The organism is Streptomyces sp. P9-2B-2, assembly GCF_030406865.1.
GTDB classification, from domain to species: domain Bacteria; phylum Actinomycetota; class Actinomycetes; order Streptomycetales; family Streptomycetaceae; genus Streptomyces; species Streptomyces platensis.
The window spans coordinates 5,597,585-5,709,823 of sequence record NZ_CP129126.1 but is presented as its reverse complement, the minus strand read 5'-3'; the positions used below and the strand labels follow the sequence as shown (position 1 = coordinate 5,709,823).

General features: G+C 71.2%; 103 protein-coding genes and 1 riboswitch (2 of these 104 only partly in view). Of the genes, 37 read left to right on the top strand and 66 right to left on the bottom strand.

Annotation, left to right across the window (positions count from 1 at the left end):
• From QT196_RS25160 to QT196_RS25130, 7 genes are all read right to left on the bottom strand, one after another.
• A protein-coding gene (locus QT196_RS25160) for an ABC transporter ATP-binding protein (protein WP_211117412.1) crosses the window boundary here: on the bottom strand, positions 1 to 651 show its start. The gene continues 906 nt to the left of window position 1, outside the view; 651 of the gene's 1,557 nt are visible here — the first part of the coding sequence; the start codon lies at positions 649 to 651; its stop codon lies off the left edge, out of view.
• 218 nt (positions 652 to 869) lie between these two features.
• Complete coding sequence (locus tag QT196_RS25155) at positions 870 to 1,901, bottom strand: BMP family ABC transporter substrate-binding protein (RefSeq protein ID WP_168481089.1); 1,032 nt, start codon at positions 1,899 to 1,901, stop codon at positions 870 to 872.
• Between the two features lie 247 nt (positions 1,902 to 2,148).
• Complete coding sequence (locus tag QT196_RS25150; RefSeq protein WP_168481088.1) at positions 2,149 to 3,420, bottom strand: amidohydrolase; 1,272 nt, start codon at positions 3,418 to 3,420, stop codon at positions 2,149 to 2,151.
• A 138-nt stretch (positions 3,421 to 3,558) separates the two neighbouring features.
• The gene (locus QT196_RS25145) at positions 3,559 to 4,578 is read right to left on the bottom strand and encodes a hypothetical protein (RefSeq protein WP_168483961.1); all 1,020 of its coding nucleotides are present in this window, start codon (positions 4,576 to 4,578) and stop codon (positions 3,559 to 3,561) included.
• Between the two features lie 220 nt (positions 4,579 to 4,798).
• A complete protein-coding gene (locus QT196_RS25140; protein WP_168481087.1) occupies positions 4,799 to 5,725 on the bottom strand; it encodes an N-acetylneuraminate synthase family protein in 927 nt (308 codons plus the stop codon).
• A gap of 54 nt (positions 5,726 to 5,779) precedes the next feature.
• On the bottom strand, positions 5,780 to 7,006 hold the full coding sequence (locus tag QT196_RS25135) for an acylneuraminate cytidylyltransferase (protein ID WP_290355744.1): 1,227 nt from the start codon (positions 7,004 to 7,006) through the stop codon (positions 5,780 to 5,782).
• A gap of 32 nt (positions 7,007 to 7,038) precedes the next feature.
• On the bottom strand, positions 7,039 to 8,358 hold the full coding sequence (locus tag QT196_RS25130) for a DUF6716 putative glycosyltransferase (protein WP_323139152.1): 1,320 nt from the start codon (positions 8,356 to 8,358) through the stop codon (positions 7,039 to 7,041).
• A 187-nt stretch (positions 8,359 to 8,545) separates the two neighbouring features.
• Between QT196_RS25130 and QT196_RS25125 the strand changes: the two genes are divergently transcribed.
• From QT196_RS25125 to QT196_RS25115, 3 genes are read left to right on the top strand one after another with little or no spacing between them, the layout of a single operon-like run.
• Complete coding sequence (locus tag QT196_RS25125; RefSeq protein ID WP_168481084.1) at positions 8,546 to 9,523, top strand: glycosyltransferase family 2 protein; 978 nt, start codon at positions 8,546 to 8,548, stop codon at positions 9,521 to 9,523.
• Positions 9,523 to 10,878, top strand: a complete 1,356-nt coding sequence (locus QT196_RS25120) for an alpha-2,8-polysialyltransferase family protein (RefSeq protein ID WP_290355743.1) — start codon at positions 9,523 to 9,525, stop codon at positions 10,876 to 10,878. Before QT196_RS25125 ends, QT196_RS25120 begins: the two co-directional genes overlap by 1 nt.
• Positions 10,875 to 12,029 (top strand): acyltransferase, encoded by a 1,155-nt coding sequence (locus QT196_RS25115; RefSeq protein ID WP_290355742.1) that lies wholly within the window; start codon positions 10,875 to 10,877, stop codon positions 12,027 to 12,029. The genes QT196_RS25120 and QT196_RS25115 overlap by 4 nt, the downstream gene beginning before the upstream one ends.
• Before the next feature lie 12 nt (positions 12,030 to 12,041).
• Here QT196_RS25115 and QT196_RS25110 read toward each other — a convergent pair whose 3' ends face one another.
• Positions 12,042 to 12,716, bottom strand: coding sequence for a TetR/AcrR family transcriptional regulator C-terminal domain-containing protein (locus QT196_RS25110; protein WP_266733899.1), 675 nt, complete (start codon positions 12,714 to 12,716; stop codon positions 12,042 to 12,044).
• Positions 12,717 to 12,754: 38 nt separating this feature from the next.
• Between QT196_RS25110 and QT196_RS25105 the strand changes: the two genes are divergently transcribed.
• Entirely contained in the window at positions 12,755 to 14,317 is a 1,563-nt protein-coding gene (locus QT196_RS25105) for an FAD-dependent monooxygenase (protein ID WP_290355741.1), read from the top strand.
• A gap of 150 nt (positions 14,318 to 14,467) precedes the next feature.
• Here the strand turns inward: QT196_RS25105 and QT196_RS25100 are convergent, their stop codons facing one another.
• Entirely contained in the window at positions 14,468 to 15,919 is a 1,452-nt protein-coding gene (locus tag QT196_RS25100) for a gluconate:H+ symporter (protein ID WP_290355740.1), read from the bottom strand.
• Positions 15,920 to 15,998: 79 nt separating this feature from the next.
• Positions 15,999 to 16,517 (bottom strand): gluconokinase, encoded by a 519-nt coding sequence (locus tag QT196_RS25095; protein WP_290355739.1) that lies wholly within the window; start codon positions 16,515 to 16,517, stop codon positions 15,999 to 16,001.
• A gap of 131 nt (positions 16,518 to 16,648) precedes the next feature.
• Here QT196_RS25095 and QT196_RS25090 point away from each other — a divergent pair, with 131 nt between their 5' ends.
• Positions 16,649 to 17,350, top strand: a complete 702-nt coding sequence (locus QT196_RS25090; protein ID WP_085924775.1) for a FadR/GntR family transcriptional regulator — start codon at positions 16,649 to 16,651, stop codon at positions 17,348 to 17,350.
• A gap of 81 nt (positions 17,351 to 17,431) precedes the next feature.
• On the opposite strand, the gene QT196_RS25085 is transcribed toward QT196_RS25090, so the two are convergent.
• Positions 17,432 to 17,644, bottom strand: coding sequence for a hypothetical protein (locus QT196_RS25085; RefSeq protein ID WP_026169541.1), 213 nt, complete (start codon positions 17,642 to 17,644; stop codon positions 17,432 to 17,434).
• A 113-nt stretch (positions 17,645 to 17,757) separates the two neighbouring features.
• Positions 17,758 to 19,356 (bottom strand): methylmalonyl-CoA mutase family protein, encoded by a 1,599-nt coding sequence (locus QT196_RS25080; RefSeq protein ID WP_168481076.1) that lies wholly within the window; start codon positions 19,354 to 19,356, stop codon positions 17,758 to 17,760.
• A gap of 173 nt (positions 19,357 to 19,529) precedes the next feature.
• Between QT196_RS25080 and QT196_RS25075 the strand changes: the two genes are divergently transcribed.
• On the top strand, positions 19,530 to 20,366 hold the full coding sequence (locus tag QT196_RS25075; protein WP_168483960.1) for a L,D-transpeptidase family protein: 837 nt from the start codon (positions 19,530 to 19,532) through the stop codon (positions 20,364 to 20,366).
• Positions 20,367 to 20,652: 286 nt separating this feature from the next.
• Here QT196_RS25075 and QT196_RS25070 read toward each other — a convergent pair whose 3' ends face one another.
• From QT196_RS25070 to QT196_RS25055, 4 genes are all read right to left on the bottom strand, one after another.
• The gene (locus QT196_RS25070; RefSeq protein ID WP_290355738.1) at positions 20,653 to 21,684 is read right to left on the bottom strand and encodes a hypothetical protein; all 1,032 of its coding nucleotides are present in this window, start codon (positions 21,682 to 21,684) and stop codon (positions 20,653 to 20,655) included.
• On the bottom strand, positions 21,684 to 22,475 hold the full coding sequence (locus QT196_RS25065; RefSeq protein WP_168481075.1) for an RNA polymerase sigma factor: 792 nt from the start codon (positions 22,473 to 22,475) through the stop codon (positions 21,684 to 21,686). The genes QT196_RS25070 and QT196_RS25065 overlap by 1 nt, the downstream gene beginning before the upstream one ends.
• 830 nt (positions 22,476 to 23,305) lie before the next feature.
• A complete protein-coding gene (locus tag QT196_RS25060) occupies positions 23,306 to 23,650 on the bottom strand; it encodes a hypothetical protein (protein ID WP_168481074.1) in 345 nt (114 codons plus the stop codon).
• A 483-nt stretch (positions 23,651 to 24,133) separates the two neighbouring features.
• The gene (locus QT196_RS25055; RefSeq protein WP_290355737.1) at positions 24,134 to 25,855 is read right to left on the bottom strand and encodes a glycoside hydrolase family 20 protein; all 1,722 of its coding nucleotides are present in this window, start codon (positions 25,853 to 25,855) and stop codon (positions 24,134 to 24,136) included.
• A 457-nt stretch (positions 25,856 to 26,312) separates the two neighbouring features.
• Here QT196_RS25055 and QT196_RS25050 point away from each other — a divergent pair, with 457 nt between their 5' ends.
• From QT196_RS25050 to QT196_RS25030, 5 genes are all read left to right on the top strand, one after another.
• The gene (locus QT196_RS25050; protein WP_168483958.1) at positions 26,313 to 26,789 is read left to right on the top strand and encodes a 2-oxo-4-hydroxy-4-carboxy-5-ureidoimidazoline decarboxylase; all 477 of its coding nucleotides are present in this window, start codon (positions 26,313 to 26,315) and stop codon (positions 26,787 to 26,789) included.
• 206 nt (positions 26,790 to 26,995) lie between these two features.
• Complete coding sequence (sdhC, locus tag QT196_RS25045; protein WP_168481073.1) at positions 26,996 to 27,376, top strand: succinate dehydrogenase, cytochrome b556 subunit; 381 nt, start codon at positions 26,996 to 26,998, stop codon at positions 27,374 to 27,376.
• Between the two features lie 6 nt (positions 27,377 to 27,382).
• Positions 27,383 to 27,862 (top strand): succinate dehydrogenase hydrophobic membrane anchor subunit, encoded by a 480-nt coding sequence (locus QT196_RS25040; protein WP_168481072.1) that lies wholly within the window; start codon positions 27,383 to 27,385, stop codon positions 27,860 to 27,862.
• Positions 27,863 to 27,882: 20 nt separating this feature from the next.
• Positions 27,883 to 29,637: a succinate dehydrogenase flavoprotein subunit gene (sdhA, locus tag QT196_RS25035; protein WP_168481071.1), complete on the top strand. Its 1,755-nt coding sequence runs from the start codon at positions 27,883 to 27,885 to the stop codon at positions 29,635 to 29,637.
• The gene (locus QT196_RS25030; protein ID WP_168481070.1) at positions 29,637 to 30,410 is read left to right on the top strand and encodes a succinate dehydrogenase iron-sulfur subunit; all 774 of its coding nucleotides are present in this window, start codon (positions 29,637 to 29,639) and stop codon (positions 30,408 to 30,410) included. Before sdhA ends, QT196_RS25030 begins: the two co-directional genes overlap by 1 nt.
• On the opposite strand, the gene QT196_RS25025 is transcribed toward QT196_RS25030, so the two are convergent.
• The 8 genes from QT196_RS25025 to QT196_RS24990 all read right to left on the bottom strand — a co-directional run bounded on the left by QT196_RS25025 (position 30,394) and on the right by QT196_RS24990 (position 37,804).
• Positions 30,394 to 31,221, bottom strand: a complete 828-nt coding sequence (locus tag QT196_RS25025; RefSeq protein ID WP_290355736.1) for a hypothetical protein — start codon at positions 31,219 to 31,221, stop codon at positions 30,394 to 30,396. The two genes, QT196_RS25030 and QT196_RS25025, sit on opposite strands and share 17 nt — an antisense overlap.
• 211 nt (positions 31,222 to 31,432) lie before the next feature.
• Entirely contained in the window at positions 31,433 to 31,936 is a 504-nt protein-coding gene (locus QT196_RS25020) for an FBP domain-containing protein (protein ID WP_168481069.1), read from the bottom strand.
• Positions 31,937 to 32,050: 114 nt separating this feature from the next.
• A complete protein-coding gene (locus QT196_RS25015) occupies positions 32,051 to 32,650 on the bottom strand; it encodes a hypothetical protein (RefSeq protein ID WP_168481068.1) in 600 nt (199 codons plus the stop codon).
• A gap of 124 nt (positions 32,651 to 32,774) precedes the next feature.
• Positions 32,775 to 33,956, bottom strand: a complete 1,182-nt coding sequence (locus QT196_RS25010) for a S8 family serine peptidase (protein ID WP_290355734.1) — start codon at positions 33,954 to 33,956, stop codon at positions 32,775 to 32,777.
• A gap of 115 nt (positions 33,957 to 34,071) precedes the next feature.
• The gene (locus QT196_RS25005; RefSeq protein WP_248001296.1) at positions 34,072 to 35,505 is read right to left on the bottom strand and encodes a hypothetical protein; all 1,434 of its coding nucleotides are present in this window, start codon (positions 35,503 to 35,505) and stop codon (positions 34,072 to 34,074) included.
• 69 nt (positions 35,506 to 35,574) lie between these two features.
• Positions 35,575 to 35,886 (bottom strand): hypothetical protein, encoded by a 312-nt coding sequence (locus tag QT196_RS25000; RefSeq protein WP_290355733.1) that lies wholly within the window; start codon positions 35,884 to 35,886, stop codon positions 35,575 to 35,577.
• 216 nt (positions 35,887 to 36,102) lie between these two features.
• The gene (locus tag QT196_RS24995; RefSeq protein WP_290355732.1) at positions 36,103 to 37,494 is read right to left on the bottom strand and encodes a metallophosphoesterase; all 1,392 of its coding nucleotides are present in this window, start codon (positions 37,492 to 37,494) and stop codon (positions 36,103 to 36,105) included.
• Between the two features lie 22 nt (positions 37,495 to 37,516).
• Positions 37,517 to 37,804, bottom strand: coding sequence for an SCO4848 family membrane protein (locus tag QT196_RS24990; protein ID WP_168481064.1), 288 nt, complete (start codon positions 37,802 to 37,804; stop codon positions 37,517 to 37,519).
• Between the two features lie 10 nt (positions 37,805 to 37,814).
• On the opposite strand from QT196_RS24990, the gene QT196_RS24985 reads away from it, so the two are divergent.
• A complete protein-coding gene (locus QT196_RS24985; RefSeq protein ID WP_290355731.1) occupies positions 37,815 to 39,239 on the top strand; it encodes a D-alanyl-D-alanine carboxypeptidase in 1,425 nt (474 codons plus the stop codon).
• Between the two features lie 87 nt (positions 39,240 to 39,326).
• On the opposite strand, the gene QT196_RS24980 is transcribed toward QT196_RS24985, so the two are convergent.
• From QT196_RS24980 to trpS, 3 genes are all read right to left on the bottom strand, one after another.
• Positions 39,327 to 40,316, bottom strand: coding sequence for a YihY/virulence factor BrkB family protein (locus QT196_RS24980; RefSeq protein WP_168481062.1), 990 nt, complete (start codon positions 40,314 to 40,316; stop codon positions 39,327 to 39,329).
• A gap of 173 nt (positions 40,317 to 40,489) precedes the next feature.
• Positions 40,490 to 41,074 (bottom strand): 2'-5' RNA ligase family protein, encoded by a 585-nt coding sequence (locus tag QT196_RS24975; protein ID WP_290355730.1) that lies wholly within the window; start codon positions 41,072 to 41,074, stop codon positions 40,490 to 40,492.
• Positions 41,075 to 41,256: 182 nt separating this feature from the next.
• Positions 41,257 to 42,267 (bottom strand): tryptophan--tRNA ligase, encoded by a 1,011-nt coding sequence (gene trpS, locus QT196_RS24970; RefSeq protein WP_248001649.1) that lies wholly within the window; start codon positions 42,265 to 42,267, stop codon positions 41,257 to 41,259.
• A 196-nt stretch (positions 42,268 to 42,463) separates the two neighbouring features.
• On the opposite strand from trpS, the gene QT196_RS24965 reads away from it, so the two are divergent.
• Positions 42,464 to 43,828 (top strand): cytochrome P450, encoded by a 1,365-nt coding sequence (locus QT196_RS24965; protein WP_168481059.1) that lies wholly within the window; start codon positions 42,464 to 42,466, stop codon positions 43,826 to 43,828.
• A 151-nt stretch (positions 43,829 to 43,979) separates the two neighbouring features.
• Here QT196_RS24965 and glyA read toward each other — a convergent pair whose 3' ends face one another.
• Complete coding sequence (gene glyA, locus QT196_RS24960) at positions 43,980 to 45,251, bottom strand: serine hydroxymethyltransferase (protein WP_168483955.1); 1,272 nt, start codon at positions 45,249 to 45,251, stop codon at positions 43,980 to 43,982.
• A 57-nt stretch (positions 45,252 to 45,308) separates the two neighbouring features.
• A riboswitch (ZMP/ZTP riboswitch) is annotated at positions 45,309 to 45,400 on the bottom strand.
• A gap of 129 nt (positions 45,401 to 45,529) precedes the next feature.
• On the opposite strand from glyA, the gene rocD reads away from it, so the two are divergent.
• On the top strand, positions 45,530 to 46,735 hold the full coding sequence (gene rocD / locus QT196_RS24955; protein ID WP_290355729.1) for an ornithine--oxo-acid transaminase: 1,206 nt from the start codon (positions 45,530 to 45,532) through the stop codon (positions 46,733 to 46,735).
• Positions 46,736 to 46,806: 71 nt separating this feature from the next.
• On the opposite strand, the gene QT196_RS24950 is transcribed toward rocD, so the two are convergent.
• Positions 46,807 to 47,094, bottom strand: a complete 288-nt coding sequence (locus tag QT196_RS24950; RefSeq protein WP_168481057.1) for a hypothetical protein — start codon at positions 47,092 to 47,094, stop codon at positions 46,807 to 46,809.
• Between the two features lie 174 nt (positions 47,095 to 47,268).
• Positions 47,269 to 48,609 carry a tetratricopeptide repeat protein gene (locus QT196_RS24945; RefSeq protein ID WP_168481056.1) on the bottom strand — a complete coding sequence of 447 codons (1,341 nt, stop codon included), beginning with the start codon at positions 48,607 to 48,609 and terminating at the stop codon, positions 47,269 to 47,271.
• Positions 48,610 to 48,800: 191 nt separating this feature from the next.
• On the opposite strand from QT196_RS24945, the gene QT196_RS24940 reads away from it, so the two are divergent.
• The 5 genes from QT196_RS24940 (at position 48,801) to QT196_RS24920 (ending at position 51,179) form a co-directional block, all read left to right on the top strand.
• Positions 48,801 to 49,115, top strand: a complete 315-nt coding sequence (locus QT196_RS24940) for a hypothetical protein (protein ID WP_168481055.1) — start codon at positions 48,801 to 48,803, stop codon at positions 49,113 to 49,115.
• Positions 49,116 to 49,201: 86 nt separating this feature from the next.
• The gene (locus tag QT196_RS24935; RefSeq protein ID WP_168481054.1) at positions 49,202 to 49,432 is read left to right on the top strand and encodes a hypothetical protein; all 231 of its coding nucleotides are present in this window, start codon (positions 49,202 to 49,204) and stop codon (positions 49,430 to 49,432) included.
• Positions 49,407 to 49,919 carry a DUF6879 family protein gene (locus tag QT196_RS24930; protein WP_168481053.1) on the top strand — a complete coding sequence of 171 codons (513 nt, stop codon included), beginning with the start codon at positions 49,407 to 49,409 and terminating at the stop codon, positions 49,917 to 49,919. The genes QT196_RS24935 and QT196_RS24930 overlap by 26 nt, the downstream gene beginning before the upstream one ends.
• Before the next feature lie 25 nt (positions 49,920 to 49,944).
• Complete coding sequence (locus QT196_RS24925; RefSeq protein ID WP_168481052.1) at positions 49,945 to 50,790, top strand: helix-turn-helix transcriptional regulator; 846 nt, start codon at positions 49,945 to 49,947, stop codon at positions 50,788 to 50,790.
• Between the two features lie 206 nt (positions 50,791 to 50,996).
• Positions 50,997 to 51,179 carry a hypothetical protein gene (locus QT196_RS24920; RefSeq protein WP_168481051.1) on the top strand — a complete coding sequence of 61 codons (183 nt, stop codon included), beginning with the start codon at positions 50,997 to 50,999 and terminating at the stop codon, positions 51,177 to 51,179.
• Between the two features lie 118 nt (positions 51,180 to 51,297).
• Here the strand turns inward: QT196_RS24920 and QT196_RS24915 are convergent, their stop codons facing one another.
• The 3 genes from QT196_RS24915 to QT196_RS24905 form a co-directional block, all read right to left on the bottom strand.
• On the bottom strand, positions 51,298 to 52,488 hold the full coding sequence (locus QT196_RS24915) for a glutathionylspermidine synthase family protein (protein WP_290355728.1): 1,191 nt from the start codon (positions 52,486 to 52,488) through the stop codon (positions 51,298 to 51,300).
• 16 nt (positions 52,489 to 52,504) lie between these two features.
• Complete coding sequence (locus QT196_RS24910) at positions 52,505 to 52,912, bottom strand: hypothetical protein (protein ID WP_266733930.1); 408 nt, start codon at positions 52,910 to 52,912, stop codon at positions 52,505 to 52,507.
• 196 nt (positions 52,913 to 53,108) lie between these two features.
• Positions 53,109 to 59,849 (bottom strand): Ig-like domain-containing protein, encoded by a 6,741-nt coding sequence (locus tag QT196_RS24905; RefSeq protein WP_290355727.1) that lies wholly within the window; start codon positions 59,847 to 59,849, stop codon positions 53,109 to 53,111.
• A 635-nt stretch (positions 59,850 to 60,484) separates the two neighbouring features.
• Here QT196_RS24905 and QT196_RS24900 point away from each other — a divergent pair.
• Positions 60,485 to 61,024, top strand: coding sequence for a GNAT family N-acetyltransferase (locus QT196_RS24900; RefSeq protein WP_168481048.1), 540 nt, complete (start codon positions 60,485 to 60,487; stop codon positions 61,022 to 61,024).
• A gap of 119 nt (positions 61,025 to 61,143) precedes the next feature.
• On the opposite strand, the gene QT196_RS24895 is transcribed toward QT196_RS24900, so the two are convergent.
• Entirely contained in the window at positions 61,144 to 62,565 is a 1,422-nt protein-coding gene (locus QT196_RS24895) for a PLP-dependent aminotransferase family protein (protein WP_290355726.1), read from the bottom strand.
• A 47-nt stretch (positions 62,566 to 62,612) separates the two neighbouring features.
• Between QT196_RS24895 and QT196_RS24890 the strand changes: the two genes are divergently transcribed.
• The 3 genes from QT196_RS24890 to QT196_RS24880 are packed head-to-tail and all read left to right on the top strand — an operon-like array spanning position 62,613 to position 64,368.
• A complete protein-coding gene (locus QT196_RS24890; protein ID WP_248001293.1) occupies positions 62,613 to 63,131 on the top strand; it encodes a carboxymuconolactone decarboxylase family protein in 519 nt (172 codons plus the stop codon).
• On the top strand, positions 63,128 to 63,628 hold the full coding sequence (locus QT196_RS24885) for a carboxymuconolactone decarboxylase family protein (RefSeq protein WP_290355725.1): 501 nt from the start codon (positions 63,128 to 63,130) through the stop codon (positions 63,626 to 63,628). The genes QT196_RS24890 and QT196_RS24885 overlap by 4 nt, the downstream gene beginning before the upstream one ends.
• Positions 63,625 to 64,368, top strand: coding sequence for an isocitrate lyase/phosphoenolpyruvate mutase family protein (locus QT196_RS24880; RefSeq protein WP_290355724.1), 744 nt, complete (start codon positions 63,625 to 63,627; stop codon positions 64,366 to 64,368). Before QT196_RS24885 ends, QT196_RS24880 begins: the two co-directional genes overlap by 4 nt.
• A gap of 64 nt (positions 64,369 to 64,432) precedes the next feature.
• Here QT196_RS24880 and QT196_RS24875 read toward each other — a convergent pair whose 3' ends face one another.
• Positions 64,433 to 64,903 carry a carboxymuconolactone decarboxylase family protein gene (locus QT196_RS24875; protein ID WP_248001648.1) on the bottom strand — a complete coding sequence of 157 codons (471 nt, stop codon included), beginning with the start codon at positions 64,901 to 64,903 and terminating at the stop codon, positions 64,433 to 64,435.
• 106 nt (positions 64,904 to 65,009) lie between these two features.
• On the opposite strand from QT196_RS24875, the gene QT196_RS24870 reads away from it, so the two are divergent.
• Complete coding sequence (locus tag QT196_RS24870; protein WP_290355723.1) at positions 65,010 to 66,437, top strand: PLP-dependent aminotransferase family protein; 1,428 nt, start codon at positions 65,010 to 65,012, stop codon at positions 66,435 to 66,437.
• A gap of 57 nt (positions 66,438 to 66,494) precedes the next feature.
• Here the strand turns inward: QT196_RS24870 and QT196_RS24865 are convergent, their stop codons facing one another.
• The 9 genes from QT196_RS24865 to QT196_RS24825 all read right to left on the bottom strand — a co-directional run bounded on the left by QT196_RS24865 (position 66,495) and on the right by QT196_RS24825 (position 76,090).
• Entirely contained in the window at positions 66,495 to 67,649 is a 1,155-nt protein-coding gene (locus QT196_RS24865; protein WP_290355722.1) for a hypothetical protein, read from the bottom strand.
• A 254-nt stretch (positions 67,650 to 67,903) separates the two neighbouring features.
• Entirely contained in the window at positions 67,904 to 68,272 is a 369-nt protein-coding gene (locus QT196_RS24860) for a helix-turn-helix domain-containing protein (protein WP_290355721.1), read from the bottom strand.
• Positions 68,273 to 68,307: 35 nt separating this feature from the next.
• Complete coding sequence (locus tag QT196_RS24855; RefSeq protein ID WP_168481042.1) at positions 68,308 to 68,520, bottom strand: hypothetical protein; 213 nt, start codon at positions 68,518 to 68,520, stop codon at positions 68,308 to 68,310.
• A gap of 177 nt (positions 68,521 to 68,697) precedes the next feature.
• Entirely contained in the window at positions 68,698 to 69,690 is a 993-nt protein-coding gene (locus QT196_RS24850; RefSeq protein ID WP_168481041.1) for an ABC transporter substrate-binding protein, read from the bottom strand.
• A gap of 2 nt (positions 69,691 to 69,692) precedes the next feature.
• Entirely contained in the window at positions 69,693 to 71,690 is a 1,998-nt protein-coding gene (locus QT196_RS24845) for an ABC transporter permease subunit (RefSeq protein WP_168481040.1), read from the bottom strand.
• On the bottom strand, positions 71,687 to 71,857 hold the full coding sequence (locus tag QT196_RS24840; protein ID WP_168481039.1) for a hypothetical protein: 171 nt from the start codon (positions 71,855 to 71,857) through the stop codon (positions 71,687 to 71,689). Before QT196_RS24840 ends, QT196_RS24845 begins: the two co-directional genes overlap by 4 nt.
• A complete protein-coding gene (locus QT196_RS24835; protein WP_290355720.1) occupies positions 71,857 to 72,990 on the bottom strand; it encodes a glycine betaine/L-proline ABC transporter ATP-binding protein in 1,134 nt (377 codons plus the stop codon). The genes QT196_RS24840 and QT196_RS24835 overlap by 1 nt, the downstream gene beginning before the upstream one ends.
• The gene (locus tag QT196_RS24830; protein WP_266733949.1) at positions 72,990 to 74,531 is read right to left on the bottom strand and encodes a GMC oxidoreductase; all 1,542 of its coding nucleotides are present in this window, start codon (positions 74,529 to 74,531) and stop codon (positions 72,990 to 72,992) included. Before QT196_RS24830 ends, QT196_RS24835 begins: the two co-directional genes overlap by 1 nt.
• Before the next feature lie 56 nt (positions 74,532 to 74,587).
• On the bottom strand, positions 74,588 to 76,090 hold the full coding sequence (locus QT196_RS24825) for an aldehyde dehydrogenase family protein (protein ID WP_168481036.1): 1,503 nt from the start codon (positions 76,088 to 76,090) through the stop codon (positions 74,588 to 74,590).
• A gap of 214 nt (positions 76,091 to 76,304) precedes the next feature.
• Between QT196_RS24825 and QT196_RS24820 the strand changes: the two genes are divergently transcribed.
• The 4 genes from QT196_RS24820 (at position 76,305) to QT196_RS24805 (ending at position 79,284) form a co-directional block, all read left to right on the top strand.
• Complete coding sequence (locus QT196_RS24820) at positions 76,305 to 77,120, top strand: hypothetical protein (protein ID WP_290355719.1); 816 nt, start codon at positions 76,305 to 76,307, stop codon at positions 77,118 to 77,120.
• A 94-nt stretch (positions 77,121 to 77,214) separates the two neighbouring features.
• Positions 77,215 to 77,781, top strand: a complete 567-nt coding sequence (locus QT196_RS24815) for a Uma2 family endonuclease (RefSeq protein WP_266733953.1) — start codon at positions 77,215 to 77,217, stop codon at positions 77,779 to 77,781.
• Between the two features lie 224 nt (positions 77,782 to 78,005).
• The gene (locus QT196_RS24810; protein WP_290355718.1) at positions 78,006 to 78,908 is read left to right on the top strand and encodes a hypothetical protein; all 903 of its coding nucleotides are present in this window, start codon (positions 78,006 to 78,008) and stop codon (positions 78,906 to 78,908) included.
• Positions 78,909 to 79,074: 166 nt separating this feature from the next.
• Positions 79,075 to 79,284, top strand: coding sequence for a DUF5988 family protein (locus QT196_RS24805; RefSeq protein ID WP_290355717.1), 210 nt, complete (start codon positions 79,075 to 79,077; stop codon positions 79,282 to 79,284).
• Between the two features lie 47 nt (positions 79,285 to 79,331).
• On the opposite strand, the gene QT196_RS24800 is transcribed toward QT196_RS24805, so the two are convergent.
• The 5 genes from QT196_RS24800 to QT196_RS24780 form a co-directional block, all read right to left on the bottom strand.
• Complete coding sequence (locus QT196_RS24800) at positions 79,332 to 80,309, bottom strand: hypothetical protein (protein WP_290355716.1); 978 nt, start codon at positions 80,307 to 80,309, stop codon at positions 79,332 to 79,334.
• A gap of 2 nt (positions 80,310 to 80,311) precedes the next feature.
• Entirely contained in the window at positions 80,312 to 80,683 is a 372-nt protein-coding gene (locus tag QT196_RS24795) for a hypothetical protein (protein ID WP_290355715.1), read from the bottom strand.
• Positions 80,684 to 80,699: 16 nt separating this feature from the next.
• Positions 80,700 to 82,511 (bottom strand): hypothetical protein, encoded by a 1,812-nt coding sequence (locus QT196_RS24790; RefSeq protein ID WP_290355714.1) that lies wholly within the window; start codon positions 82,509 to 82,511, stop codon positions 80,700 to 80,702.
• A gap of 171 nt (positions 82,512 to 82,682) precedes the next feature.
• Positions 82,683 to 82,865, bottom strand: a complete 183-nt coding sequence (locus tag QT196_RS24785) for a DUF397 domain-containing protein (protein WP_290355713.1) — start codon at positions 82,863 to 82,865, stop codon at positions 82,683 to 82,685.
• A complete protein-coding gene (locus QT196_RS24780; RefSeq protein ID WP_290356717.1) occupies positions 82,783 to 83,679 on the bottom strand; it encodes a helix-turn-helix transcriptional regulator in 897 nt (298 codons plus the stop codon). Before QT196_RS24780 ends, QT196_RS24785 begins: the two co-directional genes overlap by 83 nt.
• Positions 83,680 to 83,883: 204 nt before the next feature.
• Here QT196_RS24780 and QT196_RS24775 point away from each other — a divergent pair, with 204 nt between their 5' ends.
• A complete protein-coding gene (locus QT196_RS24775) occupies positions 83,884 to 84,246 on the top strand; it encodes a hypothetical protein (protein ID WP_290355712.1) in 363 nt (120 codons plus the stop codon).
• A 145-nt stretch (positions 84,247 to 84,391) separates the two neighbouring features.
• Here the strand turns inward: QT196_RS24775 and QT196_RS24770 are convergent, their stop codons facing one another.
• Entirely contained in the window at positions 84,392 to 84,691 is a 300-nt protein-coding gene (locus QT196_RS24770; RefSeq protein ID WP_119984211.1) for a hypothetical protein, read from the bottom strand.
• Between the two features lie 263 nt (positions 84,692 to 84,954).
• Here QT196_RS24770 and QT196_RS24765 point away from each other — a divergent pair, with 263 nt between their 5' ends.
• Positions 84,955 to 85,692: an alpha/beta fold hydrolase gene (locus QT196_RS24765; protein WP_168481029.1), complete on the top strand. Its 738-nt coding sequence runs from the start codon at positions 84,955 to 84,957 to the stop codon at positions 85,690 to 85,692.
• 127 nt (positions 85,693 to 85,819) lie between these two features.
• Here the strand turns inward: QT196_RS24765 and QT196_RS24760 are convergent, their stop codons facing one another.
• The 4 genes from QT196_RS24760 to QT196_RS24745 form a co-directional block, all read right to left on the bottom strand.
• Positions 85,820 to 86,812 (bottom strand): malate dehydrogenase, encoded by a 993-nt coding sequence (locus tag QT196_RS24760; protein ID WP_290355711.1) that lies wholly within the window; start codon positions 86,810 to 86,812, stop codon positions 85,820 to 85,822.
• A 461-nt stretch (positions 86,813 to 87,273) separates the two neighbouring features.
• Positions 87,274 to 88,404, bottom strand: coding sequence for an XRE family transcriptional regulator (locus QT196_RS24755; RefSeq protein ID WP_290355710.1), 1,131 nt, complete (start codon positions 88,402 to 88,404; stop codon positions 87,274 to 87,276).
• 251 nt (positions 88,405 to 88,655) lie between these two features.
• Positions 88,656 to 89,039 (bottom strand): DUF2690 domain-containing protein, encoded by a 384-nt coding sequence (locus QT196_RS24750; RefSeq protein ID WP_290355709.1) that lies wholly within the window; start codon positions 89,037 to 89,039, stop codon positions 88,656 to 88,658.
• Positions 89,036 to 89,551 (bottom strand): helix-turn-helix transcriptional regulator, encoded by a 516-nt coding sequence (locus QT196_RS24745; protein ID WP_290355708.1) that lies wholly within the window; start codon positions 89,549 to 89,551, stop codon positions 89,036 to 89,038. The genes QT196_RS24750 and QT196_RS24745 overlap by 4 nt, the downstream gene beginning before the upstream one ends.
• 326 nt (positions 89,552 to 89,877) lie before the next feature.
• Between QT196_RS24745 and QT196_RS24740 the strand changes: the two genes are divergently transcribed.
• Entirely contained in the window at positions 89,878 to 90,291 is a 414-nt protein-coding gene (locus QT196_RS24740; protein WP_266733971.1) for a peptidase inhibitor family I36 protein, read from the top strand.
• 110 nt (positions 90,292 to 90,401) lie between these two features.
• On the opposite strand, the gene QT196_RS24735 is transcribed toward QT196_RS24740, so the two are convergent.
• Positions 90,402 to 90,830 carry a DUF3017 domain-containing protein gene (locus tag QT196_RS24735; RefSeq protein ID WP_168481024.1) on the bottom strand — a complete coding sequence of 143 codons (429 nt, stop codon included), beginning with the start codon at positions 90,828 to 90,830 and terminating at the stop codon, positions 90,402 to 90,404.
• A 66-nt stretch (positions 90,831 to 90,896) separates the two neighbouring features.
• On the bottom strand, positions 90,897 to 91,751 hold the full coding sequence (locus QT196_RS24730; RefSeq protein ID WP_168481023.1) for a bifunctional methylenetetrahydrofolate dehydrogenase/methenyltetrahydrofolate cyclohydrolase: 855 nt from the start codon (positions 91,749 to 91,751) through the stop codon (positions 90,897 to 90,899).
• A 243-nt stretch (positions 91,752 to 91,994) separates the two neighbouring features.
• Here QT196_RS24730 and QT196_RS24725 point away from each other — a divergent pair, with 243 nt between their 5' ends.
• The gene (locus tag QT196_RS24725; protein WP_266733974.1) at positions 91,995 to 92,744 is read left to right on the top strand and encodes an RDD family protein; all 750 of its coding nucleotides are present in this window, start codon (positions 91,995 to 91,997) and stop codon (positions 92,742 to 92,744) included.
• A 117-nt stretch (positions 92,745 to 92,861) separates the two neighbouring features.
• Entirely contained in the window at positions 92,862 to 93,434 is a 573-nt protein-coding gene (locus QT196_RS24720; protein ID WP_168481021.1) for a hypothetical protein, read from the top strand.
• A gap of 70 nt (positions 93,435 to 93,504) precedes the next feature.
• Here the strand turns inward: QT196_RS24720 and purH are convergent, their stop codons facing one another.
• Positions 93,505 to 95,064: a bifunctional phosphoribosylaminoimidazolecarboxamide formyltransferase/IMP cyclohydrolase gene (gene purH / locus QT196_RS24715; RefSeq protein ID WP_290355707.1), complete on the bottom strand. Its 1,560-nt coding sequence runs from the start codon at positions 95,062 to 95,064 to the stop codon at positions 93,505 to 93,507.
• Positions 95,061 to 95,717, bottom strand: a complete 657-nt coding sequence (gene purN / locus QT196_RS24710) for a phosphoribosylglycinamide formyltransferase (RefSeq protein WP_168481019.1) — start codon at positions 95,715 to 95,717, stop codon at positions 95,061 to 95,063. The genes purH and purN overlap by 4 nt, the downstream gene beginning before the upstream one ends.
• Before the next feature lie 245 nt (positions 95,718 to 95,962).
• On the opposite strand from purN, the gene QT196_RS24705 reads away from it, so the two are divergent.
• Positions 95,963 to 96,844, top strand: a complete 882-nt coding sequence (locus QT196_RS24705; RefSeq protein ID WP_168481018.1) for a hypothetical protein — start codon at positions 95,963 to 95,965, stop codon at positions 96,842 to 96,844.
• A 53-nt stretch (positions 96,845 to 96,897) separates the two neighbouring features.
• Here the strand turns inward: QT196_RS24705 and QT196_RS24700 are convergent, their stop codons facing one another.
• Complete coding sequence (locus tag QT196_RS24700; protein WP_290355706.1) at positions 96,898 to 98,541, bottom strand: DUF6350 family protein; 1,644 nt, start codon at positions 98,539 to 98,541, stop codon at positions 96,898 to 96,900.
• 99 nt (positions 98,542 to 98,640) lie between these two features.
• On the opposite strand from QT196_RS24700, the gene QT196_RS24695 reads away from it, so the two are divergent.
• Positions 98,641 to 99,564: a sigma-70 family RNA polymerase sigma factor gene (locus QT196_RS24695; RefSeq protein ID WP_290355705.1), complete on the top strand. Its 924-nt coding sequence runs from the start codon at positions 98,641 to 98,643 to the stop codon at positions 99,562 to 99,564.
• A 110-nt stretch (positions 99,565 to 99,674) separates the two neighbouring features.
• Here the strand turns inward: QT196_RS24695 and sucD are convergent, their stop codons facing one another.
• Together sucD and sucC are read right to left on the bottom strand one after the other, a co-directional pair.
• Entirely contained in the window at positions 99,675 to 100,559 is an 885-nt protein-coding gene (gene sucD, locus QT196_RS24690; RefSeq protein WP_018089556.1) for a succinate--CoA ligase subunit alpha, read from the bottom strand.
• Positions 100,560 to 100,579: 20 nt separating this feature from the next.
• Positions 100,580 to 101,755, bottom strand: a complete 1,176-nt coding sequence (sucC, locus tag QT196_RS24685) for an ADP-forming succinate--CoA ligase subunit beta (protein WP_168481015.1) — start codon at positions 101,753 to 101,755, stop codon at positions 100,580 to 100,582.
• An 862-nt stretch (positions 101,756 to 102,617) separates the two neighbouring features.
• On the opposite strand from sucC, the gene QT196_RS24680 reads away from it, so the two are divergent.
• Entirely contained in the window at positions 102,618 to 103,514 is an 897-nt protein-coding gene (locus tag QT196_RS24680) for a peptidoglycan-binding protein (RefSeq protein WP_168481014.1), read from the top strand.
• A 133-nt stretch (positions 103,515 to 103,647) separates the two neighbouring features.
• On the opposite strand, the gene QT196_RS24675 is transcribed toward QT196_RS24680, so the two are convergent.
• The 5 genes from QT196_RS24675 to QT196_RS24655 form a co-directional block, all read right to left on the bottom strand.
• Positions 103,648 to 105,030 (bottom strand): hypothetical protein, encoded by a 1,383-nt coding sequence (locus QT196_RS24675; RefSeq protein WP_290355704.1) that lies wholly within the window; start codon positions 105,028 to 105,030, stop codon positions 103,648 to 103,650.
• Positions 105,031 to 105,124: 94 nt separating this feature from the next.
• The gene (locus QT196_RS24670; RefSeq protein ID WP_168481012.1) at positions 105,125 to 105,985 is read right to left on the bottom strand and encodes a hypothetical protein; all 861 of its coding nucleotides are present in this window, start codon (positions 105,983 to 105,985) and stop codon (positions 105,125 to 105,127) included.
• A 133-nt stretch (positions 105,986 to 106,118) separates the two neighbouring features.
• Positions 106,119 to 107,411, bottom strand: coding sequence for a VWA domain-containing protein (locus QT196_RS24665; protein ID WP_290355703.1), 1,293 nt, complete (start codon positions 107,409 to 107,411; stop codon positions 106,119 to 106,121).
• Positions 107,408 to 109,888 (bottom strand): DUF5682 family protein, encoded by a 2,481-nt coding sequence (locus QT196_RS24660; protein WP_290355702.1) that lies wholly within the window; start codon positions 109,886 to 109,888, stop codon positions 107,408 to 107,410. Before QT196_RS24660 ends, QT196_RS24665 begins: the two co-directional genes overlap by 4 nt.
• On the bottom strand, positions 109,885 to 111,039 hold the full coding sequence (locus QT196_RS24655; RefSeq protein ID WP_168481011.1) for an AAA family ATPase: 1,155 nt from the start codon (positions 111,037 to 111,039) through the stop codon (positions 109,885 to 109,887). Before QT196_RS24655 ends, QT196_RS24660 begins: the two co-directional genes overlap by 4 nt.
• 166 nt (positions 111,040 to 111,205) lie before the next feature.
• On the opposite strand from QT196_RS24655, the gene QT196_RS24650 reads away from it, so the two are divergent.
• Positions 111,206 to 112,239, top strand: partial view of an SWIM zinc finger family protein gene (locus tag QT196_RS24650; RefSeq protein WP_290355701.1) — the 5' portion only. 328 nt of this gene lie beyond the right edge of the window; 1,034 of the gene's 1,362 nt are visible here — the first part of the coding sequence; its start codon is at positions 111,206 to 111,208; its stop codon lies off the right edge, out of view.

Below are 112,239 nucleotides of genomic sequence, written 5' to 3'. Positions count from 1 at the left end.
GACCATCAGCTCGGCGAGCTGCTTGGGGGTGGTCCCGGACGGCTCGACCGAGGCCACGGTGGTGCCGCGGCGTATGACGGTGATGTCGTCGGCGACCGAGAGCACCTCACCCAGCTTGTGCGAGATGAAGATGACGGTCAGGCCCTCGGACTTGAGCTCGCGCAGGTTGTCGAAGAGCGCGTCGACCTCCTGCGGGACCAGGACGGCGGTCGGCTCGTCGAGGATCAGCGTGCGGGCGCCGCGGTAGAGGACCTTGAGGATCTCCACCCGCTGGCGGTCGGCGACACCGAGGTCCTCGACCAGCACGTCGGGGCGGATGTTCAGCCCGTACGCGTCGGAGAGTTCCTTTATCTTCGCGCGGGCGCCGGCGCCGATGCCGTGCAGCTTTTCCGCGCCGAGAACGGTGTTCTCCAGGACGGTGAGGTTGTCGGCGAGCATGAAGTGCTGGTGCACCATGCCGATGCCGCGTGCGATGGCGTCGCCCGGGGTGTGCAGGGTGACCTGCTCGCCGCCCAGCGCGATGGTGCCCTCGTCCGGCTTCTGCATGCCGTAGAGGATCTTCATCAGGGTGGACTTGCCGGCACCGTTCTCGCCGCACAGGGCGTGGACGGTGCCGCGGCGCACGGTGAGATGGATGTCGTGGTTGGCCACGACGCCGGGGAACCTTTTGGTGATTCCGCGGAGTTCTACAGCGGGGGCGTCCGGGACGGCGGGGCCGCTGCTCGTGGATGCTGCGTTGATGGCGCACTCCCCTCAGGGATGAAGGAGCGGAAAGGACGGAAAGTCAGGGACCGGAAGGTCACAAGGGGGACGGTGGCTCGCCCCCGGGGTCCGGCGCTGCGGCGACCCGGGGCGGCGGCGGTCCCGGGCTACGGCGTCTCCTTGACCTTCACCTTGCCCTCGATGATCTTCTTCCGGGCCGCATCGATCTGCGGCTGGATGTCCTTGATGAACCCGCCCGAGGTGGCGAGCGACACCCCGCTGTGCTTGAGGTCGTAGGAGTGGATGCCGGTCAGCGGCTTACCGTCCTCGGCGCTCTTGATCAGGTCGAACACGGCCACATCGACGTTCTTCACGACCGAGGTGAGGATCCGGTTCTTGTAGCGGGCCAGACCCGGCTGCTGGTACTGGTCCGAGTCCACGCCGATCGCCCAGGCGCCCTTGACCTTGCTGATCGCCTCGATGGTCCCGGCGCCCGACTGCCCGGCCGCCGTGTAGATCACGTCGATCCCGCTGTCGAGCATGCCGCCGGCCTTGGCCTTGGCGGCCGCCGGGTCGTTGAACCCCTTGTCGTTGTTGGGGTACAGGTACTGCGAGGTGACCTTGGTCTTCGGGTCGGTGTCGCGGACCCCCTGCTCGAAGCCGGCCTGGAACTTCTGGATCAGCGCGTTGTTCACGCCGCCGATGAAGCCCACCTTGTGGTTCTTGCTCTTCAGCGCGGCCGCGACCCCGGCCAGATACGAGCCCTCGTGCTCGGCGAAGACCATCGCATCGACGTTCTTGCCCTCGGGCACGGCGTCCACGACACCGAAGGTGGTGGCGGGGAAGTCCTTGGCCACGTTCTGCACGGCCTGGCTGTAGGCGAAGCCGACGCCGATGACCGGGTTGTAGCCGGCCTCGGCGAAGGAGGTGAGCCGCTGCTCGCGGTCCGCCTCGGTCTCGCCGTTCTTGGCGGTGAGCATCTTGGCGTTGACGCCCAGCTTCTTGGTCGCGTTGTCCGCACCGCGGGCGGCCGCTTCATTGAACGAGTGGTCGTCCCGGCCGCCGATGTCGAAGGCCACCCCGACCCCCGCGTGTTTGGCGCGGTTGGCCTCGGCAAAGCTCTGACCGCACGCGGTGGCGGTGAGCGCGAGGCCCGCGGTGGCGGTGGCCGCGGCGGCAATCCTGATGACCCGACGCACGGGGCCTTCCCTTCGCTCGAAGCGCCCCCATTGGCGCTGGCTTGTCGGGAGATTAACGCGCGTAGACCTGGCGCAAAACCCTCCACTGCGTGGACGTTATCGATTCGAGGCGTAGGGCACCCGAAACGCAACACAGGCGGGCATGCCGCGCGGCCCGTCCCGGCAAGCTGCCGGAACGGGCCGTTATGGAGTCATTTCGGGCAGTGTCCCGCTATAGGGGCCCGGCCGGCACGGCGGGTGCGCGCGCTCAGTCCGCGAGGTCCCCGTCGAGGAGGGCCGCGCCGGTGAAGAGTTCGACGCCAACCTTGATCGCCTGCTCGTCCACATCGAAATCGCCGCGGTGCAGGTCCCGGTACGTGGGGTCGGCGGGCGGGTGGACGCCGAGGCGGGCCATGGCACCGGGGACGTGTTCGAGGTACCAGGAGAAGTCCTCGCCGCCGAGGGACTGCTCGGTGTCCTCGATGGCGCCCTCGCCTCGGCGGGCGGCCATCGCGGAGTGCAGCAGCTGGACGGTGACCGGCTCGTTGACCACCGGCGGCACCCCGCGGACGTAGGTGATCTGGGACTTCGCACCGTGCAGCGCGGCGACCTCGTCGATCGCCGCATGGACCAGGTCCGGGGCCTGCCGCCAGGCGTCGAGATCAAGACAGCGGACGGTGCCGGAGAGTTCGGCGTGCTCCGGGATGACGTTGCAGGCGTGCCCGGACGCCAGCCGCCCCCAGGTGACGGCCAGACCGGCGCGGGCGTCGACCCGGCGGGCCAGCAGCGCCGGTACGTCCACGGCGACCCGGGAGGCGGCGGTGACCATGTCGGTGGTCAGGTGCGGGCGGGCGGTGTGGCCGCCGGGTCCGTCCAGCTCGACCTCCAGCCGGTCGCAGGCCGAGGTGATCGCTCCCGTACGGAGCCCGATCCGGCCGGCGTCGACGCGCGGGTCGCAGTGGACGGCGAGGATCCGGCCGACGCCCTCCAGGGCGCCGGACTCGATCGCGTCGGGGGCGCCGCCGGGCAGCACCTCCTCGGCGGGCTGGAAGAGCAGGCGCACGGGGCGCGGCAGGGCGCCGGTGCGGGCCAGCTCGGCCAGGACCAGACCGGCGCCGAGGACGACGACGGTGTGCACGTCATGGCCGCAGGCATGGGCGCGGCCTGCGACCGTCGAGGCGTAGTCGACGTTCTTGGTGTCCGGGATGGGCAGCGCGTCGATGTCCGCCCGCAGCGCCAGCAGGGGGCGGTCGGGGGCGGTCGCGGCCGCCTGCCCGTCGGCCATGGCGTCCCGGGTGCCGATGTCGCAGATCAGGCCGGTGCCGGTGGCCAGTACCCGGGGCCGCAGACCGGCCCGCTCCAGCCGTTCCTTGATCGCCGCGGTGGTCCGGAACTCCTGGTTGCCGAGTTCCGGGTGCCGGTGCAAGTCGCGCCGGAAGGCGCTGAGTTCGGCACGCAGTGCCTCGGGAAGGGCGCCGGGGAGCTGATCACCGGCGGGGGTACGGGCGGCGCTGACCTCTCGGGACTTCACGTGGTTCACCCGTGGAAGGTTACGGGCCCTAAGGGGGCAACTGTCCTTCGATCAACAAAAGTTCAGCCCGTTAGGGGAAGAAAATCAGGCCGCTCGGCGCATGGATGGTTTATGCGACGGGTATGCAGTAAGGCTTCCCGCGCTCCTTCATCCGGCGGCCATCGGCTGGGTGAAGGGCAGTCGCTGCACGTCGCGGGCGGTGCCGGTGACCCCGTCGAGGAACCCCTGGGCCCGCGGTGAGGCGTTGGCCGTCAGCCACTCCGGATCGATGTCGCAGACCGCGACCTTGACCTCCGTCCCCCGCAGCGCCAGCGGCAGGGTGTGCACCACGGTGGAGGGGAAGCTGACGATCAGCCGTCCGATGGGCCCGCGCCGGGCGATCAGTTCGAGCGGCAGATCGGGCCGGACGATCTCCAGCCCGGTCTCGACCACGAGCCGGCGCAGCTTCTCGGTGCTCTCCTTGCGGTGCGCGAAGTAGCGGGTGGCGCCGTGCGTACGGGCCAGGCTGCCGACCGCCGCCAGATAGCGCTCGGTGTCCACGACCCCGGTCTCCACCAGCGAGGTGCCGACGATGTCGGCGGCGCGGGTGAGCCGGGGCGGGCCGAAGCGGCCCCGGGTCCAGGCGAACTCGTTGGTGGTGACCTCGACGCCCGGGGGCGCCTCGACGGGCATCGAGCTGAACAGGCCGACGGTGCGCCGCCCGCCCTCGGGAGCCGGGGTGAGCCGGCGCCGGGCGGTGGCGGAGAACGGGGCGAAGATCAGGTCCCGCGCGCCGCGGCCGCTGCCGCTGCGGTGCCAGCGCACCAGCTTTTCCCCGCGGGCGAGTTGGGAGATGAACTCCATGGTGGCGGTGCCGTCGTCGACCACGACCAGATCGCGCGCCCTGGCGAGGGAGAGCAGCAGCTGGACGTAGCGGGAGAACGGGTCGCCGATGACGACGCGGCGGGCGCGGCGCAGCAGCGGGGTGAGGCCGCCGATGGTGCGCATCGGCGCGGTCGGGCCGCCGCGGGCCTCCTCCCAGCGCACCGTATGGCCTTCGTCGCGGGCGAGTTCGGCCATGCGCCGCAGCTGGCCGCGGGTCATGGGGTCGTGCGGGGAGAGCACGACGACGGTGAGCCCGGTGGCCTGTGCCGTGTGCGCCCACTCCAGGACGTTCAGCAGCTGCACCGGGCTCTCGACGAACGCGAGGGTGCCGGTGTCCCGGGCGCCCGTACGCGGCTCACCGGAGCGTGCGGTCCGGTGACGCTGCCGCGGCACCCCCCGGAGACGACGGGCGGGAGGATCCGTCGTCTCCGGGGGCGGAACCTCGGCGCCGGGCGTGCCGGGCACGGCGCGGGTCCCTTCGGGTGTGGTCACCTTGGCTCCCGTCGGTTCGTCGGCCGGGCGGTCAGACGGCGGCCGGCTCGGCGGCCTCGGCCTCGGCGACCACGCCGGTGACGCGGCGCAGCTTCTTCATCGGGCCGAGCTCGCTCTCGTAGACCTTCTTGACGCCGTCACCGAGGGACTCCTCGATGGTGCGGATGTCGCGGACCAGGCGGGTCAGGCCGCCGGGCTCGACGGAGGCGGCCTGGTCGGAGCCCCACATGGCGCGGTCGAGGGTGATGTGGCGCTCGACGAAGGTGGCGCCGAGGGCGACCGCGGCGAGGGTGGTCTGGAGACCGGTCTCGTGGCCGCTGTAGCCGATCGGGACGTTCGGGTACTCGTCCTGGAGGGTGTTGATCATGCGGAGGTTGAGCTCCTCGGCCTTGGCCGGGTAGGTGCTCGTGGCGTGGCAGAGCAGGATGTTCTCGCTGCCCAGGACCTCGACGGCGTGCCGGATCTGCTTGGGGGTGGACATGCCCGTCGAGAGGATGACGGTGCGGCCGGTGGCGCGCATGGCGCGCAGCAGCTCGTCGTCGGTGAGCGAGGCGGAGGCGACCTTGTAGCAGGGCACGTCGAACTTCTCCAGGAAGGCGACGGACTCGACGTCCCACGGGGAGGCGAACCAGGCGATGCCGCGCTTCTTGCAGTACTCGTCGATGGCGCGGTAGCCGTCCTCGTCGAACTCCACGCGGTGGCGGTAGTCGATGTAGGTCATCCGGCCCCAGGGGGTGTCGCGCTCGATCTCCCACTGGTCACGCGGGGTGCAGACCTCGGGGGTCCGCTTCTGGAACTTCACCGCGTCACAGCCGGCGTCGGCGGCGGCGTCGATCAGCGCGAACGCGTTCTCCAGGTCGCCGTTGTGGTTGATGCCGATCTCACCGGTGACGTAGACGGGGCGGCCGGGGCCGGCCTCGCGGTTGCCGAGGTTGCGGAGGCGGGAGTTGGTGCTCATGGGGAGGTTCCTTCGCGTTGATAAGGGGGTGTGTGGAGGTGGGGTCTGGGTGGGTTACAGGGACGGGCCCAGGAGCCAGGCCGCGATCTCTCGGATCGCGCCGCTGCCTCCGGGCGTCGCGGTGACAGCGCGGGCCGCGCCGCGCACCACGTCGTGTGCGTTCGCGACCGCCACGGGCCAGCCGACGAGGTCGAAGCACGGGAGGTCGTTGACGTCGTTGCCGACGTAGAGCACGCGCTCGGGCGCGATGCCCGCTTCCTCGCACCACTGCTTGAGGGCGAGGTCCTTGCGGTCGATGCCGTGCAGGACGGGGACCTGGAGCTTGCGGGCCCGTGCGGCGACGACCGGGTTGGTCTCCGAGGACAGGATCAGCAGCTTCAGCTCCGCCTTGCGCAGCGCGGCGATGCCGAGGCCGTCGCCGCGGTGCACCGCGACGATCTCCCGTCCGTCGGCGTCGATCAGCACCCGGTCGTCCGTCTGGGTGCCGTCGAAGTCGAGGACGACGGCGTCGATGTCGTCGAGGGTCGGCAGGGCGCCGGGCCGCGGGGCGTCCAGCAGGGGTGCCAGGGCGCGGGCGCGGGCCAGGTCGTGCGGGTCGTCGATCTCCAGCACCCGGGCCGGGTCGGTGCGCACGAGTTCGGTGCGGCCGAAGAACCGGTGGCCGGCGGCGCGGAAGCCGGCCGCGTCCATGCCGTAGGCGGCGCCGGTCTCCAGCAGGTCCTGGGGGCGGTCCTGGCGGCGCGGCCGGAAGGACTTGTCGTGGTTGACGCCGTGGCCGCCGGCGGCCGTGGCATCCGCCCCGGCGACCTCCGCCTCGGTGTCCCGCCACACGAAGCCGTGGAACGGGGCCACGGTCAGCGCGCTGTCGGCGCCGCCCTCGACGACCGCGGCGGCCACCCCGTCGATGTCCTCGCGGACGATGAACGGGCTGGTGCACTGGACCAGCAGCACCGCGTCGACCGACGCGCCCTGCTCGGCCTCGTAGGCGTCCATGGCGTGCAGGACGGCGGCCTCGCTGGTGGCGGTGTCCCCCGCGATGTCGCCGGGGCGCCGTACGACGACCGCTCCGGCGCCGCGGGCCGCGGCCGCGATCCCGGCGTCGTCGGTGGAGACCACGACATCGGTGACCAGGCGGGCGGCACGGCATTCCCGGACCGCGCGGGCCACCAGGGGCACTCCCCCGACGGCGGCGAGGTTCTTGGCGGGCACGCCCTTGGATCCGCCGCGGGCGGGTATGACGGCCACCACGGTCGGGGGGCTGCTCTGCGGTTTCGGCGGCATTTCGGGCTCCTTCCGGGAGCTGACCGGGGTGGTCACAGCTGTCCCCAGCGGCGGATGGCGGGGGCGACGCGCTGGACGCCGTGGCGATAGGCGCCGCGGGCGGCCTCGCGGACCGTCTCGCGGGCGACCCGGCGCAGTCCGCCGGTCTCCTCGGGGGCGTCCGCGTGGCCGGCGATCGGTTCGCCGTGCGGGTCCAGGCCGTGCCGGGCGAGGATGCCGGGGAGGTAGCCGGGGGCGGTGCGGGGTGTGTAGTACGGGGTGATCGCCGGGAGTCGGTCGGCGGTGCGCAGATCGGTGACCCGGGCGCGGGCCGCGTCGAAGGCCTGCTCGTAGTCCCCGTCCGCGGCGACGCCCTGGCGGGCCAGCCACCGCGGGTCCGGCTCCGGGCGGTGTCCGGCGTCCAGCTCGTCCCAGGAGGCCAGGCAGCCGGAGCCGAGGAAGTGGTGGTTGCCGAGGATCTCGCGGACGCCGAGGTCGGTGAGGACGGCGGTGGGGATGCCGCGGTGCAGCGACTCCAGGGCGGCGGTCGAGCTGACCGTCACCAGCAGGTCGGTGCGGTCCAGGACCTCGCCCATGTTGCCGTACACCAGGCGGCAGTTGGCGGGGAGTCCGCCGGGTGCCTTGGCGGCGAGCTTCTGGTAGGGCAGTTCCTCGATGTGGGTGGTGTGCTCGCCCGGCTTGCTGCGGAGCTTGATCAGCACCTCCCGGTCCGGGTGCCGGCGGGCGTGCTCGACCGCTCTGCGCAGCAGGTAGGTGCGGTCGGCGCGGCTCTCCGGGACGGACGGCTGGGCGGCGAACACCACGGTGTAGGGGGTGTGCGCGCCGGTGTAGCGCGCGCCGCCGAGGAACGGCAGGGCGCATTCGACGACACCGCTGTCATCGGCGCCGACCCCGCGGTACACCTCGCGGAACCGGTCCGCGTCGTGCCGGGAGTTGGCGAGGACGACATCCGCGCCGTGCCGCAGCAGCAGCCCGTCGGCGAGCTTCTCGTAGACGACACCGACATAGCCGGTGACGACGACGGGACGGGTGTCCGCGTCTCGCCAGGCGTGGGCGAGGCCGTGCAGCATCGCCTGCACCGCTCCGCCGACGCAGGCCAGCACGATGACGTCGTAGCGCGTACGGTCGATGGACCGCACGAAGTCGACGCCCCTGATTTCGCGCAGCGAGTCCGCACGGGCGCCGACCTCGTCGAGCTGGCGGACCGTGGGAGTGGCGCGGCCGCGGAGGAGGTAACCGTCGAGCCGGATGTCCGATTGGATTCGGTACGCTGTCAAAGCGCCCCATTTCCACCGGGTATCCGAGTCGGCGAGTACGGCGACCCGCGGCGAAGAGTTGGTACGTGATGGCACGTCCAAGACGCTAGGAAGGCATTTCGTTGGACGGGCCAACTGGGCCGCAACAAAGGGTTAACAGCGGGTCGACGAATGGCGAACCGGCCCGATAGTCGGCCTGGTTAACCATCCCGCCATTCTTCGTTCACCTTGAGGTCCGCACCCGGTAAAGACGAATGCCGCCTCCGCCCCTAACGTCACCAGGGTGGTTAAGCTCTCCGTCATCGTGCCGTTCTACAACGTGCAGACATACGCGCCCGACACCCTGAAAAGCCTGGCGGCCAATGCCCGCGAGGACTTTGAATTCCTGCTCGTCGACGACTGTTCCCGCGACGAGACCCCGGAGATTCTCGCGCGCGCCGAGCGCGAGCTGCCGGGTGCCAGACTGCTGCGGCACGAACAGAACGGCGGCCTGGCCACCGCCCGGAACACCGGCCTGGACGAGGCCCGCGGCGAATACATCGCGTTCCTCGACGGCGACGACTGGCTCGCGCCCGGCTACTACCCCGAACTCCTCTCCACCATCGAGGAGTTGGGATGTGACTTCGTCCGTACCGACCATGTCCAGTGCACCGCCCGAGCGCGCACCGTGCACCGGGTCCCGCACGGCCGGCGCGGGGTGGTGATGGACCCGCGCGAGGTGATCCTGCCCGCCGACCGCTCCACCTCGGTCGACTACGCGTACGCCTGGGCCGGGATGTACCACCGGCGGCTGCTGGACGACGGGGTACTGCATTTCAAGGACGGGCTGCGCACCGCGGAGGACCGCCCGTGGATCTGGCGGCTGCACCGCGAGGCGACGTCCATGGCGGTGGTCGGACTGCTCGGTGTTTTCTACCGGCGCGGTGTGGCCTCTTCCCTGACCCAGATCGGTGACGTGCGGCAATTGGACTTCATTCGCGCCTTCGATCAGGTGATCGAAGAAACGGCGCAGGACCGCGATGCGGATCTTCTGCTGCCGAAAGCGGTGCGCACCTATTGCGCGATCATTTCCCACCACCTCGGTTCGATCGAACGCTTCGAACCGCAGGTCGCCCGTAAATTGCGCACGATGAGCGCCGCGGCCATGAAACGCATGCCGCAGGACGTACTGAAGGAAGCCCTGGATTCGATGGATGTGCAGCGCGCGTCCCGGCTGCGGCGACTGCGCCGTCGCCCTGTCCCGGCGGAGGTCGCCGCCTGATGTCCACCCGACCGCGTACCCAGATCTTCATGGCGTCCACGCTCTACGGCGCGGCGACCCTCGCCGCGGCGCTGGACGCCGACTGCTTCGCCCCGGCCGAGCGCCGGCTGCTGCTGCTCAGCAACAACGCGACGACCCCGGAGACCACCGCGTCGCTGGACACCATGCCCGGCTTCGCGCAGCTGCGCGGCCGCTTCGACCGGGTGCTGTCGTGGAACGAGACGATCAGCCCGTTCCACCCCGGCGGCTGGTCGCCGCGCGCGGACGACGTCCCGCTGTGGGAGCGGCATCTGCGGCTGCTGTGGGGCCTGGGCGACGACCGCGTCGAGCTGGTCGTGGAGTCCATCCAGGTCAACCCGGCGCTGGCGCTCGCCCAGCTGTTCCCGGACGCGCCGATCGATGTCTACGCCGACGGCCTGATGAGCTACGGCCCGACCCGTAACAAGCTCGATCCGCTGATCGGCACCCGGATCAGCCGGCTGCTGCATCTGGACCTGGTGCCGGGCCTGACACCGCTGCTGCTCACCGAGTTCGACGTCGCGCCGCAGACCGTGCCGACCGACGCCTTCACCAAGGTGCTGGCCGAACTCTCGGACGCCAGTGGCGAGGTGGCCGTCCCGGAGGGCGGCGCGCTGCTGCTCGGTCAGTACCTCTCCGCGCTGGGCATCCTCACTCCCGAGGAGGAAGAGGAGCTGCATGTGCGGATGGTGCGCGGCGCCGCCGAGCGCGGCCACCGCGAGATCGTCTTCAAGCCGCACCCGTCCGCGCCGGCCCGCTGGTCGCGGCTGCTGGAGCGGGAGGCCGAGAAGCTGGACATCGCGCTGACCGTGCTGGACAGCCCGGTGCTGGCCGAGGTGCTCTACCAGCGGATGCGGCCCGCGCTGGTCGTCGGCTGCTTCTCCACCGCGCTGCTGACGGCCGCCACCTTCTACGGGCTGCCGACGGCGCGGACCGGCACCGGGCTGCTGCTGGAGCGGCTGTCGCCGTATCAGAACAGCAACCGGATGCCGGTCACGATCGTGGACGCGCTGGTGCCGGACCTGGACGACCGCAGCGAGCGCCCGCGGGCGTATGCCACCGCCGAGAGCATCGAGGGCCTGGTCACCGCGGTCGGCTATGCGATGCAGCACCAGATCTATCCGCAGCTGCGGCCGTCCGCCGAGCGTTATCTCGCGACCCAGCTCGACACGGTCACCCGGCGCTACTTCAAGCGCCGCCGGCTGACCGCGCTGGCGCTGCCCGGGGCGATCCCGTCGCAGCTGTCGTTCATTCCGCGCAATGCCACCGTCCGCCGGGTCGCGCGCCGGGCGCGTGCGGTGCAGCGGCGGCTGAAGAAGCGGGCCGCGTTCGGATGACCGCCGCCCCCCAGCTGACGGCCGGTGCGCCGCACGCCGCGCCGGACCTCGCCACCGAGGCACCACAGCCCGTCATACGAGGGCGCAGCCGCGGTCCATCGCGGCTGCGCGCCCTCGACGGGCTGCGGCTGCTCGCCGCCCTGATGGTCGCCGGCTACCACCTCGGGGGGCGCGGCGGCGAGATAGGGCAGGCCTGGGGCGGTTCGCCCGCCCACCAATTCCCCACCGCCGCCCCGCTGTTCGCCTATGGCTGTCTGGGCGTCCAGATCTTCTTCGTGATCAGCGGCTTCGTGATCTGCCTCAGCGGCTGGGGACGCACCCTCCGGGCCTTCATCGCCTCCCGGGTTTCCCGTCTCTATCCCGCCTACTGGGCCGCGATCCTGCTGATCACCGCGGTCTTCGCGCTCCCCTGGGTCGCCTACAAGGCGCTGCCGCCCAGTGAGGTGCTGACCAACCTGACCATGCTCCAGCAGCCGCTGGGCGTGGACCGGGTGCTGGGGGTGTGCTGGACCCTCTGGGCGGAGATGCGTTTCTACGCGCTCTTCGCGCTCTGTGTCGTCCTGCCCGGCGCCACCCGCGGCCGGGTGGTGCTCTTCTGCGCGGGCTGGACGCTGGCCGCCGCTGTCGCCCAGGCCGCCCACGAGCCCTTCCTCGACACCGTCCTGATGCCCGAGTACGCCCCGTTCTTCATCGGCGGCATCGGGCTGTATCTGCTGCACCGCTACGGCGCCCGCGATCCGATCGCCTGGGCGATAGTGCTGGTCAGCTGGCTGATCGGCCAGCACTACGCGGTCGCCGGACTGTGGCACGCGCCGTCGGCCACCGCGTTCTCCTACCGCTCGACGGCGGTCATCATCGCCGTCGTCACCCTCGGGTTCACCCTGGTCGCCGCCGTCGCCCTGGGCAAGCTGCACTGGGCGAACTGGCGCTGGCTGACCGTCGCGGGCGCGCTGACCTACCCCTTCTACCTCGTGCACGAACATCTGGGCTGGGTCGTGGTGCGGGCGCTGCACCAGGGCGCCGGGCTGCCCTCCTACGCGACGCTGCCGCTGACCGTGGGGCTGATGCTGCTGCTCGCCTGGGTGCTGCACCGTTTCATAGAGCGCCCGCTCACGCCGGTGCTGAAGCGGTCGATCGACCCGCGCCGCTGACCGTCCCCCGGCTCAACTCCGCGGTTCCGTACGGGCTGTCGCCTCGATTCCGGCGATGATGAGGCGCAGCCCGGCCTCGAAGTTCCGCTCGATGTCGCCGAACATCTCCTCGCCGACCGCCTTCGTCAGCGGATAGCCCGCGCCGATCCACTCCGCGCGCAGTTCCGCGTCGTAGGCCGGATCGCGGTGCTGCGGCGCATCGGGGTCCGGGTGGACCGACTGCTCCTCGATCACCAGGCCCATGGTGAAGTTGTAGACCGTCCACCACGCCTGCGCCGCCTGTCGCAGCGTGAAGCCCGCGCCGGTGAGCAGGCCGAGGATATTCTCCAGCGGCCCGGAAAAGCTCGTGTCGGTCATCCGGGTGCCGCCGAAGACCTTGCCGCCGTCGCGGTAGCCGAGGAGTTCGCGGCGCATGCCCCGGCAGGCGTCGCGGAGGGTCTCCTGCCAGGTCCGGCCGGCACCGGCCGCCTCGTCCTCCCCCGTCAGCGACGCGGTCATCCGCCGGAACATCTCGGTGGCCATCTCGTCGAGCAGTTCCTGCTTGTTCTTGAAATGCCAGTAGAGCGCGGGTGCCTGGACGTTCAGCTCCTTGGCGATGCGCCGCAGGGTGAGCCCGTCGAGGCCGACCTCGTTCAGCAGCCGCAGAGCGGTGTCGACAACCTGTCGCCGGTCGATGCGCGAAACCATGTTGACAACTTAACACCGTTAAAGCCATCCTCGGAAACATGGAACTTAACAACGTTAAGGAGCCGGTCGGTGTTACGGGCGACCTCCCCACGACCGTCGACGTACTGATCGCCGGAGCCGGCCCGACCGGCCTCGCCCTCGCCATCGACCTCACCCGGCGCGGTCTGCGCGCCCTGCTCGTCGAGCGGCAGGACCGCCTCTCGCCCGGCGCCCGCGGCACCGGATCGCAGCCGCGCACCCTGGAGGTCTACGACGACCTCGGGGTGCTGGACGCGATCCGCGCGGTCGGCGGGCTCTACCCGACGGTGGGCTTCTGGGAGAACGGCCGGATCGCCCGGACGACCGAGATGATCGAGCGGGTCGACCCGACACCCGCCAGGCCGTACTCGAACGCCCTGATGGTGCCGCAGTTCCGCACCCAGGAGGTGCTGCACGCACGGCTGCGGGAGCTCGGCGGCACGGTGCTCCTCGGCACCGAACTCACCGCGTTCACCCAGGACGCGGAGGGGGTGACGGCCGCTCTGCGCGGCGCCGGCGGGGTGGAGCGCAGCGTGCGCGCCGCCTATCTGGTCGCCGCCGACGGCGGGCGCAGCACCGTACGCCGGGCGCTGGGCATCGGGATGAGCGGACCGTCGCTGCCCCCGGGCGCCGCGGTGCTCGCCGATGTCCGGGTGGACGGCCTGGACCGGGACCACTGGCACCGCTGGGTCCGGCCGGACCACCGGTTCGTCGCCCTGCTCCCGCTCGCCGGCACCGACTACTTCCAGACCCTCATGCTGACCAATACGACGGACACCTCGCCCGAGGCGGTCCGCGCCGAACTCGCGGCCCACACCGACCTCGACGCCGGGCAGATCCGCGAGGTCCTGTGGACCTCCCTCTACCGCCCCAAGGCGGGCCTGGCCGACACCTACCGCGACGGCCGGGTCTTCCTGGCCGGCGATGCCGCGCACATCCACTCCCCGGCGGGCGGCCAGGGCCTGAACACCAGCGTCCAGGACGCCTACAACCTCGGCTGGAAGCTCGGCCAGGTGCTGCGGTACGGCGCCCCCGACACCCTCCTCGACAGCTACGAGGCCGAACGCCGGCCGATCGCCGAGGGCATCCTCGACACCAGCACCCGGCTGCACCGCTCCGGCTCGCTGCGCCGCGGCCGCGATCTGCACCAGCTCGACATCGGCTACCCCGACAGCCCGCTGACCCGGGAGCTGCGCACGGCCGTCCCCGAGGGCGTGCCCCACGCGGGCGACCGGGCCCCCGACGCCCCGTGCACCACGGCCGACGGCACCCCCACCCGGCTCTTCGACGCCTTCCGGGGCCCGCACTTCACCCTGCTCACCCTCGGTGCGACCGACCTCGACACCAGTGCGCTGCCGGCCGATCCGGCACTGCTGCGCCTCGTCCGCGTCGGCGGCCCGGCCCCCGATCTGCTCGACACCGACGGCCATGTCCGCGACGCCTACGGCAGCGACCCGGCCGTCCTCCTCATCCGCCCCGACGGCTATCTCGCCCTCGCCGCACCGGCCGAGGACGCGACGGCGCAGGTGGCCGCGGCCCTCGCGGCCTGCGTCGGCACCGCCGTCCCGCAGCCGGCCGGCTGACCACATGCGCACGAGGCCGTACCAGCGGATCTCCGCTCGTACGGCCTCGTGCCGGGGACAGGCGCCCGTGGGGGGTGGGGCGCCCGGGGCGGTGATCCGCCCGGAAAGAACAGCGGTCCGACGTACCGGGCCCTAAAGGAGAGAAACTCCCTAAAGGACCAGCGACAGCAGCAGGACGCAGACGATCCCGACCACCGAGATCAGCGTCTCCATCACCGACCAGGTCTTCAGCGTCTGGCCGACGTCCATCCCGAAGTACTCCTTGACCAGCCAGAATCCGGCGTCGTTGACATGGCTGAAGAACAGCGACCCGGAGCCGATGGCCAGCACCAGCAGCGCGGCGTGCGGGGTGCTCATCTCCGCGGCGAGCGGGGCGACCAGCCCGGCGGCGGAGATGGTGGCGACGGTCGCGGAGCCGGTCGCGAGCCGGATGGTGACCGCGATCAGCCAGGCCAGCAGCAGCGCGGAGAGGTGCCAGCCCTGGGAGACGTCCATGATCATCTGGCCGACACCGGCATCCACCAGCGTCTGCTTGAAGCCGCCGCCCGCACCGACGATCAGCAGCACCCCGGCGATCGGGCCCAGCGACTTCTCGACGGTGGCGGCGATCCGGCCCCGGGTGAATCCGGCCGCCCGGCCGAGCGTGAACATCGCGACGATGACGGCGGTGAGCAGGGCGATCAGCGGCGAGCCGATGACGTCGAAGACCTTCTGAACATGATGCTCGGGGTTGTCGACGACGATGTCCACCAGAGCCTTGGCGAGCATCATCACCACCGGCAGCAGCACGGTCGCGACGGTGATCCCGAAGCCGGGCCGCTTCGCCAGGTCGTCGGAGGCGCGCTCGGGCACCAGGTTCTCCGGCGGCTGGATGTCGACCCAGCGGGCCGCGTATCGGGAGAAGACCGGACCGGCGATGATCGCGGTCGGAATGGCGACGACCACACCGAGCGCGAGCGTCACCCCGAGGTTCGCGCCGACCGCGTCGATCGCCACGAGCGGCCCGGGGTGCGGGGGTATCAGCCCGTGCATGACGGACAGTCCGGCCAGCGCCGGGATGCCGATCCGCATCAGCGAGAAGTTGCCGCGCTTGGCGACCAGCAGCACCACCGGGATCAGCAGCACGATGCCGACCTCGAAGAAGATCGGCAGCCCGACGATCCCGGCGATCAGCACCATCGCCCAGGGCATCGCCTTCCGGCCCGCCCGTCGCCCGCCACCACCCTTCGCCGGAAGGGCCTGCGGCCCTGCTCCTCCAAATTTCGCCAGGATCGTGTCGACGACCTGGTCCGCACCGCCGGAGTCAGCGAGCAGCCGCCCCAGCACCGCACCGAGCGCGATCAGTACGCCGGTGCCCGCGACCGTCGTGCCCAGACCCGCCGAGAAGCTGGTGACGGTCTTGTCGAGCGGTGCACCGGCCACCGCGCCGAGCACCAGCGAGCCGATGATCAGCGACAGAAAGGCATGCAGCTTGAACTTGGTGATGAGCAGAACGATGACGGCGATACCGGCCAGGACGGCGATGCCCAGCTGCGCGTGACCGGCCGTGGTGATCGGCTCGGCCGCGTCCGCTGCGAGCATCTCGACGCTGAGATGTGTCACGGCGATTCCCTTGGTTCGACGGAGGGGGAAGGGGGTGCTGCGTTACCTGTGGGGGGGGGAGTTGGGGTGAGGGGGCGTCCTAGTCGTCCGCCGCGTCCCTCGCGCGCAGTGCAGCCACCGCCCGCCCGGCGATCTCCTGCGGGGAGCCGGACACCTCGACGAGGACACCGGCCTCGTCGGGCCCGAGCGGTTCGAGCGTGGCGAACTGGGAGTCCAGCAGCGCGGCCGGCATGAAGTGGCCCGTGCGCCCGGCCATCCGCTCCTCGATCAGCGCGCGCTCGCCGGTGAGGTGCAGAAAGACGAGGCCGGGGGCGGCGGCACGCAGCCGGTCCCGATAGACGCGCTTGAGCGCGGAGCTGCTGACCACCCCGCCGCGCCCGGCCCGTTCGCGCGCCCAGGCTCCTATGGCGTCCAGCCAGGGACCCCGGTCGGCGTCGTCCAGCGGGCGGCCGGCCGACATCTTGGCGATGTTGGCCGGCGGGTGGAAGTCGTCACCCTCGGCGTACGGGACGCCCAGTGCGTCGGCGACCAGCGGGCCGATCGTGGTCTTGCCGGTGCCGGCCACGCCCATCACGACGATCACGTCGGGGGTGCTCATCCCGTGGTACCTCGCTGTCTTCATCGACCTCGTGCGGCCCCCACTGAAACCCATTAGGTACGACGTATTCAAGAGCCTGTGATGCAAACGTCATACTTAATTCGCCGAGCCCGGGAACGTAGGCTTGCCCCATGGAAAACGAGGGGAAGGGACTGCACGCCCGCGTGCTGGAGTCCCTCGGTCCCGCGATCACCGCGGGCGACTACCCTCCGGGCACGATCCTGCGCACGGACGAGCTGGAGCAGCGCTTCGACGTCTCACGCACGGTCATCCGCGAGGCGATCCGGGTACTGGAATCCATGCAACTGGTCGCCTCCCGGCGCCGGGTGGGGGTGACCGTCCGCCCCACCGAGGAGTGGAACGTCTACGACCCGCGGGTGATCGGCTGGCGGCTGGCCGGCCGGGACCGCCCCCGCCAGCTGCGCTCCCTCACCGTGCTGCGCTCGGCGATCGAACCGGTCGCCGCGGGCCTGGCCGCCCGGCACGCCACCCCCCAGCAGTGCGCCGAACTCACCGAGCAGGCCATGGGCATGGTCGCCACCTCACGCGGCCAGCAGCTCGACGCCTACCTCGTCCACGACACGGCCTTCCACCGCGTCGTCCTGACCGCCTCCGGCAACGAGATGTTCGCCCGCCTCGGCGATGTGGTCGCCGCCGTCCTGACCGGCCGCACCCAGCACCATGTGATGTTCACCGACCCCGACCCCGCCGCGGTCACCCTCCATGTGCAGGTCGCAGAGGCCGTACGAACCGGCGACGCGGCACGGGCGGAATCCCTGACCCGCGAGATCACCGCGGGTGCGATGGCCGAACTGGACGTCCTGGCACCGTAGTTGGTCGCCGGGCAGACGACGTAGCAGCGGCGCCGCGTCCACGTCCCCGCACCGCCATCGGCCGTGCGCCCGCCGCGCGCCTCAGAACAACGGCTGCTGCCCCGGGATCGGCGGCTCCTCCGGGTCGAACAGCTTCTCCGCGGGCGCCATCATCGGCGCCATCCTGCGCGACCCCGGGCAGGAGATCAGTTCCAGCACCGTCCGCCTCCCGGGCGGGTCATGGCGGGCGAAGCGGCCGCCGACAACGGCGATCTCTCGGGTGCAGATGGGGCACGCGCGGCGGGGTGACGACATAGGACCAGTGTGACGCAGGTGGGCTCGCCGGTCACAAGCTCCCGCCCCGGCCACCCGGCCCGCCCGTCGGCAACGCTTTTCCACCCCACCCGCCATCAGCCCCAACTCTCCCCTCAGAACGCATCCGTCGGCACATAAGTCCCCCACACCCCCCGCAGCGCCTCGCACACCTCCCCGACCGTTGCCCGGGCGCGCAGGGCCTCGCGCATGGGGTAGAGGACGTTGTCGGTGCCCTCGGCGGCCTTGCGGAGATCGCCGAGGGTCGCGGAGACCGTGCGCTGGTTGCGGCGGGCCCGCAGAGTGGCGAGGCGTTCGACCTGCTGGGCCTCGATGGCGGGGTCGACGCGCAGCGGCTCGTAGGGCTCCTCCTCGTCCAGCTGGAAGCGGTTGACGCCGACCACGACGCGCTCGCCGGCATCCGTCTCCTGTGCGATGCGGTAGGCGTTGCGCTCGATCTCGTCCTTCTGGAAGCCCCGCTCGATGGCGGCCACCGCGCCGCCCATGTCCTCCACCCGCCGCATCAGCGCCACGGCGGCCTCCTCCACGTCGTCGGTCATCGACTCGACGGCGTAGGACCCGGCGAACGGGTCGACGGTGGCGGTCACATCGGTCTCGTACGCGAGCACCTGCTGGGTCCGCAGCGCGAGCCGGGCCGACTTGTCCGTGGGCAGCGCGATGGCCTCGTCGAAGGAGTTGGTGTGCAGCGACTGGGTGCCGCCGAGCACGGCGGCGAGCCCCTGGACGGTGACCCGGGCGAGGTTCACCTCCGGCTGCTGGGCGGTGAGCTGCACGCCCGCGGTCTGGGTGTGGAAGCGCAGCATCATCGACTTGGGGTTCGTGGCCCCGAACTCCTCCCGCATCACCCGGGCCCAGATCCGGCGCGCGGCACGGAACTTGGCGACCTCTTCGAGCAGCGTGGTGCGCGAGACGAAGAAGAACGACAGCCGGGGCGCGAAGTCGTCCACGTCCATGCCGGCGGCAACGGCCGTGCGTACATAGGCGATGCCGTTGGCGAGGGTGAAGGCGATCTCCTGCGCGGGCGAGGCACCCGCCTCGGCCATGTGGTAGCCGGAGATGGAGATGGTGTTCCACCGGGGGATCTCGGCCCGGCAGTACTGGAAGATGTCCGCGGTCAGCCGCAGGGACGGCTGCGGCGGGAAGATATAGGTGCCCCGTGCGATGTACTCCTTGAGCACATCGTTCTGGATGGTCCCGTTCAGCTGACCGGCCGCCACCCCTTCCTCCTCCCCCACCAGTTGGTAGAGGAGCAGCAGCAGCGCGGCGGGGGCATTGATCGTCATCGACGTCGACACCTTGTCCAGCGGGATGCCGCCGAGCAGCACCCGCATGTCCTCGACGGAGTCGATGGCCACCCCGACCTTGCCGACCTCTCCGGAGGCGATCGGGGTGTCCGAGTCGTGCCCCATCTGCGTCGGCAGGTCGAAGGCGACCGACAGCCCCGTCGTGCCGTGGGCGATCAGCTGCCGGTAGCGGGCGTTGGATTCGCGCGCGGTGCCGAAGCCGGCGTACTGCCGCATCGTCCAGGGCCGCCCGGTGTACATCGACGGATAGACCCCCCGGGTGAAGGGGTAGGCGCCGGGCGCGCCGAGCCGGCGCTCCGGGTCCCAGCCGTCCAGCGCCGACGGCCCGTACACAGGCTCGATGGGCAGACCGCTCTCGTTGTGCCGCACACTGCCCGACTCGTGCGCCATGGGGGTACGCCTCCCAGTGGGTGACCGGTTCGTCCGGGTTTACGCCTTGCTCACAGCATGCCCGCAGGTTCGCCGCCGCGCAGCACTGGGAAGAGTCACCGATGGCCGGTCGGGCCGCCGAGATCCGGGGGTTGCGCATGCAGCGGAGCAGGGGAAGACGTACGGCGCCGGCGGTGGCCGCGGTGCTGGTGGTGGCGGCGTTCGCGGTGGGCTGCCGCCCGGTGACGATCACCGGGGCCGGTTCCCCGGACAGCAAGGGCGTCCGCTACGCCCCCACCACTCCCGCTCCCCCACCCCTAGGCCGTCACACGCCACCCGCCCCCGCCCGGCACGCCACCAAGCCGCGCCCCGCCCGCACCCCGCACCCCGCAACAACCCCCAGACCGCTGATGGCACCGGGCTCGCGCGGTGCGCAGGTCCGCGAACTCCAGGCGCGGCTGGCCCAGCTGGGCCTGTTCGGCCGCACCCCGACGGGCTATTACGGCTCGGTCACCACCACCGCGGTCCGCGCCTTCCAGCGGCGGCAGGGCCTGCCCCGTACGGGCACCGTGCAGCCCGCGGCCTGGCGCGCCCTGCGCCAACAGACCCACCGGCCGTCACGGACACAGCTCCGCCCGCCCACGGCACAGCCGATCGGCGTCCCCGATCCGCGCTGTATGAGGGGCAGGGTGATCTGCATCAGCAAGCGGAGCAACACGCTCGCCTGGGTGGTCGACGGCCGGGTCGTCTCGGCGATGGATGTCCGCTTCGGCTCGCAGTACACCCCCACCCGCGAGGGCACCTTCCACATCACCTTCAAGAGCCGCCATCACATCTCGACGCTCTACCACACGGCCATGCCCTACGCGATGTTCTTCAGCGGCGGCCAGGCCGTCCACTACTCCGCGGATTTCGCCGCCCACGGCTACCGCGGCGCCTCCCACGGCTGCGTCAACGTCCGCAACAAGAAAGCCCTGGCCCCCCTGTTCCAGACGGTGCACCCGGGCACCAAGGTGGTCATCTACCACTAGCCGAAACCCTGCCAGGAGAAGCGGCAGCATTCTCTGACCGAAGCGAAAATTGCTCCACCCCCACCCCGCGCAACCACATCCGCGAGAGCGGCGCCGGCTTAGGCGCAAAAGAGGGCGCCGGCTTAGGCGCAAAGAAGAGGGAGCGGCGCGGGCAGGGCCGGGGGAACGTGCCCCGCCCGCGCCAGTTGCGCTGAGCCGTGGGTACGGGGGGAACCCCGGCTCTTCGCGCAGCCGATGACCAGTCGGCTCATTCAGTACTGCGTCACCGGTTCAAAAAACGTCACACCTACGGGGTGGCGGTGTCACTCGGGACGGCGTCACCGGGGTCCGTGGTGGTCGCCGAGGGCGCCGGGGCCGGGGTGGACGTGCCGGAGCCGGGGGTGCTGCCGGGTGTCTGCGAGGGGTGGGCGTCGTCGTCCTCGTCGCTGCCCGAGCCGCCGCTCTGTCCGGTGCCGCCGCCGAAGCCGTCGTCGCTGCCGGAGCCGCCGGAGCTGCCGCCGTTCTGGTAGCGCGCCAGGTAGGTGCGGCAGAAGAGGTGCACCTTGTCGGCGCCGCCGGCCTGGCGTTCGAGGCGGCGCAGCGTGTCGCGGTCCATGCCGTCCCGTTTGCCGGACTCATAGGCCTGGCAGACGGCGAGCAGCACGTTCTTCCGGTCGCCGCTGCCGGGAAGCCCGGTGCTCTTGTGGCCGGGTCTCTCGTCGCGTCCGGTGCCGCCGCCGGGGGTGCCGCGGCCGGGCTGCTTGGTGGCGCCGGAACTGCTGCCGGGTGCGGGGGTGTCGGTGGGTCCGGCGGACTTGCCGCCGGGGGTGGGGTCGGGGGTGTGCCCCGTGGTGCCGTCGGTCTGGGCGCCGGGGTGGCGGGTGTCGAGCGGCCCGGGGCTCTTGGCGGCGGAGACGCTGGAGGCCGGGTCGGGTTCGGCGCCGCGGAAGGGGCTGGGCAGCACGCCGGTGCCGGCTCCGACGGCGACGCCGCCGATGGCGCAGGCGGCGAGGGCCACGGCGAAGCCGCGCCGGAAGGGGCGGCCGAGGCGGGTGCGTTCGACGGAGCCGGTGGCGCGGGCGGTGCGGCCGTTCGGGAGCGGTTCGGCGGCGGCGCGGTGGTGGGCGCCGCGGCGGGCGGCCTGCCGGAACGCGGCGACGGCGGCCTCTTCGCCGGGGAGTTCGGCGGTGCCGGGCGTCTTGGCACCGACCGCGGCGGCGGCCTTGAGGAGCTGTTCGAGTTCGCCTGCGTCGTCACCGTGCCGGGCACTGACCTGTTCACCGCGCAGCAATCGCTCCGCGGTGTCCTTGTCGAGCCAGTTGTACCGGTCGTCGGCCATCACATGTCCTTCTGCGTTCGTGCGGCCGTTTCCGTCACACCTGGTACGTACGATTCCGCCATGCCGTCGCGGCGCCTTCTGCCCTGTACGGGCACCCCACTCACCGTTCCACCACCTCGGCGCGGGCCCGCCGCGGGCCGGCCGGTGGGGGCGTCTTCCTGCTGGCCGGCGCCGCCTTCGCCGCCGTCCTGACCGCTGTCCTGCCGGGTGTCCCGGCCGCCGCCCGGTTCCTCGCCGAGGAGTTCGGCGAGCCGTCGCAGTCCGCGGTGTGCGGCGGTGCGTACCGCCCCGGCCCGTTTACCGAGCACCTCCGCGGCGCTCTTGGCGTCGAGCCCGACCACCACCCGGAGCACCACGGCCTCGGCCTGGTCCTGCGGCAGCCGGGATATCAGCCGCATGGTGCGGCCGGTGCCCAGGGCTTCGAGTGCCTCGCCGGCGGTGTCGGACGCGCCGGGGGTGTCGGCGAGTTCGCTCTCGTCGCCGCCGATCGCGGGGCGGCGGCCGCGCATCCGGATGTGGTCGAGGGCGCGGTTGCGGGCGATACGGGCGGCCCAGCCGCGGAAGCGGTCGGCGTCGCCGCTGAAGCGGGCGAGGTCACGGGTGATCTGGAGCCAGGCTTCGGAGGTGACGTCCTCTACGTCCGGTTCGCCCACCAAGGTCCGTACATATCCCAGAAGCCGGGGATGTACGGCGCGGTAGACGGTACGGAACGCCGCCTCGTCGCCGTCCTGCGCCGCCTGCACGGCCACCGTCAGCCGACGGTCGTCCGGCTGAATGTCGTCCCCTCGCACGGGTCCATCCTGTCGCACGCGGAATGTCCGCCGCCCGGTCCTTGCTGCTTTCTCGCTTACCCGGCCACGTCACCGGCCCGGCTCCGCCTGGGCGCCGGAGCTGTGCCGGCTGTCGCCTGCCGTCGGCCACGGTCGGCCGGAAACCCCCGGTAACCCGGTTGTTCCTGCTGACCGTAACGCGTGCGCCGCCGCGCTCCGCACCCGGGAGGGGCGCACCGTCCGCTCCGGCGGGGCCGGGAACGCGGGCGCGCACGGCTTCGCCGGTGCCCCGGCGACCTGCGTGCACGGATCCATCGGGCACTCCCGGAGAGGACGGCTTCCCGGGCCGCGGAAAGCGGCCCGAACAGTGCGCCTACCAGCGCGGATCCGCACGTTACGGGCCTGTCCGGGCCCGCGTCCAGACCACTGGCCGTACCCCTGCCCGTACCCCGTGTGACGCTTTCGCGCCGTCTGGCGCTGTATCGAATAGGGGGCCGTCAGCGGCCCTTCGCGAACGACGGCCGGGGCCTCTCCTGTGGGGGGTGGCGGCCCCGGCCGTCCTTTCGCTCCTAGCGCTCCGACCTGGGACGTTGCGCGGAGTCGGTGACCAACGTGGCCAACGCGTAACCAACCGCCTGAGCCACGCAGAGCTGGTCAGAGCGGCGGAGGCGACGGGATCCAGTCGTCACCCTGCGAGCCCTGGAACCGCCAATTGCGACACATTCTGTGGCATATGAGCGTTCACCGCGCGACGAACAGGCAGAGCCGCCTCCCCAAAATGAGATGACCCGGTCGCGGGACCCCCCATGGACAGGAAGGTGCCGCGACCGGGCCGATAGAACTTCGGCGACTCAGGGACGTTGGCGTCCCATCTTCGCCGACTTCCGATTATGCCCCTTAGTGTCCCACCATTCCTCCAGCAATGTACGCACGATGTGCACAAGTTGCTGAAGTCGTTCGGGGTCCGGGGAGGGCGAGGTGAGCACATCCAGAAAGGACTTGTCGTCCCAAGGAAGAGCGAATTCCCAATGCTCTTCCTTGAACCCTTGCCTTTCCACAGTGAGCCAGTACGTCAAGGTCACGCTTCGGTCCGGTCGATGATCGACCGAAAGTTCAGTGACATTGAACCTGACTTCCCCATCACCGGTGGTGTAAGAACAGGCCAGAGCCTGCTCAGCTGGCGTTTGGGCCGTCATACGGAGTGCCCCTGTATGCAGTGAGAAGGTCATTGTTACCGGCAGGAGTGCTGATGATGGTACGGAACCTCTCCCCGGCAGTAGTTCCACACGACGTAATTGCGACTGTGGTACTTGCACGTTGCGTCGACGCTGTTGACAGCGACCTCGCTCACGTGGATCGAAGGCGTTGCAGCCGTCGCGGAGTTTGCCATCGGAATTACGAGCGCTGATGTGGCGACGGCGCTTTTCACCACGGCAGTCACTGCCGCGGTCCGGACCTGTTCTGGCCTCGCGACCTCGCCGGGGCGTTGACGGCGCTTATCACTGCCCCCGTCCTGCATGCCGTACTCCTCGGCCTCCATGCGGGCTGTCGCACCAGCTAGATATCCACTTCTGGCGCGACAGCCCGCAAAGGCCAGCCCGACGGTTGGCACGTGGCCAACGCGTGACCAACAGCGGCCGTCCTCGTTCTCTCACCCTTTTCTTACCGGGTCGGCGTGCTCACACCCGGTCGGCCAGCGCCTTGAAGCCCGTCCAGGACAGGGCGGGCGTCCGCGGGTCCCAGGTCTTCTGTGCCAGTGCCGCCAGCGGCAGCCGGATTCCGGCGGCCACCTGTGCCTGGGTCTGCGCCTGCGCCCGGTCGCTCCAGATCGCGAAGCGCGCGCCGGGAATCCGGTCCGGGCCGGTCATGCTCGCGGGCACCGACACCGGCTGGGTACCGCGGATCACCAGCGGGGTCCAGCTCTCGTAGATCCGCTGGCCGGTCGGGTAGACGAACTGGTTGGGCTCGCCGAGGACGTAGTAGAGGTACTCGTCGTTGAAGTTCATGACGTTGCGGCCCTCGCGCAGGAAGGACGAGGGGTCGCGGTGTCCGCCCTCCTTGCCGGTCCAGTAGTCGACCATCCGGTTCTTGTCCGGGGACACCCGCGGGCTGGAGAAGAAGCCGTCGTTCCAGGCCTCGATCCGGTTCTTGCCCTTCGCCTCCACGGTCTTCTGCCGGCCGTTGAGCCAGCCGGTCGTCAGGTCCTTGAGGGTGCCGTTGGGCCCGTACTTCTGCCGCGCGGCCCGGGTGAGCTGCGGATATGTGGTCGACGGGGTGGACGACAGCAGGGCCTGGTACTCATCACCGCCCAGGTGCCAGTAGGCGGGCGCGCCCTCCGGGTTGGTGAACAGCTCGCTCATTTCCTTCAGCAGCGAGTCGATCAGCGGGGCCGCCTTGGGGTTGGAGATATCGATCGAACCGGGGACCACGCTGCCCGATGCGCGATGCAGCAGCAGGTCGGGGTGGTGCTCCAGCACGGCGCCCAGGTGGCCGGGCGAGTCGAGTTCCGGGACGACGGAGATGTGCAGGCTGCCGGCGAGCGCGACGATCTGGCGGATCTGGGCCTTGGTGAGATGGTCGGCGGAGACGATCTCGGGGTGGGTGTCGCTCTGGATGCGGAAGCCCTGGTCGTCGGAGAAGTGCAGCTGGAACTGGTTGAGCTTGAGATCGGCGATCTCCCGGATCCGGGCCTCGATCCAGTCCTGGGTGTACGGCTTGCGGGCGTTGTCCAGTGACATGCCGCGCTGCGGACGGCCCGGCCGGTCCTGGATGGTGCCCTCGGGAAGGCCACCGGCCGCGCGGACGGCCTGTTTGACGGTGCGGGTGCCGTAGAAAATTCCGGCGTCGGTGGGGGCCGTGAGAGTGAGCCGGGTGCCGTCGGCGGTGAGGGTGTAGGCCTCGTCGGCGGCGCCCTGGACGGGCACATTGTTCGCCTGCGCACCGCTCTTGCCCGTGATCTTCACTTCGATGTCGCCCGGCTGCACGGTCTGGTCGCCGTAGACGACGGTCAGCCCGAGGTCCCGGGCCATCCGCTGGGCCTCGTCGGCGACATTGCTCTTCTCACCGGCCGGTACGACCACCCGGGCCCCCTTGGAGGGCCGCCAGCCCCGGCCGTCGGCCCGGCGGAAGTCCCGGACGGCGGGGATGACCTGCGGCGTCCCGGTCACCGGCGCCCAGGTCGGGGTGGCCCGGGCGGAGGTGGGGTTGACCTTGGCGCTGGTGCTCCCGGGCGGCTCGGTGTCCGCGGTGCCGGAGCAGCCGGCGAGCAGCAGGGCGGCGGTGAGCGCCGCGGCCGGAAGCGCGGACCGGGCCGCCGGGCCCGTGCGCCTCGTCGGCGTCGTCGCGGGGCGCAGGGAGGCCGAGGGCCGCGGGGCGCGCGGCGGCCGCATCGGGTTCGACATCGTGCAATCCTCACTTTTCGGGGCGAAGGCATTGCCAGGTGTGCGGAGCGGGTCGTCCATGGAACGCGCGAAAGCTCTCCCATCCGGGTGAAATTCGCGCATCCGTCGGACAGTGGTCGCCAAGCGTCGTTAGCGTGGCGTCGCCGTTCGTCACCCCCTTCACAGGGCTCTCCCGGGTCCGCCGGATACCGCCGGGGGGACGTCGCACACGCACCACCGCCCTACCCGCCGCCGCTTGGTACGCATCCCGGCTTCGGTCCGCTCCTCCCCCAGCTTCCTTCAGTCACCCGTCCCGCACCTGTCGAACCGACCTATTCGCATCCGTCCGAGGAGGCCCACGCTGTCCGGTGACATCCCGGCCGCCCGGCCGACGACGCTGCGCCCGCCGCAGCCCGCGCGGCGCGGCATATCTTCACGGGTCGGCGGCGCAGCGCTGCCGCACCCCCGCACCGAGGGCATCGGGCTCCTCCGCTTCAACACCCTGCCCCGCGAGGACGCCCTGGCCACGCTCCTGAGCTGCTGCGGCAGCCGCCGCTGGGCCGAGCGGGTCGCCGCGCACCGCCCGTATCCGGATCCGGAGTCCCTCCTCGCCGCGGCCGACGAGGCCTGTTACGACCTGACGGCGGCCGAGCTGGACGAGGCGCTCGCCGAGGAGTCGCTCTCACCGCAGCCGCTGGTCGGCGCCCGTGGCCCCGGCACGCTGGCCGCCCACACCGCACTGCGCGCCGCGCACGCCGAGTACGAGCGGCGCTTTCGCCATGTCTTCGTCATCTGCCTGGACGGCTACCGCGACGATGAGCTGCTCGACCAGGTGCTGTCGGGGATCCGCACCCGGCTGGGCAACGAGCCGGACGAGGAGCGGGCGGTCGCCGCGGACGAACTGCGCCGGCTGACCCGCGGGCGGCTGGCCCGGCTCACCGCCTCCGGCCCGTGACGGATCGCGGCTTGTGGCCGGGAACCTTACGGTTCGTGCTTGTGTGATAGCCCGTTGGTGCCTGTTTGATCACACCTAAGGACCCCGGCGCGAGGAACCGACAACTCGTCGATACGATGACGAGCGGCCGGTGGACCGTACCCGGCCGGGCCCGACCGACACAGAAGCCGGCGCGGCCCTAATCCCCGCTCCCGGAGGGTTCTTCCGTGCCGGCTGGAACGCTGTACCGCGGCCGGGAAGGCATGTGGTCCTGGGTGGCTCATCGAGTCACTGGCGTCCTCATCTTCTTCTTCCTGTTCGTTCACGTCCTCGACACCGCACTCGTCCGCGTCTCCCCCGAGGCGTATGACGACGTCGTAGCGACCTACAAGACGCCGATCGTCAACGTGATGGAGTACGGCCTGGTGGCCGCCATCCTCTTCCACGCGCTCAACGGCCTGCGTGTCATCGCCGTGGACTTCTGGGCCAAGGGCCCGAAGTACCAGAAGCAGATGCTGTGGACCGTCGTCGGTGTCTGGGTCGTGCTGATGGCCGGTGCCTTCTACCCCGTGCTGCAGCACACCCTGCGCACGCTGTTCGGGAGCTGACGCCAGATGTCTGCTGAAACCACCTCCGCAGGTGCCACCGCGACCGACGGCGTCTCGCTCTACGACGTGGACAACCCCGCTCCGGTCATCGAGGCGCCGCGCAAGCGCACGAAGAAGACCGGAAGCGCGTCCCGGGGCAACTTCGAGATGCAGGCCTGGCTGTTCATGCGGCTGTCCGGCATCGTCCTGGTCGTCCTGGTCCTGGGCCACCTGCTGATCCAGCTGGTCCTCGACGGCGGCGTCTCCAAGATCGGCTTCGCCTTCGTGGCCGGCCGCTGGGCCTCGCCGTTCTGGCAGGTCTGGGACCTGCTGATGCTCTGGCTGGCCATGCTGCACGGCGCCAACGGCCTGCGTACGGTCATCAACGACTACGCACAGCGGGACAACACCCGCTTCTGGCTGAAGATGCTGCTGTACACCGCGACGGTGTTCACCGTCCTTCTGGGCACGCTGGTGATCTTCACCTTCGACCCGAACATCTCCTGAAGCCGGGGCTGACTGGAACCATGAAGATCCACAAGTACGACACCGTCATCGTCGGCGCCGGCGGCGCGGGCATGCGCGCGGCCATCGAGTCCACGAAGCGCAGCCGCACCGCGGTCCTGACGAAGCTCTACCCGACCCGCTCCCACACCGGCGCCGCCCAGGGCGGTATGGCCGCGGCCCTCGCGAACGTCGAGGAAGACAACTGGGAGTGGCACACCTTCGACACGATCAAGGGTGGCGACTACCTGGTCGACCAGGACGCCGCCGAGATCCTCGCGAAGGAGGCCATCGACTCGGTCCTCGACCTGGAGAAGATGGGCCTGCCGTTCAACCGCACGCCGGACGGCACGATCGACCAGCGCCGCTTCGGCGGTCACTCCCGTAACCACGGTGAGGCCCCGGTCCGCCGGTCCTGCTACGCCTCGGACCGCACCGGCCACATGATCCTCCAGACGCTGTACCAGAACTGCGTCAAGGAGGGCGTGGAGTTCTTCAACGAGTTCTACGTGCTCGACCTGCTGCTCCAGGACGTCGACGGCGTCAAGAAGTCCGCGGGCGTCGTCGCGTACGAGCTGGCCACCGGCGAGATCCACGTCTTCCAGGCGAAGGCGATCATCTTCGCGTCCGGCGGCACCGGCAAGTTCTTCAAGGTGACCTCCAACGCGCACACCCTGACCGGTGACGGCCAGGCCGCGGCCTACCGCCGCGGGCTGCCGCTGGAGGACATGGAGTTCTTCCAGTTCCACCCGACGGGCATCTGGCGCATGGGCATCCTCCTGACCGAGGGTGCGCGCGGCGAGGGCGGCATCCTTCGCAACAAGGACGGCGAGCGCTTCATGGAGAAGTACGCGCCCGTCATGAAGGACCTCGCCTCGCGTGACGTCGTCTCGCGCTCCATCTACACGGAGATCCGCGAGGGCCGCGGCTGCGGTCCCGAGGGCGACCACGTCTACCTGGACCTGACCCACCTGCCGCCGGAGCAGCTGGACGCCAAGCTCCCGGACATCACCGAGTTCGCGCGGACCTACCTCGGTATCGAGCCCTACACGGACCCGATCCCGATCCAGCCGACCGCGCACTACGCCATGGGCGGCATCCCGACGAACGTCGAGGGTGAGGTGCTGGCCGACAACACCACCGTCGTGCCGGGCCTGTACGCCGCGGGCGAGGTGGCCTGTGTCTCCGTGCACGGCGCCAACCGCCTGGGCACGAACTCGCTGCTGGACATCAACGTCTTCGGGCGCCGGGCCGGTATCTCGGCGGCGGAGTACTCGGCCACGGCCGAGTACGTCGAGCTGCCCGAGGACCCGGCGCAGAAGGTCGCCGACCAGGTCGAGCGGCTGCGCAACTCCACGGGCAGCGAGCGGGTCACCGAGATCCGCAAGGAGCTCCAGGAGACCATGGACGCCAATGTGATGGTGTTCCGCACCGAGCAGACGATCAAGTCCGCGGTCGAGAAGATCGGCGAGCTGCGCGAGCGCTACCTGAACGTGTCCATCCAGGACAAGGGCAAGCGGTTCAACACCGACCTGCTGGAGGCCATCGAGCTGGGCAACCTCCTCGACCTGGCCGAGGTCATGGCGGTGTCCGCGCTGGCCCGCAAGGAGTCCCGCGGCGGTCACTACCGCGAGGACTACCCCAACCGCGACGACGTCAACTTCATGCGGCACACCATGGCGTACCGCGAGGTGGGCGCAGACGGCGTCGAGTCGATCCGCCTCGACTACAAGCCGGTCGTGCAGACCCGCTACCAGCCGATGGAGCGTAAGTACTGATGAGCACCCCGACTCTCGATGAGCACTCCGCGGCACTGGACGCGGCCGAGGACGGCGCTTCGCATCTGATCACGGTCACCTTCCGGATCCGCCGGTTCAACCCGGAGGTCTCGGAGGACGCCAGCTGGGAGGACTTCCAGCTGGAGATCGACCCCAAGGAGCGCGTCCTGGACGCTCTCCACAAGATCAAGTGGGAGCTGGACGGGTCGCTGACCTTCCGTCGTTCCTGCGCCCACGGCATCTGCGGCTCCGACGCCATGCGCATCAACGGCCGCAACCGTCTCGCCTGCAAGACGCTGATCAAGGACATCAACCCGGAGAAGCCGATCACCGTCGAGGCCATCAAGGGCCTCACGGTGCTGAAGGACCTTGTCGTCGACATGGAGCCCTTCTTCCAGGCGTACCGCGATGTGATGCCGTTCCTGATCACGACCGGCAACGAGCCGACCCGTGAGCGCCGGCAGTCCGCCGAGGACCGCGAGCGCTTCGACGACACGACGAAGTGCATCCTCTGCGCCGCCTGCACCAGCTCCTGCCCGGTGTTCTGGAACGACGGCCAGTACTTCGGCCCGGCGGCGATCGTCAACGCGCACCGCTTCATCTTCGACTCGCGTGACGAGGGCGGCGAGCAGCGCCTGGAGATCCTCAACGACAAGGACGGCGTCTGGCGCTGCCGGACGACCTTCAACTGCACGGACGCCTGCCCGCGCGGTATCGAGGTCACCAAGGCCATCCAGGAAGTCAAGCGGGCGCTGATCACCCGCCGCTTCTGAGCCCTGCGGCGATCCGGGTCCCGACCCGGCCGCCCAGCAGCGCCGGCACCTCCCGAAGGGCCTCGCCCCCGTATCCCCGGGGGCGGGGCCCTTCGGCATGCCCGCTCTCCCGCTCCTTCGCCGGATACACGAGCACCGGCGGCAGCGCCTCGTCCACCAGCGCCACCGGCACATCGCGGCAGAAATACGACGGGACAAAGACCAGCCCCCGCCCTTCCAGGAACAGGTCCCGCTCCACCGGATAGCCGGCCTCCAGCACCGGCGGCCGCCAGCGCATCACCGGCCCGAAGGTCCGCAGCATCGCCTCCGCCCCGGACTGCGCCAGCGCATGCCTGCGCAACGCCCGGTCCGCGCCGACCCGTTCGGCGATCCGCGGCCAGCTCGGCGCCACCGCCCGGTGGTGGTACGTCCGCAGACTGCGCGCGAGATGGCGCAGCGCGGCCGGCTCCCCGTCCGCGATCCCGCGCGCCCAGCCCGGCAGCGCCCGGTGCCCCGACAGCAGCACCAGCTCGGACCGCAGCCGCTCCCGCGGGGTGCTCATCACGGCCTCCAGCCCCGGCTCGACCCCGTCCAGCCCCGCGAACGGGGTGAGGAAGTCCGGGAAGTAGCCGTGCCGCGGCACCAGCGGCAGCAAGGTCCGCAGCGGCCCCGGACCGTGCCGTACGGCATGGTGCCGCCAGGCGGCCAGCGCCGGTTCGGTCCGGCTCTCCCGTAGGGCATGCAGGCTCAGCACCGTCTCCCATAACGGGTCGGCCCCTTCGGCCACACGCGTACGCGCCAGATCCTGCGCGGTGAAGTGCACTCGCAGCACGTTCGTCCCCCTGGTTCCACGCCGCCTCCCCTGCGACGTGCACCGAGGATCTGTCGACGGCGGACCGGCCGCAACCGGAACTGGTGGGTAGGGTGGGGGATTTGGTGCTGAGGATCTTGGTGGGGCTTCAGGGTGGGGGCAACGGGGCGGGCGGCTTCGGGGCGGGAGGGCTTGGCGCAGGCGCCACGGCGGTGGCGGGCGCGCCGCTCACTCACTCCCCCTCAAGAACCTTGTCCAGGAAGGCATCCAGGTTCCGCACGGTACGAGCGATCCGCTCCTCCAGCGGCAGCGTCTCCTCATGCCGCCCGGCAAGCTGGGACCGCTTGCGCCCCCGCACGTAGAGCGAGCACGCGAGGTCGGCGCACAAATACGTCCCGACGGTGTTCCCCTGCCGCCCCAACGGCCCGGCCCGCCGCGCGGCGAGCAGACTGACGCCGGACCCGGGATGCCCGGTCACACACACCGAACACACCGTCGTCTTGGTGAAACTCCGCCGCACCCCCTGCGGCCGCCGCAGCGTCACCCCGATGATCCCGTCACCCCGCGGCGCCACCAGATAACTCCGGTCCGGCGCCCCCGGATCCCGCCACCCCAGGAAGTCCAGCTCCCCCCAAGGGAGTTCAGCCAGCCCCACGGGCAAATTCATCCGGCTCGCCTCCCCCTTCGAGCAATTGACGAAGGAGGAGCGTATTTCTTTTTCACCTACGGGTTCCATGATGCCCGAAACTAACAGCGGGCCCTGGGAGCCGTCGCCCGATTTATCTCCGGGCGGGGCGGGACGGGAAGCGCACTGTCCAGGCGGCGGCCCCGGTCCGGCCTCGGTGCCGCCTCATGCCCCGATCCTCATCATCCACGACCGGTTGGTCATCTGGTGCAGCCCGGCCTGCTGGGCCCTTGCGAGCCGCTGCGCGCCGGCCTCCTCCCGTTTCCGCGCGGTCTTGTCCCAATCCGCGGGCTTCAGGAACAGCAGGGCATTACTCCCCGGCACCACCAGGACACCGCCGAAGGGCAGGTCACCCGCCAACCACGCGCCTTCTTCCGCCTCTTCCGGCCAACGCCGACGCCCCGCCGCATTGATCGCCAGCATCAGCGGCGCCCCGTGCTGCCCTCGCGTCGTCACGCGGATCTGGTGGACATCGCCGTACTCAGTCCACTTCGCACGCTTCATGAGCACCCGGGGATGGAATTCCAGCGGGTAGTGACGGAGCACTTTCGCGCACTGGAAGACACGGATTCCGTAAACGGCGCGCCACACCGTCATGATGAGTACGCCCGCACCGACAGGAATGGGCAGAGCAAGGAAGAACGAGTTCACCCCCGTCACACGGGATATCACCACCGGAACTGCCACCAGAAGGCCGGCGATCAGCAAACGCACCGCCATGAGCCGGGCCAGGGCAAGCCGATTGACTCGCAGTATCTGCGCCACGTCCGGTGCCTCAGGTGGCGCCGAAGTCTGCGAGCCGTGGGCCACGGCCTTCTCCTTCTGACTCTCTCCGAGTCGGCCACGACCGGCCGCACGGGGTCTTCGCGGTGGGGCTGCGGAGGGCGGCTCAGCCCCAGGTCTGACCGCTGGCGCTCTTGCGGCGACGGGACACCAGGACGATGGCGATGACGGCCCCGATGACCACCAGAGCGCCGACGCCGATGCCGCCGTAGAGCAGGGCCCTGTTCATCATCTCCTTGCCGCCCATCGGCGGGTCGGCGTCCTGCGCGCCGGCATCCAGCTGTGAGGACGCCTTGCCCTTCGGCATCGGCAGCGGGCCCTCCTTGGCGCCCGCGGGGATGTCCTTCCGCAGGGCGGGGCCGGGCTGGATGAAGCCGTAGCCGTAGTGCGCGTCCGGGAGCTTGAGGCCCTTCTGATCCTGGGGCAGACCGGCCGTCTTCACCAGACGGTTGGCGATCTGGCCGGGAGTGAGGTTGGGGTACTTCTCCTTGAGGAGGGCGGCTGCGGCGGAGACGTAGGCGGTCGAGCCCGAGTTGCCGTTTTCCGTGTGGTAGCTCGTGTCGTTCTTCCCCGTCGCGGCAGGGATTTTGACGCCAGGCGCGAGCAGATCCATGTCGGAGTTGTAGTTGTTGAACTCAGCCGACTTGCCGTACTCATCGACCGCACCGACACCGATCACACCCGGGCAGCCCACCGGATAGTTTTTGTCGGTCACAGATTCGTTGCCCATACCGGCTACCACCACGGCGCCCTTTGAAATGGCGTAGTGGATGGATTCGCAGGTGTCCGCCGAACGACCTTCGGTGTAGGACATATTGATGACGTCAGCGCCATGGTCCGCGGCCCAGCGAGTGGCCAACCCGGAGTTCTTGTACTCCGGCACGGGAAGGATCTTGGCATCGGGCGCCAGCCCCTTGACACCCTCGGAGCCCCCCGGGCCGTGGCCGTGGCCCGCGATGATCGCCGCCATGCCGGTCCCGTGGTCGAGGATGTTCTCACCCGGCTCGAGGTCTTGGGCGCCTTCCTCCTGAGTCGCCTTCCCGAAATCCGGCCCGGGAAGGAACTGGCCCTTCAGATCTTGATGGGTCTGCCGAAAGCCGGTGTCGAGCACGGCCACCGTCACGCCCTTACCGGTGGCCTCCTTCCACAGCTGCTCGGCCCCGAACGCTTCCAACGGCCACAGATCCTTGCGCGTCTGATCCGCGGAGGCGGTACCGCTCGCGGTGATGAGCAGCGCGCCGGTCAGCGCGGCACCCACCGTCGCACGCAGTGTTCGGGTGACCCTCATGCTTGGCTCCTTCTCGCTGTGCTGTCCGGCGGCAGTGTTCCATCAGAAGAGAAGGCCCCGCACCCTCGGGCGCGGGGCCACTCCTTACCAGCCGCCGTATGACGGCGCCGGCGTCCTACTCGATGACGCGGGGCGCCACATTACGTTCCGGCGTCCACGTCTCTTCGTCCTCGACCAGGTAGTCGGGGCGCTGACCAGTGGTGCGCTCCTTCTCCTTCTTGTCCTTGCCCTTGGCTCCGGCGGCTCCCATGCCGGCCTGCTGGCCGCCACGACTGCGGTGCAGGCCCGCGCCGCCCTGCTTGGCACCGCCCGCGGGACCGCCCGGCTTGCCGACCATGCCGCCACGCGTACGCGCCTGCGCACCACCGCGTCCGGCCACTCCGGCCTTGCCGCCCTTGGCGCCGCCTGCCGCACCCGCGCCCGGCATACCTCCGCGCATACCTCCGGCACCAGGCGCACCGCGACCACCACCAGGCCGCAGGGCACCCCCCGGTACACCCATGGGACCCGGCGGCATCGCGCCGCCCGGGCCTCCGCCGGGACCACCGACCACCCCATGTCCGCCACCGGAGGGGACACCGTGATGCCCACCGGAAAGCGAGGGCGGGGTCATGGTGCCGCCCTGCACGCTGTCGAGCCCGGTCTGGACCGGGAGGTCCGGACGGCTGAGCTTGGGACCGTCGAAGCCGGACGGGACCGCTCCACCGCCCGCGCCGTTGGGCTGGTGCGGGGTGACCGACGACGGGTCCGGGTGGTACCTGTCGGCCGTGTCAGGCATCCGAACCGATGGCGGATGCGGGGTGTTCGAGGGCTCCTTCGGCCAGTCGCCGTGGAGGCCGTCGTCGCCGTCCTCGATCCAGATCTTGGTGCGTCCCTTGTAATGGTCCGCCAGCTCATCCATCACAACGACCGCCTCGACCTGGCGCTCCTTGCTCAGGGACAGCTTGTCCCGGTTGAGCTCCAGCGCCTGGCGGGCGTCCATCTTCGGGTTGGCCATGTCCCGGTGGAACTGGGCGTCGTCGCCGCTGTCGTCCGTAAAGCTGTCCCAGTCGCCCGGGTCATGGATCTTCGACATGGCGGTCACCGCCTGGCGGAGATTGTGGGCGAGGCCGACGTGCGGGCCCGACTCACGCGAGCCGATCAACGACGCCTCGGCCTTCCGGGCATGCTGGTAGGTCTTGTCGATCTTGCCGAGTACCTTGATGGCTTCCTTGCGGAACGCGTCGGCCGCCGAGCCCTCCCAGTGCGCCGTCGCGTGATCGACGGCATCCATGAACTTCTTGCGGACCCCGCCGTGTCCGTCGTGCCCGCCGAGCAGATCGGCGGACTTACGCCAGTGGTCGCCAGCCGTCTCAAGCGTCTCCGGCTTGGCGTTCTCGATCATCTTGCGGAGCGCATTGATACCGTGGTGGTGGAAGTCGGAAGGAGAATGCGGGGTCAAGCGCTCGCCCTTGAAGGACTTCACCTTGTTGTCCCGCTCATGCGCGTCGCGCTCCGCCGCCTCCTTCTGCATCCTCTCGCTGGCCTGTCGGCTGTCGTTAGCTTCCATGGGACTAACCACGGCGGCCCCCGTTCATCTTCATCCCTCTCGTCCTCATCCCTGCGTCGCCGTGGAAGGTCAGCCGTTCATCGAGGCCTTGGTCTCGTGATCCTGGTCCTCGTAAGCACCACGGCTCGATTCCGTCTTCTCGCCGAACTTGTGGGTGAGGTCCTGGAGTGCTTTGACGACGTCCTTCAGATACGTCTGCATGCGGTCATGGGCGTGGGAGACTTCCTCCGCTTCGCCGAAGTTGATCCCGAATGCCGACTTCGGAACGTTGGTGCCGTACTCGACGTTCTGGCCGGTTTCGCTCATGTCGTGCTGAAGATGCCGAAGCTGGCGCACGACGCCGTCCAGCTCGTCCAGATCAACCTTGAAGTGCTTGCCCATGACGCTCTCCCCGTTCCCCGCTCGTCCCCCTCGTGCGCCCGCAGAGCCGGCACGGTAAGGACAACGTAAAGTCAATAAATACTAGGGAGTTACGCCCCTGTGTTGCAAGATCGAAAGTCGGGATCTGTCCGATTTAGCGCAGGATTGCGCTGCACTTTGTAGAGGGGTTGTTACCTTCGCGGCGCAACCCCTGCGCGCGGTGATCAGCGTAGCGATCTAAGCGCGCAGGGAGGCGAGTTCGACCACCGTGATGTCGGGCGGCGCGCCAAGGCGTACCGGCGGCCCCCAGGTGCCCGCGCCGCGGGAGACGTAGAGCTGGGTGTCGCCGTAGCGTTCCAGGCCGGCGATGGTGGGGTTGGTGGCGTCGGCGATGTAGGTGAAGGGCCACATCTGGCCGCCGTGGGTGTGGCCGGAGAGCTGGAGGTCGACGCCGTACCGGACGGTGTCGTGGATGGTGACCGGCTGGTGCGCCATCAGGACCACGGCGCGGGCGGGGTCACGGTCGCCGAGGGCCTGGTCGTAGTCGGGGCCGGCGCGTTCGGTCTGGCCCGCGACGTCGTTGATGCCGGCGAGGTCGAAGCCGGGGAGTTCGATGCGGGCGTTCTCCAGCGGGTGGATGCCCAACTCGCGTACGTGGTCGACCCATTGGTCGGCGCCTGAGTAGTACTCGTGGTTTCCCGTGACGAAGAAGGCGCCGTGCCGGGACCGCAGTTCGCGCAGTGGCTCGGCGGCCGGGGCGAGGTCGGTGACGTTGCCGTCGACCAGGTCGCCGACGATGGCCACCAGGTCGGGGTGGGTGCGGTTGATGGTCTCGACGACGCGCCGGGTGTGGGCGCGGCCGAGGATCGGGCCCAGGTGGATATCGCTGACGACGGCGATCCGGAAGCCGTGGGCTTTGCGCGGCAGTTTGGCCAGCGGGATGGTGACGCGCTTGACCACCGGGCCGCGGAGGGTGGTGTAGGTGCCGTAGCCGACGGCTGCGGTGGCAGCCAGGGAGGCGCCTGCGGCGACCGCCCGCGCGAGGAAGAGGCGGCGGGGCGGGGTGGCCACCGGCGGCAGGGCGGGCGTACGGGGCGGGAGGAGTGTGGGGGAAGAGCCAGAGGATGGGGTGGGGGACGGCGTGGGGGACGGCGTGGGAGACGGCGTGGGAGACGGCGTGGGGGGAAGTTCCGGGGAAGGGTTCGGGGAAGAGTCAGGGGGCGGGTCGGGGGAACGGTCGGGCGGCGGTGGCGGGGACTGGGGGCCGGTCCCACGTGCCGGGCCGGTGGGTGACGGGGTGCGTTCCGGGGGCTCACGGTCGGGCAGGGCCCGTAGACAGATGGCGCGGACCACTTCTCCCACCAGCAGCGCCAGTGTGAGATAGAGCACCAGGGCCAGCCAGAGATAGCCGGGCCAGGCCAGGGCCTGCTGGAGGGGGAAGGGGGCGCCGGCGCGGGCGGCCAGCAGGGTGGCGAGGGTGGTCAGGGGGAGGACGAAGGCGGCGACGGTGCCCGTGCGGCGGGGCCGGCTGCCGGGGGTGGTGGTGTCACGGACGAGTCGGCACCACAGGTAGCGGTGCACGCCGAAGAACAGTCCGAGGACCGGGACCACGATCAGCGCGAAGATCACGGCGTCTCCCCGTGCCTGTGATTCAGGAGGCGGACGAGGAGGAGGAAGGCGGTTCGGGCGTGTGGGTCGCGGCTTCGCGGCGCAAGGCCCGTACACCACGGAACCCGATCACCCCGATCACCGTCCCCAAAAGAAAGGACGCCACCGCGAGCAGCAGATGGACCCAGAAGTAGGCGGTCGGGTCACCCGCATCGTCGAAGGCGAGACCGCTCCCGTCCTGCCAGAGGTTTTTGACGAAAGTGATCCAGATGAACCAGCTCCACACCCCGAAGGCGAGCAGGAACCAGGACACGGGGCGCGAGAGCTTCATACGTCCCAGTATGGGCAGCGGCTCCATCCGGCGGTCGGCAGGGGCACTCTTCCGTGGGGTGCTGTCGGCGTCCCGGGCAAAGGCGGGTACGTTCACCGACGTGCCGACGACCTTCAGTGCTTCCACGGCTTCCACCGACCCGACCGCCCCGAACGCCTCGGCCACGACCGGCAACGCCGGACGTGCGGCGCGACACGGCTTCCCCCTGCGCACCGTCGCCGCACTGGCCTCCTCCGGACTGCTGGCCACCCCTCTTCTGGCCGGCACGGCCCATGCCGACCCCAAGGAGCCGAAGGCCCCCAAGCCGCCGGCGAAGATGTCGCAGATCGGCGGGGACCGGCTGGGTACCCCCGGCGTCCAGGTGGCCCAGACGCCGGGCGCGCCGAAGCTGCCGGGCCCGGATATCCTCACCGCCCGTTCGTGGATCGTGTCCGACGCCGAGTCCGGCAAGGTGCTGGCCGCCAAGAACGCCCACTGGCAGCTGGCGCCGGCCAGCACACTGAAGATGCTGTTCGCCGACACGGTGCTGCCGAAGTTCCCCAAGGACCAGAAGCACACGGTCAAGCCCGCCGACCTCGCGGGGATGGGCGCCGGCAGCAGCCTCGTCGGGATAAGGGAGAACCTGAGCTATTCGGTCCACGACCTGTGGCTGGGGGTCTTCCTGCGGTCCGGCAACGACGCGGTGCACACCCTGTCGGCGATGAACGGCGGGACCGCGGCCACCGTCAAGCAGATGCAGCGGCACGCGAAGGAGCTCAACGCCCGCGACACGCATGTGGTGACCCCGGACGGCTATGACGCGCCGGGCCAGGTCTCCAGCGCGTACGACCTGAGCCTGTTCGCCCGGTCGGGGCTCCAGAACCCCGACTTCCGGGAGTACTGCTCGACGGCCAGTGCGCAGTTCCCCGGTGACAAGGGCAAGAACGGCAAGCGGGCCTCGTTCGGCATCCAGAACACCAACCGGCTGCTGAGCGGCGATTACGACATCAAGCCGTATCCCGGCATCGCGGGGGTGAAGAACGGCTCGACGACGAACGCGGGGTCGACCTTCACCGGCGTCGCCCAGCGCGGCGACCGCAAGCTCCTGGTCACCGTCATGAACCCGGAGAAGAAGGAGCACAACGAGGGCTACCGGGAGGCCGCCAAGCTGCTCGACTGGGGCTTCGCGGCGGCCGACAAGGTGGAGCCGGTCGGCCGGCTCGTCGGCCCCCTGAGCGAGGACGACGGCAGCGGCGCGGAGAACGCCAAGGACAAGGGCAAGAACGCGGACCGGAGCACCCAGGCCGCGCTGGACGGCGCCGGCGCCAAGAGCGGCGCCTGGACGGCTCTGGGGCTCACCACCGGGGCGCTGGCGCTGCTCGGCGTCGTGGCATTCGCCGTGCACCGCCGCTGGCCGCTGCCGGAGCTGGTGCGGGGGCGTCGGCCCCGTAAGTGAGCCCGTAAGGGAGCCCGTAAGTGAGCGACGGCGGGCGGGAGATGGGAGCGCGCGGCAGGGGACGCGTAGCCGGGGTTACGGCTACGGCTACGCCGCCCGGGGGTGCTCCCGCCCCTCGGGCCCGTCCGGCCTCCCGGCCCCGGACTGCCCCTCCGGCCCGTTCAGCCGCTCCTGCCCCTCTCCCCCGCCCGGCCCCTCCGGGACCTTGAGCTCCTCGCTCTCCCCGTGCCGTTCCCCGTCCGTGGCCGTCCAGGAAGCGCAGTAGACCAGCAGCTTCGCGGTGAAGTTGATCCACAGCAGCAGGGCGACCGGGGTGCCGAAGGCGCCGTACATGCTGCGCGAGGCGACACCCTGGAGATAGCCGCTGAGCAGCAGCTTCAGCAGCTCGAAGCCGATCGCGCCGAGCAGGCCCGCGACGATGACGGCACGCCGCGGCGGATGGACGCCGGGCAGCCTGGTCAGTATGTAGGCGAGCAGCAGGAAGTCCGCGAGGACGGCGATGACGAATCCGGCGACGGAGAGCAGCACGCTGCCGATGCCGCCCTCCGGGAGGCCGATCGCCTCCGCCACCTTGCCCACCGCGGCGGACGCGAACGTCGAACAGGCCAGGGACAGCACCGCGACGCCGCCCACGCCGAGCAGCAGTGCGCCGTCCCGGAGCTTGCCGAGGAAGAAGTTGATGTCCTCGTCGGGCTTCTCCCATACGGCGCGCAGGCAGTCGCGCAGCGATTCGACCCAGCCGATGCCGGTCAGCAGCAGCGCGGCACCGGCCACCAGGCCGACGGTGGCCGCGTGGTCGACGAGTCCGGCGATGTCGAGCCGGTCCGAGAGGCCGGGGAGCTGCTCGGCGAGCTTGTTCTCCAGCGTGTGCAGCCGGGCGTCGCTGAGGAGCGCGGCGCCGATCGCGGCGGCGACGGTGAGCAGCGGGAAGAGCGCGACGAAGCTGGTGAAGGTGATCGCGGCGGCGAGCCTGGTCCAGTGCACCCGGAGCATGCGTTCGTAGGCGCGCCAGAGGTGCGTGGTCATCAGCCGGCGGACGGCCGGTCCGATCACCGGGAGTGTGCTCAACCAGTTCATGGCAGTCCCCTCGTGCCCGGTCGGCCGCCGGGTCGGGCAGGGGTGGCGGCCGGCGCTCCGGGCGTTCCGGCAAGTTCCGGCGGTTCCGGAACACTAGCGTCCGGGTACCCCGGAAACGCGCACACTCATACGTGCCGTGCGGCCATCACGGGCCGGGGCGGGGGGTGCGGCCGTCAGCAGGAGGGCGCCGGCGGGCGGGCGAGATCGGCGGCCTGGCGGGGGACGGCGGCCGTCTGGGGTCCGAAGGGGTACTCCCGCTCCAGGCGCCACACCTCGTCCGCGCCCTGCTCGTAGAGGGCGAAGCCGCCGATGGTCCAGGTCGCGGTGAAGTCCCGGAGCCCGGTCTGGGCGCGGTCCATGTCCTCTTCGGCGATGCCGTGGGCGATGGTCACATGCGGGTGGTACGGGAACAGGAGCTCACGGGCGCAGGGGCCGGAAGCGGCGCGGATCCGGGCCTGGAGGGCGGTGCAGCCCGCGACCCCGTCGGTGACCTTGACGTAGACGACCGGGGAGAGCGGGCGGAAGGTCCCGGTGCCTTCCAGGCGGAGCGGGAACGGGCGGCAGCCGGCGGCGACCTCGGCGAGGTGGCGTTCGATGGCGGGCAGCGCCTCGGTCCGTACCTCCGTCGGCGGGAGGAGGGTGATATGCGTGGGGATGCCGGGTGCGGCAGGGTCCCCGAAGCTCTCGCGCTTCCGCTGGAGGAAGCTGCCGTAAGGCTCCGGGACCGCGATCGAAACGCCCAGCGTTACGGTCCCCACTGCGTTCTCCCTCCTGACGTGTGTGCGGCGCGCTCGCGCACCCTCTTAGTGTGCCGGGTGCGCGCCCTTATCGGGGAGCGTCCTCGGTCCTGTTGCGAGCGGACAAGGGGCCCACGGGCGGGGCCCCCTGGCTCGGCGGGGTCCGCGCGGCCGGCCGTGGCCCGCCGCGCGAGGGGGTGGCGTCAGTGCTTGGCCGGCAGGAATCCGAGCCGGTCATAGGTGGTGGCGAGGGTCTCGGCGGCTACCGCGCGGGCCTTCTCCGCACCCTTGGCCAGGATGGCGTCCAGCGTCTCCGGGTCGTCCAGGTATTCCTGCGTACGGTCCCGGAACGGTGTGACGAAATCGACCATCACCTCGGCGAGATCGGTCTTGAGCGCGCCGTACATCTTGCCCTCGTACTTCTGCTCCAGCTCCGGGATCGAGGTGCCGGTGAGGGTGGAGTAGATGGTGAGGAGGTTGGAGACGCCGGGCTTGTTCTCGGCGTCGTAACGGATCACCGTGTCGGTGTCCGTGACCGCGCTCTTGACCTTCTTCGCGGAGACCTTCGGCTCGTCGAGGAGGTTGATCAGGCCCTTGGGGCTGGCGGCCGACTTGCTCATCTTGGCCGACGGGTCCTGGAGATCGTAGATCTTCGCCGTCTCCTTGAGGATGTACGGCGCCGGCATCGTGAAGGTGTCGCCGTAGCGGCTGTTGAAGCGCTCGGCGAGGTCGCGGGTCAGCTCGATGTGCTGGCGCTGGTCCTCGCCGACCGGGACCTGGTGGGCCTGGTAGAGCAGGATGTCGGCGATCTGGAGGATCGGGTACGTGAACAGGCCGACGGAGGTGCGGTCGGCGCCCTGCTTGGCGGCCTTGTCCTTGAACTGGGTCATACGGGACGCCTCGCCGAAGCCGGTGAGGCAGTTCATGACCCAGCCGAGCTGGGCGTGCTCGGGCACATGGCTCTGGATGAAGAGCGTGCAGCGCTCCGGGTCGAGACCGGCGGCCAGCAGCTGGGCGGCCGCGATCCGGGTGTTGCTGCGCAGTTCCGCGGGGTCCTGCGGAACGGTGATCGCATGCAGGTCGACCACCATGTAGAAGGCGTCGTGGGACTCCTGGAGCGCCACCCACTGGCGTACCGCACCGAGGTAATTACCGAGGTGGAAGGAGCCGGCCGTGGGCTGGATGCCGGAGAGCACACGCGGACGTTGCTGCATGGCGGAGCCATTCCCCTGGGGGTGGTGGTGGGCGACGGGCGGGCGATCGAGAGCCATGCCATTGATTGTCTCAGGTCGGCAAGGGAGGCCCGGCCTGTGGTGGCGTATGCGGCGACGGGACCGGCGGCCGTCGGCGCCGCGTCGCCGGTTCGCGGCGCTCTGTTCGGGGCGGGCGGCAGCTGGAATCGTGGGTCGGATGACCGACGGACAGCCGATCTCCGAGGAAGCCCGCCGCCCCGCCTCCGCGAGCCGCCGACCGCCCGACGCCGACGGCCCCGCGCCCTTACCCCCGCCCGGCGCCGCCACCTGCCCCGCGCACGCCGCCGAGGGGGCGCCGCACCGGCTCGCTCCCGGCGGTGCCGGCCGGGCCGCGGCCGATGCGCTGCTGCGGGAGGCCGGGGCGGTGGTCCCCGTCGTCCTGCCGGGGGAGGTGCCCGCGGTCGCCGTGACCCACCACGCGGTGCTGCGGGAGGTCCTCGCGCACCCCGAAGTCGCCAAGAGCGCCTGCCATTTCACGGCCCTGCACGACGGCACCGTGCCGCCCGGCTGGCCGCTCACCACCTTCGCCACCGTCGACGGGATGACCACGGCCGACGGCGCGGACCACCGGCGGCTGCGCGGCCTGGTGACCAAGGTGTTCACCGGGCGGCGGGTGGCGGCCCTGCGGCCCCGGATCGTGGAGCTGACGGCCGGGCTGCTGGACGGGCTGCCGGGCGCCGCCGGGGCCGACGGGACGGTGGAGCTGCGCCGGCACTTCGCCTATCCGCTGCCGATGAGCGTGATCTGCGAACTGCTGGGCGTGGACGCCGCGTTACGCGACCGGCTGCACGAGCTGTCCCATCTGATCGTGGGCACGTCCGGCACGGCCGCCGAGGTGCAGGCGGCCAACCGGGAGATCACCGCCGTCCTCGGGCAGGTCGCCGAGGCCCGGCGGGCGGACCCCGGCGACGATCTGACCAGCGCGCTGATCGCCGCCCAGGAGGAGGACGGCGACCGGCTGAGCGCACGCGAGCTGGTCGGCACCCTGCTGCTGATGATCATCGCCGGGCACGAGACCACGCTGAATCTGATCACCAACGCGGTGCGGGCGCTGTGCACCGACCGCGCCCAGCTGGAGCTGGTCCGGGCCGGGCGGGCGACCTGGGACGACGTGGTCGAGGAGACGCTGCGGCACGACAGTCCGGTCGCCCACTTCCCGTTCCGCTATCCGGTCCGGGACCTGGAGCTCGGCGGCACGGTCGTACCGCGTGGCACCCCGATGCTGGCCTCCTACTCGGCGGCCGGCCGGGACCCGGAGGCGTACGGGCCCGACGCGGACCGGTTCGAGGTCACCCGGCGGCCCGCCACCCGGCATCTCTCCTTCGGCCACGGGCCGCACTACTGCCTGGGCGCGCCACTGGCCCGGCTGGAGGCGACCGTGGCCCTGGAGGCGCTCTTCACCCGCTACCCGGCACTGGACCTCGCCGTCCCGGACGCGGAGCTGCCGCCGCACCAGAGCTTCATCGGCAACAGCACCGAGATCCTGCCGGTCCGGCTCACCGGCTCACGGCTCACCGGCTGACGGCTCACCGGCTCACGGCTCACCGGCTGAGCACGGCCGGTGAGCCGGGCGGGGTGCCGGTGCGCCGGGAGGGCGGGGACCCGCTGCCGGTGCGCCGGACCGGCAGGGGCACGGAGCCGCCCCGCCGGACGCACCCCGCCGCGCCGCCCGTTCAGGCCGTCGGCAGCCCCGGCGCCGGGTAGGCGGCCATCAGCTCCGCGACCTCACCGCGGATCACCGTCAGCGCGTCCTCGTCGCCCTTCGCCGCCGCCTGGACGCTGCGGTCGATCCACTCGGCGACCAGCGGCATCCGGTCCGTGCCCAGCCCGCGGGAGGTGAGGGACGGGGTGCCGATGCGGATGCCGGAGGGGTCGAAGGGCTTACGGGGGTCGAAGGGGACGGTGTTGTAGTTGACGACGATCCCGGCGCGGTCCAGCGCCTTGGCGGCGACCTTGCCGGAGACCTCCTTCGACGTGAGGTCGATCAGCACCAGGTGGTTGTCGGTGCCGCCGGAGACCAGGTCGTAGCCGCGGGCCAGCAGCGCCTCGGCGAGCGCCTTGGCGTTGGCGACGACGGCGTGCGCGTAGTCGCGGAAGGACGGGGCGGCCGCCTCGCGCAGCGCGACCGCGATGGCGGCGGTGGTGTGGTTGTGCGGGCCGCCCTGGAGGCCGGGGAAGACGGCCTTGTCGACGGCCTTGGCGTGGCTCGCCCGGGACATCAGCATCGCGCCGCGCGGGCCGCGCAGGGTCTTGTGGGTGGTGGTGGAGATGACGTCCGCGTGCGGCACGGGCGAGGGGTGGGCGCCGCCCGCGATCAGGCCCGCGATATGGGCGATGTCGGCGACGAGGACGGCGTCGACCTCGCGGGCGATCTCGCCGAAGGCGGCGAAGTCGATGGTGCGGGGGACGGCGGTGCCGCCACAGAAGATGATCTTCGGGCGTTCCTTGCGGGCCAGGTCGCGCACCTCGTCGAAGTCGATCAGCGCGCTGTCCGGGCGGACGCCGTACTGGACGCCGCGGAACCACGTACCGGTCGCCGAGACGCCCCAGCCGTGCGTGAGGTGGCCGCCCATCGGCAGCGCCATGCCCAGCACGGTGTCGCCGGGCTCGGCGAAGGCGAGGTAGGCGGCGAGGTTCGCGGGCGAGCCGGAGTACGGCTGGACGTTGGCGTGCTCCACGCCGAAGACGGCCTTGGCGCGCTCGACGGCCAGCGTCTCGACCTGGTCGATGTTCTGCTGGCCTTCGTAGTAGCGACGGCCCGCGTACCCCTCGCTGTACTTGTTCTGAAGGACGGTGCCGGTGGCTTCCAGGACGGCGGCGGAGACGTAGTTCTCGCTGGGGATCAGTCGCAGCGTGTCGGCCTGGAGCTGCTCCTCGGCGCCGACCAGTGCGGCCAGTTCGGGGTCGGCGGCGCTCAGCGCGGGATGCGAAAGGGGCTGGGACATGCGGGGCTGTGACATGGCGTCCTCCGGGGCGGTCGATCGGTGTTTCCGGTCGTGGTCCCGGGGTGCCCAGGCGGGGCGGCACCTCGTGATGGTTGCCGCACACCGCTTCCTCGAGGTTGCTTCCCCGTACGCCAGTCGCGGTGCGCATCGCAGAGTCTAAGACACCCCCGGGGCCCTGTCCGGCGGATCTTCGCAGGCCGGGCGGTCCGGGCGGGCGCAACAATGGAGAGGGACGCGGCAGTGCCCGCGCCCGCACGGCCTACCGAACGGAGTCACCGGTGACGTCCACGGAACGCGGCATCGCCGCCGCCGAAGCCCACAGCGCGCACAACTACCACCCGCTGCCCGTCGTCGTGGCCACCGCCGAGGGCGCCTGGGTGACGGATGTCGAGGGCCGCCGCTACCTGGACATGCTCGCCGGGTACTCCGCACTGAACTTCGGGCACGGCAACCGCCGGCTGCTCGACGCGGCCAAGGCGCAGCTGGAGCGGGTCACGCTCACCTCGCGCGCCTTCCATCACGACCGGTTCGCCGACTTCTGCACCCAGCTGGCGGAGCTGTGCGGGATGGAGCTGGTGCTCCCGATGAACACCGGCGCCGAGGCCGTCGAGACGGCGGTGAAGACGGCCCGTAAATGGGGCTACAAGGTCAAGGGCGTCCCGGACGGCCGGGCGAAGATCATCGTGGCGGACAACAACTTCCACGGCCGGACGACCACCATCGTCTCCTTCTCCACCGACCCCGAGGCGCGCGCCGACTTCGGCCCGTACACCCCCGGCTTCGAGATCGTCCCGTACGGCGACCTGGCCGCGCTGGAGGCGGCCGTCGACGCCAACACCGTCGCCGTCCTCCTGGAGCCGATCCAGGGCGAGGCCGGCGTGCTGGTACCGCCGCCGGGCTATCTGGCGGGCGTACGGGAGCTGACCCGCAGCCGGAACGTGCTGTTCATCGCCGACGAGATCCAGTCCGGGCTGGGCCGCACCGGCCGGACCTTCGCCTGTGAGCACGAGGGCGTGGTTCCCGACATGTACGTGCTCGGCAAGGCGCTGGGCGGCGGCGTGGTGCCGGTGTCGGCGGTGGTCTCCTCCCGCGAGGTGCTGGGCGTCTTCGCCCCCGGCGAGCACGGCTCGACGTTCGGCGGGAACCCGCTCGCCTGCGCGGTGGCCCTGGAGGTCGTCGCGATGCTGCGGACCGGCGAATTCCAGCAGCGGGCGGCGGAGTTGGGCGAGCATCTGCACAGCGAGCTGGCGCAGCTGGCGGCCGGCGGCGCGGTGACCGCGGTGCGCGGCCGCGGACTCTGGGCCGGCGTGGACATCAACCCGTCGCACGGCACGGGCCGGGAGATCTCCGAACAGCTGATGACCCGCGGCGTGCTGGTCAAGGACACCCATGGCTCGACGATCCGGATCGCGCCCCCGCTGGTGATCAGCAAGGAGGACCTGGACTGGGGGCTCGACCAGCTGCGGGGCGTGCTGGAGGGGTGAGACGGGGCCGGACGCGGGCTGCGGGATGCAGGAAGTCGCCGCCGTCTGACTTTGCTCACCGGCCGGTGGCGTCAGGCGCGTTCCCGTTCGTTCGTCTCCGCGATGGCTGCGGCCCGGGTGCGACGGCGGCCCAGCAAGGTGCTTCCCACAACCACCAGGCCGATGGCGATGACCTTCGCGGCGCCGTAGTAGCCGGACGCCGGCTCCTCTGGCGTGCCGGGCAGCCGGAAAAAGACCCATACCGCCACGAGGCTCCCGAGGACGATCGCTGCGACAGCCCCCCACGTCCCGAGGTCCGCCCACCAGGGCCCCGGGCCGTATCCCCGCTCGTCGGTCTGCTCAACGTCCTTGTCGGCCATGGTCTGTTCTCCTGGGCATGTGGTGGGGGTCGCGGGGGGAGACGCGGGCCCGGCGCGGAAGGTTCACCGGGCCAAAGGTTCCCTGCTGGAGCCGACATCCTGGCAGCGGCGAAATCCCCCTGTGCCGGACCCCGGGATACGCGCGGACCGCTGCTCAGCAGTTACGGGACAGCCTCAGGCAGAGAGTGCAGCCGGGGTGACGAGCCGGGCACGTTCGTGGAGTTCGCGGGCGGCGTGGTTGTTGAGGTGGGGGCGGATGAGCTGGAACATCTTCCCCATGCGCCGGTCGACCCTCCCGCTTTGCACCAGGGGATATTCGTCCAGCGCTTCATTCCAGGTCGCACAAGCCGCTTCCAGGTGCCCCACCTCAAGTTGGAACTCGGCAAGTGTGGCCCGTTCCTTCACCCGGGACCGGCGGTAGATGTCGTAGCACAACCTGTCCGATTCCCGCATCGCCGTCACGGCTCCGGGAAGGTCTCCGAGCTCGTGGCGAACGTGGCTGACGTGGTAGTGCAGAGCTGACGGGTCATAGGACCCGAAGACTTTCGCCCGCGCCTCGGCCTTTTCCATGGAAATTTCGGCCTCTTTGAGATGCGCCAGTGCCTTGTGGCGGTCTCCTGTTTGCGCAGCGGCGTGTGCCTGCTGCCCCGCAAGGAAGGCGAGCATACGCGGGCCCGCTTGCGGAGAGGCGGCGGCAGCGGCATCGGCCAGTCGCAGGGCTTCACGGCCGTGCCCCAGGTCAACTGCCTGCACACTCATACCCCGCAGCGTCGTGCAATACGTGAGGTGGTCCTCAGAGGCGCCGGCCAGTTCCAGTGCCTTCAGGTAATACTTCTGCCCCAGCCCCTCCACCCCCTCATCCACCGCCATATATCCGGTGAGATAGCACAGATCGGAGGCTGCCGACAGCATTGCCTTGCGTACCGATTCCGGCGCATCAGCCCGTAGATATGGCGCGACCGTGTTGACGAGAAATGCCGCAGCCATGGGGCGGGCGTGGCGTCCACCGAATTGGTCATCGAGTTCTGAGATCCGTTCGGTCATGGCGATGACCGTGTCAACTTCGGGCATGCCGATGCGCGGAGTCCGGCCGGTTTGAACGGCTTCCATCCGCCCCACCACATCCGGCCAATTGGGCACCGTCAGCGCAACGGAAAAGAGCCCTATACCGAGAACGCTGCGGCGTGAGGGGTCCATATCTCCCCTACCGAGATCGATCAGCCCTTCCACTGCGCTCGGAGGGGCGGCCGAGCTACCGGCAGGGGGCGGGAATCCCACCTCCGCATGCGTAACCGGACGTCCCAGCTTCCGCGCCAGGGCCTCCACGATCAGTGGTCTGGCCTGCTCCTTCGGCAGGTGCCCCTGACACCATTGATGGGCCGACGGCTCGCGGTACTTGAGCGGGGTTCCTCGCTCGGTGCCGATGCGGTTCACGGCCTGGACGAACTGCCGCAGCGTCCAGCCGGTCTGCCGGTAGAGCCGTTCAAGGTGCCGGTTCGGTTCCCGAGTGCCCACTAGCCGTCAACTCCCCGGTGTGCACGAGCGCTTAAAGCTCTTAAAAGCCGCTTCCCTTGCCACCGTACCGCTGGGTGTAGCGGAGCGGTTGCCTAGAGCGAGGAAGGCCCTCCTCGCGAGACGAAGAGGACCCCCGCGACCGTGGTGGACGGCCCGGGGGCGTGGCCCTCAACTACAAGGGAGTTGACGACATGCCCAACGCTACAGCGAGGGTCTTCGTCCGGCTGCTGCCGTGGACCAGCCCGGACGGCAAACCGTGCTTTCTGGCAGGCGACGGGACCGGATATGTCTCCCGCGTCGCCGACCGGATCGAGGAGGAGCAGCTCAGCTCGGCCGACGATCTCATCGACGAGGCCCGCCAAGTGCTTGCCGCACGGGCGTGGACGCCCGGGGAACTGCACCTGCTGGCCGTTGAATTGACCGCAACCCTTGCCGATGTGCGCCGGGTGGCCAAGAGCCGGGGCGGGCGTTTGACCGCTCTCGGGCCGGCATCGCTCAATACGTAGAAGTTCGTGCAAGTCGCTGGCGCGCCGCGGCGGCTCAGGCCCAGGCTCGGACATGTTGATCGTCACCCGAGGCAACGGAGGACACCATGGCTTTGCACCGCCTGGGCAAGGACCCCGAGAGTCCGAACAACGGCTCCCCGACTGTGTACCTGGACGATGAGAGCGGAAACTACGTCCTGCAAGGGTGGCGGGTCACGGACCCTGAGCGCCTGGCGCAGATGGACGTTCCCAGCCATGAGACCGTGATCGAGTTCCCGAAGCGCATGATGCAGTTCTTCCCGGAGGTGAGCGGTGGCGACGGCGGAGCCGACATTTGAGGAGCTGTTCCGGTCGGCCCAGCACAGCGCGTGGCACTACGAGGCCAGGGACGCCTACGCGCTGGACGAGGCGTACCAGGAGTGGATCGCCGGCGACCACTTCGACCCCGCCGAGCGATGGCCGTGGTGGATCGATCTTGTCTCGGCTTCGGTGGCCCGTGGCGTGGATGTGCGCCGAGCGCGGGTCGTCTCGGAACCCGTATCCGCCTATATCCGGTACGAGCACGCGCTCACCGGTGGACACAACGTCAAGGCCGGAGAGTCGGTGCGCTGGCTCCCCCGTCGGCAAGCCTCTTCGTTGCTGTTGCCGGGCAACGACTGCTGGGTCTTCGACCGTTCGTCGGTGCTGTTCAACCACTTCAACGGTGACGGGGAGATGACCGGTGAAGAGCTGGTGACCGACCCCGGTGTGGTCCGCGCCTGCGTATCCGCGTTTGAAGCGATCTGGGAACAGGCGACTCCTCACGAGGAGTACCGGCCGGGCTGACCGTACGCACTCGGAACACTCGAACATGACGTCGTCGTCCAGCGTCCGGCAGGCCCGAGAGGCCCTTGGCAAGCGCCTGCGTGAAATGCGCAAGGATTCGGGTCTGACAGCACGGGAGTTGGCTGCCCGAGTCGGCTGGCATGAGAGCAAGTGCAGCCGCATCGAGAACGGCCGCACCGGGCCGTCTGACGATGACCTGCGGGTGTGGGCGCTGCACTGTGGAGCGGAGGGGCAGACGGCCGACCTGATCGCCACCGCCCGCAATATTGATGGTGCTTATGTCGAGTGGCGGCGCATGGAACGCTCCGGACTGCGCCGTGCGCAGGAGTCGGTTCTCCCGCTGTGGGAACGAACGCGACACTTCCGCGCCTACTCGTCGTGGCTGATCCCGGGGCCCTTCCAGACGCGTGCCTACATTGAGGCACTCCTCCGGGCGATTCGGGATCGGCGGGGGCTTCCCGACGACCTGGAGGAAGCTGTCCAAGTCCGCGTGGACAAGCAGCGCATCCTGTACGAAGGTCCGCGCCGCTTCGCTGTGATCTTGGAGGAGAGCGCACTTCGCCACCAGATCGGGGGCGCTGCGACGATGGCAGGTCAGCTTGGACACCTGTTGTCTCTGGCTGCGCTGCCCCACGTCAGCCTCGGGGTGATCCCGCTACACGCGGACCGTACCGCGCTGTGGCCGGTGGAGGACTTCTGGATCTTCGATGAAGCCCAGGTCAGCGTCGAGCTGGTGGCTGCCCTTCTCACCATCACGCAGCCGCACGAGATCAGCATGTACGCCCACACCTTCGCGGGCCTGGCCGAATTGGCTGTCTACGGGGCCCCGGCCCGGACTCTGCTCACAGCAGCGATCGATTCCCTCGGATGAGCGCGCGCAAGTTCGCGCAAGGTCGTTGAGGCCAACTCTTCAGCATCCCTAGCTTGTCGCTATCAAGACTCCCGCCCCGGCTGCGGAATACCCGGACAGGTCGAGCGGCCGGGGCGGGTGAGCACCGCGGGGAATCCCCTGCGGGCCTACTGGCCATGCCTTGACGGTACGGCGGCATGGCCCCTCATGGAAGAGGAGGTTGGTAGATGAGCGTCGCAGCCGTTGAGACGTACGAGACGCGCACGCCCGACACCGAAGGATGGCACGGAGTCCCATTCCGGCACCCGGCCGGCATGGAGGCGGACGGCGGCAAGCACGACGGCGGGCCCATGCCCCCGGAGGCGCCCCGCGACCCGCAGCCCAGTGGTGGGGACAGCGACAACAAGTAGTCGCGAATGCCGAAGGCTCTCCCCCTTACGGGCCGGCTTCGCAGGCCCCGTCCGGTGCACCGGACGGGGCTTCCTGCTGTATCCCCGCAGGGGCGCCCGAGCGGGACCCCCGGCGGGTTCAGCGGATCACATGCGGCAGGAACCGCGCGTACTCATCGGTGACCGGCCCCGCCGACTCCCGGATGCCGAGGCCCGCCGACTCGTCCTCGACGACCCAGGCGCCGAGGACGACGCGGTTGCCGTCGAAGTCCGGGAGGGGGGCCAGCTCCTGGTAGCAGCAGGGGTCGTCGGGGCCGCGCAGGACCGGGTCGGCGCCGGGCTCGTGCAGGGTGACCCCGGCGCCCTCCCGGCCGAGCAGTGGCTTGGCGACGTAACCACGGGTGTGTGCCAGCTCGCGCGGCCCGTCGAGGTAGGCGGGCAGCAGATTCGGATGCCCCGGATACAGCTCCCACAGGATCGCCAGCAGCGCCTTGTTGGAGAGCAGCATTTTCCAGGCGGGTTCGATCCAGAGGGTGGAGCCGGTGCCGCCGCCGTTGTCGAGGGTGTCCAGGACGTGCGGGCCGAAGTCGTCGGTGGCCAGCCACTCCCACGGGTAGAGCTTGAAGCAGGCGCGGATGAAGCGCAGGCGCTGGTCGACGAAGCGGCCGGACAGCTGGTCCCAGCCGATGTCCTCCATGGAGATCGTGACGGTCTCCAGGCCCGCCTGCTGGGCCGTCTCCTCCAGGTAGGCGACGGTCATCAGGTCCTCGCCGAGCTCGTCGCCCGCGGAGTGCGCGAAGTGCAGCGGTGCGCCGGGCGGCAGCAGCGGGGCCTGCCGCTTCCAGGCCGCCACCAGCCGCTCGTGCAGCGAGTTCCACTGGTCGGCGCCGGGAAAGCGCTCCTCCATCCAGAACCACTGCGGGCTGGCGGCCTCGACCAGCGAGGTCGGGGTGTCGGCGTTGTACTCCAGCATCTTGGCCGGGCCACTGCCGTCGTAGTGCAGGTCGAACCGCCCGTAGAGGGAGGGGAGTTCGTCGCGGCGGCGCCAGGACTCGGCGATCAGCTCGGCCAGTCGCGGGTCCTCGATGCCGAGGTCGGCGAAGCGGTCCCGGTCGACGATGTGCGCGGCCGCGACCAGGCACATGCCGTGCAGCTCCTCGACGACCTCTTCCAGGGCCTCGACCTCGGGGAGGGTGAAGGAGTAGTACGCGCTCTCGTCCCAGTAGGGGCGCAGCGAATCGTCCGGGTAGCGGGTCAGCGGGTAGATCAGGCCCTGCGCCTCGACGGTCTGCTGCCAGCCGGGGCGGGGCTCGATGGTGTGGCGTTCCATGCCGTGCCGGGTCCGCTCAGCCGCCGAAGGAGCCGTGCCGGCCGCCGCCGCCGCTGTGCGAGCCCGAGCAGCCGAAGCCGCCGCGGTTGACGGCCGTGCTCTTGCTGAACGTGCCGCTGTCGGCGTACGAGCCGCCCTTGTTGCTCGGGTCGTAATACCACTGGCCGTCGACCCGCTGCTTGCCGCGGCCGGAGCTGCCGTATCCGCCGCTGCCGGTCCCGCTGCTTCCGGAGGACGAACTGCCGCTCGCCGAGCAGTTCTTGGAGTCGACGACGCGGTAGCCCTTGAGCGTGTCGTAGCTGTTGCGGTCGACGCAGCGCTTGTCGGGCTCGGAACCGCAGGACGTCAGGGCGGCGGCGAGCGCGCCCATGCCTCCCAGGATCACCGTGCTGGACCGCAGCCGTCGGCGTGCCTTCTCAGCCATTTCTTGCCTTCCCCCGTTGGACATCTGTTTGAGCGGGGCCAGCGTAGACGGCATCCAGGGGCCCGCCGCAAACGAGGTGCCGCCCGGCGCCGGTACAAACGGGCCGGGCGCCGACAGACCGGGAGCAGACAGGCGTCGGGCCGCCCTCGTGAGGACGGCCCGACGGTGTTGCGCGTGCGGTAGAAGGGGCGGTTGGTCAGATGACGGTCTGGGTGTCGGTGTCGCTGGAGCCGGTGAAGTTGGTGTCACCGGAGTAGACCCCGGTGATGGTGTAGTTGCCCGTGGGCAACGGAGTGCTGACGGCGGCCACACCGCTGCCGTCGACCGTTCCGGTCAGGGTCACCGTGGTCACGCCATCGGTGACGGTGAAGGTGACCGTCCCGGTCGGGACGCCGCTGCCCGGAGGCTGCGCCACCACGAACGCGAAGATCGTGACCGCATTGCCGGAGATGGACGGGTCGGGGAACGAGCTGACGGTGGTGAGGGTGGATGCCTGGTTGACGGTCTGGGTGTCGGTGCCGCTGGAGGTGCTGAAGTTGGTGTCACCGTTGTAGGTCGCGGTGACGTTGTGCAGCCCCGCGTCGAGGGTGCTGGTGGTGACGGTGGCCACGCCTCCGGCGACGGTGCCGGTCAGCGTGCCGCCCCCGCCACCGTCGATGACGAAGGTGACCGTGCCGGTCGGGACGCCCGCACCCGGTGAGACCGGGGCGACGGTGGCCGTGAAGGTCACCAGCTGCCCGAACACCGACGGGTCCGGCAACGAGGAGACCGCGGTGGTCGTGGACGCCTGGGCCACGGTCTGGGTGTCGCTGCCGCTGGAGCCGGTGAAGTTCAGGTCACCGCTGTAGGTCGCGGTCACCGGGAAGGTGCCGACTCCGAGTGCGTTGGTCGAGACGGTGGCCGTGCCCCCGGAGAGGGTGCCGGCCAGCGTCGGGCCGCCGGTGATCACGAAGGTGACCACCCCGGTCGGGGTACCTGCCCCCGGCGCGACCGGCGCGACGGTGGCCGTGAAGGTCACCGGCTGCCCGACCACGGACGGGTCCGGCGACGAACTCAGCGCCGTCGTCGTCGATGCCTGGGTCACGGTCTGGGTGTCCGCACCGGTGGATCCGGTGAAGTCGGCGTCACCGCTGTAGGTCGCGGTGACGACGTACACGCCCGCTGTCACCAGCCCGTTGGTGGTGACACTGGTGGTGCCGCCACTGAGCGTGCCGGTCAGCGTCACCGTGGTGACACCGTCGGTCGCGACGAACGTCACCGTCCCGGTCGGAGTGCCCGCACCGGGCGCGACCGGCGCCACGGTGGCCGAGAACGTCACCGACTGGCCCACCACGGACGGGTCCGGTGTCGTGCTCACCGCGGTGGTCGTCGACGCCAGGTTCACCGTCTGGGTGTCGGTGCCGCTCGATGTCGTGAAGTTGGAGTCACCGCTGTACGTCGCCGTGACCGTGTGCGTACCGGCGCTCAAGGCGCTGGTGGTGACGCTCGCCGTACCGCCCGAGAGCGTCGCGGTGAGCGTGGGACCGCCTGTGATCACGAAGGTGACCGTGCCGGTGGGGGTACCGGCCCCCGGCGCGACCGGGGAGACGGTGGCCGTGAAGGTCACCGGCTGCCCGACCACGGACGGGTCCGGCGACGAACTCACCGCGGTGGTGGTCGACGCCTGGCCCACCGTCTGGGTGTCCGTACCGGCCGAACCGGTGAAGTCGGCGTCACCGCTGTAGGTCGCGGTGACGAGGTAACTGCCCGCCGTCACCAGGCCGTTGGTGGTGACACTGGTGGTGCCGCCGACGAGGGTGCCGGTCAGCACCACCGTGGTGACCCCGTCGGTGGCGACGAACGTCACCGTCCCGGTCGGCGTGCCCGCACCCGGCGCGACCGGCGCCACGGTGGCCGAGAACGTCACCGACTGGCCCACCACGGACGGGTCCGGCGACGAACTCACCGCGGTGGTCGTCGACGCCAGGTTCACCGTCTGGGTGTCCGTACCGACGGAACCGGTGAAGTTGAGGTCACCGCTGTAGGTCGCCGTAGCGGTGTGGGTGCCGGCGCCCAGCGCACTGGTGGTGACGCTCGCCGTACCGCCCGAGAGCGTCCCGACGAGAGTGGGACCGCCGGTGATCACGAAGGTGACCACCCCGGTGGGGGTACCGGCCCCCGGCGCGACCGGCGTGACGGTGGCCGTGAAGGTCACCGGCTGCCCGACCACGGACGGGTCCGGCGACGAACTCAGCGCCGTCGTCGTCAAGGCCTGGCCCACGGTCTGGGTGTCCGCACCGGCCGAACCGGTGAAGTTGGCGTCGCCGCTGTAGGTCGCCGTGACGGCGTAAGTGCCGGCCGTCACCAGGCCGTTGGTGGTGACACTGGTGGTGCCGCCGACGAGGGTGCCGGTCAGCACCACCGTGGTGACCCCATCGGTGGCGACGAACGTCACGGTGCCGGTCGGGGTGCCCGCGCCTGGCGAGACCGGGGCGACGGTGGCGGTGAAGGTCACCGGCTGCCCGACCACGGACGGGTCCGGGGACGAGGTGACCGCGGTGGTCGTCGCCGCCAGGATCACCGTCTGGGTGTCCGTACCGACGGAACCGGTGAAGTTGGGGTCACCGCTGTAGGTCGCGGTGACCGAGTGCGTGCCCACGGCCAACGCGCTGGTGGTGACGCTCGCCGTACCGCCCGAGAGCGTCCCGGTGAGCGTGGGACCACCGGAAATCACGAACGTGACCGTCCCGGTCGGCGTGCCCGCACCCGGCGCGACCGGCGCCACCGTCGCCGTGAAGGTCACCGGCTGGCCGAAGACCGACGGGTCCGGCGACGAGGAGACCGAGGTGGTGGTCGAGGCCTGGCCCACCGTCTGAGTGTCCGTACCGACCGATCCGGTAAAACTGGCGTCGCCGCTGTAGGTGGCGGTGACGGTGTAGACGCCCGTCATCACCAGCCCGTTGGTGGTGACGCTGGTGGTGCCGCCGACGAGGGTGCCGGTCAGCGTCACCGTGATGACACCGTTGTTCGCGACGAACGTCACGGTGCCCGTCGGGGTGCCCGCGCCCGGCGAGACCGGGGCGACGGTGGCGGTGAAGGTCACCGGCTGGCCCACCACGGACGGGTCAGGTGTCGTGCTCACCGCGGTGGTCGTCGCCGCCTGGTTCACCGTCTGGGTGTCCGTACCGACGGAACCGGTGAAGTTGGGGTCACCGCTGTAGGTCGCGGTGACCGTGTGGCTGCCGACGCTCAAGGCGCTGGTGGTGACGCTCGCCGTGCCGCCGGAGAGCGTGCCCACCAGCGTCGGGCCGCCACTGATGGCGAAGGTGACCGTGCCGGTCGGGGTACCCGCACCCGGCGCGACCGGCGCCACCGTGGCCGTGAAGGTCACCGGCTGGCCGAACACCGACGGGTCCGGCGACGAGCTGACCGAGGTGGTCGTGGCCGCCTGGCCCACCGTCTGGGTGTCCGTACCGACCGATCCGGTGAAGTTACCGTCACCGGCGTAGGTCGCCGTGACGACGTAAGTGCCCGCTGTCACCAGACCGTTGGTGGTGACACTGGTGGTGCCGCCACTGAGCGTGCCGGTCAGCGTCACCGTGGTGACACCGTCGGTCGCGACGAAGGTCACCGTCCCGGTCGGAGTGCCCGCACCGGGCGCGACCGGCGCCACGGTGGCCGAGAACGTCACCGACTGGCCCACCACGGACGGGTCCGGTGTCGTGCTCACCGCGGTGGTCGTCGCCGCCAGGGCCACGGTCTGGGTGTCCGTACCGACGGAACCGGTGAAGCTGCCGTCGCCGCTGTAGGTCGCGGTGACCGTGTGCGCGCCGACACTCAACGCGCTGGTGGTGACGCTCGCCGTACCGCCCGAGAGCGTCCCGGTGAGCGTGGGACCACCGGAAATCACGAAGGTGACCGTGCCGGTCGGGGTGCCCGCACCCGGCAGGACCGGGGTGACGGTGGCCGTGAAGGTCACCGGCTGACCGAAGACCGACGGGTCCGGCGACGAGGTGACCGAGGTGGTTGTGGCCGCCTGGCCCACCGTCTGGGTGTCCGTACCGACCGAGCTCGTGAAGCCGGCGTCGCCGCTGTAGGTGGCGGTGACGGTGTAAGTGCCCGCCGTCACCAGGCCGGTGGTGACCACACTGGTGGTGCCGCCGACCAGGGTGCCGGTCAGCGTCACCGTGGTGACACCGTCGGTCGCGACGAACGTCACCGTCCCGGTCGGGATACCCGCGCCCGGCGAGACCGGCGCGACGTTGGCCGTGAACGTCACCGGCTGACCGACCACCGACGGATCCGGCGCGGAGATGACGGTGGTGGTCGTCGACGCCTGGTTGACGGTCTGGGTGTCCGTACCGACCGAGCCGGTGAAGCCGGCGTCACCGCTGTAGGTCGCGGTCACCGTGTGCGTACCGGCACCCAGCACGCTGGTGCTGACGCTCGCCGTCCCTCCGGAGAGCGTGCCGACCAGCGTCGGGCCCCCGCTGATGACGAACGTCACCGTCCCCGTGGGCGTACCAGCCCCCGGCGCCACGGGCGCGACCGTGGCCGTGAAGGTCACCGACTGACCGACCACCGACGGGTCCGGCGACGAGCTGACCGTGGTGGTCGTCGACGCCTGGTTGACGGTCTGGGTGTCCGTACCGACCGAGCCGGTGAAGTTGGCGTCCCCGCTGTAGGTCGCCGTGACCGTGTGCGCACCGGGGCCCAGCGCACTGGTTGTGACGCTCGCCGTACCCCCGGAAAGGGTGCCGGTCAGCGTCGGGCCACCACTGATGACGAACGTGACGGTGCCGGTCGGCGTCCCCGCTCCCGGCGCGGCCGGCGTGACCGTGGCGGTGAAGGTCACCGGCTGCCCGACCACCGACGGATCCGGCGACGACGTCACCACGGTGTTCGTCGATGCCGGGTTCACGGTCTGGGTGTCGGTGTCACTGGAGCCGGTGTAGTTCGCGTCTCCGCTGTAGGTCGCGGTGACGGTGTAAGTGCCCGCCGTGACCAGCCCGTTGGTGCTGACGGTCGTGACGCCGGCGCCGTCGAGGGTGCCGCTGAGGGACACCGTGGTGACCCCGTTGGTGATGACGAAGCCGACGGTTCCGGTCGGGACTCCGCCACCGGGGAACACCGGTCCCACAAAGGCGGTGAAGTTGACCGTCTGGCCCGTCACGGACGGGTCGGGGAACGAGGTGACCGTGGTGGTGGTCGAGGCCTGGTTGACGGTCTGGGTGTCCGTACCGACCGACGACGTGAAGTTCGCGTCACCGCTGTAGGTCGCCGTGACCGTATGAGTACCGGCGCTCAAGGCGCTGGTGCTGACGCTTGCCGTACCCCCGGAAAGGGTGCCGGTCAGCGTCGGGCCACCACTGATCACGAAGGTGACCGTGCCGGTCGGGGTGCCCGCGCCCGGCGCCACCGGGGTGACCGTGGCCGTGAAGGTCACCGACTGCCCGACCACCGACGGATCCGGCGACGACGTGACCGTCGTGGTCGTCGAGGCCTGGTTCACCGTCTGGGTGTCGGTGCCGGTGGAGGTGGCGAAGTTCGCGTCACCGTTGTAGGTCGCCGTGACCGTGTGCGTACCGGCGCCCAGCGCACTGGTGCTGACGCTCGCCGTACCCCCGGAAAGGGTGCCGGTCAAGGTCGGACCACCACTGATGACGAAAGTGACCGTGCCGGTCGGGGTGCCCGCACCCGGCGCCACCGGGGCGACCGTGGCCGTGAACGTCACCGACTGGCCCACCACGGACGGGTCCGGCGACGACGTGACCGTCGTGGTCGTCGACGCCTGGCCCACCGTGTGAGTGTCCGTGCCCACGGAGGAGTTGAAGTTGGCATCTCCGCCATAGGTCGCGGTGACCGTATGGGGACCGGCGGCAAGGGCACTGGTACTGACGCTCGCCGTGCCCCCGGAAAGGGTGCCGGTCAGCGTCGGACCACCACTGATGACGAAGGTGACCGTCCCGGTCGGGGTGCCCGCGCCCGGCGCCACCGGGGCGACCGTGGCGGTGAAGGTCACCGACTGACCGACCACCGACGGATCCGGCGCCGAGGTGACCGTGGTGGTCGTCGACGCCTTGTTGACCGTCTGGGTGTCCGTACCGCTCGACGCCGCAAAGGTGCCGCTACCGCTGTAGGTCGCGGTAACGGTGTGGGGGCCCACACCGAGGCTGCTGGTGGTCACGCTCGCCGTACCGCCGACGAGCGGGGCGGTCAGCGTGCCGCCCCCGGCACCGCTGATGACGAAGGTGACCGTGCCGGTCGGGGTGCCCGAGCCGGGCGGGACGGGTGCGACGGTGGCCGTGAAGGTCACCGGCTGCCCGAAGACCGAGGGGTCGGGGGACGAGGTGACCGTGGTGGTCGTCGGCGTCAGGACCTGCTGCACCGTCTGCGTATCGGTCCCGGACGACGCGTTGAATTGTGCATTGCCGCCATATGTCGCGGTGATGAGATGGGTGCCCGGGGTGAGACTGCTGGTGTTGACGGTCGCCGTACCGCCGACGAGCGGGGCGGTCAGCGTGCCGCCTCCGCCGCCGCCGATGACGAAGGTGACCGTGCCGGTCGGGGTGCCCGCACCAGGCGCGACCGGCGCGACGGTGGCGGTGATGGCGACCGACTGTCCGAAGTTCGACGGGTCCGGCGCGGAGGTCACCACGGTGGAGGTCGACGCCTTGTTGATCGTCACGGACCCGGAGCCGCTTGACGGCGAGAATTGGGGGCTGCCGTTGTAGTTCGCAGTGAAGGTATGAAAACCGATGGGGATACCGGTCGTGGTGACGGTCGCGGTGCCACCGACGAGCGGGGCGGTCAGGGTGGGTCCGCCGGCAACGACGAAGGTCACGGTGCCGGTGGGTGTTCCCAGACCTAGCGGGATGACTGTGGCGGTCAAGGTGACCGGCTGTCCGAAGACAGCCGGATTTGGCGCTGCAGACGCCAAAGTAAAGGTGGGTGCCATGCGATGGCCCTCCGGTTGCTGGGTGTTGGCGGGCCGTTCAGCTCCCCGCGGAGCTTGTGGTTCTGCGGGAAGTGGGCATCAACCTGGGAAGCAGGCTCGGTAATGACAGCCGACGGAGATTCGCATCTGCATACCAATGTCCTCCGCCAGGTAGGCAACCCGCCGGTCGATAGCATCAGTAGGCGCGCCGATCATGCCGCCACGCCATAGGCCTCACGCGCATTTACCCTGAATGGCGCAGCGCGAGGTGGCGCTCAGGGCGCAGCGGGGCGCGCGCCACCGGGCGTGCATGTGACACGCGTCGGCACTGGTGACGTGCGGTCAGTACGGGACGTCGCCGGGCGCGGCATTGGCACCACCCTCAACGCCGTTGCACAACCGTGCAGTTGGAGGCGAGGCGTACGCGGGGTGGGCCACTTTCGGTCATTCGCTTGATTTGCCAGCGCAACGCACCCACACGGTCAGGCGAACGGGGCAGCGGCTCCCTCCTTTGTCACCTCAACCAGCCCTCAGGGCAAGACAGTTGGCCGGGCGAGAAGCGACTTTTCGCCAGTCGCCCGGAACGGCCGCCCTCTACGCTGGCCCATGGATCGGGGCAAGATCCCGTTCACCCCGGAGGACGGAGGCGCCAGACCATGACCGAGCACGCCCGAGTGCTGGAACAGCTGCCCGGACAGCTGACGTTGCGCCGCCCGGTTCCCGCGGATCACGCCCGGCTCCAGCAGGCCCTCGCCGACTGGTGGGACGGCCTGGGCGGCGAGGCGGGCGCGCTACAGCGCCGGCTGCTCGTACCGCGCCTCTGGCTTCAGTACTTCGCCGACACCAGCTTCCTGGTCGAGCGGCCGGACCGAACCCTGCACGCCTTTCTGATCGGCTTCCTGTCCCAGACGGACCCCAGGACCGCGTATATCCACTTCGCGGGCGTGTGCCCGGAGGGCCAGGGGAAGGGCATGGGCAGCACCCTCTATGACCGTTTCTTCACCCTGTCCCGCGCGGCCGGCCGTCGCCAGGTCCGCTGCATCACCAGCCCCAACAACCGCAACTCCATCGCGTACCACACCCGTATGGGCTTCCGGCTGGAGCCGGGCGACCGGATCGACCACGACGGTGTCCCGGTGCACGGCGACTACGACGGGCCGGGGCTGGACCGGGTGTGCTTCGTACGGGAGTTGTGAGGCGGAGCGGGTCGGCGGCGCGGACCGGAGCCCGCGCCGCCTCCGGACCGGCGCATCGCGTCCGCGAACAGGCGCCGGCGCGTCGCGGCGGCGGCGCACACCGGCCCGCCTGCTCCCCCCTACTCGCCCGGTTCCCCCGGCGGCAGCGCGCGGAGCAGGGCGTCCAGGGCGTGGGTGAAGGAGTGGTCGGGCGGGGTGCCGTAGGCCACCACCAGGGCGTCGCGGGAGGCCGGTGGGGCGGAGGGGTCGTGGAAGCGGCTCAGGCCCTCCAGGGCGAGGCCCTGCCAGCGGGCGCCCTGGACGATGGACTGCTCGGTGCCGGGCGGGAGTTCCAGCACGGCGTGCAGACCGGCGGCGATGCCCGAGACATGGACATGGGGCGCGTGGTCGGCCAGGGCGGCCACCAGCTGATCGCGGCGCCGCCGGTAGCACAGCCGCATACCGCGCAGATGACGGTCGTAGGCGCCGGAGGACAGGAACTCGGCGAGGGTGAGCTGGTCCAGCGAGCCGGACTGCCATTCGCCGGTGCCCTTGAGCGCCAGCACCGGGTCGACCAGGCGGTCCGGCAGCACCATCCAGGACAGCCGCAGCGCGGGGGCGAGGCTCTTGCTGGCGGTGCCCAGGTAGACGACGTGGTCGGCGTCGAGTCCCTGGAGGGCGCCGACCGGCTGGCGGTCGTAGCGGAACTCGCCGTCGTAGTCGTCCTCCAGGATGAAACCCCCGGTGGACCGCGCCCAGTTGACGGCGGCGGCGCGGCGGTCGGGGTGCAGCGGTACGCCGGTGGGGAACTGATGGGCGGGGGTGAGCAGCGCCGCCCGTACGCCGTCGAGCCCGGCCAGCTCCTCCGTACGGGCGCCGCGTTCGTCCACGGTGAGCGGGACGGTGCCCAGACCGGCGCGGGTGATGACGGCGCGGTGGAAGTCCAGGCCGTACGACTCGACGGCCAGCCGCCCGGTGCCCAGCGCCCGGCTGAGCAGTCCCAGCCCCTGCATGAAACCGGCGCAGATGACGATGCGGTCGGGGTCGGCGCGTACCCCGCGGGCGCGGGCGAGGTAGTCGGCGAGGACGGTGCGGAGTTCGGGGCGGCCGCGCGGAGTGCCGTAGCCGAACGCCTCGCTGGGGGCGGCGGTCAGGGCGCGGCGGGCGGCGGCGAGCCAGGCGGTGCGGGGGAAGGCGGAGACATCGGGGGTGCCCGGGGTGAGGTCGAAGCGCGGCCGGTCGGCGTGGCCGGACGGGCCCGGGGTGCGCCGTGCGGCGGGGGTGGCGCGCGGCAGCACCCTGGCCGCGACGCGGGTGCCGGAGCCCTGCCGGGCGCTGAGCCAGCCCTCGGCGACGAGTTCGGCGTAGGCGTCGGCAACGGTGTTACGGGCGATGCCGAGGTCGGCGGCGAGCGAGCGGGAGGACGGCAGCCGGGTGCCGGGTGCCAGCCGTCCTGACCGTACGGCGTCCCGGAGGGCGCGCAGCAGGGCGGCCCGCAGTCCGCCGGGACCCGTGAGGTCGAGGTGCAGATCGCGACCGAAAGTGGCCCAGGAATTCCCCATGGAAGTGGACCATACAGTTGTGCCATTGCCGCCGTAGCGTCGTAGGCATGACGACCACACCGACAGCACAGACGACGACACCGGCCACGGCCTCCGGGACGGCGGCGGGCGCGGCGCACCGCCACGGCCCCCGGCTGCACTGGGCGAAGCTCGCACCGGACGTCTACAAGGCCATGATCGCGCTGGACGCGGCGGCGAAGCAGGGCCTCGACCCGACGCTGGTCGAGCTGGTCAAGATCCGTGCCTCGCAGCTCAACCACTGCGCCTTCTGCATCGATATGCACATCAAGGACGCCCGCAAGGCCGGCGAGACCGAGCAGCGCGTCTACCTCCTCAACGCCTGGGAGGAGGCCGCCGGCCACTACACCGACAAGGAACAGGCCGCCCTCGCCCTCACCGAGGCGATCACCCTCCTCACCGACGGCTTCGTCCCGGACGCCGTCTACGACCGCGCCGCGGGCCACTTCGGCGACACCGAACTCGCCCAGCTCATCGCCCTGATCACCACCATCAACGCCTGGAACCGCTTCGGCGTCGCCACCCGCATGACCCCGGGGCACGCATGACCACGACCGAGACGCCGCGGCTGCCCTTCTACCGGCTGGCGCCCGGTATCCACGGCCCGCTGCTGGCACTGACCCGGGCCGCCAAGACGGACCTCGACCCGACCCTGGTCGAACTCCTCCTCATCCGGGCCTCGCAGCTCAACCACTGCGCCTTCTGCCTCGATATGCATGTCACGGATGCCCGCAAGGGCGGGGAGACCGACGAGCGGATCGCCCTTCTCGGCGCCTGGGAGGAAGCCACCGGTCTCTACTCCCCCAAGGAGCAGGCGGCCCTCGCCCTCACCGAGGCGGTGACCCTGCTGCCCCAGGGCGGCGTCCCGGATGAGGTCTACGACCGGGCGGCGGCCCACTTCGAGGACACCGAAATCGTCCGCCTCCTCGCCCTGATCACGGCCATCAACTCCTGGAACCGGATCAATGTCGCGGCCCGTATCCCGGTGGGGGCGAGCCTGTCCCCGGCCGAAGCGGCGCGCACCCCAGCCGGAGGTGCGTCATGACGGCCGCCGTACTTCGTGCCCTGCACCACGGCCCCGATCTCCCGCTGGTCCTTCCCGGTCCGTGGGACGCGGCGAGTGCCCGGGTGTTCGCCGACGCCGGGTTCCCGGCGCTGGCCACGCCCAGTGCGGGTGTCGCGGCCTCCCTCGGTTACGAGGACGGCGCGACCCCGCCCGACGAGATGTTCGCCGCCGTGCGCCGTATCGTCCGCGCCGTCGGCATCCCGGTCTCGGCGGATGTGGAAGCCGGATACGGCCTGTCCGCCCGGGAGTTGGTCGGCCGGCTCGCGGACGCCGGGGCGGTGGGCTGCAACCTGGAGGACACCGACCACGCCACCGGCGCACTGCGGGACGCGCACCAGCAGGCCGACTGGCTGGCCGAGGTACGCGCCGAGGCGGGCGACGCCCTGGTGATCAACGCCCGGATCGACACCTACCTGTGCGGCGTCCCGGACCGGGACGAGACGGTCCACCGCGGCCGCCTCTACGCCGAGGCCGGCGCCGACTGCGTCTACCCGATCCTCGCCCCGCCGCCCCTGCTGGCCGACCTGGCCGCCGCCATCGGCCTCCCGGTCAATGCCGTGGTGACCCCCGACGGCCCCGCACCCCGCGAACTCGGCACCCTGGGCGCGGCCCGGGTCACCTTCGGCCCCGGGCTCCAGCACCGGGCGATGGCGGCCCTGGCGGGGATGGCGGAGCGGCTGCGGGAGGAGCTGGGAGGGGGGATGGCGGCGGGCAGTTGAGGCCCTGAGGGCCTTTGGGAGGGAGGTCGGGCCGGAGCCCACGCCGTGCCCGGCCCCGCCCCTCCTACCGCTCGTCCGTCCCCGCCACCTTCCCCGTGCTGAGGGCGAGCCGGTTCCAGGTGTTGATGGTGAAGATCAGGGCCAGCAGGCGGGCCAGTTCGGGCTCGTCGAAGTGGGCGGCGGCGCGCCGGTAGACCTCGTCCGGGACGCCCCCCTGCGCGACCAGGGTCACGGCCTCGGTGAGGGCGAGGGCCGCCCGCTCCTTGGGAGTGAAGAAGTGCGCGGCCTCCTCCCAGACGGCGACCATGTGCAGGCGCTCCTCGCTCTCACCGGCCTTGCGGGCGTCGTTGGTGTGCATGTGCAGGCAGTACGCGCACTTGTTGAGCTGCGAGGACCGAATCTGGACCAGTTCCACCAGGGCCGGGTCGAGCCCTTCACGGGCCGCAGCGTCAAAGCCGATCAGGGCCTTGAAGGCCTTCGGTGCGGCCTTCGCGAAATTGACCCGGGGGCTGCGGCCCGCGATCTCGTCCGTCATGTTCGCCTCGTCGATCCGAGCGGTGATCTGTGCGGTGCTGAGCTGCGCTTCGTTCGTCATGCCTTAAATCTAGAAGAGCAGGCGACCGGCTGTAGGGTGCATTTCCATGCCGGAATCATGGGTCAATCTTGCCGAGAGCCTGGGCGCCGATCTGCATCTGGAGCTGACCGGGCCGGGCAGCCGCCGCGCCGTCCTCATCCGGGCGCTGCGGGACGCGGTACGGTCCGGACGGCTCGCCCCCGGTACGCGGCTGCCGCCCTACCGCTCGCTCGCCGTCGACCTCGGCATCGCCCGTAACACCGTCGCCGACACCTACGCCGAACTCGTCGCCGAGGGCTGGCTCAGCGCCCGGCAGGGCTCCGGCACCCGCGTCGCCCACCGCGCGCAGCCGCTGACGCCCACCCGGGCCCCGGCCCACCGCGCCCCGGTGAGCCGCCCCACGCACAACCTCCTCCAGGGCCAGCCGGACGCCGCGTCCTTTCCGCGCACCGCCTGGCTCGCCGCCGCGCGCCGTGCGCTGACCGCCGCCCCGCACGACGCGTTCGGCCCCGGCGACCCGCGCGGCCGCCCCGAACTGCGCCGCGCCCTCGCCGACTACCTGGCGCGCACCCGTGGCGTACGTACCGACCCCGAACGCATCGTGATCTGCTCCGGCTTCGCCCACGCGCTGCGGCTGCTGCTGCCCGCCGTACTCCCCGGACCGCTCGCCGTCGAGTCCTACGGCCTGCCGTTCCACCGCCATCTCCTGGCCACCGCCGGCCTCCGCACCCACCCCCTCGGCATCGACGAACACGGCGCCGTGAGCGCGGAGTTGGGGGCGGCGAAGGGTGTGGAGGCGGTGCTGCTCACCCCGGCGCACCAATTCCCGCTCGGCGTGCCGCTGCACCCGGACCGCCGGGCCGCGGTCATCAACTGGGCGAGGGAGAGCGGAAGATACGTTCTCGAAGACGACTACGACGGTGAATTCCGCTACGACCGCAAGCCCGTCGGCGCCCTCCAGGGCCTGGATCCGGAGCGCGTCCTCCATATCGGCTCGGTCAGCAAGAGCCTCTCCCCCGCGGTGCGGCTGGGCTGGATGGTGCTTCCCGACCGGCTCGTCGACGCCGTACTGGAGGCCAAGGGCGAGCGCGAGGCCTGGGCGGGCGTCACCGATCAGCTCACCCTGGCCGAGTTCCTCGCCCACGGCGCCTACGACCGGCACATCCGCCGGATGCGCCAGCGCTACCGCCGGCGCCGCGACCAGCTGATCGACGCGGTGGCCGGCCATGCCCCGCACCTCACCGTCACCGGCATCGCGGCCGGTCTGCACGCCGCACTCCAACTCCCCGACGGCGCGGGCGAGTCGGACGAACAAGCGGCCCTGCGCGCCGCCCGCTGGCAGGGCCTGGCCCTCGACGGCCTGTCCGGCTACCGCCACCCCGAGGCCACCATGACGCCCCACCACGGTCTGGTCGTCGGCTATGCGGCCCCCAGCGACAGCGCCTTCCCCGCGGCCCTGGAGGCACTGTGCCGGGCGCTGCCGCCTCTGGGGTAGCGGCCGTGGACGTAGCGGCGGAGCGGCCCGGCGCCGCCTCCGCCTCCCCGTCGTCCCCTACTGGTTCGCGAACTTCCGGCTGATGTCGGCGAAGACCCGCTGGGCCTCCGGGCCCAGGTGGGGGCCGGCCAGCCAGGTGTGGGCGTTGGAGCTGATCGAGGTGTTGGACACCAGGGTCAGCTTGCCGCCGCGGTTGACGAACCAGCCGCCGCCGGAGGTGCCGCCGGTCATGGTGCAGCCGATGCGGTTCATGGCGGGCGTGCCCTGCTGCATGACGAGGCGGCCGGGGCGGGCCGGGCAGTTCATCATGCGCGCGCCGTCGTAGGGGGGAGCCGCCGGGTAGCCGAAGGCGTCCAGCGAGCCGATCTGGTTGGCGGCGGGGGCGTCGAACCAGACGCGGGCGGCGTTGCCGACGGTCTCCTGGAGGGACTTGCCGCTGCCGTTCTCCGGCTTCACGTGCAGCACGGCGAAGTCGTAGGCGGAGCCGCCGTTGCCGGACTTCTCGCTGCCCATGTTGATCCACTCACCGGAGGTGGTGATCCAGTCGGCCCAGAACCGGCCGTAGGGCGTGACCTGCTGGGCGGGCGTGCTGTTGACCTGGCTCATCGGCACGCCGTTGTCGTTGTAGGACGGCACGAAGACGATGTTGCGCATCCAGCCGCCCTGCTTGCCGGAGTGCACACAGTGGCCCGCGGTCCACACCAGGTTGGACTTCCCGGGGTGTGCCGGGTCCTCGACGATCGTGCCGGAGCAGACCATCGGGCCCTTGGGGCTGTCGAAGAAGATCTTCCCGACCGGAGCCATGTGCTGGTGGTACGGCCGCGCGACCTGCTCGGCGGTGACCGGCTGCGGTTCGGCATCGGTCCCCTCGAACTCGCTCCCCGTGCCGGTGGCCTTGACGCCGATCTCCGGCGAGGTCTTCGCCTTGGCAAGCCGGTCGGACTTCCAGTGGTCCTTGATGACCGGGTTGGCGAAGTCCTTCGCGTCGCGGGCCCACTTGTCCCAGTCCTGCCAGCCGCCGTCCTTCCACTTCTTCAGGTCGTCCAGGCTGGTCGGCGCGCCACTGGGAAGCTTGAAGCCCCCGTCGGCCCGGTCCTTCTGGTCGGCGGCCGCACCGCCGACGGCCTCGTCGGGGCCGCAGGCGGTGACGGTGCCCGCGAACAGTGCGACGAGTGCCGCGGCCGCGGCGGTGGAGCGGCGGATGGATGGCATGGAGCGGGAGTCCCCCTGGTACGGGGCGGCGCCGAGCGCAACAGCGCACCGTTGCCACCGTTAATTGTCATGTCCCTCATCGGGCTGCGCCCTACTATGCCGTCACGCCGGGCCCACCGGGCAACCAGGTCCCGGCCGTTCGTCACCCGCGGGGGACGGGACGTACCGCAATGTCACCTTCGCCGTAATGCTCCGGACGGAGCGGCTCGCCGAGCGCCGATTCGCCGCGGACGGCGCGGAGTTGGTGGTCGCGCTCAGCGGACGCGCAGACCGCCGGCAGTGGAGCCGGTGCGGTCGCGCAGGAGGGAGCGCAGGGTGGTGGCGTGTTCGTAGCCGACCTTGCGGGCGATGGCCTCCAGGGAGAGGTCCGCGGTCCGCAGCAGATGCGTGGCCTGTTCGACCCGCAGGTCCTGGACGAACCGGACCGGCGTGGTGTTCAGGACCCGGCGGACGGTGCGCTGGAGGGTGCGCTCGCTGACGCCGTGGACCCGGGCCGCCTCGGACAGCGGGTTCGGCGCGCCGAGGTGCAGGCGTGCCCAGCGCTCGAACGCGGTGATCAGGGGGTCGCGCTGGGCGAGGGCGCCCGCTCGGACGGGCAGCCGGCACCGCGAACCGGTGAGCATGGCGGAGCCGTGGTCGATGCCCCCCGAAAGCCCGCCTACCGGCGGGCCGCCCGCGGGTCCCGGTGGGTCGCGGCGGGCCGGCTCGCTCCGTAGCGGAAGTCCTGGAGCTGTTCTGCCGTGGGGTACCACTGCTTGCGGCAACGGCAGCACCACCAGCGCCAGTTGTCCCAGTCGGTGCTGGTGTGCGCGGTGTCCTTCCACAGCCGGTCGTCGCAGTCGGGCGTGGGGCAGGTCGGCGGCAGCGGCATGACGGGCCTTTCGTCGGTGACGGCTGCCCAGCCTTCTGGGCCGGGCGCCGCGCCGTGCGGTGGTTCGCCACCCGCCACCCGAACGGGTAGGGCAGGTGTGCAAAGGCCCCGGAACACGCGCGCGGGCAGCCGCACACATCGTGCGACTGCCCGCGGGGTTCCGCGCTTCCCGTGTGGCTACTTCTTGGTCAGCCACTTCTTCCAGACGTCCGGGTGCTTTTCCACCCAGCGCTTCGCCGCCTCGTCGGCGGACAGACCGCCCGAGGCGATGGACTCGGAGACCTCGTTCTGGTCGTCCTTGGTCCACTGGAAGTGCTTCAGGAACGCCGCGGCACTGCCGCCCTTCTTGGCGAATTCCGTGTTGAAGTACTTCTGGAGGGGCGTGGTCGGATAGGCGCAGTCGATGGACTGCGGGTCCTTGGTGCCCTTCTCCGCACAGGCGTCGGTGTACTTGGGGAGCTTGACCTCCACCATCGGCACCTGGTTGAAGAGCCACTGCGGCTCGTACCAGTACGTCAGGAAGGGCTTCTTCTGCTTGGCGAACTGCTGGATCTGGGTGATCTGCGCCGCCTCGGAGCCCGCGAAGACGACCTCGTAGTCGAGCTTGAGGTTCTTCACCAGCGCCTTGTCATTGGTGACGTAGGACGGCGAACCGTCCATCAGCTGGCCCTTGTTGCCGCTCTCCGAGGTACGGAGCTGCTTGGCGAACTTGTTGAGGTTCTTCCAGTTGGTGACCTCGGGGTGCTTGTCCGCCCAGTACTTGGGGACATACCAGCCGATGTGGCCGGTGACGCCGTTGCCGCCACCCGCCGTGATCGTCTTCTTGTCCTTGACGTACCGCTGTTCCTGCTCGGGGTGGCCCCAGTCCTCCAGGATGGCGTCGACCCGGCCCTGGCTGAGGGCGTCCCAGGCGGGGATCTCGTCCACCTGGACGGTGTCGACGTGGTAGCCCATCTTGTGTTCGAGAAGGTACTTGGCGACCGCGACATTGGACTGGGCGCCGACCCAGGTCTGCACCGACAGGGTGACCGACTTGGAGCCCTTGGCCGCCGCGAACGGCGAGGCCTGCTTGGTCATGTCGGCCTTGCCACAGGAGGACAGGGAGAGGGAGAGGACCGCCGTGCCGGCCAGCGCGGCCGTCCCGATGATCATGGTGCGCTTACGGGACATGGTCAGACTCCCTTCCCCGTGGTGCGGCGTTCCGTGGGCTGAGTGACCCGGTCCAGCATCAGGCCCAGGCACACGATGGCCACACCCGCGACCAGGCCGAGGCCCAGGTCTCCGGTGGCGAGGCCGGTGACGACGTCGTAGCCGAGGGCACCGCCGCCGACCAGACCGCCGATGATGACGACGGCGAGGACCAGGACCACGCCCTGGTTGACGGCGAGCAGCAGCGCGGGCCGGGCCAGCGGGAGCTGGACCTGGCGCAGGATCTGCCAGCGGGTGGCGCCCAGCGAGCGGGCGGCCTCCATGGCGCCCGGGTCGACCTGGCGCAGGCCCTGGGTGGTGATGCGGATGACGGCGGGCAGCGCGTAGACGACCGCGGCGGCGGCCGCCGGGGCGCGGCCCACGGCGAACAGCGCGACCACCGGGATGAGGTAGACGAACTGCGGCATGGTCTGCATGACGTCCAGGACCGGCCGCAGGATCGCCTCCAGGCGCTTGCTGCCGGCGGCGAGGATGCCGACGCCGAAGCCCAGCACCAGGGTCACCACCAGCGCGGCGAGCACCTGGGACAGGGTGTTCATCGACGGCTTCCACACGCCCAGCACACCGATGGCGGCCATCGCGAGGACGGCGGTCAGCGCGGTGCGCCAGGTCCCGATGAGCCAGGCCAGCGCGGCGACGACGAGCAGCGTGCCGTACCAGGGCAGCGCGGTCAGGCCGTCCCGCAGCGGGTTGAGCACCCAGTTGGTGAAGTGCGCGGCCCAGTCGGCGGTGCCGCCGATGACCGGGACTCCGGAGTAGAGGTGATCGACCATCCACTCCTTGAAGTCGTTGACGGGGCGGGCGAGGTCCACGGCCCAGGCACCCGGCCACACCAGCGAACCGCTCAGCCGGCCCACCAGCGCGAGCCCGGCGGTGACCACGGCGATACCGGTCCAGGCCTGCCAGCCACGCAGCCACGCCGGGCCGGGGGCGGAGGTACCGGCGCCGAGCCGCTCACCGGCCGCGGCCGTGGTGCGGTCCATGACGATGGCCAGCAGCACGATCGGAATGGCGGCGGCGAGCGCGGCACCGACGTCGACCGAGGCGAGCGCCTGGTAGACGCGGTCACCGAGACCGGCGGCGCCGATCATCGAGGCGATCACGACCATGCCCAGCGCCATCATGATCGACTGGTTGACGCCGAGGAGGAGTTCCTTACGGGCCAGCGGCAGGCGAGCGGTCAGCAGCCGCTGCCGTCCGGTGGCGCCGAGCGAGGAGACCGCCTCCAGGACGCCCGGGTCGGCGCCACGCAGACCCAGCGCGGTGAGCCGCGCCATCGGCGGAGCCGCGTAGATGACGGTGGCCAGCAGCGCGGCGGGGACGCCGATGCCGAAGACCAGCACCACGGGCAGGAGATAGGCGAAGGCGGGCAGCACCTGCATGGTGTCCAGGACCGGGCGCAGGATGCGGAACAGCCGCTCGGACAGGCCGCCGGCCAGGCCCAGCAGGGCGCCGACGACGACCGAGAAGACCACCGCGACGACCATCAGGGCGAGGGTCTGCATGGTCGGGACCCACATCCCCAGCAGGCCGCTGACCAGGAAGGAGATCAGAGAGATGGCGGCGATACGGAGACCGGCGACGCGCCAGGCGATCAGCGTGACACCGGCGGTCACACCGGTCCAGCCGAGCGCGAGCAGCAGCATGTAGACCGCGCGTACCGAGATCACCACGGCGTTGCTGAGGTGACCGAGGAAGTAGACGAACAGCCAGTGGCTGTCGCGGTTGTCGATGATCCAGTCGCTGGTCTTGCCGAGCGGGCCGGAGACATCGACGGTCAGCGAGGACGGCCAGGCGGCGCCGTACTTGGTGGCCAGCAGCGGCACCAGGACCGCCGCGGCGAGCACGAGCAGCAGGAGCTTGCTCAGGCCGGGGAACTGCCGCACCGCCCGCAGGGGGCCGGGCCGTTCGGCATCGCTCAGCGGGCGCGTCGCGAGGGGAGGCGTGGAGAAGATGCTCATGCGCGCCCCCGCTTCACGGTGCCCGTGGGGATGTTCAGGGCGGCGCAGCGCTGGGCCTCGCGCCAGTGGCGCAGGAGGGTGGCGCGCAGCCGGGCCCGCGGCGTGGCCGCGGGAGCTCTGGAACCGACGGCGCGCACGGCGCCGCGGTGGGTGGTGGCGGCGTACATCAGGCAGCCACCTCGCCGTGCTGCGGGCTGTCGAGCCGGGCGACCACGTTCAGCAGGCAGGCGTGGTCGACGATGCCCAGGCAGCGCTCGCCGTCGACGACCCGGGCCGCGCCGCCGGAGCGGGCGACGGCCTCGATGGCGTCGGAGATCAGGGCGTCGGGGCTCAGCGCGGGGCCCTCGTCGGCCTCGCCGTCCTCGGCCGGGCGCATCGCGCGACGCACGGTCAGCACCTGCTCGCGCGGGACGTCCCGGACGAAGTCGCGGACGTAGTCGTCGGCCGGGGAGCCGACGATCTCCTCGGGGGTGCCGAGCTGGACGATCTTGCCGTCGCGCATCAGGGCGATCCGGTCACCGATCCGCAGCGCCTCGGCGAGGTCGTGGGTGATGAAGACCATGGTGCGGCCCTCTTCACGGTGCAGGCGGACGACCTCTTCCTGCATATCGCGGCGGATGAGGGGGTCCAGGGCACTGAACGGCTCGTCGAAGAGCAGGACCTCGGGGTCGACGGCGAGCGCGCGGGCCAGGCCGACGCGCTGCTGCTGGCCGCCGGAGAGCTGCCCGGGGCGGCGCTTCTCCATCCCGGCCAGGCCGACCTTGTCGACCATCTCGTTGGCCTTCGTGCGGCGCTCCGTCTTGCCCATGCCCTGGATCTCCAGGCCGTAGGCGACGTTGTCGACGACGGTGCGGTGCGGCAGCAGGCCGAAGTGCTGGAAGACCATGGCGGCGCGGCGGCGGCGCAGTTCACGCAGCGCGGTGCGGTCCATGGCGCGGACGTCCTCGCCATCCATCTCCAGCTCACCGCTGGTCGGCTCGATCAGCCGGGTCAGGCAGCGCACGAGGGTGGACTTGCCGGAGCCGGACAGGCCCATGACGACGAAGACCTCGCCCTTGTGGACGTCGAAGGAGACATCGCGGACGGCGGCCACACAGCCGGTCTGCTCGCGCAGCTCCTGGGCGCTCAGCTCCGTCACGGAGGAGTCGCCGGGGATGCGGTCGGCTTTGGGGCCGAAGACCTTCCAGAGGTTGCGGACGGAGAAGACGACCTCACGTCCGTCGGACGCCTCGGTGGCGGCGGCGTCCTTGGACGTACGGGCGTTGGGTATCTCGGATGCGCCGGCGGAGGTGGTAGCCATCACGCATCACCTCCTTGGGTCGGAGCCTTATGGAGCAGTTCAGCGCACTTCTCCCCCACCATGAGCACGCCCAGCATCGGGTTGACCGCGGGCATCGTCGGGAAGACGGAGGCGTCGGCGATCCGGATGCCGGACAGCCCGCGGATCTTCAACTCGGGGTCGACGACGGCGAGTTGGTCATCGGCGGCGCCCATCTTGCAGGTGCCGGCCGGGTGGTAGACGGTGTGGGCCGCCTTCCGCACCAGCTCACTGATCTCCGCGTCGTCGGTGACCTCGGGGCCGGGGAAGACCTCCCGCTTGAGCCACTTGGCGAACGGCTCGGCCTGGGCGATCTTGCGGGCCAGCTTGACGCCGTCGACGAGGGTCCGGCCGTCGTAGTCGTCCTCGTCCTCGAAGTAGCGGAAGTCGAGGGCCGGCTTGGCCTCGGGGTCCGCGGAGGTGAGGTAGAGGCGGCCGCGGGAGCGGGACTTGGGGATGTTCGGGGTCATCGACACGCCGTGCTCGGGGCGCTCGTAGCCCAGCCGCTCGGGGTTGTCGGTGAAGGGAATTTGGTAGAAGTGGAACATCAGGTCGGGGCCCTTGTGCTCCGGGTCCCGCTTGACGAAGAGGCCCGCGTCGGAGTCCATCGCGGAGTTGCCCGGGATCGGTCCCTCGGTCTCCCAGACGATCACCGACTCGGGGTGGTCGATGAGGTTCTCCCCGACACCCGGCAGGTCGAGCACGCACGGCAGACCGAGCGCTTCCAGGTCCTTCTTCGGCCCGATACCGGAGTGCATCAGCAGCCGCGGGGTGTCGACGGCGCCGGCGCAGACCAGCACCTCGCGGGCGGCCTCGACGTAGACCTCCGCGCCGTCCTTCGTCCGGACGTGGACGCCCTTGGCGGTGGTGCCGTCCAGCTCCAGCTTGTGCGCCCAGGTCTCCAGCATCAGCGTGAGGTTCGGGCGGTCGCCGGCCTCGATGTGCGGGTGAAGGTAGGCGACCGAAGCGGAGGAGCGCTTGTTGTTCTCCGGGTGGTAGGAGAGGTCGAAGAAGCCGACGCCCTCGTCGAAGGGCTGGTCGTTGAAGCCGACGACCTCGGGGACGCCGAGGGCCGTCTTGGTGGCCTCGATCCAGTCGGTGGCGATCTGGTTCTGGTCCTTCTTCGCCACCCGCACGATGTTGTTGCGCAGCTTGCCGAAGTACGGGTCCATCTCCGCGGCGTTCCAGCCGGTGGCGCCCGCCTCCTCCCACTCGTCCCAGTCGGACGGCAGCGGCTTGAAGGAGATCAGCGTGTTGTGTGAGGAGCACCCGCCGAGCACCTTGGCGCGGCTGTGCAGGATGTGCGAGTTGCCGCGCGGCTGCTCGGTCGTCGTGTACTCGTAGTCCAGCTCGCCGCCGAGCAGGCCGAGCCACTTGCGCAGCGTCAGCACGTCCTCGCGGTCGATGTCGGACGGGCCACCCTCGATGACGGCGACGGTGACGTCCGGGTCCTCGGTGAGGCGGGAGGCGATGACGGAACCGGCGGTGCCGCCGCCGACTACGACATAGTCATACACAGGCATTGGGGGTGCTCCTTCTTACAACGTGCGTGGTGCGGGTGGTGCCAGGGAGGGCGGGGTCAGCCCGCGAACCAGCGCACCGGCTCCGGCCGGAGGTTTTCGTAAATGTGCTTGCTCTCGCGGTACTCGTCCAGACCCGCGGGACCCAATTCCCGTCCGATGCCGGACTTGCCGAAGCCGCCCCACTCCGCCTGCGGGAGGTAGGGGTGGTAGTCGTTGATCCAGACCGTGCCGTGCCGCAGCCGCGCGGCGACCCGGCGGGCGCGCGCGGTGTCGGCCGAGAAGACCGCACCGGCCAGGCCGTACTCGGTGTCGTTGGCGAGCGCCACGGCCTCGTCCTCGGTGGTGAAGGTCTCCACCGTCAGGATCGGGCCGAAGGTCTCCTCACGGACCACCTTCATCTCGCGGTGGCAGCCGTCGAGCACGGTCGGCGCGTAGAAGTAGCCGGTGGCCGGGCGGACGGCCGACGGCTCGGGCCGGGCACCGCCGCAGCGCAGCTGGGCACCCTCGGCGAGCGCGGAGGCGACGTACGCCTCGACCTTGTCGAGCTGCTGCTGGGAGACCAGCGGACCGCACTCGACACCGTCCTCGGTGCCCCGGCCGAGCTTGATCTTCTCGGCGCGGCGGGCGAGCTCGGAGACGAAGCGGTCGCGCACCGACTCCTCGATGATCAGCCGGGCACCGGCCGAGCAGACCTGGCCGCTGTGGATGAAGGCGGCGTTCAGCGCCTGGTCGACAGCGGTGTCAAAGCCTTCTTCGGTGGCGCAGGAGTCCGCGAACACCACATTCGGGTTCTTACCGCCCAGCTCCAGGGCGATCTTCTTGGCACCGGAGACCGCGGCCGCGCCCGCCTTCGTGCCGCTGACCAGGCCACCGGTGAAGGAGAACAGGTCGACGTCCGGGTGCTCGGCGAGCCGCTGGCCCACGGGCAGGCCCGCGCCGGTGACGATGTTGGCGACCCCGGCCGGCAGCCCGGCCTCGACCAGCAGCTTGACCAGGTGCACGGTCGACAGCGGGGTGACCTCGCTGGGCTTGATCACAAAAGTGTTGCCGGCCGCGAGGGCCGGCGCGATCTTCCAGCTTGCCTGGAGCAGGGGGTAGTTCCACGGCGTGATGAGCGCACACACACCGACCGGCTCGTGCACGACCACGCTGTGCACGTCGGGCGAACCGGCGTCGACGACCCGGCCGCCGCTCTCGTTCATCACCAGGTCGGCGAAGTACCGGAAGGCGTTGGTGACGTCATCGACGTCGACCCGGCCCTCCTCCAGCGTCTTGCCGGTGTCCCGGCTCTCGATGAGGGCGATCTCCTCGCGGTCGCGCTGGAGCAGGTCGGCGACCCGGCGGAGCAGCGCGGAGCGCTCGGCGACGGCGGTACGGGGCCAGTCGCCCGCGTCGAAGGCCCGGCGGGCGGCCGCGACCGCGGCGTCGGTGTCCTCGGCACCACCCTCGGCCACCAGCTGGAGCGTCGTCGCGTCGGCGGGGTCGAGGACCTCCCGCGTTTCGCCGGCTGCGGCGGCCTGCCACACCCCGTCTACGTGAATGGTCTCGATTGACGACACGTCGTTCTGCCTTCCGGTTACCGATCTCGTACCCACTGGTGCAACCACTGGCGTCACCAGCAACGTGGACCCCTCCCCCCAAGCTGCGGACCTATGCCCAAACATTCATGGAAAGTGACTCGACTCACTGAACGTGCGGCCGAATATCCCGGAACGTACCCTGAATAGCCGTATGTCCCAGGCTGCATTTCCCCTCGGGACCGGAGGTACCCAGATGACCAGCAGACGGCGTGCCGCCACCGCCACCGCGGCCCTGACCTGCGGGGTGGCCCTGATCGCCGGGGCCACCTGCACCAGCGCCGCGGCGGCCGAGGATCCGGACGGCGGCGAGGGCGACCTCGCCAACAAATCGGCCCAGCAGATCTCCGACGATTCCCTCCACCAACTGGTCGCCGCGCAATCACTGCGGTTGCGCACCCAGACCAGTGCTGATCCCACCAAACTCGACCTCACCCTCGACCGCGCCGGCAATTGCACCGGTGCCATCAGCAAGGGCTCACTCGGCCGCGTCGAACTCGTCAAACGCGGAAACCAGGTCTGGATGAAGCCGGACGCCGCCTTCTGGAAGAGCCAGCTGCCCGGGAACGAGGGCCGCGACGCCGCCGAGAAATACAAGGACACATTCCTGCACGGCACCACCAAGAACGCCTTCCTCGGCAACCTCTCCGCGGCCTGCGACCTCAGGGCGTTCCAGAAGTCCGCCATACCCCCCGAGAACCCGCCCTCCGGCGCCCCCTCCCCCTCGGCCACCCCCACCCTCACCAAGGGCCGCCCGACCACCCACGAGGGCACCCGCGTCCTCCCCGTCGTCAAGAAGGCCCAGGGCGCCGTCCAGACCCTCTACGTAGCCATCGACGGCAAGCACTACCCGCTGAAACTCACCGCCGAGGTCGACCACCAGACCGGCACCATCCTGCTCAGCAATTACGACACCCCGGTCTCCAGCAAGACCCCGGCCCCCGGCGACACGGCCGACATCTCGGTGCTGGAGGACCGCCTCCAGGGCACCGAGGGCTCCCAGAGCGCCTGACTCCTGCTCGTCGCGGTACGTAACCGTTCGTACATACGTATCGTTGAATCGTGCGGCTGCCCGCGGCGCGCGGGCGGCGGGGAGGAGCGGCACGGTGGCCGACGGCCGGTGCGACGAGCTGGGTCGGGATGCGCTGTTGCAGCAACTGGAGCAGATGCCCGCCCCCGAGGGTTACAAGGCAGAGATCGTCGAGGGGGCCGTGTTCATGACGCCGCAGTGCGACGTCCATTGGCAGACCATCCGCCGGATCGTGCGGGCGCTGGACGACCATTTCGGAATGGACGCCCTGGTGACCTCGGACGTGCGCATCGCCTTTCCCGGCGAGCGGAACCGCTTCGCCCCGGACGTCGCCAAGATTTCCGACGGCGCCGAGGAGGACGAGTTCGGACGCTGGCGCCACCAGGACGTCGAGTTCATCGCCGAAGTCATCTCCAAGGGCACCGCGCCGAACGACTACGGCCCCAAGAAGACGGCCTACGCCCTCGCCGAGGTCCCGGTTTACCTGATCGCCGATCCGTACACCGGCCGCTGCCGCGTCTTCACCGAACCGCAGGACGGTGACTACAAGGTCGACCTCACCGTCGCCTACGGCCTGCCCATCGACCTCACCCACACGGTCGCCGGAATCACCCTCGCCACTGACGAGTTCCCCAGGGACTGACCCACGGGGCCGCTGCCGCCCCGTACAGGGCGGCAGCGAGGCGCGTGAAGACCCCGTGAACGGTGTGACGCTTTTGCGCCCGCAGACGCTTGTTCCTATGTGAGTTCGAATCCTCGGGCTCACGTTCATCGAGGCCGCCCGGCCTCGTCACGGAAGGAGCGTACGTGCGGATTTCACGCACTGCGTTGTCTATCGTTCTTGCCGCCGCGGTGAGCCTGCCCCTCATGGGCAGTGCGTCCGCGGCAGCCCCCCTCACCTCGGACGGCTCCGGCAGCCTGGGTGAGACCCGGCTCCTGGTGTCCGAGCGGGCCGGCGACCAGCGCCGGACCGTCGAAATGGACCCCGCCGACGGAGCGGTCACCCACACCGTCGCGAACGGCCTGGACGGCGTCTACTCCCCCAGCGGCTCCCAGATCGCCTACATCCGCTACGGCGACACCTGCGTTCCGCAGGCCGAGGGCTGCACCTACCGCCCCGACCTGGTGACGGCCACGGCGAGCGGCGCCAACCAGCGGGTACTGGCCCCGGGCGTCGAAAGCGAGACCGGGGAGGTGTACATCGCCAATCCGGACTGGGCTCCGAACGGCAAGCGGGTCGTCTTCGACACCCCCCGCGGCATCGAGTCGGTCAACACCGACGGAACCGGGCGCGAGACGCTGACCACCTCGGGACTCCGCGCCACCTTCTCGCCGGACGGCAGCCGTATCGCCTACCTCCGCGCCACCTCGTACGAGGGCCCCGAAGGCACCGAGTACGGCACGGATGTGTACGTCATGGACCTCGCCACCCGGGAGAGCCGGCAGGTCACCACCGACCACCAGGCCGTGTCGACCCCGCCCGACTGGTCCCCCGACGGCCGGCACCTCGTCTTCAGCGGAACGTCCGGCCTGAAGGCCGTCGACACGGTGACCGGCGAGCAGTCGGACCTCTACGACTCCGCCACCTGGGCCACCTCCGTCACGGACGTCCGGACGCCGGTGTACTCCCCCGACGGCACCCGCATCGCCTTCTCCGGCTGGGACGACACCAGCGCGACCCGCCGCCTGTATCTGGTCGACGCGGACGGCACCCATCTCCGGGCCGTCGCCGACACCGGCGGGACCCTGACCGACTGGATCGGCAAGTAGCCGACCGGATCGGCAAGTAGCGCTCCATGACACCGCGGCCGGCCCGGTGGGACACGCGTCCCGCCGGGCCGGCCGTTCGCCGGGCCGCCGAGCACCGTCGGCGGACCGTCACCCGCGCTGCCGAACCGGACGGGCCGCGCACAGCCGCCCGGACGACAATGCAGGCATGGCTGACACAGCGGCGAAAGCAGTGCTCGAAGGCGGCCCCGAGGAGCTTCCGGAGCGGATCGTGCCGATCGATCCGCCCGGGACCGAGCTGAAGATCCCGTTCCGTAACGGCTACGAACACTTCCGGGCCACCGGCCGGCAGCAGAACACCTCCGAGGGCGCGCTGCCCGTCTACGAGTGGTGGGAGCGCACGGAGCTGCCCGGGTAGCCGGACCCCGCGCGCAGGGTGCACCGCCAAGGGCTGTCCCGTAGGGGTCAGGTGTGGGGGACGAAGGTCCGCAGTGCGATCTCCTGGGTCTGTTCCTGCTGCGGCCAGTCGTCCTCGGCGCCCAGGACGAGGACGGCGAACTGGCGGCCGTCGGTCGCGGTGAAAGCACAGTCGACGACCTTGACGCGGGTGTGGAGCTGCTTGTTGTCATAGGCATAGACCAGTTGGTTGGCGTCTATGCCCGGCCCCGGGAAACCCAGCGGTTCGAGGCTGATCTCCTCGTAGCCGGGCTTGGCGGACCGCTCCTGGGAGGCCTGCTGGAGCGCCTCGCGCGGGGTGATTTCGGGGTCCGTGATCTCGAAGATCTGCACCAGGCCGCGGTCGTCCGGGGCGGTGTAGAACACCCCGTTCTTGCGCTCGCTGCGCGTCCAGGTGCCGGGCACCGCGAGGGTGAAGTTCTTCTTGTCGTGGGCGAGGCGGAAGCCGTCCGGCAGCTCGGAGAGGGTGGGGGCGGGCGTGGGGCTGTCCGGGGCGCCGGTGGACGGGCCGGTGGCCGTACGGGACGGGGCGGAGGACTGGGTGCGGGCCGCCGGGCGGGCGGCGGCCGGATCGTCGTCGTGGCTCCAGAGCAGATAGCCCCCGCCGACGGCCGCCACGATCACGGCCACCGCCGCCCCGGCGACCAGCCCCGTCCGATGCCGGGCACCGGGGGCGTGGGCGGCGCCTGCCTCGGGGGTGCGGTACGGGTCGGCGGCGGGGCCCGGTAAGCCATCGGTGTACGCGCTGGGGTGCGGGTAGGGGTACGTGCTGCGTGGCGCGGCGGCCGGGGGCGGGTCGGCCGGAGGTGCGGCGGACGGGGGCACGTCGGCCCCGCCGTCCCCGGCCCCGCCGCCCTCGGGCCCGCCCACCGACGGCGTGAACGACGGCCGGGGCGGCATCGGGCCCGTGTAGGGCGCGGGCGGTGGGGTGCCGTCCTCCCAGCGCTGGGTCTCGTTGTTCCAGCGGGCCTGGCCTCCCCGCGTCATGGTCAGCCTCCCGCCAGGGCCGCGACCGCCTGGCTCACCGCGGTACCGGAAGCCAGCAGGCCCACCACGGCACCGGCGTCGGCGAGCGCCGTACGGAGCCGGGCCAGCCGGCCGGAACCCGCCGCGCCGCGGTCGGCGATCTCCGCCTCGGTCTCGGTGAGTTCCCCGCTCAGCGCCGTGATCTGCGGGCTCTCCACCGCCCGGGACAGATCGTCGCGCAGCGCCCGGACGGCGCGCAGCAGCTCCTCCTGCGCCGGGTCCGCGGGGGCGGCCCCGCCCTCGTAATGAGTCACGGTGTTGTGGTCGCCGATGGCGAAGGCACCCCGGACGCTGCCGATGTGGATGCCGTTGCCGCGCTCGTCAGCCGTTGCCACGCTGGGTACTTCCCTTCTAATCGGAGCCGCGATGGGGGGTGTTGTGGGTGATCGTGTTGTGGTCGCCGACGCCGACGGCGCCCTGTGCGGACTCGATGTAGACGCCGCCCTCGGCCACATGCACCACCCGCTGCTCGAACTCGGCGGTCTGATAGCCCGCCTCGCGCAGCGCCGTGGTCACCCCGGCCACCACCCGCTGCTGAACGGTCCCCAGATAGCGGGCGACGTCCATGTCCTGGAAGAGCGACGACTCACCGAACGAACCCAGCTCGCGTACGGAGGTGCCGGGGCCTTCGGGGAGCGCCGCGCCATGTCCCGCGGTGCCCAGCTGCCAGCTCGGCAGCAGGCCGCGCAGCAGCGTGAGGAGGGCATTTCCGGCGGAGCGCGGGGTGTGGGACAGCGCCCACACCGCCTTGCCGAAGCGGTCGTGGTGCCGGTACTGGTGGGCGAGCCGGTCGGCGTCCTGGAAGAGCTGCCGCAGCGGCAACAGCACATGCGGTGCCACCTCCAGCATCAGCATCCCGCCCTGCGTGTGCACCCGTACGAAGAGCGTGGTGACGATGCCCTCGTCCCAGCCGCCGATCCGGATGCGCAGGAAGTGCCGGCGGGTCTCGCCGCCCTCCTCCACCGCCGCCGCGCGGTGCCCCTCGAACTCCGCCGGTGCGTACGGCGCCGCGGCGCGGGTCGGCAGCCCCTCGGCCGGCAGGAAGACGCACTCGTCGATCTCCAGCGCGCGCAGCCGGTCGCGCACCGCTGCCGCCCCCCGCGAACCGTGCGGTGACGGCACCCGCAGCGCCGCCACCAGCGGGATGATCCGGGCCAGGATGGCGCCGTTGTCCAGCGGTTCGGGATCGCGGTCCGCCCGGGGGTTCAGCTCCACCGCCAGCGACCAGGTCTTGTACGGGTATCCGGCGCCGCAGAACGGGTGGGCGGCCCGGTACATCACCAGCGGCCCGTGCTGCTCGATCCGCACTCGCTCCCGCAGCCGCCGGGAGCGGTGACCCTGGGACCGTTCGGCAGGGTCGGACATGACGTCGGGGAAGCGTTCCCTGGACAGTTCGCGCGCCAGCGCACGGGCGAACTGGCCGCGTTGCAGCGCGACCATGACGGCCAGCGCCAGCGGCAGCAGCAGCGCGATCCACACCGGCGGCAGGATGTTTACCCCAATGCCGCCCCCGAGTGCGGAGACACCCGTTCCCAAGCTGGGGGCACCCTCCGACGACGAGTTGCCGTACGAGTCGTAGCCGTCCGGGCCGCTCGTCAGGAGGTTGAGGGCGTCCAGGAGGGGCGCGAACATCCAGTCCACGCTCACGTTGGCCCCGCCGCACGCCACCACCAGCAGCGACAAGCAGTAGAGCGTCAGCGACAGCCGTCCGTACCAGCTCAGCACGAAGGCGCACAGCGCGGCCAGCCAGCGCGGAATCGGTGCCCGGCGGACGGCGCGGCCGAGTGCCATCAGGACGATGGGGAACAGGTAGAGCACCACGAGGCCCGCGGACAACGGGATGGCCACGATCCATAACAGCAGGATCGCTGCCGCCCAGCTCAGGTCCAGCCGCCGGGCGCGCAGCGCATGGGCCAGGACCCGGGCGGCGTCGATGCCCAGGGAGGGCGCGGCGAACCGCTCCTCGTGGACGTACAGCTCGTCGATGACGGCGTCGCGGAAGGTGTCGTCCAGGTAGGTGCCGGCGCACAGCAGCCGGGTGGCCTCGCTGGCGCCCGGCGGGGTCGGGGGAAGCGGCGGAGGCCCGGCGCCCTCCGGTGTCCGGCCCGACCGCCGGGGTCCGTCGGGCTCTCCTTGCTGCTGGGGCACATCCGTACGAGCCATCGTCCTCCCCCGGAACACCAACTGGCCGCCCCGGTGGCCTGGTTGGCGGGCGAGCTGCCGGGGCCGGGCGCGGGGCAGTGCGGAGCCGCAGCATAAGGGAGCGGAGCGCTCCGTGTCAGCGCGATGACGCAAGGTTGTCGCGTGGCCTGCGGGGCGCCTTCCCTGCGCGGGTCAGACGGCCGCGGGGAACTCGCCGTTCTTGAGGGCGGCGACGAAGGACGACCAGCCGCGCGTCGGGAAGATCAGCACGGGGCCGTCAGGGTCCTTGCTGTCACGGACGGGGACGGCGTCGGGGATACCGGGGGCTACTTCGATGCAGTTGCCGCCGTTGTCGTCGCTGTAGCTGCTCTTCATCCATATCGCTGTGCTCAGCTGGTGCTTGTTCATGGTCCCCGTACCCTTCCATGAAGTCGCCGATCAGAGCGGCGGATTCGGGGGCTGACAGAGCATCCGCCCTGAGCACATCATAGGTCTGGGTGTGGCGGGCATAGACGGCCGGATCATTGTTGAAATGGCCGCGGTCCAGCGACTCCGAGTACACCCACCGCTCGTCGGCCAGTTCGATCAGCGACATGGAGCCTCGGGGGCGGGCGAGTCCGAAGCGACCTGCCGGGGCCACCTGGATACGGACGTTGGTGCGCTCTCCGACGCTCAGCAGATGCGCGCACTGGTCACGCATGACCTCCGGGCTTCCCACCGCGTTGCGCAGGCAGCTCTCGTCCAGCACAGCTAGGTACAGCGGCCCGCCATCGGCCAGAAAGCGTTGCTGTCGGCTCAGTCGAGCCCGGACACGCGACTCGATCTCATCAGCGTTCTTGCTGCGGCGGCTGAAGAGCGCGTGCGCGTAGTCCGGTGTCTGCAATAGTCCCGGGAAGACCCGCTCTTGATATTCCCGCAGGCCCACCGCCACCGCATCCATCTCCGCCCGCCGCTCGAACCAGTCCGGATGCTGCACCTCCGGATACCAGTCGATCCGCCCCCACAACCGCAGCAGCACTCCCCCCGTCCCCAGCAGTTCGTCGCACTGCTTGGCGAACGTGTCCTGCGGTACGCGCGTGCCCGCCTCGATGCGGGCCACGTGCGAGCGGTCGCATGGGATCTTCTTCGACAGCCCCTCCTGCGTGAAGCCCGCCGCCTCCCGGAAGTGCCTCAGCACCTCCCCGAACACGGCGGCGTTGGTGGCTGCCGGTCCACTCTCTGCATTGCGTCGTCGTCGGCTCACCGCATCCCCCTTGGTGCCAGATGGTGAGTGTCACGCGTCTGACGTTGCGACCCGGACTACGGGGCGCAACGCTTAACACACCCAACGTAACGGGTCGTTCGGCCGACTGCGCCGCCTTCTTCCGCAACCAACTTCTGGGAGTCAATGAGCATGAGTTACGACCGGGATGCCGTCCCCGCGCCCGTGCCGGGGCTGCGTCTGCTGCCGTGGGAGAGTGAGGGCGGGAAGCCCTGCTTCTTGTCGGCGGACGGGGCCGGGGGTGTGCTGTCGCGGTTGGCCGACGAGATCGAGGCGGAGCAGTTGTGTGACGGTGCCGATGTGCTCAAGGGCGCGGTGGCCGTACTGGACGACGGCAAGGCCGGGGAGCACGCGTTACGGCGGGCGCTGCGGGCGACCACACAGTCCTTCGGCGATGTGCTGCGCGTCGCCGACAGCCGGGGCGCGCGCCTGCCCGTGGCGGCGCACGGTGACCACGAGGCCGACGACAGGGAGCTGCGGGCCGAGACCACATGACCGGGCTGTGCTCGCCCCTGGGGTCTGCCGTTTGGATCATTGAGCGGTTCCCAGTGCCTCGCTATCGGCACCAGTGCACAGTGGCGCTCCGGCCGGGCGCTCTTCACATGAGGACGTGGCCAACACTCGGCCGGAGCAAAGTGCATTAGACAGTCGCGGCCAGCCAGCCGATGGTTTCGGTGGTGTGCTTGCCGTCGCTCTTGGTGGCGCCGGCGTACACCTCGTTCAGGCGGATGAGGAAGCCCGTGTTGGTGACGTCATGGATTCGGATGCCCGGCGTCTCCGGCCCGTTGAAGGTCTGGGTCAGTGGGAGGACAACGACGCTGGAACCAGGCGGGAACGGGCTGGGGAAAGTGACCCGTGTGAAGGTCGAGGTGTTACCCCCGCTCGTCTCGATCGCGTTGTCGGACTTCAGATCGATCTTGCCGGTCTGAACGAAGCTCATCGTCGACTTCCTCCGTCTTTGATCTGGACTGCTTGGCCGTCCTCGACGGCCGACGGAAGACTTGTCACGAGTTCGCCCCGGCATGCCGAAGTCCTTCAAACGAGTGATCGCCTTTTGGACAACGGGACACCGTGCACATTCCTGCTGGCCAACGACACATCCGCATCGACGACGAACTGATTCAAACGAAAGCGCCTAGGGATCACCCTGCCGGCACGAATACGCCTGCATCGCGGAGGCCACGCCGTGAGTGAATGGAGGGCATGCTCTTCGACTTCACGCACGACCACGACGGTGAACGGCTCAGCGGTGTGTACGGCGGTGGCCCTTCCGGGGTCACCGCCGTGGTGATGCACGGCGCAGGCACCAGCAGCTCGGAGCGGCTGCTTCCGCTGGTACGGGAGTTCGTGGCCCACGGTTGCCGAGGGATCGGCTTCGACTTCTCCGGGCACGGCGAAAGCACCGGAAAGCTCGGCGAGTTGAGCCTGCGGCGACGGTTCGAGCAGGCCGTCGCGGTGATCGACGCGTACGCGGGGGCGGACGGGCCGCTGGCCCTGGTGGGGTTCAGCATGAGCGGCCAGACGGTGGCCGATCTCGTGGCGCACTACGGGGAGCAGGTCGCGGCGCTGGGGCTGTGCGCGCCCGCCGTGTACGCCGCCGAGGCGTGGGACGTGCCCTTCAAGGACGGGAACGGCCGGTTCAGCGGGATCATCCGGCAGCCGGACAGCTGGCGGGAGGCACCCGCGCTTGGGGTGCTGCGGGCCTACGAGGGCCGGGCAGTGCTCGGCGTGCCGGGCACCGACGCGGTGATCCCGTCCGCGGTGACCGAGTCCGTACAGGACGCGCTGGCCGCGCGTGCCCGGTACACGCGGTTCGACCTTCCGGACGCACAGCACCAGCTGGGAATGTGGTTCCGCGATCATGCCGACGACCGGCGGGAGTTCGTGGCGGCGGTGCTGACCGGCCTCGACGGCCACGGCCGGTCGGCCACGCGTGCGTGAGTGGCCAAGCAGCTCGTTCACGGCCGCCCGGTGACCGGCCGACATGACCGAGCCCGCACGGCCGTTGCGGACCGTACGGGCTCGTGGGGCTGCGGTGCCGCCCGGGTGGGGCGGCCGCGGCGGTGGGTCAGCCGAGGAGGCCGAGACCGCGGACGGCCTCGCGCTCCTCCTCCAGCTCCTTCACCGACGCGTCGATGCGCTCGCGGGAGAAGTCGTTGATCTCCAGGCCCTGGACGATCTCGTACTTGCCGTCCTTGGTGGTGACGGGGAAGGAGGAGATCAGGCCCTCCGGGACGCCGTAGGAGCCGTCCGAGGGGATACCCATCGAGGTCCAGTCGCCGGCGGCGGTGCCGTTGACCCAGGTGTGGACGTGGTCGATGGCGGCGTTGGCGGCGGACGCGGCGGAGGACGCGCCACGGGCCTCGATGATCGCCGCACCGCGCTTGGCGACGGTCGGGATGAAGTCCTCGGCCAGCCACTTCTGGTCGTTGACCACCTCGGCGGCGTTCTTGCCGGCGACCTCGGCGTGGAAGATGTCCGGGTACTGGGTGGCGGAGTGGTTGCCCCAGATCGTGAGCTTGCGGAGCTCGGAGACCGGGGTGCCGGTCTTCTTCGCGAGCTGCGAGAGCGCACGGTTGTGGTCCAGGCGGGTCATCGCGGTGAAGCGCTCACGCGGGACGTCCGGCGCGGCGGCCTGGGCGATCAGCGCGTTGGTGTTGGCGGGGTTACCGACGACCAGGACCTTGATGTCGTCCGCGGCGTGGTCGTTGATGGCCTTGCCCTGCGGCTTGAAGATGCCGCCGTTGGCCTCCAGGAGGTCGCCGCGCTCCATGCCCTTGGTACGGGGGCGGGCGCCGACCAGCAGCGCGACGTTCGCGCCGTCGAAGGCCACGTTCGGGTCGTCGGAGATGTCGATGCCCTGGAGCAGCGGGAAGGCGCAGTCGTCGAGCTCCATGGCGGTGCCCTCGGCGGCCTTCAGACCCTGGGGGATCTCCAGGAGGCGCAGCTTGACCGGCACGTCGGCGCCGAGCAGATGACCGGAAGCGATGCGGAAGAGCAGTGCGTAACCGATCTGGCCGGCTGCACCGGTGACGGTGACATTGACGGGAGTGCGGGTCATGGCGATCTCCTGCGCGGTGTTTTCCGGGGGCAAGCCCCTGGACCACCATGGTTGGCGGTGGGTGTCCCTGCCCGGCTATCGAGGTCTCTTGGTATCGAGAGACCCGGTCGTCAGGCTATCGGACCCCTGCCGGGGGGAAGCGACGGGCCGGTGTGGAACACCTCACCGGGTGCCTCGGGGACGTCCGTACGGCCGTCGGAACCTGCCGTGGGGGGATCGGCGTGCGCTCCGCGCGGCCCCCGTGGACAAGTGGCTGGCGGCCGCCCGCTCAAGGAGGGGGGGAAGCAGGCGGCCGCCGAGTTGTGCCACACCCGTGGGGGGGTATTCGTTCGCCTGCCCGGGATCGCGGTGGGCATGCCCCCTGTCTTTCGGACATCCTCCGCGGGCGGTGATACCGGGCCCGTGGGCGCTCCGGGCGGCCCCCCGATCCGGGTGAGGACCGCCCGTGCCAGGGACGTCGGCTAGCGGACCGGCGTGCCGGCCGACGGGGTGGGTGCTCCGGCCGACGGGGTGGGTGCTCCGGCCGACGGGGCGGGTGCTCCGGCGGGCGTGGCCGGAACCGGACGGGAGCAGCCCTTCACGCCCGCCACGGTCGTCCCGCAGGCGGCGACCTTCGCCGGATCGCCGGTCACCTCGACCATCGGGGTGTAGGCGGCGCCGTTCCGCTCGGCCTGTGCCGTGGCGCTGTGGCCGCCGGCGCTGAGGGTGGCCTGGTCGCCCGGTGCCGCCCGGCTGATCCGGGCCCAGGCCGTGTGGCAGACCTTGCTGTAGCGGACCTCTATCACCGCCCGGCCGGCGCGGCCGCGGGACGGGGTGATGGCGTGTGCGCCGCCGCAGCCCATCGCCTCCGGGTCCTTGCCCACACAGCCGGCGCCGGTGCAGCGCACCCCGGCCGGCAGGACCTGCTTCGCGCTCGGCGCGGCCGCGGGCCGGGAGGCCGCCGCCTTCTTGGCCGTGTCGGTGCCGGGGTTGAGCAGGAGGAAGGCGGCGCCGCCCAGCAGCGCCACACCGGCCGCACCGGCGGCGATCATGAGGGTCCGGCCGCGGCGGGTGCGCCGGACCGGGCTCTGGGGCGCGGGCGCCGCCGGGGACGGGGCCGCGGCCGCCGCCCATTCGGGAAAGTCCGCGGCCGACGGACTGTCCGTGCGCCGCTGTTGGGGCACCGAGGGCAACGGTGTCGCGCCGGGCGCCGCCGCGGCCTTCGTCCCCTTGGTGAATCTCGCGCTCTTCGCCGGGGGTTCGGCCTGGTCGGCGTCCCACCCGAGCGCGGCGCGCGCCTGGGCCACGCTGATCGCTTCCATGGTGACGTCCTGCCGCATCTCGTCGCGGCTCCAGGCCCGTTCGGCCAGCTCCCACAGCGTGGTGAGGTGAGCGGGATGGGCACCGGTCGCCTCGGCGAGCGCGACCACGGCACGCTGCGGTGGCAGCAGCCGCCCGTTGAGATAGCGCTCCCAGGACGTTTTGCTGTAGCCCGTGGCGTCCGCGAGGGCGGCCACACTCAGACCGCTGCGGTCCACGAGCCTGCGCAGCTGACCGGCGAACTCCCGCACCTGCGGGTCCAGTTCCTCCGGCAGCGCCTTCCAGCGAGGCATTGCCTCCCCCTATCCCCCCGCGTACGTGCCGAGCGCGGCCCCCCGGTCCGCCCTCCTTGCTCCCCGTGGGACGCCCCCGGTCAGGACGGCGTTTCCCTTCACGGGCACACGGGAACATGCGGGCATACTTCACCCGTTCGTGCGCCCCGTGACCCCAGCAGTGTGGCATTTCCGACGGAGTCCGGACGACTTCCGTACGTATCCTGACAAGAACCGGCCAAGATGGCATCAATATCGGCCGCGGTCAGGCATCATGCCGAGAAGCATTCCCGGGCCCCGCCGCCCGCCGGATAGAGGCACAGCCGGACGCCCTCGGGCCCGCGGGCCGCCGCCATCGGCGTGACCAGCGAGTCCTCGGCGTCGAACCGGTCCATCACCCGCACCGAGCGCGGTGCCACCCCCGGCGCCACCACCTCGACCCGGTCCCCGATCCGGCCGTCCCGGAGCCGCCCCCAGGCAGCGCCGCAGACCGTGCCGTAACGGAGCTGCACCCGCTCGCCCCCGGCCGCGGTGCGCTCCAGGGGCGTCCGCACCAGATCCGGCAGATCACAGCGCATCGACTCCGGGTCCTTGCCGTCGCACGCCCGCGCCCGGCAGCCGGTCATCTCGGGGGCCTCGGGCACGGCGCCCGTCACCAGGCCACCCGCGCCCGCTGCCGCCCAGAGGGCCAGCGCCGCGGCGAGCGCCACCCCGCCGGCCCCGGCACCGGCCGCCAGGCCCGCCAGGCCCGCCAGTCGCCGAGTCGGCCGCGGCGTGGCTTCGCCGTCCGCGGGGGCCCGGCCGCCGCAACCACGGCCGTACCCGGCGCAGTTGCCCGCTCCGGCCCGTCGTCCGCCGCGCTCCGCCCGCCCCGGGCCTGCGCCGCGCCGGACCGGCCCCGGCCGCTCCAGGCCGCGTCCGCCAGCTCCCACAGCGCCACCAGCCGGCCGACCGGCTCCCCCGCCAGTCGGCACAGCGCCTCGACCGCGTCCCGGGGCGGCAGCTTCTTCCCGTTGAGATAGCGCTCCCACGACGACTTGCTGTACGGGGTGCGGGCGGCGAGCGCGGCCAGGCTCAGCCCGGTGTGGTCCTTCAACCGCCTCAGCTGTACGACCAGTTGCCGCATCCGCTGGTCCAGCGATGCGGGCAGCCCGCTCCAACGCGACATGTCCCACCCCATACGCGTTCGTTCTCCCCCGAGGCCATGGCCCCCTTTGTCGCCGATGATGGCGCGGACGCCCCCTCCGTTTCCGCCCTTTGCCGTTCCGTATGCCGTACGGACCGCCGTCCGGGCCGCCGTCCGGCCCCTCCCCGTCCCACCGAAGCCTCCGGGGCGGTGACGTCCCCGCAGGTCAGCGGGTGGGACATCCCACGGCGTCCCCACCGGGGCGGTTGCCGTGGCCGGGCAACGGCGGGTGGGCGCACAGTCGGTGGCGCAATCAGCGGGCGGCGCGGCCGACGCGCCTCCGCCGTATACGGGGAGGAACCCACACCATGAACGTCCGCAAGCGCATCGCCCTCGCCGCGGCCGCCGCGGCGCTCACCGGCGGCCTGGCACTGGCCCCCGCCGCGGGCGCGTCCGCCGCCCCCGCACCGGTCAAGCACGGCTCGGTCACCGTCCAGCGGGCGCCGGCCAACTGCCCCCGCACCTATCTGTGCGTCTACCCGAAGACGAACTTCCGGGGCACCCCGAAGAAGGTCAGGTCGAACAACCGGAACCTCAAGCCCTACGGCGGCGCCTTCCGGTACCCGCTGTCCGCGTACAACAACGGCAGCCAGTGCAGCGTGACCGTCTACGAGAAGCCCAACTACCGGGGCGGGCACGCGAAGCTGAACCGTGGCACCGGCTGGCGGTTCATCGGCAGCAACCTCATGACCATCTACTCCAACAAGTGGTGCGTGCGCTGACCCGCCCGGCCGGGTAAGACACGTCACAGAACGGCGGCGGCCCGCCTTCTCCCGAGGGGAGGAGGCGGGCCGCCGTCATCGCCAGGGGCGGGAGCCGGTGCGGACGAGCGCTAGCGCACCGTGAAGTGCACGATGTCGTCCAGGAACGGGATGTGGATCCACGGCTTGGGCTGCACCATCAGCGACAGCATCACGATCACGAAGCCGAGCAGACCGTAGATCGTCATGTCCGTGAAGCGGGAGCGGACGGCCAGCATGCCCACCGACGGCAGCGCCCGCCGCAGCACCGCGCCGGCCAGGAGAGCGAGCCCGATCACCAGCACGCCGATACGGAACGCGTCGAGCGCCACCAGCAGCAGTCCGACCGCGACCCCGCCCATGACGCTGAGCAGCGGCCACTGCCGGGCGGGCGCCGGGTAGCCGCCCGCGGCGGCGCGGCCGCCGCCTTCCGGGCGGGCCGTGTCGCGGGTCAGCGTCGGAAAGCGGCGCGAGGAGCGCTGCGGCTCGGAGGCTCCATCCGAATGCGTATCGCCACCCATGGCAGGCAGTCCCTTCCGGTCTCCGGATATGTCTGGCACAGACAAGGGTCTCAGGTCCGGCCGCGCTCAGCCGGCCGCGCGCTCGGCGGCCTCGACGACATTGACCAGCAGCTGGGCGCGGGTCATCGGGCCGACACCGCCCGGGTTGGGGGCGACCCAGCCGGCCACCTCGGCCACGCCGGGGTGCACATCGCCGACGATCTTGCCGGCCTCGTCACGGCTGACACCGACGTCCAGGACGGCCGCGCCGGGCTTGATGTCCTCGGGCTTGATGATGTGCGGCACACCGGCCGCGGCGACGACGATGTCGGCCTGCTTGAGGTGCGACGACAGATCCCGGGTGCCGGTGTGGCACTGGGTCACCGTGGCGTTCTCGGACTTGCGGGTGAGCACCAGCGGCATCGGGCGGCCGATGGTGATACCGCGGCCGACGACGACCACGTGCGCGCCCTTGATCTCGACCTCGTGCCGCCGCAGCAGCTGGACGATCCCGTACGGGGTGCAGGGCAGCGGGCCCTCGATGCCGAGCACCAGCCGGCCCAGGCTCATCGGGTGCAGCCCGTCGGCGTCCTTGGCCGGATCCATCAGTTCCAGGACGCGGTGGGCGTCGATGCCCTTGGGGAGCGGAAGTTGGACGATGTAGCCGGTGCAGGCCGGGTCCTCGTTCAGCTCCCGTACGACGGCCTCGATCTCTTCCTGGGTGGCGGTCTCCGGCAGTTCGCGCTGGATCGAGGCGATGCCGACCTGGGCGCAGTCGCGGTGCTTGCCGTTGACGTACCAGCGGCTTCCCGGGTCGTCGCCCACCAGGAGGGTGCCCAGACCGGGCTGTACGCCCTTGGCCTTCAGGGCCTCGACGCGGGTGGTGAGCTCGGACTTGATAGCGGCTGCGGTGGCCTTGCCATCCAGGATCTGGGCAGTCATACCCCCCATCTTCCCGGATGAGGGCGGTCACGTTCCAATCAGGGCAGGCGGGTCCCCGATGGCCGGAATTGATCATTGCACTTGGACAACGGTGAGACCCCTTGACTGGACAGAGTGAATGCGCAACTAGAAGGATTGACGCCGCAGTGCCGCAGGCTTCGTCGGGGGGTGGCCAGTGAATCCTGTTTTTCCTCCGCGTCACGCCTTGTGTCCCCCAGCTGACCCAACGGAGGAAAACAGCAGATGAGCTTTGGTGACCCGAACAACCCGTACGGGCAGCAGCCGCCGCAGGCGCCGCAGGGCCCGTACGGCCAGCAGCCGCCGGTCCCGCCGCAGCAGGGCCAGCCCGGCTACGGCTACCCCCAGCAGCCCCCGCAGCAGCAGCAGTACGGCTACCCCCAGCAGCAGGCCGTCCCGCCGCAGCAGCAGGCCTACGGCGCCTACCCGCAGCAGGCGGCGATGCCTTACGGCCAGCCGATGCCGGGCATGCCCATGGGGTACGCGAGCTGGGGTTCCCGGCTGGGCGCCTTCCTGCTCGACGGCCTGATCATCGCCGCGGTGCCGATCATCCTGTACATCGTCAGCATCGTCATGGCGGCCGGCTCCGCCGTCACCCCGGACTACTCCGGCTGCTCGACGGGCGACTACACCTGCATGCAGAACGCGGCCAACGACGCCGCGTCGAGCAGCACGCCGGTCGGCGCCATCATCCTGTCGATCCTCGCGTGGCTGCTCATGATCGGCGGGACCTTCTTCCTCATCGCCAAGGAAGGCGCCTCCGGCCAGACCCCGGGCAAGAAGGTGATGGGCGTCAAGGTCATCAAGGAGGCCACCGGCCAGCCGCTCGGCTTCGGTATGACCTTCGTGCGCTACCTCTGCCGCTACCTGAACGGCCTGCTGTGCGGCCTCGGCTGGCTGTGGCCGCTGTGGGACGACAAGAGCCAGACCTGGGCGGACAAGCTCGCCGGCACCGTGGTCGTGAGCGTCAAGTAAGCCCGCTCTGGGCTGCACGGACACCCTGAACAGCCCCCGAAGGCCCCCTCGCCACCGCGAACGGGGCCTTCGCGGCGCTCGCCGATACCGCCTCAAGTCGCCCGAAGGACACCGCTCGTGAGCTACCCCAACCAGAATCCCTACGGTCAGCAGCCGGGACAGCAGCCCAACTACGGCTACCCCCAGCAGCCCCCGCAGCCGCAGCAGCCGATGGCCCCGTACGGCGGCTACCCGGGCGGTCCCACGCCCGGGATGCAGCCGCAGTACCCCATGGTGATGCCCGGTGGCGTCAAGGCCGCCCGGGTGCTGCTGTTCGTGCTGTCCGGCCTGAACCTCATCGGCCTGGTCCTCGCGGTGATGGGACTGGGCGGCGTCAGCAAGGCCTCGCACGAAGCCACGCTGGACACCGCCGCGGACGACATCACGGCGATGAACGTCGGCAAGGGCCTGCTGATCGCGGTGATCGTGATCATCGTGATCTTCACCGCTACCGCGATCACGCTGGCCCTCCAGTTCGCCAACGGCGGCGGCGGGGTCCGGGTCGGCACCATCGTCTTCGGTGTCGCCAACATCATCCTGAGCCTGTGCACGTTCCCGATCGGCCTGGTGCACACGGTCCTCGGCGTTCTGGTGCTGGTCTTCGTCTCCAAGGACGAGGGCAACGCCTGGTTCAACCGGCCGCGTTACTGAGCGCGGCGGACGCGAGCGACCGAGGGCCGCACCCCACGCGGGGGTGCGGCCCTCGGGGCGTTTGTGCGGCTCAGTGGAAGAAGTGCCGGGTGCCCGTGAAGTACATCGTCACGCCGGCCTTCCGCGCGGCCTCGACGACCTGCTCGTCGCGGACCGAACCACCGGGCTGGGCCACGGCCTTGACGCCGGCCTCGGCCAGCACCTCGAAGCCGTCCGGGAACGGGAAGAAGGCGTCGGAGGCGGCGTAGGAGCCCCGCGCCCGCTCCTCGCCCGCACGCTGCACCGCGAGCTTCGCGGAGTCGACGCGGTTGACCTGACCCATGCCGACGCCGACCGTGGCGCCGTCCTTGGCGAGCAGGATCGCGTTGGACTTGACGGCACGGCAGGCCCGCCAGGCGAAGGCCAGCTCGGCCAGTTCCGCGGCGGGCAGCGCGTCGCCGCTGGCCAGCGTCCAGTTCGCCGGATCGTCGCCCTCGGCCTGGAGGCGGTCGGTGACCTGGAGCAGCGCACCGCCGTCAACCGGCTTGACCTCTACGGGGTTCGACGGCGCCTCGGGGCAGCGCAGCACCCGGATGTTCTTCTTGCGGGCGAGGATCTCGACCGCGCCGTCCTCGTAGCCGGGGGCCACGATGACCTCGGTGAAGATCTCGGCGACCTGCTCGGCCATCGCCACGGTGACCGGGCGGTTGACGGCGATGACGCCGCCGAAGGCGGACAGCGGGTCACAGGCGTGCGCGTTGCGGTGCGCCTCGGCGACATCCGCGGCGACCGCGATACCGCACGGGTTGGCGTGCTTGATGATCGCGACGCAGGGCTCGCTGTGGTCGTACGCGGCCCGGCGCGCGGCGTCGGTGTCCGTGTAGTTGTTGTACGACATCTCCTTGCCGTGCAGCTGCTCGGCCTCCGCGAGCCCGCCGCTGCCGTCCACGTACAGCGCGGCGCCCTGGTGCGGGTTCTCGCCGTAGCGCAGGACGTTCTTGCGGGAGTAGGTGGCGCCGAGGAACTCGGGGAACGTCGCGTCATCCGCGTAGCCGTCGAGGAACCAGGAGGCGACCGCCACGTCGTAGGCCGCGGTGTGCTGGAAGGCCTCCGCCGCCAGCCGCTTGCGCCCGTCCAGCGCGAAGCCGCCGTCGGCGACGGCCTTGAGGACCTCGCCGTAGTGGGCGGGGTTGACGACGACGGCGACCGACGGGTGGTTCTTGGCGGCGGCGCGGACCATGGAGGGGCCGCCGATGTCGATCTGCTCCACACACTCGTCGGGGGTGGCGCCGGAGGCCACGGTCTCCCGGAACGGGTAGAGGTTGACGATGACCAGGTCGAACGGCTCGACGCCGAGCCCGGCCAGCTGCTGACGGTGGTCCTCCAGGCGGAGGTCGGCCAGGATGCCGGCGTGCACCTTCGGGTGCAGGGTCTTGACCCGGCCGTCGAGGCACTCGGGGAAGCCCGTCAGCTCCTCGACCTTGGTGACCGGCACCCCGGCCGCAGCGATCTTCGCGGCCGTCGATCCGGTGGAGACCAGCTGGACGCCCGCCGCGTGCAGGCCCTGCGCCAGCTCCTCCAGCCCGGACTTGTCGTAGACGCTGACCAGCGCGCGGCGGATGGGCCGCTTCGTGCCTTCGGTGACGGTCACGAGATACGTACCTTTCGTCCCTCAATGCGGTAGCCGTGCCGGGCCAGTTGCCCCACGACCTCGACGAGCAGCGATCGCTCGACTTCCTTGATGCGCTCATGCAGCGCGGATTCGTCGTCCTCGTCCCGGATCCCGACCACGCCCTGGGCGATGATCGGGCCGGTGTCGACACCGTCGTCGACGAAGTGGACGGTGCAGCCGGTGACCTTCGCGCCGTACGCGAGTGCGTCGCGCACGCCGTGGGCACCGGGAAAGCTCGGCAGCAGCGCCGGGTGGGTGTTGACCGTGCGGCCGCCGAAGCGGGCGAGGAACTCCTTGCCCAGGATCTTCATGAAGCCGGCCGAGACCACCAGGTCGGGCTCGTACGCGGCGGTCGCCTCGGTGAGCGCCGCATCCCAGCCCGCACGGCTGTCGTAGTCCTTGACCCGGCACACGAACGTCGGGAGCCCGGCGGCCGCGGCACGCTCCAGACCCGCGATGGCACCCCGGTCGGCGCCGACGGCCACGATCTCGGCCCCGTACACCTCCGGACCCTGCTCGGCGATGGCGTCCAGCAGCGCCTGAAGGTTCGTCCCGGAACCGGAGACGAGCGCGACGATGCGGGCCGGGCGGCCGGGTCGGGCGGGCTGGACGGGGGGTGGGGAGGAAGCCACGGCGGGGCTCTTTTCCGATCTCGCGTGCTTTGTGTGGTCGTACAAGACTGCGGGTACCGCAGATCCGGGGAACCCTACGAAGGCGCCGACCGTCAGCAACGATACCGGCACACCGCGCGGCCCCCACGGGACGGGGGCGGGCACGGGAGGTAGCGTCAGGCGTAAGACTGCATGCAGTTCGTGGTAACCGTGCGCCGGCCGCCGAGGCCCGCGCACGGACGAGACAAGGGGAAGACACACCTCAGATGACGGACCGACGCCGCCGCGCGGCCCTCCTGCTCCTGCTGCCCGCCACCGCCCCCGGGGCGGTGCTGCTGCCGCGGGAGCGCAAGTCGCCGTCCTCGTCGTCGGACCCCACCACCCCGGACTCCCCGGACACCGAACGGGACAACCCCTTCGCCCCGCCGCCGGCCGACGCCCCCGACCAGGCCTGGCGCCCGCGCCACCCCGCCCCGCACCGCTCCGGCCAGGACGGCGACGGCGACGAGGAGCAGCCGCAGGACGAGTCGACGCCGAGCTGGGGCAGCCAGTGGAGCCCCCGGCAGCCGGGGCGGCAGAACGGCGGCTTCGGCACCCGGCCCGGCGGGCGCAACGGTCAGCAGGGCGGCCCCGGTGGCGCCGGCGGTCCCGGCGGCCCCGGCGGACTGCGCTGGGACCCCACCGACCCGGCCCAGCGCCGGGCCCGTTACGCACTCCTCGCCGGTATGTGGTCGTTCTTCTTCGTGCTGTTCAGCCTGCCCGAGGTCGCGCTGCTGCTGGGTGCGCTGGCGATCTACTGGGGCATCAGCGCGCTGCGTGCCAAGCCGAGCCCCGCGAAGGCCTCCGCCGCGGCGACCACCGCCGCCATGGAGGGCCGCCCCGCGCCCGCCGCCGAGCAGCCCGACCGCGCCGACCGGCCCGGCGCCCCGTCCGCACCCGGCTCCACCCGGCCGCAGGTCACCTCCGCGATCGCGGGCCTGGTGACCGCGTCGCTGGCGCTGATGATGGTGGCCGCGACCTTCACCGTGCAGATCGTCTACCGCGACTACTTCACCTGCGTCAATGACGCCCTGACGCAGTCGGCCGGCAAGTCCTGCGAGAACCTGCTCCCCAAGGAGCTGCGGCCGCTGCTGAGCACGCGGGAGTAGGGGGGCGCTCCGCGGAGGCCCCCCGGGGGGCCGGTTCGGTGTCGTCGATGCCGTCAGTCGTCTGCGGGTGCGTCGGGGCCGGTCGCGCAGTTCCCCGCGCCCCTGAGGGGGGCGGGCGTGCCGCATTGGACTGCGGCCAGGGCGCTGCCGGGCGGGGCCTCGCCGTCGCTGTCGTGCTGGGTGCCACTGTCGGGCTCGGCGTCGCTGTCGTTCCCGCTGTCGCTGTCGACCTTCGCGGTGCCGTCTCCGGCGTCTGTCGTGGCGCCGCCTTCGTCCTTCGTGCTCGACGGCTCCTGCCGGGCCGGTTCGTTTCGCTGCGCTTCGGCCTCCCCTCGTGGGGCGCGCAGCCACCAGACCCGTAGGGCGAGCGCGGTCGGGATGCCGGTCAGGGCGGTCCAGGCCGCTGCCGCCAGGCCCGTGAGCCACCAGCTCGGGCCGAAGGCGGCGAGCGCGCCGGTGCCGAGTGCGCCGCCGGCGAGGGCCGCGAGCGCGGCCATGACCACGCCGCAGACGCCTGCCCCCAGGGCCGCCACACAGGCCGTCGGCCACCAGGACCAGGGCGCGCCCGGGGAGTTCGGCGTGGTGGCGGAGCGGGCCACTTCACGGGCGAGCAGCACCCCCGCCGCCACGGGCACGACGGCCACCGCCCAGGTCAGCGGGTTTCCGGGGCCGGCGTCGGGCAGCCCGCTGAGCAGGGGCAGCTGCGGCAGCACGGGATGTGCCGAGGTCCCCAGTGGGGCGACCGTGCTGCCCGCGCCGACGGTGAACCCGGGCCCCAGGCCGTATGCGGCGCCCCAGACGGCCGCGTTCGGGAGCAGGGCCAGGCACAGCAGCAGCACCGTGGCGCGGCCCGCCCAGTCGGGCGCCAGCTGGAGGAGGTCGTGGCGTACCCGGCCCGCGTGCAGGCCGAGCGAGAGCAGGGTGAGCAGACCGCCGGCCGCCAGCAGGGCGCCGAGGGCGGCACCGGCGGACCGGCACACGGTGCCCCGGCGGGCGGCGGCGACCCGGGAGCCGCCGAGGAACGCCCGCAGCCGACGCGGCGCCCTGGACCTGAGCCGCAGGACCTTGGCGGGCAGCAGCTCGGTGCCGGGGTGGCGGAGGAGGCGCCAGGCCGTGCCGCCGAGGATGGCGGCCGTGGTGGCCGGTACGCACAGCAGCACGCTGAGCGGCTCGGCCCGCAGCCGTCCGCTTGAGGCGTAGATCAGCGCACCGGCCACGATCAGCAGATATCCGGTGAGCAGGGCGCCGAGCAGGGTGCGCGGCGGGACCCGGTGGGCGACGTCCGCAGCGGGACCGGTGGATGGGGCGGCACCGGTGGACGGGGCGGGGCCGGGCGGGCCGTCGGCCGAGGTGGCCAGGGCGTGGCGGGCGGCCCGGTGGAGCAGCCAGAACGGGAGGACGGCGAGCAGCAGCGGGGTCACGGCGACCGGGGCGGCGGAGTGGGCGGCGGTGCGGACGAGGTCGCCGCCGTGCGCCAGCAGCCACAGGTCGGCGGCGAGATGCAGGGCCCGGGAGGGGTCGCTGTCGGGGTAGGGGGAGGCGACCCAGAGCAGCAGCACGGCGACCGTCAGCGCACCGAGGCCGAGACCGGCGGCCGTCACCCCGCCGAGGAAGGCCGCGCCGATCGCGGAGGAGCGCTGGGCGGCGGTCCGGCCGTGCGAGGACAACGTGGGGCCGCGCTCGATCAACTGGCTCACGCCGCCATGCTGCCAACAAGACACCTTTTCGCCATGTACTGGCGAAATGCCCGACGTGTCGCACCGCACCGGTGCGGCGGGTTTTCCACACTGCTGTGTATGACCCAGCGCGAGCAGGCCGCCACCGCCTTCGACGATCTCCACACCCGGCACGCCGCGGCGCTGGCCCAGCAGGCGTATCTGCTCACCGGGCGGCCGTGGCTCGCCCGGCGGGCCGTGGAGCGGGGGTTCCGGCTGGCCTGGCAGCGCTGGCCGGAGGTCGCGGTGGATCCGGATCCGGCGGGGTGGGTGCGGGCGGCGGTGTACGAGTACGCGCTGACGCCGTGGCACCAGTACTGTCCCGGGCTGCGGACCGCTCGCGGCCTGCGGAACACGTCGGCCGCCGAGCCGTCGGCCGCCGAGCCGTCGGCCGCCGAGCCGGACCACGCGCTGTCGGCGGCCCTGCTGAGCCTGCCCGCCCCGTACCGGCGGGTGCTGCTGCTGCACGACGTGCTCGGGCTCGGGCCGGAGGAGACCGCGGCCGAGATCGAGGCGAGCGTCCCGGCCACGACGGCGCGGCTGGCGCACGCACGCGAGCGGCTCGCCGAGCTGCTGCCGGGGCTGGGGCTCGGCGGGCAGCCGCCGGTACGGCAGGGCGAGATCCTGCGGGCCCGGATCACCGCACTGCCGGACGTGGCGCCGACGGCCCCGCTCACCGCGGAAGACGTACGGAGCGGCAGCGCGCGCAGCGCCCGGCGGATCACCCGGGCGGCGTTCGGCGGAACCGGGCTGTTCGCGCTGGTGACGCTGGTGATGATGGCCCTCACCCCGGCCCCCTACACGCCGCCGGAGCGGCACCGGGCGACCGCTGCGCACACCCGGACGGCACCGGCCCGGGACCGGGGCGCGGAGGCCCGGGACCACCGGAACGCGGCACGCGACCGGAAGGCCGCACGGGAGCGGCGGAACGCGGCCAGGGAGCAGGGGAACGCGGCCGTACGGAAGAAGATCCGGCAGGCCCGGCTGGCCCCCGAGCTCCGCTGATCCGTACGGTCCCGCCCCCGGGAACGGGCGCGGGCCCGCACCCCGAGGGGTACGGGCCCGTGTCCGGGTCACTGCGCCGCAGGACGGGTCCGGCGGCGCGGGAACGCCAGTCAGCCGCCGAGGATCTCGCGGGCCAGACGGGCGGTCTCCGAAGGGGTCTTGCCGACCTTGACGCCGGCGGCCTCCAGGGCCTCCTTCTTCGCCTGGGCGGTGCCGGAGGAGCCGGAGACGATGGCGCCGGCGTGGCCCATGGTCTTGCCCTCGGGCGCGGTGAAGCCCGCGACGTAGCCGACGACCGGCTTGGAGACGTTGGCCTTGATGAAGTCGGCCGCACGCTCCTCGGCGTCGCCGCCGATCTCACCGATCATCACGATCAGGTCGGTGTCGGGGTCCGCCTCGAACGCCTCCAGGGCGTCGATGTGCGTGGTGCCGATGACCGGGTCGCCACCGATGCCGACGGCCGAGGAGAAGCCGATGTCACGGAGCTCGTACATCATCTGGTAGGTCAGCGTGCCGGACTTGGACACGAGACCGATGCGGCCGGGCTTGGTGATGTCGCCCGGGATGATGCCGGCGTTGGACTGGCCGGGGGTGATCAGGCCGGGGCAGTTCGGGCCGATGATCCGGGTCTTGTTGCCCTTGGCCTTGGCGTAGGCCCAGAAGGCGGCGGAGTCGTGCACCGCGATGCCCTCGGTGATCACGACGGCCAGCGGGATCTCGGCGTCGATCGCCTCGACGACGGCGGCCTTGGCGAAGGCCGGCGGCACGAAGAGCACGGACACGTCGGCGCCGGTCTTCTCCATCGCCTCGGCGACGGAGCCGAAGACGGGTACCTCGGTACCGTCGAAGTCGACGCTGGTGCCGGCCTTGCGCGGGTTCACACCGCCGACGATGTTGGTGCCGTCACCGAGCATCAGCTTGGTGTGCTTCATGCCAGTGGCACCGGTCATGCCCTGGACGATGACCTTGCTTTCCTTGGTCAGGAAGATAGCCATGGTTGTTGTGTCCTCGTCCTTTACTTAGCAGCCAGCTCGGCGGCCTTGTCGGCCGCGCCGTCCATGGTGTCCACGCGCTGCACCAGCGGGTGGTTGGCCTTCGACAGGATCTCGCGACCGAGCTCCGCGTTGTTGCCGTCGAGGCGCACGACCAGGGGCTTGTTGACGTCCTCGCCCTTGGACTTGAGCAGCTCCAGGGCCTGGACGATGCCGTTGGCGACCTCGTCACAGGCGGTGATGCCACCGAAGACGTTGACGAAGACGGACTTGACGTCCGGGTCGCCGAGGATGATCTCCAGGCCGTTCGCCATGACCTCGGCGGAGGCGCCGCCACCGATGTCGAGGAAGTTGGCGGGCTTGACGTTGTTGTGCGCCTCGCCGGCGTAGGCGACGACGTCCAGGGTGCTCATGACGAGACCCGCGCCGTTGCCGATGATGCCGACCTGGCCGTCGAGCTTGACGTAGTTCAGACCCTTGGCCTTGGCCGCAGCCTCGAGCGGGTTGGCTGCGTCCTTGTCCTCCAGCGCCTCGTGCTCCGGCTGGCGGAACTCGGCGTTCTCGTCCAGGGACACCTTGCCGTCGAGGGCGATGACCTCGCCGCTGGCGACCTTGGCGAGCGGGTTGACCTCGACGAGGAGCGCGTCCTCGGCGACGAAGGTCTTCCACAGCGTCACCATGACGTCGGCGACCTTCTCGGCAACCTCGGCCGGGAACTTCGCCTGGGCGACGATCTCGCGGGCCTTCTCGATCGAGACGCCCTCGTTGGCGTCGACCGGGACCTTCGCGAGCTCGTCGGGCCGGGTGGCCGCGACCTCTTCGATGTCCATGCCGCCCGCGACGGAGGCCATGGCCAGGAAGGTGCGGTTGGTGCGGTCGAGGAGGTACGAGACGTAGTACTCCTCGGCGATCTCCGGAGCGGTCTCGGCGATCATCACCTTGTGGACCGTGTGGCCCTTGATGTCCATGCCCAGGATCTGACCGGCCTTCTCGACCGCGTCGTCCTCACTGGTGGCCAGCTTCACGCCGCCGGCCTTGCCGCGGCCACCGACCTTCACCTGCGCCTTGACGACCGACTTGCCGCCCAGTCGCTGGGTCGCCTCGCGCGCCGCCTCAGGCGTGTCGATGACTTCACCGGCCAGCACCGGTACACCGTGCTTGGCGAAGAGGTCCCTCGCCTGGTACTCGAACAGGTCCACGCGCGTCCGTCCCTTGTCTTCTCAGAATCGCCGTAGTGATCGCGGTTCGTTCGTCTGCGATGGGCGTGCCGCGAAGGGCAACGTGACGGCGCTGTCACTGAGGGAGGCGTACACGGTGACCGGATACGCGGCATGTCCGTCCGGCAGGTTATCGCCGCAGGCGCTGAGGCCCTAAATCGCAGATCACACTCCGGCGGTGATTACCATCACAGATCTTTTGGCCAAGTTGCGCCTCCCTGAGATTTCCGCATGTTGTCGGGTGGATTTCCTCCGTCCCGAACGCATATGTGGCGGAGAGGTGATCCGCGGCGGCCGGCCGCCGGCTCCGTTGTCACGCACCGTGCGCTCCCGCGTTGCGCACGGTTCGCGATCTCCTCCCGATACGCCCCTGTGCGCCCCGTCTCAGGCGATTCCGGTTCCGGTGCCGCGGGAATCCAGTTGGGAAGAAGTGGCGACTCCCGCGCACAGGACCTCCGCAGGCGGTGTCCGGAATGGCCTCTTGACCCTCCAACTCCCGCTTACGGACACTGTGTTGAGCACATACGCATACTTACGCATCAGAAGCCCCCCCCCCGGCCCCGCCCGCCGTCCCCATTCCCGATTTCCCGGTGTCCTCGCACTCGGCGCCCGAAGGGATTGGCGGGGAATGCCGACACCAACGCCCTCTCCCCTGTTTATGCGGAAGAGCTTCCCCGCCGCATCCGCGGCATCACCACCGTCACCCCATCCGTCACCCCGTCCGTCACCCGGCCCGGGACCGCTGCCGCCGGCGCACCCGGCGCGCACCGCTCCACCGGCCGATACGGATCACCGGCTGCGCCACCCCGGCCGCAGCCGCGGTCGACGAGGAAGGAATCGCCTGATGGCCACCCCGCTGACCGCGAGCCGGCTGCTGAAGGCACTGCGCGACGAGGGCCTGGTGGTCCATGAGGTCCGCAGCTGGCGTACGCACAACCGGAACGCGAAGGGTCCCTGGGGCCCGACGCACGGCGTGATGATCCACCACACCGCCACCGAGGGCACCGACACCTCGGTGGACCTCTGCTACGACGGGCGCTCCGATCTGCCGGGCCCACTGTGTCTGGGCGTGATCGACAAAAAGGGCGAGGTCCATCTCGTCGGCAACGGCCGCGCCAACCACGCCGGGCTCGGCGACGGTGACGTACTGCGCGCGGTGATCAACGAGGACCCGGACCTGCCGACGGACAACGAGGCGGACACCGACGGCAACCGTCACTTCTACGGCTTCGAGTGCATCAACCTCGGGGACGGCAAGGACCCGTGGCCCGAGGAACAGCGGGTCGCCATGGAGAAGGCGACGGCCGCGATCTGCCGGGCGCACGGCTGGAACGAACACTCGGTGATCGGCCACAAGGAGTGGCAGCCCGGGAAGGTCGATCCGCGCGGTATCGCGATGGACGACCTGCGCGGCCGGGTCAAGAAGCGGCTGGCGAAGGCGGCGGAGGGCGCGCCGGAAACGGACGGTACGGAGCCGGACGGCTCGGGGCCGCGGTACGAACCGTTCCCGGGCCGGGACTTCTTCCGGTCGGGGACCAGCAGCCCGGTGATCACGGCGATGGGTGAACGGCTGGTCGCCGAAGGGTGCGACCGCTACGAAGAGGGCCCCGGACCGGAGTGGACCGAGGCGGACCGCGGGTCGTACGCGGCCTGGCAGCGCAAGCTCGGCTTCCGCGGCAAGGACGCGGACGGAGTGCCGGGCAGGGTCAGCTGGGAACGGCTGCGGGTTCCCAACTCGTAGTGGACAGCGGCTCGTTGCCGCGCAGATACACCAAGGCCGGGCGGCCCTCCCCCACAGAGGTCCGCCCGGCTGTTCTTGGGTGTTCCGGCATCGGTCACCGCCGTGACCGGGAGCCGGTGGTGCCGGCTGTGGCTCAGACGGCCTGAACCGGGAGGGCCGGCAGCGCCGGGATGTTGGCGGCGTTGGTCAGGTCGGCCAGGTCAGCGGGCACGGCCGGGACGGCAACGGCGTCAGTCAGGTTGGCGGGGACGGCAGGCACGGCCGGGACGGCAACGGCGTCAGTCAGGTTGGCCGGGACCGCGGGCACGGCCGGGGTGGCCGGGAGGGCGTCGGTCACGTTGGCCGGGACGGCGGGCACGGACGGAACCGCGGGCACGGACGGCACGGACGGAACGGCGGGCACGGACGGGACGGCCGGGACAGCCTTCGCCGGGGTCAGGCTCCGGGCGCCGGTCACGGCCTGGCCGGCGGTGTCCTGCGCGTCGGTCGCGACGACGGTGGCCAGACCCTGCGCGAACGGAACGGCGTCAGCAGCCGCACCCTGCGCGAAGGCCACCGTGTCGGTCGCCTTGCCCTGCGCGAACGGGGCCGCCTTGCCGGCCTCATCCTGCGCGAACGGCACCGCGTCGGTGGCCACGCCCTGGGCGAACGGCACCGCGTCGCCCGCGGCACCCTGCGCGAACAGCTGCGCCTGGCCGCCGACGACGGTCACGAACGGGGTGGCCTGTCCGGCCGCGTCACCGGCGAGCTGACCGGCACCGCCGACCGCACCCTGGGCGACCGGCACGACCTTGATGACGACCCGGCGGGCGACCGGCGGCAGCGCGTCGGCGGCGGCCTGGTCGACGACCGGACGCGCGGTGGCCAGCGCACCCTGGGCCTGCTTCGCCAGCTGCTCGGGACGGACGCCGGCACCGGCGAGACCGGCCAGCAGGTTGTCGGCCGAGCCGGGGGCCTTGGGCAGCGCGGGAGCCTTGGGCAGCGCCGGGGTGCCGGGCAGGGACGGAACGCCCGGGGTGGCGGGCAGCTTCGGAACGGCGGGCAGCGTGCCGTCCGTGAGGCGGCCGGCCTGGCCGAGGTCGGCGCCCTTGGCGGCCTTCTTGACGGTCTTGACGGCCTTCTTGGCCTGCTTCAGCCCGGCGGCCTTGCGCACCTCACCGGTGTCCGGCAGACCGGCACCATTGGCCTGCTTCTGCACGCCGTCGGCCGCACCGGACACGTCACCGGCCTGCGGCAGCTTGCCGGTGGGCAGGTTCGGGGCCGACACGCCGCCGAGGGCGCCGGTGGCCTTGTCCGCCACCTGACCGACCGTCTTCTTGGCGGTCTCGGCGGTCTTGGTCGCGGTGCCGGCCAGATCGCCGGTGGGCAGCTGCTTGGCGGCGCCGGTGACGGTGCCGGTGGCCGGCAGGTCCGAACCGACGGGCAGCTCGGCGGCGTTGGCGGCCGCGGAGCCCAGGGCCCACAGACCGGTGGCGGCAGCGGCAACGACGATGGAACGGCGAATGTTCGAGCGCATGGAGGTGATGTCCTTCGAATTCAGGAGGGGTGTAAGGGCAGACCTGTCCCGCCCCCGCGCGGCAGGTCCAGTTACAGACGCGGAGCGGTCTGCCCTAGCCCGGGAATTCGAGGATTTCTTCGGCACGCCGACGCGTCGGAGCGCCATCGGCCGTGCGGACGCCACCGGGCAGCAGCCGGAAGCGCGTGGGGTCCGCCGGAGCGGCGGCGTGCTGGTCCCCGCCACGGGGGCCGTGGCCGTCACCGGCGGTGTGCGAGGCGGGCGCCACCGGGCCCTGCGGGTGCTGCCCCGGAAGGCCGTCGTGGCCCGGGTCCCGCTGCTCGTGAACGGTGGCCGAGGAGCCCTCGGAGACCGGCTGGTGCAGATCGTCGAGGAGCTGAACCGCCTCGGCGGCGGCAGCGCGGCCGGCCGTGTCAGCGGTCCGCGAACCGGCCGACGGTGCCGTGCCCGGCGTACGGCCGTGCCCGTGCGGGCCGCCGTCTCCGGGGTGTTCGGTGTGCTCACCGGACGGGAGGTGCACGGGCAGCGCGGCACCGGCCGAGTCCCCGATCTCCCGTACGACGCGGCCCACCGGCTCGGTGACCGGTGCGGTCCGCTCGACGGCGGGCCGGACGGCCTGCGCCACCGCGTCGGACGCGGCATGGGTGCGCTCGGCGAACCGCGCGCCGGACTCCGCGCCCCGGTCGGTGACCGCGGCCCGGGAACCGGACAGCCGGCTCGCCCCGTCCCGGGTGGCGGCCCGGTCCGGGGTCGGCACCTCGGCGGCGGGCCGCGCCGGGGCCGTGGCCCCGGGCAGCTCCGCGCTCTGCGCGCGGTCGTCGGCATGGGCGCCGGGACCGAAGGCGAAGCCGAGGGCGACGAAGCCCACCAGGAAGAACCCGGCCAGCAGCGCACGCCGCACGGCCACCGTGCGCGGCAGGCGCACAGTGGCAGGCAGGGCGAACACAGCAGACAAGGAGGGACCTTCCCCTACGGACGGGGACGCCCGGGAGACATACCCCGGGGTCACACACGTCGCGGGCGATCGAGCGATGAGCTGATACTTGCATGGGCAACCAGGTGCCGCGCAAGTCCCCCCGGGCTACCTGTCACCGTTGCTCCGCCATGTCCGGTATGGGCAGCGGCCGTTTCTCGATCGCGGCCGCCATCACGTCCGGGAAGAGATCCGGCGTGCAGGCGAACGCCGGTGCGCCCAGGGCCGCGAGGGCTGCCGCGTGGTCCCGGTCGTAGGCGGGCGCCCCCTCGTCCGACAGCGCGAGCAGCGTCACGAACTGCACACCGGACGCCTTCATCGCGGCCACCCGCTTGAGCATCTCGTCCCGGATACCGCCCTCGTAGAGGTCGCTGATGAGGACGACGACGGTGTCGGCGGGGCGGGTGATGCGGGACTGGCAGTAGGCGAGCGCGCGGTTGATGTCCGTGCCGCCGCCGAGCTGGGTGCCGAAGAGGACATCGACCGGGTCGTCGAGTTGGTCCGTCAGATCGACCACCGAGGTGTCGAAGACGACCAGCCGGGTGTCGAGGGTCCGCATGGAGGCCAGCACCGCGCCGAACACCGAGGCGTAGACGACCGAGGCGGCCATCGAACCGGACTGGTCGATGCAGAGCACCACATCCTTCTTCACCGACTGCGCGGCGCGGCCGTAGCCGATCAGCCGCTCCGGCACGACCGTGCGGTACTCGGGGAGGTAGTTCTTGAGGTTCGCCCGGATCGTGCGGTCCCAGTCGATGTCGCGATGGCGCGGCCGGCTGATACGGGCGGAGCGGTCCAGGGCGCCGGTGAGGGTGGCGCGGGTGCGCTGCGCCAGCTTCATCTCCAGCTGTTCGACGACCTTGCGGACGACGGCGCGGGCGGTCTCCTTGGTCGTCTCCGGCATGACCTTGTTGAGCGACAGCAGGGTGCCCACGAGATGCACATCCGCCTCGACGGCCTCCAGCATCTCCGGCTCCAGCAGCAGCGCGGACAGCCCCAGCCGGTCGATGGCGTCCCGCTGCATCACCTGCACCACGGACGACGGGAAGTACGTCCGGATGTCGCCGAGCCAGCGGGCCACCCCGGGCGCCGAGGCCCCGAGCCCCGCCGAACGCCGGCCGCCGTCGGCCGTCTTGGCGCGGCCCTTCTCCCGCCCGTAGAGCGAGGCCAGCGCGCCGTCCATCGCGGCGTCCCGGCCACTGAGCGCACACCCCGTCCCGTCCGCCCCGCCACCACCGAGCACCAGCCGCCAGCGGCGCAGCCGTTCGGCCTCGGGGGTGGGGACGGGGGGCGTGGTCGGGGTCGGGGTCGGGGTCGGGGTCGTTGCTGGGGTGGCGGTCGTGGTCGTGGCCGGGGCAGGGGTGGTGGTCGTAGTGGTGGCCGTCGGGTCCGGTGTCGTGTGGGTCATGTCCGTGCCCCCGTGAGGTCGTCGGCCGGGCGGGAGGGGTCGGCCCATTGGGAGGGGTCGGCCGGTCGGGATGGGTCCGGCTGTTCGTCGTCGAAGCCGTGCTGTCCGATGCCCAGCAGCATGCGGAGCGTGGGGAGGACGGCCGCGGCACGGTCGCGGTCCAGGCCGGGGCCGAAGCCGGGCACGGCCGCGTCCGGGGCGTCGCCGGCCGGGTGGCGGGGTGCCGTCGCGGGACCGCGGCGGACCAGTTCGCCGAGGGTGCGCCGCGCTCCGGTCTCGTACTCGGCGAACGTGCGGCGCAGCAGCGGGAGGACGTCGGTGAACGCGGCGTCCGGCACACCCGCCAGCCAGCCGTCGACCAGCGCCAGCAGACGGGCGTCATGGACCAGCAGCATGCCGCCGTCCCCACCGCCGACGAACCCCTCGATCCAGCCCGCGGCCTCGGTGGGCGGGGTGCCCTGCGACAGGGCGAGTCCCATCAGCCGCTCCGCTTCCCCGTCGCCCAACTCGCCGTCGTCCAGCAGGAGCCGGGCCGCCCGGCCGCGGAGCAGACCGGGCACGGCGTCCCGTTCGCTGACCGCCCGCAGCACTCCGGCCCAACGGGCCCGCAGCTGCTTCCCTTCAGCCTGCAGCTCGCGCTCCGGCTGACCGAGCAGGCCGACGGCCTGGTGGGTGGCGTCGAGATGGCCGCGCATCTCGGCCGCGCCGTCGGCGTCCAGCCCGAGGCAGGCCGGTGGCAGTCCGACGAAGACCCGCTCGGCCAGGCCCGTGGCCACCTCGCGGAGCGCGGCGGCGTCCGTGCCGCGCACATCGCCGTAGCGCACAGACCGTACGAGGGCGGGCAGCGCCTGGGCGAGGTGCCCCACATCCGCGTCCAGCGCCGCGCGGTCCGACAGCGCCTGCATCACCATGGGGAGGGCGTCGGGGAGTTCGGCGAGCAGACAGCGCTCGGCGAGCGCCGTGACCTCGGCGAGGCCGGTCGCCCCGGCCGCCTCGGACGCGGCCTTGGCGGTGGCGGCCGAGAGCACGGTCGTACCCCAGATGCCGGCCTCCGCGACCCGTACGGAGAGCTCCGGCTCCCAGCGCAGCCGCCAGGTCTCCCGGAAGGTGCCCGTGCTGCCGCGGGAGCGGGTGGGCTCGCCCCAGGGGATGCCGAGCAGCCGCAGCCGGTGCAGCAGCCGGCTGCGCCCGGCGTCGGTCTCCTTGCGCAGGTCCAGCTCCAGTTCCCGTTCCAGAGCCTCGGGTTTGAGCCGCAGCGTGCGGCGGCTGCGGTCGATGTCCTGTTGCAGCGGCACCGCGGGGGCGTCCTCCGGGACCTCGCCCAGCACCTCGCCGACCACCAGCCGGTCGTGGATCAGCGAGGACGGGGCGTCGGTGCCGTCGCCCATGACGGCGCGCACCGCGTCGTCCAGCTCCGTCAGCCCGGCGAGCGGGCGGCCGCGGACCGTGGCCAGCCCCTCGGCGAGCCGTACCGCTTCGATGACATGCGCCGAGGAGACCGCGTAGTCCTCCGCGCGGAGCAGCCCGGCGACCTTGGTCAGCCAGCGTTCCACCGGGCGGTCGGGGGCGCTGAAGAGATGGCCGTACCAGCCGGGGGAGGCGATTCCGGCGCCGTAGCCGCTGCGACGGGAGAGCCGGCGGTGTGTCCAGGGCACCCAGGTCACCGCCGTCTTCACCTTCGGCAGGCCCTTGAGCAGCTGCCGGTCGGCGGTCAGCGTGGTGCGCCGCGCCAGGGCCGGGACGTGCCAGGCGCCGCACACCACGGCGAGGTCGTCCCCGAACTCCCGTCGCGCGGCCCGCAGCCGGAGCCGCATATGGGCCTCCCGCACCGGGTCGCGGTCATGGCCCCCGTCGCCGTAGGTCTCCCGCAGTGCGCCCATCGCCTCGGCGAGCGCGGCGAACGGCGCCAGCGCGTCCGCGCCGGCTCCCCCGCTCCCGCGGTGCTCGATCACGTCCTCCCACCAGCGCTCGGGGTCGTCGTACCCGGCCGCCTCGGCCAGCACCCCGATCGGGTCGATCCGCACCTCGGCGCCGGAGCGGGCCTCCTGCCCGCCGGTCGCCTCGTCCGCCCTCTCCTGATCGTCCGCCGACTCCTGATCGTCCGCCGTCGCCTCGTCGTCCCCCCGCGCCAGGGAGTGCGCCGCGGGCAGATCGATGAAGCGGACGGGGACGCCGTGTGCCAGCGCCCAGCGCATCGCCACCCACTCCGGGGAGAACTCGGCCAGCGGCCAGAACGCGGCGCGGCCGGGGTCGTCCTGCGCATGGGCGAGCAGCGCGACGGGTGGCCGCATCCCCTCCTGGGCGGCCAGCGGCACCAGTGCGTCCGCCTCCGGCGGCCCCTCGATCAGGACCGCGGCCGGCCTGCACTGCTCCAGGGCGGCCCGCACCGCCCGCGCCGACCCGGGGCCGTGATGGCGCACCCCGAGCAGCACCGGCCCGCCGCCCCTGTTGGCCGTTCGCTCGCTGCGCTCGCTCATGCGCTCACCTCACGGCAGGCGCGGTAGAAGTCCTTCCAGCCGTCGCGCTCGCGCACCACGGTCTCCAGATACTCCTGCCAGACGACACGGTCGGCCGCGGGGTCGCGCACCACGGCGCCCAGGATTCCCGCGGCCACGTCGCCGGAGCGCAGCACACCGTCCCCGAAGTGGGTGGCCAGCGCCAGCCCGTTCGTCACCACCGAGATGGCCTCGGCCGTGGAGAGGGTGCCGGACGGCGACTTGAGCTTGGTCCGGCCGTCGGTGGTGAGGCCGGAGCGCAGTTCGCGGAAGACCGTGACGACCCGGCGGATCTCGTCCAGACCCTCCGGTCCGGCCGGGAGGTCCAGCGAACGCCCGATCTGCTCGACCCGGCGGGAGACGATGTCCACCTCCTCGTCCGGGGTGGCGGGCAGCGGCAGCACGACGGTGTTGAAGCGGCGGCGCAGCGCACTGGAGAGCTCGTTGACGCCGCGGTCGCGGTCATTGGCGGTGGCGATCAGGTTGAAGCCGCGGACCGCCTGCACCTCCTGCCCCAACTCCGGGATGGGCAGCGTCTTCTCCGACAGGACGGTGATGAGGGTGTCCTGTACGTCGGCGGGGATACGGGTCAGCTCCTCGACCCGCGCGGTCATGCCCTGCGCCATCGCGCGCATCACCGGGCTGGGCACCAGCGCCTCGCGGCTGGGGCCGTGCGCGAGCAGCCGGGCGTAGTTCCAGCCGTAGCGGATCGCCTCTTCGGGGGTGCCTGCGGTGCCCTGCACCAGGAGGGTGGAATCGCCGCTGACGGCCGCCGCCAGATGCTCGGACACCCAGGTCTTCGCGGTGCCGGGCACGCCCAGCAGGAGCAGGGCGCGGTCCGTCGCGAGGGTGGTCACGGCGACCTCCACGATCCGGCGCGGGCCGACGTACTTGGGGGTGATGACCGTGCCGTCGGCGAGGGTGCCGCCGAGGAGGTAGGTCGCGACCGCCCACGGCGAGAGCCGCCAGCGCTCCGGCCGCGGCCGGTCGTCGGCCGCCGCGAGGGCCCGCAGCTCGCCCGCGAAACTGTCCTCGGCATGCGGCCGCAGCGCCTCGCCGCCCGCGGCATCCGGCGCCGCCCCCGCGGTCTGCCGGCTCGTGTCGTCGGTCGTCCCGAAGCTGTTCGCGGACATGGTTCCCCCTCGTCGCACGTGTGCGGCCGGAGCCCGAAATCGTGGCGGCCGCTTGCGGAATCAACCCTGCACCACGCCACTGACAATCACCCGAAAAAGCAGCGCTGGCCTGCAAGTTCGTGGCGGCGCACGGCGATTGTCAGTGGGGCGCCGTAGCGTCGGAGACATGAATCCGCAGGGGGAACGCTGGACGACGGATCAGGTGCTCGCACTGACACCTGACGAGGCATCACGCAGAGCGGGCGGCAAGCTCGCGGCGCCCGGGCCGTGGTCGGAAACGGGCGCGGACGGGGGCGCGGTGTGGGGGCAGTGCAAGGGCAGCAGCAAGAAGCCGTATCAGAGCGTCGTGGACCTCAACGGTCCCGCCTTCAAGTGCAGTTGCCCGAGCCGCAAGTTTCCCTGCAAGCACGCCCTGGGGCTGCTGCTGCTCTGGGCGGGCGGCGGCGGAGAGGTGGCGGCCGGGAAGCCGTCCCCCTGGGCGGACGAATGGCTGGCCGGACGCCGGGAGCGGGCCGAACGCGCCACGGCCGCTCCCTCGGGCGCGGACGCCCCCTCGCGCGCCCCCGCGGACCCGGAGGCCGCCCGGCGGCGGGCGGAGCGCCGGATGCAGCGGATCGGCGCCGGCGCCACGGAGCTGGAACAGCGGCTGGAGGATCTGCTCCAGTCCGGACTGGCCGCGGACGGGAACGGGGGCGGCTCCTGGGACGAGACGGCGGCCCGCATGGTCGACGCCCAGGCCCCCGGACTCGCCGCGCGCGTACGGGAGTTGTCGTCGGTGGTGGCGTCCGGACCGGACTGGCCGGCCCGGCTGCTGGAGGAGTGCGCTCTGCTGCACCTCCTCGACCAGGGATTCCTCGGTATCGAGCGGCTGCCGGGCCCGCTCGCGGCGACGGTCCGCGCACGCGTCGGGCTGACCACGGAAGCGGCGGATCTGCTGACCGGCCCCGATGCGGCGACGGTCCGGGACCGCTGGCTGGTGCTCGCCCAACAGGACAGCGACGACGGCATGCTGCTCACCCGCAGAATCTTTCTGCGCGGCGAGCGCACCGGCCGGATGGCACTGCATCTCTCCTTCGGCGGCTCCACCGGCCGCCCCCTGGACCTGGCGCTGCCGCCCGGCCTGGTGCTCGACGCGGACCTGGCCTACTACCCGGGCGCCCGCCCGCTGCGTGCCACTTTCGGTGAGCGGCACGCTCCGGT

What these genes read in the sequence shown, in the direction of transcription:
- QT196_RS24675 (WP_290355704.1), bottom strand. Translation starts at nt 105,030, where the DNA reads ATGCGCTCGAACATTCGCCGTTCCATCGTCGTTGCCGCTGCCGCCACC.
- QT196_RS24875 (WP_248001648.1), bottom strand. Translation starts at nt 64,903, where the DNA reads ATGACGGACGAGATCGCGGGCCGCAGCCCCCGGGTCAATTTCGCGAAG.
- QT196_RS25110 (WP_266733899.1), bottom strand. Translation starts at nt 12,716, where the DNA reads ATGGTTTCGCGCATCGACCGGCGACAGGTTGTCGACACCGCTCTGCGG.
- QT196_RS25105 (WP_290355741.1), top strand. Translation starts at nt 12,755, where the DNA reads ATGGAACTTAACAACGTTAAGGAGCCGGTCGGTGTTACGGGCGACCTC.
- QT196_RS24745 (WP_290355708.1), bottom strand. Translation starts at nt 89,551, where the DNA reads ATGTCGCGTTGGAGCGGGCTGCCCGCATCGCTGGACCAGCGGATGCGG.
- QT196_RS24890 (WP_248001293.1), top strand. Translation starts at nt 62,613, where the DNA reads ATGACGACCACACCGACAGCACAGACGACGACACCGGCCACGGCCTCC.
- QT196_RS24880 (WP_290355724.1), top strand. Translation starts at nt 63,625, where the DNA reads ATGACGGCCGCCGTACTTCGTGCCCTGCACCACGGCCCCGATCTCCCG.
- sdhA (WP_168481071.1), top strand. Translation starts at nt 27,883, where the DNA reads ATGAAGATCCACAAGTACGACACCGTCATCGTCGGCGCCGGCGGCGCG.
- QT196_RS24980 (WP_168481062.1), bottom strand. Translation starts at nt 40,316, where the DNA reads ATGAACTGGTTGAGCACACTCCCGGTGATCGGACCGGCCGTCCGCCGG.
- QT196_RS24985 (WP_290355731.1), top strand. Translation starts at nt 37,815, where the DNA reads ATGGGCAGCGGCTCCATCCGGCGGTCGGCAGGGGCACTCTTCCGTGGG.
- QT196_RS24925 (WP_168481052.1), top strand. Translation starts at nt 49,945, where the DNA reads ATGACGTCGTCGTCCAGCGTCCGGCAGGCCCGAGAGGCCCTTGGCAAG.
- QT196_RS24760 (WP_290355711.1), bottom strand. Translation starts at nt 86,812, where the DNA reads ATGACCCGCACTCCCGTCAATGTCACCGTCACCGGTGCAGCCGGCCAG.
- QT196_RS24845 (WP_168481040.1), bottom strand. Translation starts at nt 71,690, where the DNA reads ATGAGCATCTTCTCCACGCCTCCCCTCGCGACGCGCCCGCTGAGCGAT.
- QT196_RS25080 (WP_168481076.1), bottom strand. Translation starts at nt 19,356, where the DNA reads ATGGCGCACGAGTCGGGCAGTGTGCGGCACAACGAGAGCGGTCTGCCC.
- QT196_RS24765 (WP_168481029.1), top strand. Translation starts at nt 84,955, where the DNA reads ATGCTCTTCGACTTCACGCACGACCACGACGGTGAACGGCTCAGCGGT.
- QT196_RS24920 (WP_168481051.1), top strand. Translation starts at nt 50,997, where the DNA reads ATGAGCGTCGCAGCCGTTGAGACGTACGAGACGCGCACGCCCGACACC.
- QT196_RS24695 (WP_290355705.1), top strand. Translation starts at nt 98,641, where the DNA reads ATGACCCAGCGCGAGCAGGCCGCCACCGCCTTCGACGATCTCCACACC.
- QT196_RS25040 (WP_168481072.1), top strand. Translation starts at nt 27,383, where the DNA reads ATGTCTGCTGAAACCACCTCCGCAGGTGCCACCGCGACCGACGGCGTC.
- QT196_RS24940 (WP_168481055.1), top strand. Translation starts at nt 48,801, where the DNA reads ATGCCCAACGCTACAGCGAGGGTCTTCGTCCGGCTGCTGCCGTGGACC.
- QT196_RS24870 (WP_290355723.1), top strand. Translation starts at nt 65,010, where the DNA reads ATGCCGGAATCATGGGTCAATCTTGCCGAGAGCCTGGGCGCCGATCTG.
- QT196_RS25095 (WP_290355739.1), bottom strand. Translation starts at nt 16,517, where the DNA reads ATGAGCACCCCCGACGTGATCGTCGTGATGGGCGTGGCCGGCACCGGC.
- QT196_RS24805 (WP_290355717.1), top strand. Translation starts at nt 79,075, where the DNA reads ATGGCTGACACAGCGGCGAAAGCAGTGCTCGAAGGCGGCCCCGAGGAG.
- QT196_RS24655 (WP_168481011.1), bottom strand. Translation starts at nt 111,039, where the DNA reads ATGTCCGCGAACAGCTTCGGGACGACCGACGACACGAGCCGGCAGACC.
- QT196_RS24665 (WP_290355703.1), bottom strand. Translation starts at nt 107,411, where the DNA reads ATGACCCACACGACACCGGACCCGACGGCCACCACTACGACCACCACC.
- QT196_RS24755 (WP_290355710.1), bottom strand. Translation starts at nt 88,404, where the DNA reads ATGCCTCGCTGGAAGGCGCTGCCGGAGGAACTGGACCCGCAGGTGCGG.
- QT196_RS24900 (WP_168481048.1), top strand. Translation starts at nt 60,485, where the DNA reads ATGACCGAGCACGCCCGAGTGCTGGAACAGCTGCCCGGACAGCTGACG.
- QT196_RS24820 (WP_290355719.1), top strand. Translation starts at nt 76,305, where the DNA reads ATGACCAGCAGACGGCGTGCCGCCACCGCCACCGCGGCCCTGACCTGC.
- QT196_RS24860 (WP_290355721.1), bottom strand. Translation starts at nt 68,272, where the DNA reads ATGCTCACCGGTTCGCGGTGCCGGCTGCCCGTCCGAGCGGGCGCCCTC.
- QT196_RS24835 (WP_290355720.1), bottom strand. Translation starts at nt 72,990, where the DNA reads ATGGCTACCACCTCCGCCGGCGCATCCGAGATACCCAACGCCCGTACG.
- QT196_RS24850 (WP_168481041.1), bottom strand. Translation starts at nt 69,690, where the DNA reads ATGTCCCGTAAGCGCACCATGATCATCGGGACGGCCGCGCTGGCCGGC.
- QT196_RS24810 (WP_290355718.1), top strand. Translation starts at nt 78,006, where the DNA reads ATGGGCAGTGCGTCCGCGGCAGCCCCCCTCACCTCGGACGGCTCCGGC.
- QT196_RS25000 (WP_290355733.1), bottom strand. Translation starts at nt 35,886, where the DNA reads ATGGGCAAGCACTTCAAGGTTGATCTGGACGAGCTGGACGGCGTCGTG.
- glyA (WP_168483955.1), bottom strand. Translation starts at nt 45,251, where the DNA reads ATGTCCCAGCCCCTTTCGCATCCCGCGCTGAGCGCCGCCGACCCCGAA.
- QT196_RS25140 (WP_168481087.1), bottom strand. Translation starts at nt 5,725, where the DNA reads ATGAGCACCAACTCCCGCCTCCGCAACCTCGGCAACCGCGAGGCCGGC.
- QT196_RS24800 (WP_290355716.1), bottom strand. Translation starts at nt 80,309, where the DNA reads ATGACGCGGGGAGGCCAGGCCCGCTGGAACAACGAGACCCAGCGCTGG.
- QT196_RS24830 (WP_266733949.1), bottom strand. Translation starts at nt 74,531, where the DNA reads ATGCCTGTGTATGACTATGTCGTAGTCGGCGGCGGCACCGCCGGTTCC.
- QT196_RS25120 (WP_290355743.1), top strand. Translation starts at nt 9,523, where the DNA reads ATGTCCACCCGACCGCGTACCCAGATCTTCATGGCGTCCACGCTCTAC.
- QT196_RS24740 (WP_266733971.1), top strand. Translation starts at nt 89,878, where the DNA reads ATGAACGTCCGCAAGCGCATCGCCCTCGCCGCGGCCGCCGCGGCGCTC.
- QT196_RS25030 (WP_168481070.1), top strand. Translation starts at nt 29,637, where the DNA reads ATGAGCACCCCGACTCTCGATGAGCACTCCGCGGCACTGGACGCGGCC.
- QT196_RS24840 (WP_168481039.1), bottom strand. Translation starts at nt 71,857, where the DNA reads ATGTACGCCGCCACCACCCACCGCGGCGCCGTGCGCGCCGTCGGTTCC.
- QT196_RS24935 (WP_168481054.1), top strand. Translation starts at nt 49,202, where the DNA reads ATGGCTTTGCACCGCCTGGGCAAGGACCCCGAGAGTCCGAACAACGGC.
- trpS (WP_248001649.1), bottom strand. Translation starts at nt 42,267, where the DNA reads ATGCAGCAACGTCCGCGTGTGCTCTCCGGCATCCAGCCCACGGCCGGC.
- QT196_RS24990 (WP_168481064.1), bottom strand. Translation starts at nt 37,804, where the DNA reads ATGAAGCTCTCGCGCCCCGTGTCCTGGTTCCTGCTCGCCTTCGGGGTG.
- QT196_RS24770 (WP_119984211.1), bottom strand. Translation starts at nt 84,691, where the DNA reads ATGAGCTTCGTTCAGACCGGCAAGATCGATCTGAAGTCCGACAACGCG.
- QT196_RS24680 (WP_168481014.1), top strand. Translation starts at nt 102,618, where the DNA reads ATGGCCACCCCGCTGACCGCGAGCCGGCTGCTGAAGGCACTGCGCGAC.
- QT196_RS24950 (WP_168481057.1), bottom strand. Translation starts at nt 47,094, where the DNA reads ATGGCCGACAAGGACGTTGAGCAGACCGACGAGCGGGGATACGGCCCG.
- sucD (WP_018089556.1), bottom strand. Translation starts at nt 100,559, where the DNA reads ATGGCTATCTTCCTGACCAAGGAAAGCAAGGTCATCGTCCAGGGCATG.
- QT196_RS24895 (WP_290355726.1), bottom strand. Translation starts at nt 62,565, where the DNA reads ATGGGGAATTCCTGGGCCACTTTCGGTCGCGATCTGCACCTCGACCTC.
- QT196_RS24965 (WP_168481059.1), top strand. Translation starts at nt 42,464, where the DNA reads ATGACCGACGGACAGCCGATCTCCGAGGAAGCCCGCCGCCCCGCCTCC.
- QT196_RS24865 (WP_290355722.1), bottom strand. Translation starts at nt 67,649, where the DNA reads ATGCCATCCATCCGCCGCTCCACCGCCGCGGCCGCGGCACTCGTCGCA.
- QT196_RS25135 (WP_290355744.1), bottom strand. Translation starts at nt 7,006, where the DNA reads ATGCCGCCGAAACCGCAGAGCAGCCCCCCGACCGTGGTGGCCGTCATA.
- QT196_RS24885 (WP_290355725.1), top strand. Translation starts at nt 63,128, where the DNA reads ATGACCACGACCGAGACGCCGCGGCTGCCCTTCTACCGGCTGGCGCCC.
- QT196_RS25020 (WP_168481069.1), bottom strand. Translation starts at nt 31,936, where the DNA reads ATGGAACCCGTAGGTGAAAAAGAAATACGCTCCTCCTTCGTCAATTGC.
- QT196_RS24915 (WP_290355728.1), bottom strand. Translation starts at nt 52,488, where the DNA reads ATGGAACGCCACACCATCGAGCCCCGCCCCGGCTGGCAGCAGACCGTC.
- QT196_RS25090 (WP_085924775.1), top strand. Translation starts at nt 16,649, where the DNA reads ATGGAAAACGAGGGGAAGGGACTGCACGCCCGCGTGCTGGAGTCCCTC.
- QT196_RS24660 (WP_290355702.1), bottom strand. Translation starts at nt 109,888, where the DNA reads ATGAGCGAGCGCAGCGAGCGAACGGCCAACAGGGGCGGCGGGCCGGTG.
- QT196_RS24775 (WP_290355712.1), top strand. Translation starts at nt 83,884, where the DNA reads ATGAGTTACGACCGGGATGCCGTCCCCGCGCCCGTGCCGGGGCTGCGT.
- QT196_RS24910 (WP_266733930.1), bottom strand. Translation starts at nt 52,912, where the DNA reads ATGGCTGAGAAGGCACGCCGACGGCTGCGGTCCAGCACGGTGATCCTG.
- QT196_RS24730 (WP_168481023.1), bottom strand. Translation starts at nt 91,751, where the DNA reads ATGACTGCCCAGATCCTGGATGGCAAGGCCACCGCAGCCGCTATCAAG.
- QT196_RS25010 (WP_290355734.1), bottom strand. Translation starts at nt 33,956, where the DNA reads ATGAGGGTCACCCGAACACTGCGTGCGACGGTGGGTGCCGCGCTGACC.
- QT196_RS25115 (WP_290355742.1), top strand. Translation starts at nt 10,875, where the DNA reads ATGACCGCCGCCCCCCAGCTGACGGCCGGTGCGCCGCACGCCGCGCCG.
- QT196_RS24855 (WP_168481042.1), bottom strand. Translation starts at nt 68,520, where the DNA reads ATGCCGCTGCCGCCGACCTGCCCCACGCCCGACTGCGACGACCGGCTG.
- QT196_RS25060 (WP_168481074.1), bottom strand. Translation starts at nt 23,650, where the DNA reads ATGACGGCCCAAACGCCAGCTGAGCAGGCTCTGGCCTGTTCTTACACC.
- QT196_RS24790 (WP_290355714.1), bottom strand. Translation starts at nt 82,511, where the DNA reads ATGGCTCGTACGGATGTGCCCCAGCAGCAAGGAGAGCCCGACGGACCC.
- QT196_RS24705 (WP_168481018.1), top strand. Translation starts at nt 95,963, where the DNA reads ATGACGGACCGACGCCGCCGCGCGGCCCTCCTGCTCCTGCTGCCCGCC.
- QT196_RS24735 (WP_168481024.1), bottom strand. Translation starts at nt 90,830, where the DNA reads ATGGGTGGCGATACGCATTCGGATGGAGCCTCCGAGCCGCAGCGCTCC.
- QT196_RS24905 (WP_290355727.1), bottom strand. Translation starts at nt 59,849, where the DNA reads ATGGCACCCACCTTTACTTTGGCGTCTGCAGCGCCAAATCCGGCTGTC.
- QT196_RS25070 (WP_290355738.1), bottom strand. Translation starts at nt 21,684, where the DNA reads ATGGCCGACGACCGGTACAACTGGCTCGACAAGGACACCGCGGAGCGA.
- QT196_RS24725 (WP_266733974.1), top strand. Translation starts at nt 91,995, where the DNA reads ATGAGCTTTGGTGACCCGAACAACCCGTACGGGCAGCAGCCGCCGCAG.
- QT196_RS25005 (WP_248001296.1), bottom strand. Translation starts at nt 35,505, where the DNA reads ATGGAAGCTAACGACAGCCGACAGGCCAGCGAGAGGATGCAGAAGGAG.
- QT196_RS24785 (WP_290355713.1), bottom strand. Translation starts at nt 82,865, where the DNA reads ATGAAGAGCAGCTACAGCGACGACAACGGCGGCAACTGCATCGAAGTA.
- QT196_RS25085 (WP_026169541.1), bottom strand. Translation starts at nt 17,644, where the DNA reads ATGTCGTCACCCCGCCGCGCGTGCCCCATCTGCACCCGAGAGATCGCC.
- QT196_RS25055 (WP_290355737.1), bottom strand. Translation starts at nt 25,855, where the DNA reads ATGTCGAACCCGATGCGGCCGCCGCGCGCCCCGCGGCCCTCGGCCTCC.